This window comes from Nocardia brasiliensis ATCC 700358 (assembly GCF_000250675.2).
Lineage (GTDB): Bacteria > Actinomycetota > Actinomycetes > Mycobacteriales > Mycobacteriaceae > Nocardia > Nocardia brasiliensis_B.
In genome coordinates this window covers 3,212,313-3,327,655 of sequence record NC_018681.1, presented here as the reverse complement: position 1 = coordinate 3,327,655, position 115,343 = coordinate 3,212,313, and the positions used below count along the sequence as shown (strand labels likewise).

General features: G+C 68.7%; 101 protein-coding genes (2 of these 101 cut by a window edge). 50 read left to right on the top strand and 51 right to left on the bottom strand.

Annotated elements, in window-relative coordinates:
• From O3I_RS15060 to O3I_RS15045, 4 genes are all read left to right on the top strand, one after another.
• Positions 1 to 13 carry the 3' portion of a PepSY domain-containing protein gene (locus O3I_RS15060; RefSeq protein WP_014983788.1) on the top strand. It extends 293 nt beyond the left edge of the window, so 13 of the gene's 306 nt are visible here — the last part of the coding sequence; its start codon lies beyond the left edge, outside the window; it ends in the stop codon at positions 11 to 13.
• Positions 14 to 123: 110 nt separating this feature from the next.
• Positions 124 to 861 (top strand): helix-turn-helix domain-containing protein, encoded by a 738-nt coding sequence (locus O3I_RS15055; protein WP_014983787.1) that lies wholly within the window; start codon positions 124 to 126, stop codon positions 859 to 861.
• Positions 862 to 909: 48 nt separating this feature from the next.
• Positions 910 to 1,842 carry a sterol desaturase family protein gene (locus O3I_RS15050; RefSeq protein ID WP_014983786.1) on the top strand — a complete coding sequence of 311 codons (933 nt, stop codon included), beginning with the start codon at positions 910 to 912 and terminating at the stop codon, positions 1,840 to 1,842.
• Positions 1,843 to 1,888: 46 nt separating this feature from the next.
• On the top strand, positions 1,889 to 3,025 hold the full coding sequence (locus O3I_RS15045; RefSeq protein WP_141692315.1) for an LLM class flavin-dependent oxidoreductase: 1,137 nt from the start codon (positions 1,889 to 1,891) through the stop codon (positions 3,023 to 3,025).
• Here the strand turns inward: O3I_RS15045 and O3I_RS15040 are convergent.
• From O3I_RS15040 to O3I_RS15020, 5 genes are all read right to left on the bottom strand, one after another.
• Entirely contained in the window at positions 3,013 to 3,795 is a 783-nt protein-coding gene (locus O3I_RS15040) for a MerR family transcriptional regulator (RefSeq protein WP_041562625.1), read from the bottom strand. The two genes, O3I_RS15045 and O3I_RS15040, sit on opposite strands and share 13 nt — an antisense overlap.
• 31 nt (positions 3,796 to 3,826) lie before the next feature.
• The gene (locus O3I_RS15035; protein ID WP_014983783.1) at positions 3,827 to 4,588 is read right to left on the bottom strand and encodes an alpha/beta fold hydrolase; all 762 of its coding nucleotides are present in this window, start codon (positions 4,586 to 4,588) and stop codon (positions 3,827 to 3,829) included.
• A 55-nt stretch (positions 4,589 to 4,643) separates the two neighbouring features.
• On the bottom strand, positions 4,644 to 4,955 hold the full coding sequence (locus tag O3I_RS15030) for a hypothetical protein (protein ID WP_014983782.1): 312 nt from the start codon (positions 4,953 to 4,955) through the stop codon (positions 4,644 to 4,646).
• Between the two features lie 103 nt (positions 4,956 to 5,058).
• Positions 5,059 to 5,637 (bottom strand): hypothetical protein, encoded by a 579-nt coding sequence (locus O3I_RS15025; protein WP_014983781.1) that lies wholly within the window; start codon positions 5,635 to 5,637, stop codon positions 5,059 to 5,061.
• Positions 5,634 to 6,284: a papain-like cysteine protease family protein gene (locus tag O3I_RS15020; protein WP_014983780.1), complete on the bottom strand. Its 651-nt coding sequence runs from the start codon at positions 6,282 to 6,284 to the stop codon at positions 5,634 to 5,636. The genes O3I_RS15025 and O3I_RS15020 overlap by 4 nt, the downstream gene beginning before the upstream one ends.
• Before the next feature lie 324 nt (positions 6,285 to 6,608).
• Here O3I_RS15020 and O3I_RS15015 point away from each other — a divergent pair, with 324 nt between their 5' ends.
• Positions 6,609 to 7,451, top strand: coding sequence for a C1 family peptidase (locus tag O3I_RS15015; RefSeq protein WP_202804936.1), 843 nt, complete (start codon positions 6,609 to 6,611; stop codon positions 7,449 to 7,451).
• 53 nt (positions 7,452 to 7,504) lie between these two features.
• Here O3I_RS15015 and O3I_RS15010 read toward each other — a convergent pair whose 3' ends face one another.
• A complete protein-coding gene (locus O3I_RS15010; protein WP_014983778.1) occupies positions 7,505 to 8,515 on the bottom strand; it encodes a hypothetical protein in 1,011 nt (336 codons plus the stop codon).
• Between the two features lie 238 nt (positions 8,516 to 8,753).
• Between O3I_RS15010 and O3I_RS15005 the strand changes: the two genes are divergently transcribed.
• Together O3I_RS15005 and O3I_RS15000 are read left to right on the top strand one after the other, a co-directional pair.
• The gene (locus O3I_RS15005; protein WP_014983777.1) at positions 8,754 to 9,926 is read left to right on the top strand and encodes an aminotransferase class V-fold PLP-dependent enzyme; all 1,173 of its coding nucleotides are present in this window, start codon (positions 8,754 to 8,756) and stop codon (positions 9,924 to 9,926) included.
• Positions 9,927 to 10,028: 102 nt separating this feature from the next.
• Positions 10,029 to 11,174 (top strand): cellulase family glycosylhydrolase, encoded by a 1,146-nt coding sequence (locus O3I_RS15000; RefSeq protein ID WP_014983776.1) that lies wholly within the window; start codon positions 10,029 to 10,031, stop codon positions 11,172 to 11,174.
• A 6-nt stretch (positions 11,175 to 11,180) separates the two neighbouring features.
• Here the strand turns inward: O3I_RS15000 and O3I_RS14995 are convergent, their stop codons facing one another.
• The 12 genes from O3I_RS14995 to O3I_RS14940 all read right to left on the bottom strand — a co-directional run bounded on the left by O3I_RS14995 (position 11,181) and on the right by O3I_RS14940 (position 25,998).
• Entirely contained in the window at positions 11,181 to 12,839 is a 1,659-nt protein-coding gene (locus O3I_RS14995) for a glycosyltransferase family 39 protein (RefSeq protein ID WP_014983775.1), read from the bottom strand.
• The gene (locus O3I_RS14990; protein WP_014983774.1) at positions 12,836 to 14,305 is read right to left on the bottom strand and encodes a glycosyltransferase; all 1,470 of its coding nucleotides are present in this window, start codon (positions 14,303 to 14,305) and stop codon (positions 12,836 to 12,838) included. Before O3I_RS14990 ends, O3I_RS14995 begins: the two co-directional genes overlap by 4 nt.
• A complete protein-coding gene (locus tag O3I_RS14985; protein WP_014983773.1) occupies positions 14,302 to 15,798 on the bottom strand; it encodes an exosortase/archaeosortase family protein in 1,497 nt (498 codons plus the stop codon). The genes O3I_RS14990 and O3I_RS14985 overlap by 4 nt, the downstream gene beginning before the upstream one ends.
• 1 nt (position 15,799) lies before the next feature.
• A complete protein-coding gene (locus tag O3I_RS14980) occupies positions 15,800 to 17,737 on the bottom strand; it encodes a hypothetical protein (RefSeq protein WP_014983772.1) in 1,938 nt (645 codons plus the stop codon).
• Positions 17,738 to 17,966: 229 nt separating this feature from the next.
• Positions 17,967 to 19,112, bottom strand: a complete 1,146-nt coding sequence (gene dgoD, locus O3I_RS14975; protein WP_014983771.1) for a galactonate dehydratase — start codon at positions 19,110 to 19,112, stop codon at positions 17,967 to 17,969.
• Entirely contained in the window at positions 19,109 to 19,864 is a 756-nt protein-coding gene (locus O3I_RS14970; RefSeq protein WP_014983770.1) for an SDR family NAD(P)-dependent oxidoreductase, read from the bottom strand. Before O3I_RS14970 ends, dgoD begins: the two co-directional genes overlap by 4 nt.
• Before the next feature lie 11 nt (positions 19,865 to 19,875).
• Positions 19,876 to 20,820, bottom strand: a complete 945-nt coding sequence (locus tag O3I_RS14965) for a sugar kinase (protein WP_041562622.1) — start codon at positions 20,818 to 20,820, stop codon at positions 19,876 to 19,878.
• Positions 20,821 to 20,849: 29 nt separating this feature from the next.
• The gene (locus O3I_RS14960; RefSeq protein ID WP_014983768.1) at positions 20,850 to 21,461 is read right to left on the bottom strand and encodes a bifunctional 4-hydroxy-2-oxoglutarate aldolase/2-dehydro-3-deoxy-phosphogluconate aldolase; all 612 of its coding nucleotides are present in this window, start codon (positions 21,459 to 21,461) and stop codon (positions 20,850 to 20,852) included.
• Positions 21,454 to 22,353, bottom strand: a complete 900-nt coding sequence (locus O3I_RS14955; RefSeq protein WP_014983767.1) for an SMP-30/gluconolactonase/LRE family protein — start codon at positions 22,351 to 22,353, stop codon at positions 21,454 to 21,456. The genes O3I_RS14960 and O3I_RS14955 overlap by 8 nt, the downstream gene beginning before the upstream one ends.
• 35 nt (positions 22,354 to 22,388) lie before the next feature.
• Positions 22,389 to 23,447: an ABC transporter permease gene (locus tag O3I_RS14950; RefSeq protein WP_014983766.1), complete on the bottom strand. Its 1,059-nt coding sequence runs from the start codon at positions 23,445 to 23,447 to the stop codon at positions 22,389 to 22,391.
• A complete protein-coding gene (locus O3I_RS14945; RefSeq protein WP_014983765.1) occupies positions 23,444 to 24,958 on the bottom strand; it encodes a sugar ABC transporter ATP-binding protein in 1,515 nt (504 codons plus the stop codon). The genes O3I_RS14950 and O3I_RS14945 overlap by 4 nt, the downstream gene beginning before the upstream one ends.
• Complete coding sequence (locus O3I_RS14940; RefSeq protein ID WP_014983764.1) at positions 24,949 to 25,998, bottom strand: substrate-binding domain-containing protein; 1,050 nt, start codon at positions 25,996 to 25,998, stop codon at positions 24,949 to 24,951. Before O3I_RS14940 ends, O3I_RS14945 begins: the two co-directional genes overlap by 10 nt.
• A 139-nt stretch (positions 25,999 to 26,137) precedes the next feature.
• Here O3I_RS14940 and O3I_RS14935 point away from each other — a divergent pair, with 139 nt between their 5' ends.
• Positions 26,138 to 27,370: an ROK family transcriptional regulator gene (locus tag O3I_RS14935; RefSeq protein ID WP_014983763.1), complete on the top strand. Its 1,233-nt coding sequence runs from the start codon at positions 26,138 to 26,140 to the stop codon at positions 27,368 to 27,370.
• Positions 27,371 to 27,409: 39 nt separating this feature from the next.
• On the opposite strand, the gene O3I_RS14930 is transcribed toward O3I_RS14935, so the two are convergent.
• The 3 genes from O3I_RS14930 to O3I_RS46790 all read right to left on the bottom strand — a co-directional run bounded on the left by O3I_RS14930 (position 27,410) and on the right by O3I_RS46790 (position 31,859).
• Positions 27,410 to 28,957 (bottom strand): sulfatase-like hydrolase/transferase, encoded by a 1,548-nt coding sequence (locus O3I_RS14930; RefSeq protein WP_141692314.1) that lies wholly within the window; start codon positions 28,955 to 28,957, stop codon positions 27,410 to 27,412.
• A 78-nt stretch (positions 28,958 to 29,035) separates the two neighbouring features.
• On the bottom strand, positions 29,036 to 31,633 hold the full coding sequence (gene lanL / locus O3I_RS14925; protein WP_014983761.1) for a class IV lanthionine synthetase LanL: 2,598 nt from the start codon (positions 31,631 to 31,633) through the stop codon (positions 29,036 to 29,038).
• Positions 31,634 to 31,727: 94 nt separating this feature from the next.
• On the bottom strand, positions 31,728 to 31,859 hold the full coding sequence (locus O3I_RS46790; protein ID WP_272944297.1) for a hypothetical protein: 132 nt from the start codon (positions 31,857 to 31,859) through the stop codon (positions 31,728 to 31,730).
• Positions 31,860 to 32,060: 201 nt separating this feature from the next.
• On the opposite strand from O3I_RS46790, the gene O3I_RS14920 reads away from it, so the two are divergent.
• On the top strand, positions 32,061 to 33,131 hold the full coding sequence (locus O3I_RS14920) for a radical SAM protein (RefSeq protein WP_141692313.1): 1,071 nt from the start codon (positions 32,061 to 32,063) through the stop codon (positions 33,129 to 33,131).
• A gap of 11 nt (positions 33,132 to 33,142) precedes the next feature.
• Here O3I_RS14920 and O3I_RS14915 read toward each other — a convergent pair whose 3' ends face one another.
• Positions 33,143 to 33,751: a CatB-related O-acetyltransferase gene (locus tag O3I_RS14915; protein ID WP_051066949.1), complete on the bottom strand. Its 609-nt coding sequence runs from the start codon at positions 33,749 to 33,751 to the stop codon at positions 33,143 to 33,145.
• A gap of 86 nt (positions 33,752 to 33,837) precedes the next feature.
• Positions 33,838 to 35,445, bottom strand: coding sequence for a ribosomal protection-like ABC-F family protein (gene abc-f / locus O3I_RS14910; RefSeq protein ID WP_014983758.1), 1,608 nt, complete (start codon positions 35,443 to 35,445; stop codon positions 33,838 to 33,840).
• A gap of 154 nt (positions 35,446 to 35,599) precedes the next feature.
• Between abc-f and O3I_RS14905 the strand changes: the two genes are divergently transcribed.
• A complete protein-coding gene (locus tag O3I_RS14905; protein ID WP_014983757.1) occupies positions 35,600 to 36,259 on the top strand; it encodes a TetR/AcrR family transcriptional regulator in 660 nt (219 codons plus the stop codon).
• On the opposite strand, the gene O3I_RS14900 is transcribed toward O3I_RS14905, so the two are convergent.
• Genes O3I_RS14900 through O3I_RS14890 form a run of 3 tightly spaced genes read right to left on the bottom strand, consistent with a single transcriptional unit; the run spans position 36,222 to position 39,526 of the window.
• Complete coding sequence (locus tag O3I_RS14900; protein ID WP_041563822.1) at positions 36,222 to 36,470, bottom strand: hypothetical protein; 249 nt, start codon at positions 36,468 to 36,470, stop codon at positions 36,222 to 36,224. The two genes, O3I_RS14905 and O3I_RS14900, sit on opposite strands and share 38 nt — an antisense overlap.
• A gap of 57 nt (positions 36,471 to 36,527) precedes the next feature.
• The gene (locus tag O3I_RS14895) at positions 36,528 to 38,009 is read right to left on the bottom strand and encodes a MutS-related protein (protein ID WP_014983755.1); all 1,482 of its coding nucleotides are present in this window, start codon (positions 38,007 to 38,009) and stop codon (positions 36,528 to 36,530) included.
• Complete coding sequence (locus tag O3I_RS14890) at positions 38,006 to 39,526, bottom strand: MutS-related protein (RefSeq protein WP_041562619.1); 1,521 nt, start codon at positions 39,524 to 39,526, stop codon at positions 38,006 to 38,008. Before O3I_RS14890 ends, O3I_RS14895 begins: the two co-directional genes overlap by 4 nt.
• A gap of 164 nt (positions 39,527 to 39,690) precedes the next feature.
• On the opposite strand from O3I_RS14890, the gene O3I_RS14885 reads away from it, so the two are divergent.
• Complete coding sequence (locus tag O3I_RS14885) at positions 39,691 to 40,251, top strand: TerD family protein (protein ID WP_014983753.1); 561 nt, start codon at positions 39,691 to 39,693, stop codon at positions 40,249 to 40,251.
• Here the strand turns inward: O3I_RS14885 and O3I_RS14880 are convergent.
• Together O3I_RS14880 and O3I_RS43800 are read right to left on the bottom strand one after the other, a co-directional pair.
• Positions 40,248 to 41,420, bottom strand: a complete 1,173-nt coding sequence (locus tag O3I_RS14880; RefSeq protein WP_014983752.1) for a mandelate racemase/muconate lactonizing enzyme family protein — start codon at positions 41,418 to 41,420, stop codon at positions 40,248 to 40,250. The two genes, O3I_RS14885 and O3I_RS14880, sit on opposite strands and share 4 nt — an antisense overlap.
• A complete protein-coding gene (locus O3I_RS43800) occupies positions 41,420 to 42,541 on the bottom strand; it encodes a cation:dicarboxylate symporter family transporter (protein ID WP_014983751.1) in 1,122 nt (373 codons plus the stop codon). Before O3I_RS43800 ends, O3I_RS14880 begins: the two co-directional genes overlap by 1 nt.
• Before the next feature lie 110 nt (positions 42,542 to 42,651).
• On the opposite strand from O3I_RS43800, the gene O3I_RS14865 reads away from it, so the two are divergent.
• Positions 42,652 to 43,338, top strand: a complete 687-nt coding sequence (locus tag O3I_RS14865; RefSeq protein WP_014983750.1) for an FCD domain-containing protein — start codon at positions 42,652 to 42,654, stop codon at positions 43,336 to 43,338.
• A 668-nt stretch (positions 43,339 to 44,006) separates the two neighbouring features.
• Positions 44,007 to 45,271, top strand: a protein-coding gene (locus tag O3I_RS14855) for an IS3 family transposase (protein WP_424769582.1) whose coding sequence is annotated in 2 segments (ribosomal slippage) — positions 44,007 to 44,289 and positions 44,289 to 45,271 — 1,266 coding nt in all. Because the reading frame shifts where the segments join, the coding sequence is not laid out codon by codon here.
• 302 nt (positions 45,272 to 45,573) lie between these two features.
• Here O3I_RS14855 and O3I_RS14850 read toward each other — a convergent pair.
• Entirely contained in the window at positions 45,574 to 46,281 is a 708-nt protein-coding gene (locus tag O3I_RS14850) for a MerR family transcriptional regulator (protein WP_014983747.1), read from the bottom strand.
• Between the two features lie 62 nt (positions 46,282 to 46,343).
• Here O3I_RS14850 and O3I_RS14845 point away from each other — a divergent pair, with 62 nt between their 5' ends.
• Positions 46,344 to 46,811 (top strand): DUF6194 family protein, encoded by a 468-nt coding sequence (locus tag O3I_RS14845; RefSeq protein WP_014983746.1) that lies wholly within the window; start codon positions 46,344 to 46,346, stop codon positions 46,809 to 46,811.
• A gap of 9 nt (positions 46,812 to 46,820) precedes the next feature.
• Here the strand turns inward: O3I_RS14845 and O3I_RS14840 are convergent, their stop codons facing one another.
• Positions 46,821 to 47,564, bottom strand: coding sequence for a glutamine amidotransferase (locus O3I_RS14840; RefSeq protein WP_014983745.1), 744 nt, complete (start codon positions 47,562 to 47,564; stop codon positions 46,821 to 46,823).
• Between the two features lie 155 nt (positions 47,565 to 47,719).
• Between O3I_RS14840 and O3I_RS14835 the strand changes: the two genes are divergently transcribed.
• The 4 genes from O3I_RS14835 (at position 47,720) to O3I_RS14820 (ending at position 54,027) form a co-directional block, all read left to right on the top strand.
• A complete protein-coding gene (locus tag O3I_RS14835) occupies positions 47,720 to 48,493 on the top strand; it encodes an enoyl-CoA hydratase (protein WP_014983744.1) in 774 nt (257 codons plus the stop codon).
• 68 nt (positions 48,494 to 48,561) lie between these two features.
• Positions 48,562 to 49,506, top strand: coding sequence for a LysR family transcriptional regulator (locus O3I_RS14830; protein ID WP_014983743.1), 945 nt, complete (start codon positions 48,562 to 48,564; stop codon positions 49,504 to 49,506).
• A 95-nt stretch (positions 49,507 to 49,601) separates the two neighbouring features.
• Positions 49,602 to 53,156, top strand: coding sequence for a DNA polymerase III subunit alpha (gene dnaE, locus O3I_RS14825; RefSeq protein WP_202804977.1), 3,555 nt, complete (start codon positions 49,602 to 49,604; stop codon positions 53,154 to 53,156).
• Between the two features lie 202 nt (positions 53,157 to 53,358).
• On the top strand, positions 53,359 to 54,027 hold the full coding sequence (locus tag O3I_RS14820; RefSeq protein WP_041563818.1) for a response regulator transcription factor: 669 nt from the start codon (positions 53,359 to 53,361) through the stop codon (positions 54,025 to 54,027).
• On the opposite strand, the gene O3I_RS14815 is transcribed toward O3I_RS14820, so the two are convergent.
• Genes O3I_RS14815 through O3I_RS14795 form a run of 6 tightly spaced genes read right to left on the bottom strand, consistent with a single transcriptional unit; the run spans position 54,020 to position 60,306 of the window.
• Positions 54,020 to 57,136 carry a lantibiotic dehydratase gene (locus O3I_RS14815; protein WP_014983740.1) on the bottom strand — a complete coding sequence of 1,039 codons (3,117 nt, stop codon included), beginning with the start codon at positions 57,134 to 57,136 and terminating at the stop codon, positions 54,020 to 54,022. The two genes, O3I_RS14820 and O3I_RS14815, sit on opposite strands and share 8 nt — an antisense overlap.
• Positions 57,137 to 57,145: 9 nt before the next feature.
• Positions 57,146 to 58,405, bottom strand: a complete 1,260-nt coding sequence (locus O3I_RS14810; RefSeq protein ID WP_081593990.1) for a lanthionine synthetase C family protein — start codon at positions 58,403 to 58,405, stop codon at positions 57,146 to 57,148.
• A gap of 14 nt (positions 58,406 to 58,419) precedes the next feature.
• Positions 58,420 to 59,733 (bottom strand): lanthionine synthetase C family protein, encoded by a 1,314-nt coding sequence (locus O3I_RS42635; RefSeq protein WP_014983738.1) that lies wholly within the window; start codon positions 59,731 to 59,733, stop codon positions 58,420 to 58,422.
• A gap of 14 nt (positions 59,734 to 59,747) precedes the next feature.
• A complete protein-coding gene (locus O3I_RS45530) occupies positions 59,748 to 59,915 on the bottom strand; it encodes a hypothetical protein (protein WP_156161479.1) in 168 nt (55 codons plus the stop codon).
• Positions 59,916 to 59,930: 15 nt separating this feature from the next.
• On the bottom strand, positions 59,931 to 60,110 hold the full coding sequence (locus O3I_RS14800; RefSeq protein ID WP_041562617.1) for an FDLD family class I lanthipeptide: 180 nt from the start codon (positions 60,108 to 60,110) through the stop codon (positions 59,931 to 59,933).
• Between the two features lie 16 nt (positions 60,111 to 60,126).
• Positions 60,127 to 60,306 (bottom strand): hypothetical protein, encoded by a 180-nt coding sequence (locus tag O3I_RS14795; protein ID WP_041562616.1) that lies wholly within the window; start codon positions 60,304 to 60,306, stop codon positions 60,127 to 60,129.
• Between the two features lie 273 nt (positions 60,307 to 60,579).
• Here O3I_RS14795 and O3I_RS14790 point away from each other — a divergent pair, with 273 nt between their 5' ends.
• The 5 genes from O3I_RS14790 (at position 60,580) to O3I_RS14770 (ending at position 65,857) form a co-directional block, all read left to right on the top strand.
• The gene (locus O3I_RS14790) at positions 60,580 to 62,505 is read left to right on the top strand and encodes an ABC transporter ATP-binding protein (protein ID WP_014983737.1); all 1,926 of its coding nucleotides are present in this window, start codon (positions 60,580 to 60,582) and stop codon (positions 62,503 to 62,505) included.
• Between the two features lie 53 nt (positions 62,506 to 62,558).
• Positions 62,559 to 64,019 carry a M20/M25/M40 family metallo-hydrolase gene (locus tag O3I_RS14785; protein WP_202804935.1) on the top strand — a complete coding sequence of 487 codons (1,461 nt, stop codon included), beginning with the start codon at positions 62,559 to 62,561 and terminating at the stop codon, positions 64,017 to 64,019.
• A gap of 22 nt (positions 64,020 to 64,041) precedes the next feature.
• Positions 64,042 to 64,467 (top strand): hypothetical protein, encoded by a 426-nt coding sequence (locus O3I_RS14780; protein WP_014983735.1) that lies wholly within the window; start codon positions 64,042 to 64,044, stop codon positions 64,465 to 64,467.
• Positions 64,468 to 64,732: 265 nt separating this feature from the next.
• Positions 64,733 to 65,296, top strand: coding sequence for a hypothetical protein (locus O3I_RS14775; protein ID WP_041562615.1), 564 nt, complete (start codon positions 64,733 to 64,735; stop codon positions 65,294 to 65,296).
• A 12-nt stretch (positions 65,297 to 65,308) separates the two neighbouring features.
• On the top strand, positions 65,309 to 65,857 hold the full coding sequence (locus O3I_RS14770; protein WP_014983733.1) for a YaeQ family protein: 549 nt from the start codon (positions 65,309 to 65,311) through the stop codon (positions 65,855 to 65,857).
• On the opposite strand, the gene O3I_RS14765 is transcribed toward O3I_RS14770, so the two are convergent.
• Positions 65,854 to 66,384, bottom strand: a complete 531-nt coding sequence (locus O3I_RS14765) for a CGNR zinc finger domain-containing protein (RefSeq protein ID WP_014983732.1) — start codon at positions 66,382 to 66,384, stop codon at positions 65,854 to 65,856. The genes O3I_RS14770 and O3I_RS14765 overlap by 4 nt on opposite strands.
• 38 nt (positions 66,385 to 66,422) lie before the next feature.
• On the opposite strand from O3I_RS14765, the gene O3I_RS14760 reads away from it, so the two are divergent.
• Positions 66,423 to 67,415 (top strand): EamA family transporter, encoded by a 993-nt coding sequence (locus tag O3I_RS14760; RefSeq protein ID WP_041562614.1) that lies wholly within the window; start codon positions 66,423 to 66,425, stop codon positions 67,413 to 67,415.
• A 45-nt stretch (positions 67,416 to 67,460) separates the two neighbouring features.
• Here the strand turns inward: O3I_RS14760 and O3I_RS14755 are convergent, their stop codons facing one another.
• The 3 genes from O3I_RS14755 to O3I_RS14750 all read right to left on the bottom strand — a co-directional run bounded on the left by O3I_RS14755 (position 67,461) and on the right by O3I_RS14750 (position 69,831).
• Complete coding sequence (locus O3I_RS14755; RefSeq protein ID WP_014983730.1) at positions 67,461 to 68,411, bottom strand: hypothetical protein; 951 nt, start codon at positions 68,409 to 68,411, stop codon at positions 67,461 to 67,463.
• Positions 68,412 to 68,766: 355 nt separating this feature from the next.
• The gene (locus tag O3I_RS43355; protein WP_014983729.1) at positions 68,767 to 68,913 is read right to left on the bottom strand and encodes a hypothetical protein; all 147 of its coding nucleotides are present in this window, start codon (positions 68,911 to 68,913) and stop codon (positions 68,767 to 68,769) included.
• A 45-nt stretch (positions 68,914 to 68,958) separates the two neighbouring features.
• Positions 68,959 to 69,831 (bottom strand): NAD(P)-dependent oxidoreductase, encoded by an 873-nt coding sequence (locus O3I_RS14750; RefSeq protein WP_014983728.1) that lies wholly within the window; start codon positions 69,829 to 69,831, stop codon positions 68,959 to 68,961.
• Between the two features lie 129 nt (positions 69,832 to 69,960).
• On the opposite strand from O3I_RS14750, the gene O3I_RS14745 reads away from it, so the two are divergent.
• From O3I_RS14745 to O3I_RS14735, 3 genes are all read left to right on the top strand, one after another.
• Complete coding sequence (locus O3I_RS14745; protein ID WP_141692312.1) at positions 69,961 to 70,704, top strand: ferritin-like domain-containing protein; 744 nt, start codon at positions 69,961 to 69,963, stop codon at positions 70,702 to 70,704.
• Positions 70,705 to 70,869: 165 nt separating this feature from the next.
• Positions 70,870 to 71,169 (top strand): ArsR/SmtB family transcription factor, encoded by a 300-nt coding sequence (locus O3I_RS14740; protein WP_014983726.1) that lies wholly within the window; start codon positions 70,870 to 70,872, stop codon positions 71,167 to 71,169.
• A 19-nt stretch (positions 71,170 to 71,188) separates the two neighbouring features.
• Complete coding sequence (locus O3I_RS14735; protein ID WP_014983725.1) at positions 71,189 to 72,193, top strand: LLM class flavin-dependent oxidoreductase; 1,005 nt, start codon at positions 71,189 to 71,191, stop codon at positions 72,191 to 72,193.
• A gap of 78 nt (positions 72,194 to 72,271) precedes the next feature.
• On the opposite strand, the gene msrA is transcribed toward O3I_RS14735, so the two are convergent.
• Both msrA and msrB read right to left on the bottom strand, forming a co-directional pair.
• Complete coding sequence (gene msrA / locus O3I_RS14730) at positions 72,272 to 72,787, bottom strand: peptide-methionine (S)-S-oxide reductase MsrA (protein WP_014983724.1); 516 nt, start codon at positions 72,785 to 72,787, stop codon at positions 72,272 to 72,274.
• Positions 72,784 to 73,239, bottom strand: a complete 456-nt coding sequence (msrB, locus tag O3I_RS14725) for a peptide-methionine (R)-S-oxide reductase MsrB (RefSeq protein ID WP_014983723.1) — start codon at positions 73,237 to 73,239, stop codon at positions 72,784 to 72,786. The genes msrA and msrB overlap by 4 nt, the downstream gene beginning before the upstream one ends.
• A gap of 262 nt (positions 73,240 to 73,501) precedes the next feature.
• Here msrB and katG point away from each other — a divergent pair, with 262 nt between their 5' ends.
• Positions 73,502 to 75,730: a catalase/peroxidase HPI gene (katG, locus tag O3I_RS14720; RefSeq protein WP_014983722.1), complete on the top strand. Its 2,229-nt coding sequence runs from the start codon at positions 73,502 to 73,504 to the stop codon at positions 75,728 to 75,730.
• 93 nt (positions 75,731 to 75,823) lie between these two features.
• Here katG and O3I_RS14715 read toward each other — a convergent pair whose 3' ends face one another.
• Both O3I_RS14715 and O3I_RS14710 read right to left on the bottom strand, forming a co-directional pair.
• A complete protein-coding gene (locus O3I_RS14715; protein WP_202804934.1) occupies positions 75,824 to 76,906 on the bottom strand; it encodes an ADP-ribosylglycohydrolase family protein in 1,083 nt (360 codons plus the stop codon).
• Positions 76,907 to 77,003: 97 nt separating this feature from the next.
• A complete protein-coding gene (locus O3I_RS14710; protein WP_014983720.1) occupies positions 77,004 to 78,413 on the bottom strand; it encodes a metallophosphoesterase in 1,410 nt (469 codons plus the stop codon).
• Between the two features lie 226 nt (positions 78,414 to 78,639).
• On the opposite strand from O3I_RS14710, the gene O3I_RS14705 reads away from it, so the two are divergent.
• Genes O3I_RS14705 through O3I_RS14680 form a run of 6 tightly spaced genes read left to right on the top strand, consistent with a single transcriptional unit; the run spans position 78,640 to position 85,428 of the window.
• Positions 78,640 to 79,824, top strand: a complete 1,185-nt coding sequence (locus tag O3I_RS14705) for an ROK family transcriptional regulator (protein WP_041563812.1) — start codon at positions 78,640 to 78,642, stop codon at positions 79,822 to 79,824.
• Positions 79,825 to 79,846: 22 nt separating this feature from the next.
• Positions 79,847 to 81,181, top strand: coding sequence for an extracellular solute-binding protein (locus tag O3I_RS14700; RefSeq protein WP_014983718.1), 1,335 nt, complete (start codon positions 79,847 to 79,849; stop codon positions 81,179 to 81,181).
• A gap of 7 nt (positions 81,182 to 81,188) precedes the next feature.
• Complete coding sequence (locus tag O3I_RS14695) at positions 81,189 to 82,145, top strand: carbohydrate ABC transporter permease (protein ID WP_014983717.1); 957 nt, start codon at positions 81,189 to 81,191, stop codon at positions 82,143 to 82,145.
• A 3-nt stretch (positions 82,146 to 82,148) separates the two neighbouring features.
• On the top strand, positions 82,149 to 83,039 hold the full coding sequence (locus tag O3I_RS14690; protein ID WP_014983716.1) for a carbohydrate ABC transporter permease: 891 nt from the start codon (positions 82,149 to 82,151) through the stop codon (positions 83,037 to 83,039).
• The gene (locus O3I_RS14685) at positions 83,039 to 84,328 is read left to right on the top strand and encodes a 6-phospho-beta-glucosidase (protein ID WP_014983715.1); all 1,290 of its coding nucleotides are present in this window, start codon (positions 83,039 to 83,041) and stop codon (positions 84,326 to 84,328) included. The genes O3I_RS14690 and O3I_RS14685 overlap by 1 nt, the downstream gene beginning before the upstream one ends.
• Before the next feature lie 44 nt (positions 84,329 to 84,372).
• Positions 84,373 to 85,428, top strand: a complete 1,056-nt coding sequence (locus O3I_RS14680; RefSeq protein WP_051066946.1) for an N-acetylglucosamine kinase — start codon at positions 84,373 to 84,375, stop codon at positions 85,426 to 85,428.
• A gap of 4 nt (positions 85,429 to 85,432) precedes the next feature.
• Here the strand turns inward: O3I_RS14680 and O3I_RS14675 are convergent, their stop codons facing one another.
• Positions 85,433 to 85,951 carry a lytic polysaccharide monooxygenase auxiliary activity family 9 protein gene (locus O3I_RS14675; protein WP_029893104.1) on the bottom strand — a complete coding sequence of 173 codons (519 nt, stop codon included), beginning with the start codon at positions 85,949 to 85,951 and terminating at the stop codon, positions 85,433 to 85,435.
• A 302-nt stretch (positions 85,952 to 86,253) separates the two neighbouring features.
• On the opposite strand from O3I_RS14675, the gene O3I_RS14670 reads away from it, so the two are divergent.
• The 4 genes from O3I_RS14670 (at position 86,254) to O3I_RS14655 (ending at position 89,827) form a co-directional block, all read left to right on the top strand.
• Positions 86,254 to 86,673 (top strand): pyridoxamine 5'-phosphate oxidase family protein, encoded by a 420-nt coding sequence (locus tag O3I_RS14670; RefSeq protein ID WP_014983712.1) that lies wholly within the window; start codon positions 86,254 to 86,256, stop codon positions 86,671 to 86,673.
• Between the two features lie 167 nt (positions 86,674 to 86,840).
• Positions 86,841 to 88,565, top strand: coding sequence for a DUF3556 domain-containing protein (locus O3I_RS14665; protein ID WP_014983711.1), 1,725 nt, complete (start codon positions 86,841 to 86,843; stop codon positions 88,563 to 88,565).
• Between the two features lie 43 nt (positions 88,566 to 88,608).
• Entirely contained in the window at positions 88,609 to 89,310 is a 702-nt protein-coding gene (locus tag O3I_RS14660; RefSeq protein ID WP_041563806.1) for an NUDIX hydrolase, read from the top strand.
• A 52-nt stretch (positions 89,311 to 89,362) separates the two neighbouring features.
• Positions 89,363 to 89,827 carry an NUDIX hydrolase gene (locus tag O3I_RS14655; protein ID WP_014983709.1) on the top strand — a complete coding sequence of 155 codons (465 nt, stop codon included), beginning with the start codon at positions 89,363 to 89,365 and terminating at the stop codon, positions 89,825 to 89,827.
• Positions 89,828 to 89,897: 70 nt separating this feature from the next.
• On the opposite strand, the gene O3I_RS14650 is transcribed toward O3I_RS14655, so the two are convergent.
• Both O3I_RS14650 and O3I_RS14645 read right to left on the bottom strand, forming a co-directional pair.
• A complete protein-coding gene (locus O3I_RS14650) occupies positions 89,898 to 91,925 on the bottom strand; it encodes an MMPL family transporter (protein ID WP_081594299.1) in 2,028 nt (675 codons plus the stop codon).
• Between the two features lie 62 nt (positions 91,926 to 91,987).
• Complete coding sequence (locus O3I_RS14645; protein WP_014983707.1) at positions 91,988 to 92,563, bottom strand: TetR/AcrR family transcriptional regulator; 576 nt, start codon at positions 92,561 to 92,563, stop codon at positions 91,988 to 91,990.
• A gap of 145 nt (positions 92,564 to 92,708) precedes the next feature.
• Here O3I_RS14645 and O3I_RS14640 point away from each other — a divergent pair, with 145 nt between their 5' ends.
• Positions 92,709 to 93,962: an NADH:flavin oxidoreductase/NADH oxidase family protein gene (locus O3I_RS14640; RefSeq protein WP_014983706.1), complete on the top strand. Its 1,254-nt coding sequence runs from the start codon at positions 92,709 to 92,711 to the stop codon at positions 93,960 to 93,962.
• Between the two features lie 92 nt (positions 93,963 to 94,054).
• The gene (locus O3I_RS14635; RefSeq protein ID WP_014983705.1) at positions 94,055 to 95,377 is read left to right on the top strand and encodes a phosphatase PAP2 family protein; all 1,323 of its coding nucleotides are present in this window, start codon (positions 94,055 to 94,057) and stop codon (positions 95,375 to 95,377) included.
• 45 nt (positions 95,378 to 95,422) lie between these two features.
• On the opposite strand, the gene ilvD is transcribed toward O3I_RS14635, so the two are convergent.
• From ilvD to O3I_RS14620, 3 genes are read right to left on the bottom strand one after another with little or no spacing between them, the layout of a single operon-like run.
• Complete coding sequence (ilvD, locus tag O3I_RS14630) at positions 95,423 to 97,129, bottom strand: dihydroxy-acid dehydratase (RefSeq protein ID WP_014983704.1); 1,707 nt, start codon at positions 97,127 to 97,129, stop codon at positions 95,423 to 95,425.
• Positions 97,130 to 97,188: 59 nt separating this feature from the next.
• The gene (locus tag O3I_RS42630) at positions 97,189 to 97,953 is read right to left on the bottom strand and encodes an alpha/beta fold hydrolase (RefSeq protein ID WP_014983703.1); all 765 of its coding nucleotides are present in this window, start codon (positions 97,951 to 97,953) and stop codon (positions 97,189 to 97,191) included.
• Between the two features lie 51 nt (positions 97,954 to 98,004).
• Positions 98,005 to 99,219, bottom strand: a complete 1,215-nt coding sequence (locus O3I_RS14620) for a family 2 encapsulin nanocompartment cargo protein terpene cyclase (RefSeq protein WP_014983702.1) — start codon at positions 99,217 to 99,219, stop codon at positions 98,005 to 98,007.
• A gap of 500 nt (positions 99,220 to 99,719) precedes the next feature.
• On the opposite strand from O3I_RS14620, the gene O3I_RS43350 reads away from it, so the two are divergent.
• Entirely contained in the window at positions 99,720 to 104,018 is a 4,299-nt protein-coding gene (locus O3I_RS43350; protein WP_014983701.1) for a MupA/Atu3671 family FMN-dependent luciferase-like monooxygenase, read from the top strand.
• 69 nt (positions 104,019 to 104,087) lie between these two features.
• Here the strand turns inward: O3I_RS43350 and O3I_RS14600 are convergent, their stop codons facing one another.
• Positions 104,088 to 105,593, bottom strand: a complete 1,506-nt coding sequence (locus O3I_RS14600) for an aldehyde dehydrogenase family protein (RefSeq protein WP_014983700.1) — start codon at positions 105,591 to 105,593, stop codon at positions 104,088 to 104,090.
• 703 nt (positions 105,594 to 106,296) lie between these two features.
• Here O3I_RS14600 and O3I_RS14595 point away from each other — a divergent pair.
• The 9 genes in view from O3I_RS14595 to O3I_RS14555 are tightly spaced (at most 55 nt apart) and all read left to right on the top strand, a layout consistent with a single transcriptional unit that may run on beyond the window.
• Positions 106,297 to 107,208 carry a dihydrodipicolinate synthase family protein gene (locus O3I_RS14595; protein ID WP_014983699.1) on the top strand — a complete coding sequence of 304 codons (912 nt, stop codon included), beginning with the start codon at positions 106,297 to 106,299 and terminating at the stop codon, positions 107,206 to 107,208.
• 55 nt (positions 107,209 to 107,263) lie between these two features.
• A complete protein-coding gene (locus O3I_RS14590) occupies positions 107,264 to 108,703 on the top strand; it encodes an aldehyde dehydrogenase (NADP(+)) (RefSeq protein ID WP_237748304.1) in 1,440 nt (479 codons plus the stop codon).
• The gene (locus O3I_RS14585; RefSeq protein WP_014983697.1) at positions 108,700 to 109,923 is read left to right on the top strand and encodes an NAD(P)/FAD-dependent oxidoreductase; all 1,224 of its coding nucleotides are present in this window, start codon (positions 108,700 to 108,702) and stop codon (positions 109,921 to 109,923) included. Before O3I_RS14590 ends, O3I_RS14585 begins: the two co-directional genes overlap by 4 nt.
• The gene (locus O3I_RS14580) at positions 109,920 to 110,216 is read left to right on the top strand and encodes a hypothetical protein (RefSeq protein WP_014983696.1); all 297 of its coding nucleotides are present in this window, start codon (positions 109,920 to 109,922) and stop codon (positions 110,214 to 110,216) included. The genes O3I_RS14585 and O3I_RS14580 overlap by 4 nt, the downstream gene beginning before the upstream one ends.
• 16 nt (positions 110,217 to 110,232) lie before the next feature.
• A complete protein-coding gene (locus O3I_RS43345) occupies positions 110,233 to 110,832 on the top strand; it encodes a (2Fe-2S)-binding protein (RefSeq protein WP_014983695.1) in 600 nt (199 codons plus the stop codon).
• A complete protein-coding gene (locus O3I_RS14570; protein WP_014983694.1) occupies positions 110,829 to 112,247 on the top strand; it encodes an FAD-dependent oxidoreductase in 1,419 nt (472 codons plus the stop codon). The genes O3I_RS43345 and O3I_RS14570 overlap by 4 nt, the downstream gene beginning before the upstream one ends.
• The gene (locus tag O3I_RS14565; RefSeq protein WP_014983693.1) at positions 112,247 to 113,248 is read left to right on the top strand and encodes a proline racemase family protein; all 1,002 of its coding nucleotides are present in this window, start codon (positions 112,247 to 112,249) and stop codon (positions 113,246 to 113,248) included. The genes O3I_RS14570 and O3I_RS14565 overlap by 1 nt, the downstream gene beginning before the upstream one ends.
• Positions 113,249 to 113,279: 31 nt before the next feature.
• Positions 113,280 to 114,704: an amino acid permease gene (locus O3I_RS14560; RefSeq protein WP_014983692.1), complete on the top strand. Its 1,425-nt coding sequence runs from the start codon at positions 113,280 to 113,282 to the stop codon at positions 114,702 to 114,704.
• Positions 114,705 to 114,757: 53 nt separating this feature from the next.
• Positions 114,758 to 115,343, top strand: partial view of a GntR family transcriptional regulator gene (locus O3I_RS14555; protein WP_014983691.1) — the 5' portion only. It continues 92 nt past the right edge of the window; the window shows 586 of its 678 coding nt (coding positions 1-586); the start codon lies at positions 114,758 to 114,760; the stop codon falls past the right edge of the window.

Genomic DNA, 115,343 nt, shown 5'->3' with positions numbered 1-115,343 from the left:
GGACAACGACTGACCGCTCCCGCTCCGGCAGCCGAACGACGCCGGGTTACTTTGTAGCGCGCCCCCCGCGCGGGGTGTGCGACAAGCGAGGTAGCCCGGCGACGCGGGCGGCAGGAGGCCAGGGTGCGACGGTGGCAGGGCACCGCGCTGCTCCGACCCGGCACCCTCGCCTTCGCCGGTGCCATCGGGACCACCGCCGCCCACGCGCACCACGCGGTGCAGCTGATGACCGCGCCGACCGAGTTGTGCGTAGTGGACGGAAATGGCAAGCGGCACAGCGGGACTCACCTCATCATCCCGGCTGATGCGGTACACCGCATCGATACGGGCGCGGCCATCGGCACCGCGGTGTTCCTCGACCCCGACAGCGAGCCCGGTCGCGTCGCGCACCAGCGGGCCCGCACCGACGGCTGGAACACGGGTTTCGGCTTCCCCGCCCACACCGTCGGCGAACGCGGACTCGACACCTTCGTCACCGCCCTGACGAGCGCTCTGCTGCCCGCCGAGCATCGGCCCGACCGCCACCCCGCCGTCGAGGCGGCGATGGCGCTGCTGCCCGACCTGGTCGCCGCCGGCACGGTCAGCACCCGCGACCTCGCCGGACGCGTCGGTCTCTCCGCGACCCGGTTGACCCATCTGTTCACCGCGCAGGTCGGAATTCCGTTGCGCCGCTTCATCCTCTGGCTCCGGCTCGGTCGCGCCATCGCCACGGCCGCGGCGGGTGCGGACCTCACCACCGCCGCGCATGCCGCCGGGTTCGCCGACAGCGCCCATCTCACGCGCACCTGCCGCGAGATCTTCGGCCTGCCGCCGTCCGCGCTGAGCCGGAACCTGCGCTGGGACATCGCACATACGCCGTAGCCGAAACGTTCAAGCCGGTACCGGCCGTCCGACGCCACGATCGTCCCCATGACCAGCACGACCCGCACGCTCACCGCGTGGCAACAGCTCACTCGATACGCCTACGTCCCCTTCATGCTGCTCGGCCTCAACGGAGTCGGTATCGCGCTCGCCGCCATGCACGCCCCCGAATACTGGCTGCTGGCGGTGCTCGCGGCGGCCGTCGCCGCCTCGTTCCTGGTGGAACGGATCATCCCGTACGAACCCGGGTGGAACGGTGAACAGGCCGACAGTCGTCGCGACCGCATCCACACCGCGGTCAACGAAAGTCTGCTCCTCGTCAGCGTCGCCGCCATTCCCGCGCTCGCGGCCATCGTGCCCGCGCCTGCCCTCTGGCCGAGCGGCTGGCCGTTCGTCCTGCAGGTTCTCCTCGCGGTGCTGATCGCCGATTTCGGCATCACGCTGGTGCACCTGGCCAGCCACAAGATCGGCCTGCTCTGGCGGTTCCACGCCGTGCACCACAGCGTCACCCGCTTCTACGGGCTGAACGGTCTGATGAAGCACCCGCTGCATCAGACCGTCGAAATGGCCGCCGGTGTCGCGCCTTTGCTCCTCGTCGGACTGCCCGTCCAGGTCGCCGCCGCGCTCGCCCTCGCCGTCGCAATCCAGTTGCTCTTGCAACACTCCAATGCGGACTATCGAGTCGGACCATTCAAATATGTGCTGGCGCTCAACGAAGGTCATCGCTTCCACCATCTGAAGTGGGCCGGTATCGGTGACGTCAACTTCGGTCTGTTCACCCTGCTGTGGGATCACCTGTTCCGCACGTTCTCCTACGACCCGGACCGCCGCTTCACCAGCACCCACCTCGGCATGGCCGCCAAACCCGACTACCCGGTCGACTACCTCGCCCAACTCACCTACCCCTTCACCCCAGCGGGCGGCTGCTCGACCTCGGCAACCCGCGCAATCGCCGGACGGGGGCAACGCCGGTCGGGATAATCGGGGGAATGCCTGGCGCGGGCATGCTGGTCGAGAGGGGACGCCGGTGGCGGAGGCACGATCGTTCGCAGTGGGCACGATGGCCGGGGTCAATCCACCGCTGAGCGCCGGGCGCTTCGTGGTGCGGATGGCCCGGTTGGGCAAGCTCGATTCGGTGCTGACCCCGGATCATCTGATCAGCATCTTCCCGCGGGCCATCTGGGATACCGACTTCACCCCGCAGGCGAAGGCGATCGCCAGCCCGGACGAGCAATTCGATTACGCTCCGCTGCTGGCACATCTGGCGGCCGGGGCCGGACGGGTGCAGTTGGGCGTCGGGGTGGTGGACCCGCATCGGCGGCATCCGGTGCTGCTGGCGCAGACGTTCGCCACGCTGGCGCACATGACGAAGGCCCCGCCCATCCTCGGCATCGGGTCGGGCGAACGGGAAAACCTCGACCCCTACGGGTTCACCTGGAATCGCCCGGTCGACCGCCTCGAAGAGGCGCTCCAGGTGATCCGCGCGGCACTCACCTCGGCCGAACCACTCGAGTTCGCCGGAAAGTACTACCGAATCGACCGGGCCCCAATGGATCTGAAGCCGCCACCGGGCCGGATGCCACAGATCTGGATCGGCGCGCACGGCCCCCGGATGCTCGAGCTGACCGGACGATACGCCGACGGCTGGTACCCGTGGGAGACCCAGTCCCCGCCCGAGTACGAGCGAAGACTGCGACTGGTGCACGCCGCCGCCCGCGCCGCCGGACGCGACCCGGACGCGATCGTCCCCGCGCAGATGATCCAAATGCTCACCGCGCGAACTCATTCGGGCCTCCGTCGGCTGCTGCGCGCACCCGCGGTCCGCTATCTCGGCTTGCTCGCACCGGACGCCGTGTGGGCGCGCTGCGGCGCGAAACACCCGTTCGGCGAAGGTTTCCGCGGGCTCCTGGATCTGATGCCGCACCAGCTGACCAGGGCCGAGGTGCAGGCGGCGATCGCGGAGGTACCGGACGAGGTGCTGCACGAGTGGCTCATGATCGGCACTCCCCCGGAGATTCTGCGCCGTATCCGCGCCCTGTCCGACGCGGGTTTGCGGCATGCCATCGTCTTCCCCACGGCCGCTTTGGTTTCCGGCGCGGACGCGGCCTTCGGGTACGGCGTCGTACTGTGGCTGGCGGCGCGGCTGCGGCGTCAGGCGGGGTGAGCGGGCGGATCGACCCGGCCGACCTTGGTCCAGCCGGTCCAGCCGCGTTCCCGGAGCAACTCGACCAGTCGCCGCGCAGGCGGCGCGGCCGCAAAGGCGAAAGCGTCCAGGAGTTCGGCCAAGCCGGGTGCGATATCGAGGTCGTCGACGTGCGCCGCGCCTTGCGTGTCGGCGATCCGGGCAAGGTATCCCGCCATCTCGTCGGCCGATGCGACGAGCCCCGGATCGTCGGTCACGTCGAGTGCCCGGCCCAAAGTCAGGTAGAAGTCGAGGAATTCCGGGTCGTCGAGCTGTATCTGCTTGCGCGCCAACCACTCCGGGATTCGCTCGGGCGCCTGCGCCGCCAGCGGAATCCACCCGTCTCGCTCGACCGCGACGATCCGCTCGTCCACGCCCAGCGCCCGCAGCCGGTCGAGGTACTCGACCACCTCGACGGGCAGCGCCAACCCATCTCCGGCGGCGAGGCGGGCGATCTGCCGCCGGTGCCGTTCGCGCTCCCGGATCTCCGCGCGCAACCGCGCGTCGACCTGTGCGATGGCCGCGGCGAACGCCGCGGGATCGGCACGCATCAGCTCCGCGACGCGCGCCAGCGGCACCCCGGCCTCGGCGAGAGTCCGGATCTTGATCAGCGCGATCACGGCGGCCGCGTCGTAACGCCGATAGCCGGAGTGGTCGCGCACGGGTTCCGGCAGCAATCCTTTCGCGTGATAGTGCCGCACCGCGCGCACCGTGACACCCGCGTGCGCGGCCAGTTCGCCGATGGTCAGCATCGGACCAGTCTCCCGGTCCGGGCGCATCGCGTCATCCGGTCGCTGTCGCGTTCCGGATGAACCAGGCGATATCCGCAGGGTGGGTGCGGACCAGGCGATGATCCGCGTCCAGCCAGGACGCGGTGATGTCCGGCCGGGCGCGCAGGAGTCGCTCGATCCCCGCCCGCCACAGCCGATTGTGGCGCGCCGCCCGGCGTACACCGCGCTCCCCCGCGATCGTGGTCGACATGATCATGCTGATCGGGCAGTCGATCGCGCGGTAGCGTTCGAGAATGCCGGCGCGGATCACATCGATCTCGAGGTTCAGGTCGAAGACCTCCGCGGCGGTGAGCGGCACCGGCCCAGACACGGAATCCGCTGCCATGGCACGGAATTCCGCCAGATCGGCCGGCCCGATGAACGGTTCGGGCAGCGGATTCGCCCCGTCGATGAGGACGAGTCCGGCGACGGTATCGGGATAGCGGGCAGCGTAGTGCACGGCCAGGTCGGCGCCCAGCGAATACCCCACCAGCACCGGCGATCGCAGACCGCGTTCGTGCAGTTGTGCGAGTACCGCGACGAGATCACCGAGGAACGCCTCGAACGTGTAGCGCGCGCCGGGCGAACTCGCGCCGTGGCCGCGCAGGTCGAAGCTCACCACGTCGTACTCCTGCCGCAGCAACGCGATCAACTCCCGCAGCTCGCGCCGGGTGGTCAGCAGCCCGGGACACAGGACCAGAGGTCGCCCGTGGCCGCCGCGTGCCACGGAAAGCGCGACGTCGCCGTTGTGTACCGTCCAGTGCTCGAGGTCCATGCCAGCCAGCCTGCGGCGTTGACCCTGCGTCAAGGTCAAGCCCGTGGATGGCCGGTCATTCGGGCTGCTCGACCGGCTCGTCCTCCTCGAGCTCGGTGCGGACCGCGCCGACCACGGCGCGCAGCTGCGCGAGGTCGGCACCGGTACATGCCTCGAGGTCGTCGGGGAACAGGGTGCCGGTGTGGCGGCGCTTGATCTCGCGGATCTGCTGGGCCGCTTGCTGATCGCACACTTCGTGCGCCATTTCCTCCAACTGCGGCACTATGCGGTCGAACCAGGTCCCCCCGGCGGACCGGTGCGATGCCGCGCTCTGCCGCGCGGCCACGGCGTCGGCCGAGGTGGCCGTTGGGTACTGTTCGCGCTCCACCCCTCAAGGGTGACCGAATTCCGATACGACTGTCCCAGGAACAAGATTCATTGCTGAGGGATTGCCCGGCACCCATGCCCGCGATCCGCGCGGATGGCGGCTGCTACGGAACCCTGCGCCCGAAGTCGGCGTGTAAGCCCGCGGCGTCGAATTCCTTGCCCGCCAAGCCCGGTAGCGCTCCGGAGGACAGCACCGTAGCCTTTGTCGGTGTCCACGCGAACCACGTGTGGGTCGGATAGTCGAGCAGCAGCCGGGCCCCGGCGGGCCGCGGCAGGTTCGTTTCCTCCGCCCCGGTCGCCATGGCGCGCGGCCGGTACGGCGGTCGCGGCTCCAACTGCATGGTTTCGACCGCATCGCGGCCGGAAAACCGCACCGGCACAGCGATATACGACTCGACGCCGACCTGTTCGAGATCGTCGGCCCGGTCGGCCCGCGGGTCGGTCGCGTACACCATGACCGGTGCGCCGACCCGCTGCAGTCGCACCGTCGCACCGTCGGCGGCGGGGTCTTGTGAGCGCAGGAACGAGCCCGCGAGGCGTTGCGCCGCCGGCGCGTCGATCGCGCGGTCGATTGCCGCCAGGTCCGGTTCCGTCGCCCAATTCTGCACCGGTACCGCATGATTCACGCAACCAGTGAGGATCAGGCCGGCCGCGACCATGATCGCGAGGCGCCCGCCGTTCATCGGGCCGCGATGCCATAGTCCTCGCCGAACCACACCCAATCCGCGTTCTGCGTATACGAATCGAGGGCCTGGGTGACGCTGCGGCGCGAGCTCGGCCACGGGTCGCCGTAGGTGATGGTGCCCGCGTCCGCGTCGAAGCCGTAGATGACCTGCGCGTGCCCGCCACCTGCCGTCCATGCGATACCCGTGAGAATCGGCCGGTTGGCCGAGATCTCGTCGACCACCTTCGTCATCGACAGCGGCGCGCCGACGGCCGCGCCGAAGCCGATCTTCCGGAACGCGGCGGCGATCTCTTCGAGCGAGGCCTGCTGGTCGGGGCAGCTGCCGGCGGTGTCGGCACCGCGCACCAGTGCGCAGTACCGACTTTGACTGATCGGCTTGTGCAGGTACGTGGCGATGGACGAGCCGTCGGCCGCCCAGCACCACTGCGCCGCGGTCTGCGTCTGTTGCAGATACGGCAGGGTCTGGGCACCGAAGACGGCCGAGCGCGGTTCCGGTACCGGCGGCAGGCCCGGCGTCACCACCAAGCCGTAGGAACGTCCCGCGGCCCATTCGGACCGGTCCGGATCGGCGGCCGCGGATCCGTGCACCGTGAGCGCCAGGCACAGGGCGGCCGGGCCGCACAGCAGTTTCCATTTCGATGCCACAGCCCGTCCTTCCGAATCCCCCTGCTACTTTCCGGCGGAAATGTACCGGCACGCTACACATTCCCATTTGCGGCCGCAATATGTTCGCCGGGAGGCACCGGCGAATTGGGCGAGTTGCCTGAATTTACTTGCGAGACATTGCCGTTAACGATCCCTTAAATGAATCACAGTGAGTTATACGTTGCCGCCGCGCGAACAACGTGAAACACTCCGTGTTCAGTTCGCTGCTAGTTCCATCTGGAAGCGGTCGATCGCGCACTCCCCCTACCCCGTTCGACGCTTCCCGTCCATTTATCGGCTGGAGGAACCTTGCAAAAATCGCGCTTGTCCACTGCGGTCGTCTGCGCAGTGGGGATCAGTCTCGCCCTGCCCGCCCTCGCGCACGCGGAGCCGGAGAAACCCGAAATCGCCCATCACGCGTTCGGTCTCGATCGGACCGCCGCGCGCGACAGCCTCAGCCGGGATACCACCGTCGGCCTGGCACTACCGGTCCAGGTGGGCGCGATCGGTGCGCCGCCCGCCTCGTATTCGTTGCGGCAGTATGCCTTACCGCCCGGCGATCAGGGACCGGTCGGCTCGTGCGTCACCTGGGCGACCGGCTACACCGGCTACGGCATCCTGATGCACGAACAGCAGATCGCCGGCAGCCCGATGGCGCCGATGTTCATCTACTCGCAGATCGCGAAGGGTGATGACGAAGGCACCTACGCCGGTGTCGCGTTGCCGCTGGAACAACAACAGGGCATAGACACCAAATCCGACTATTGGCAGGGCGATTTCGACTACACGACCCAGCCCGATGCGGCGGAACGCGCCAATGCCGCGCACTACAAGCTGTCCGGCGCCAAAGACCTCACCAAGGGCGATATCGTCGCGAACATCAAGAGCGCGATCGCCGCGGGGCTGCCGGTACCGTTCGGCTTCGAAGTCAGGGAAAGCTTCGAAAGCCTGGACGGCGCCAACAGCAATTACAATCCGTCGCGCAGCGAGCGAATTCTCGGCGGGCACGAGGTCACCATCGTCGGCTACGACGCCAAGGGCGTGACGATCGAGAACTCCTGGGGTTCGAACTGGGGCAACAACGGGTTCTTCACCGCCCCATGGTCTTTCATCACGGGCAGTGACGTGAACGAGATCCATTCGATGGGCCGGCTCACCCCCGCCTGATCGTCGTACGACGGCGGCACCGTGGCGGACGATCCGCCACGGTGCCGCTCAGGTCATTTCGGCGGCAACTCGCCCAGCTTCGACAGCGCACCGCGGTGCAGATGCTCGATGATGTTGCGCGGCTTGTTCTTCGGATCGCTGCGGTAGTACGCGGCGCCCGATTCGTACACGGCGTAGGCCGCGCCGCCGTAGACCGACATACCCTCCGACATGCTCGGCGCCCGGAAGCACGACAGGCGCGCCGTATCGAGCGCGCGATCGCCGGCGCCGCGCCGGACCACATAGATATTGCTGCGATTGGGCCGACCGTAGGAAGTGCTGTACAGGAACAGATCATCGGTGACGGCCAGCCCCTGCGTCTTCTTGGGCACCTCCCACGGACCTTCGCGACCGGTCAGCTCACCGTTCGGGCCGACCCGGTAGGAATACATCGCTCCCCTCGTATCCGTTTCGAACTGCCCGGTCCACAGCGAGTCGCCGTGCTTGCCGAGGAACGAGGAGCCACCGTCGACGACGATGTCGTCGCCCACCTGCGCCAAGTGGGCCGAGTTGCTGATCGCTTCGCGCAACCGGCTCAACGGGTACTTCCGGACCCGCTTGCCCTGACTGCCGGACACATACGCCCAGCCCTGCTGCTCGAAGACCGCGATGCCGCCCGCGTGGGTCGCGTCGATCCGCGCGGCACCGACCCGGCGGCCCGTCTTCGCGTCGAGACCGATGATGTAGGCGTCGTCCTGACTTTTCGGCGCGTACGCGGTGATCAGCAGCAGATCGTCGGTGCCGTTCCAGCGTGACCAGGTGGCCAGCCCCTGCGGGACGTGGGTGTCGAGGTCGGGCACGGTGTGGCTGCCCTCGAAGTGCTTGTCGTAGGTGTCCGAGGCACGTGGACCGTTGTAGAAGGAATCGTCGGATGTCACGTGGTCGTCGCAGGTGATGGTGGCGTCCGGCGCGGGCTCGCGCGCGGCGGCGAGCGTCGGCGCGGCGAGCGTGAGGGCCGAAAGAAGTGCGACCACACCGCCTCTCGTCACGGTTCTGCGCTCGGTGCTGTGTCGATCGATGGTCATACGGTCATCGCTCCCTCGCCGGTCGGCAGATCCTCGCGTAACACGTCGGGCCGGCAGTCGGCCGCCCGGCAACCATGCTGCGATCCAGGGATCGTTCCCGCAATGGCCGGCACGCCAGCATGACCGCGCCCCCGTTGTGCATTGCGCCGAAGGCCGCCGCGAGATATGTGGACACACTGACCACTTAGCCGTAGGCTGTCCAAATGGACAGCACGTCCACTTTATCGGAGGGCAAGAGATGACCGGATCATTCGGGGCACACAGCGGTACTCCCCTCGAGCGAGCGCACTTTCCGGCGACGCAGCGGTGGACCTACCTCAACCACGCGGGCATCTGCCCGCTCCCCCAGCCGTCGGTCGACGCGATGCACCGGCGCGCGACCGAGGTGTCCCTGGACGGCGAATTCACCTACGCGGCACACAGTGCGGAGATCGAGCGGGTGCGGTCGGCGGCGGCGCGACTGCTGGGGGTACCGCGGACCGACGTCGCGTTCGTGAAGAACACCACGACCGGGCTCGGCATGATCGCCAACGGACTCGACTGGTCGCCGGGCGACCGGGTGGTCGTGCCCGATCTGGAATTCCCGTCCACCCTGTACCCCTGGCTCGCGCTGGCCGATCGCGGCGTGGTGGTGGATCGGGTTCGGCCCGTCGGGCCGGGCGGGAAACTCCCGATCGAGGCCTTCGCCGAACGCATCCAGGCGGGACCGCCGCCGAAACTGGTCGTCACCAGCTGGGTGCAGTTCGGTCGCGGCTGGCGCGTCGACCTGGCCGAACTGGGCCGGGTGTGCCGGGCGGCCGGAACCCTGCTGTGCGCGGACGTGATCCAGGGGCTCGGCGTGCTCCCGGCCGAACTGGCCCGCTGGGGCGTCGATTTCGCGATGGCGGACGGCCACAAATGGCTGCTCGGCCCGGAGGGCAGCGGCGTGCTGTATGTCCGGGGCTCCCGGCTGGAGTTGCTGCGTCCCCTGGAACCGGGCTGGAATTCGGTCGCGCACCGGGAGGACTGGGACAATCTCGAGCTGGTATTCGACGACACCGCACGACGGCTGGAAGGCGGCATGCCCAACGTCACCGGTATCGCCGCGCTGGGCGCCTCGATCGACCTCTTGCTCGACGCGGGCATCGCCGCCATCTGGGCGCACGTCGATCAGCTGTGCGAACAAGTTTGCGCGGAACTCACCGCGATCGGCGCCACGGTGCTGACGGATCGTTCCCCCGACGGCCGCTCCGGTATCGTCTCGGTGCATCTCGACGGAGCCCCGATCCCCTTGCTGGCCAGTCGCTTGCAAGCCGAAGGCATCGCCGTCTCCGCCCGCGCGGGCGGGCTGCGCGTCTCGCCGCACGGCTACAACACCACCCAGGACATCGACCATCTCGTACGCACCGTGGCCACCCTGATCCGCAGCTGAGGCGCAGCACAGCGACGCGCGGCCGCACGCAGGGTGCGGCCCGGGCCGCGGCCACTGTGGTGCAATGACCGAGTGGGACCCGACCGCGGGCGCGGACCCGCCATGACAACCGCTCGCTTCTTCGCGGCGCTGCTGCTCGGCACCGCGCTCACCGGCTGCGCCGAGCGTGGCCCGGAATCCGTCCCGCTGACGCCGTCCACCGAGTCGACGGTGAGCGCACCGCCGGCCCCGGCGGTGGTCGGCCGCAACGGCAGCACGCTGCTGCTGCGCGGACAGCCTTGGTGGCCCGCCGGTTTCAACGCCCCGCAGCTGGCCACGAACTGGGCGATCAATATCGGATGCGGCGCACAGGTAGATCTCGACGACTATTTCGGCAAGCTGCCGCCGAACGCGTTGACCCGGGTCGGCATCTTCCAGGCCCTCGCCGTCGACAAATCGACCGGACGACTGGACTTTTCGGCCGCCGACGCGGTGTTCGCGGCGGCACAGCGGCACGGTCAGCTGATCCTGCCGGTGCTCGTACCGCAGAACGGCGACTGTGACGATCAGACGTTCAAGCAGCGCAGCTGGTATGTGACCGGCTGGACCGAGACGACGCCGATTCCCGGCCGGAACGTGCTCAGCGCTCGCGAGTGGATCACTACCGCCGTAAACCGGTGGCGCAGTTCGCCGGTGCTCGCGGGCTGGGAGGTCGTCGGCGAGCCGGAGCCGAGCATGTGCGGCGCGGGCAACTGCTCCGAACGGGCCCGCAGCTGTCCGCGCGACGCCGCGGCGGTGTTGCGCCGGTTCATGGACGATTCCGGCGCGCTGATCCGCTCCCTCGACCCGCAGCGCCTGATCTTCGCCGGTTTCATCGGTGGTGGCCAATGCGGCACGGCCGGTACCGAATACATGGATGTCGGGATGTCACCGCAGATCGACGTGCTGGAGTACCACGACTACTCCGACGACGACGTCGCGCTGCCCGGCGACCAGCGCGACGGGTTGGCGACCAGGCTGCGACAGGCGCGAGAACTCGGAAAACCGTTGCTGGTGGCCGAGATCGGCGAGCACGCCGGCTCTTGTCGCAGTCTGTCGGCGCGTCGCGACAGCATCGCGACGAGCATGGCGGGTCAGCGCGCCGCGGGCTCGGCGGGCGCGCTGGTCTGGGCGTTCGTGCCCGATCCCCGGCCCGAGCAGTGCACCTTCGACGTCGGGCCCGAGGATCCGCTCTGGTCGCTGATCGCCGAGCGGATCACCGTCGGCTGAGCCCGCTCAGGAGGTGCCGAGTACCCGGTACAACCGCCAATCGGGCTCGCCCGCACCATCGTTGGGCACCTCCAGGGTCAACGTGGCGATCTCCGCGCCGTTCTCGTACAGCGTCGGATAGCGCCGGTTGACCGCGTCCGACACGCCGCGCCCGGTGGCGGGCACCGCGAGGATGTACCGCACACCGCGCTCGGCGGGCCGGTTGAGCACCCGCACGAAATCCCGGTCCGAAGGCACCACGAACTGGTCGGGGCGCGTCGAGGCGATCACCACCGAGAAACCGTAGACGGTGTCCATCAGCACCGACCCACGCGGCAGGTGCAGCGCATCGAGGTAGTCGGCGACCTTGCGCCCGGTGCCGAAGGTCGCGGCGATCCGGCGTTTGTCCGCGTAGCGCGCAGATGCGTTGTCCCGCTGGGGAAACACGGCGGCCCCGAGCGCGTACTCCTGCACCGCCAGATCATGGTTGTTCATCCCCGCCACGGTGACCGGCAGTCCCGCCGCCAGCAGCACCACGGTCGCGACCAACGCCGCCACCGGCGCGTTGGGCCGCGGTGGCGGGGCGAGGGCGTGCGGGCCCGGACGATGGCTCGGCGGCCGATCCCGGGCCGGAGCGATGCACAGGGCGAGCACCGCCGCCAACGGGATGGCGGCCACGTAGAAGCGCAGGAACGCGAACGTCGACCCGGACAGGTAGCTCATCGTCTGGAAGGCGAGCACCGCGCCGCACAACAGGATCGGGACGGCCACGGCCAGGTCGCGTCTGCGCGCCGCGAGCGCGCAGGCGAGCGGCAGCAGCAATGGCAGCGCGGGGCCGAGGACCAGCATCGAGGCGATCGAATAGTACAGCGCGGCGGTCTTTTCCGCGGCGGACGTGGCACCGGACTGGGCGAGGATGGCGGTGTTGCCGTATTGCGAGGTGAACTGCTGGAACGCCTGGCCGGTGATCAACCAGCTCGTTCCCGCCCACACCACGAACGCCAGCGTGATCGGCGCGAGCAGCACCACCAGATCCATTGCGACACCGGACCATCGGTATTCGGTGCCGCGCCTGCGCCGGCCACTCAGCACACCGACGAGCAGCGCGGCGGCCGCCGCGGGCGCGACCGCGTCGTAGCGGGTCAAATAGGCGAGCCCGAGCGCGATACCGCAGGCGGTCAGATCGTGTGCGCCGTCGGTGTGCACCCAGCGCATCAGCCTGCGCACCGCCCAGCACAGGCAGAACAGGAACGGGGCCTCGCTCATGCCGTTGCCGCCGTAGAAGACGACCATCGGGTTCACTGTGAAAAGCACTGTGACGCAGAGGGTCAGCCACGGCGGCGCGGCGCGATCGGCGCCGATGCCGTGGATCATGGTGGCCGCACCACCCATGAACAGTGCCGACATCAGCACGCCGGACAGTCCCCAGGTGGTGATCGCCGGTACCAGCGGCTCGAACGCGACCATCGGCAGCTGGGCCAGCGACGTCAGCGGTGTGAAGACGAAGCCGATGGCGGACAGGTGCGGATCCCGGCTGAACAGCGCCGCCTGGGTCGCCGAAACCCGGCTCAGCGCATCGCCCATCAGAAAGCCGCGGCCTGCGGTCAACCAGGTGCCGGTCACCAGGTACAACACCGTGGCCACGCCGAAGATCACGACCGGACGGCGCACCCGTCCGGCGGTCATTTCGCCGCCTCCGACGACGTGCCGAGACCGTGAAAAGTCTTCTCCCAGTAGGATGGATTGCGCAGCAGCTGCCAGCAGCCCTTGGTCGCGGCGATGCTCATCAGCAGCCAGTACAGCGGCGAGGTGAGGCAGGCCACCAGCAGGTCGGGGCGGTTGTTCTCCCGGCAGGCCAGCAGATTCATGTAGATCGTCGCGGCGTTCCCGATGACCAGCGCGATCAAGGCGGGGAAATAGACGACCGCGGGGAACAGGCGGCCGATCACGCTGGGCTGACCGAGGATCCAAGCGATGCTGATGAACCAGAACACCAGATTCAGGCAGGCGATGATCGGCGTGCCCGCGAGAATCAGGGTGAACCGGACGAAGCTGACCGTACCGATGCTGCGCCACAACCGAATCGGCCGCCGGGTGTGCACCAGCCAGCTCTGCAGGTAACCCTTGTACCAGCGCGACCGCTGCCGGACCCAGTTGATCGGATCGGGATTGGCCTCCTCCAGCGTGACCGAATCGATGACCGCGGTCGAGTATCCCGAGGCGGCGATGCGTACCCCCAGGTCGGCGTCCTCGGTGACGTTGTACGGATCCCAGGCGCCGATCGCGATCACCACCTCGCGATTGAAGTGATTCGAGGTGCCGCCCAGCGGAATCGGCGCGCGGCTGCGCATCAACCCGGGCAGCAGGAACCCGAACCACAGCCCGTAGTCCATGGTGAACCAGGCGGTCAGCAGATTCTGCTTCGCGTTGTGGAACGCGAGCTTGGCCTGGATGCAGACCACCGATGGCGGCAGTTCGGCGAAAGCCGCGACCACCCTGCGCAATTGGAGCGGATCGGGGATGTCCTCGGCGTCGTAGATCGTGACGATATCGCCGGTGGCCCGGTGCAGCCCGTAGTTGCACGCCTTGGGTTTGGTGCGCGGATCGGCCGCCGGGACCAGCACCACGGTGATGTGTTCGTTTCCGCCCGTGCCTATTCCGGCCGCGCGCGCCGCGTCGATGGTCGGTGCGTCGTCCTCCTCCAGCAGCAACAGCACCTGGAGGCGGTCGCGCGGATAGTCGATGGCGTTCAGCGCGCCGATGAGGTCGCCCACCACCTCGGGCTCACCGTAGGCCGGAACCAGGATGGTGTAGGGCGGCAATTCCGCGTCGGCGAGCGCGCGGGCCCGGTCGTCGGCCACGGTCATGATGGCGTCGCGGTCCATGCCGCGAGCGAAGATCAGGATGCGATCGCCCAGCACCGCCAGATAGCCGAGCGTGCACACCGCGACGAGCACGGTGAGCGTCTCCAGCGGAAACAACCCCGCGCAAATGAGGACCACCAGCAGCGCGAACAGCAACGTATTGCGCTGCCACGGCAGGAACGCGACCGACGCCGAGGCCAGTGGATCGGACTCGCGCAACCCGTGCACCGCCGAATGCAGCGCGCGGGCCTTGAACGACTCGGATTCGGGATCGAGGGCGGCTGTCACGACTGCTCGGTCCTGGCGCGCACGATGTGCTGGGCGAGTGTCGTCAGCATCTCCCGGTCCTTGTGCTCGGAATCGGCTTCCACCGAACTGGATTGCGAGTCCAGGACGATGGCGTTGCCGCGCAGGAACTGGTTCATCAAGTTGTCGAAGTTCGCCGTGATCGAGCGCTGCGGCATCGGAAACTCCGCTTCCGGCAGGTGATTGTCGGCCGCGATCAGGCTGATCCGTTCCGCGCCGCCCTCGCCACTCCAGTTCCAGCTCAACCAGGTCCAGCTCAGCAGCCTGCGGTCGTCCAGCACGGTGTTGAGGCGTGCGGTGATGCCGTGCCCGAGGTCGACCAGCGCCGGCGGGCTGATCCGCGGTTGCACGAGCCGATAGAGCACGAACTCCGGGTAGCGGTCGATCGCGTCACCGTCGCTGGAACGCACCGTGTCGATCGCCACCCGGCGGCGCCGGGATTCCTTGTCCCAGTCCGGATTACCGCGCTCGGCCCGGATCATCCGGCGGGTGAACACCGCGTCCTGTCCGAGATACCTTCGCGCCCAGGGATATTCCTGCTCTCTCAGCAGTTGCCAACCGGGCGGGGCGGCGTCCGGGCGGGCGATCACCAGACCCGGCACCCGCGGAAAGCTCCGGTCGTAGTCGGCGGGCAGTGGAATGATCGCGAGCAGCACGGCGACGATCACGACGGTCAGTGCCGCACTGCGCGACTGGGCCGCGGTGAGCGGTTCCAGCTGCCGATCCAGCGGTTTCATCGACCGGCCGCGCCGCACGTCGACATACATCACGAGGCAGACCGTGAAAACCGCCACCACCGAGGGAACCGCCTGATACGCCAGGATCGGCGCCGCCGGGAACCACACCCGCAGCACCGCGAGGAGCACCCCGCCGAGCACGAGCACACCCGCCGCGGCGACCGCGGCGCGGGTGCGGGTGCGCGCCGACCCGATGCCCGCCGCGAAAGCCGCGAGCAGCACGGTGCCGACGCCGGCGGCGACCCGGTCGCCGCCCAGGGCGACCATGAGCATCGCGTACGGCGGTGGAAAGGCCGCGAGCAACAGCAGCCAGGCGGGCCAGAACCGGAAAACCGGTCGCAGCCCGAACAGCAGCACGCACGCGGAGATCAGGAACAGCCACGCGGCCAGCACATCCAGATGCAGCAGTTCGTACTGATAGCGGTAGCGGGGCACCAGCAGGCCGAGGACCGCGGCGCTCATGCCGAGCCCGATCAGTCCGACGATGATGTCGGTCTGCCGATCGTGGATCGGCAGTTCCGCGCCGCGGCGCAGCGCGATGCCGACGGCGGCGAAACCCGCGAGCACCGGCAGGACATAGATGTAGCCGAGATAGGAACCTTCCCGAATGTCCTGCACCAATTCGGCCCAGGTGAACCAGAAGGCGGCGGCGGTGGCCACACCGATCAGCAACGCCCACCGCACGACGACGCCAGCGACCGTCGCGCGCGCGTGCCGGGGCCCCGCCGAGCGCGCCATCTCAGCGCCTGCGGCGACGCAGCATCAGCAGCACCACCGCCGCGACGAGTACGCCGACGGCCAGCAGCACGCCCGCGGCGATCGCCAGCATCCGGGCGACGGAATCACTCGAGATCGCGGCGGTGGACGCGGCCGGCGCTACCGCCGACGGGTCGAAGAACTCCGGCTCCCGATCGCCCGTCTGGAACAGCACCGAACCCGAAAGCCGGTACCAGCGGCGCGAATCCGCGTTGAGCCAATCCAGTGCCCGGTCGAGGTGCTCCGGCGCCTGGGTCGAGGTGGCGACCAGCACCGTGCGCCCGCCGGACCAGGTCGTCTGCAGCGACCCGAACGGAACCGTCGGATCGATCCGCACGGCGGCCCGGGTGCTGTCGTCGGTCACGGTCAGCGTGTCGTCGTCTTGGCTGAGTGGCAGCCGGATCGACTCGGGCAGATCGCCGGTGGCCGTGATCAGGACGGCGGGCCGCTTGCCGCGGGCGGCGGCGTCGAAGCCGACCAGCTCCGGCCGCAGCGGCACCGCGGTCAGCCGCTGCAGCCCGGTGAGGATCTTGACCGCGCGCAGCGTGTCGGTGAATCCCGGTGCGCGCAAACCGACTTGGAATCCGGGCAGCAGCGCCTGCGGCAGCGCGCCGAAGCCCCCGGGTACCGGCGGCGCGGCCGATGCGCTGGTGACCTCGCTGTCGGGATCGATCGTCAGGGTGACCGGTTGCTCCAGGCCGCAGCCGTGCGTGAGCCCCGTCTGATGGAAGGTGACGGTCAGCGTCGTATAGCGGCCGAGCACCTCGTCGGGGAGATCGATCCAGCGTTCGATGCGCCCGCTCGCGTCCACCGGCCAGCTGTCGATGTACCTGCTGCCCGCCGTCACGGTGATATTGCCGCTGAGGGTACTGGGCAGCGGAGTGTAGTTGCCCAGCAGGCGAATTCGAACGTCACGCGACGCGCGGCCGAGACGCGTCTGGTCGATGCCGATATCCACGCTCACCGAACCGATCGCGGTCGCACTGAGCTGGGTCTCGCCGAGCGCGAGCAGCGTCGTCGAGTCCGGTGCGAGCTGCGGCGCCTGCGGCAGGGCGATGGCGGTCGCGCCCGAGGTGATCGCGATCTTCGTCAAAGCACTGGTGAGCAAACGGATCTGGTCGTCGAGGGCGGACCCGTTCCCGGTGATCCGCAGAACCGGCTGTGCGCCCGCGGTCACCCGCAGCCCCGCCTCGGGCGACTCCGCGATCTCGATCTGACGCTCCAGCAATCCCGGTGCGTGATCGGGGACCGCCGCGCCGGCCTGCACCGGTCGCACGTCCACCGTCAGCGGTTGACCGTGGTAGCGCGCGATCAGCGCGGTCGTCAGCGTGAGCACCGCGGCGCTTTCCGTCTCCGACGGCGTGGCCGGGACGTACACCGTCAACTGCCGCAGGATCGGCGGCAGGAATTCGGCGACGGTCGTCGGTTGTGCCTCCGCGCCGAAGTAGCCGACCGCCGCGTCCGAGAGCGTCATCGGACGTCCGAGCCAATCCGTCACGCAGGTGCCCGGTTCCGACACCAGTGACGAGGTGAGCGTCACCGAGATCGCGTTGTTCTCCTGCTCGGCCCCGGCCAGCGACAGCCGGACCGGGGCCCGCGGGTCCTGCGGCACCTCCACCCGGTCGAGCAGGCGCGTACCGGAGTGCACCTCGAGCGTGCCACGCGCCACGTGCGGCGGTAGCTGAATCGTGCCTGTCAATGCGGTGGGTGCCATACCGGGCAGCAACGGCAGCGCGATGCTGCGTTCGAACTGTTGCCCGGGGAAGGTCAGGTCGGTGCCCATGCCGAGTTCGGACAGCGGGAAGCTCATATCCCCGGCCGGGGGCGCGGGCGGAGCCTCGGCCGGGCCAGGCGGCGAAGGTGCTGGTTGACCCACCGCGACCGGCGGCGCGACGGCGACCACGGCCAGTGCCACGCCCATCCCGAGCAGACACGTCCTGCGTGCGCGGCGCCCAAGCTGTAAGCATGCCCCGAAAGTCACGCGCGGCCTCCTGCGAGTCGGTCCCGGTCGGCAGTCCGTTGCTGGCAGATTGCGCGGACATGCCGCACCACCCGAGCGGAGCCTATAACCGAGCGCCGGCAATATCGCCTCGACATGCCCGAGCCGCGGGCCACGGACCGCCGGGGCCGCGGCTAGCCGGGCACCGACCTCACCATTCGGCGAACGACCCGTCCTTGCGGTGCCAGATCGGATTGCGCCAGCGATGACCCAGTTCCGCGGCGCGGGCCACCGCGGTCTCGTCGACCTGGATGCCGAGGCCAGGAGCCCGCAAAAGGTCGACGTACCCGTCGCGGTAGGCGAACACGGCGGGATCGACGAGGTAGTCGAGCAGATCCGAACCCTCGTTGTAGTGGATGCCGAGGCTCTGCTCCTGGATGAGCAGATTGGGCGTGGCGAAGCCGACCTGCAGGCTGGCGGCCAGGGCGATCGGGCCGAGCGGGCAATGCGGGGCCAGTGCCACGTCGCGGCTCTCGGCGAGCGCGGCGATGCGGCGGACCTCGGAGATGCCGCCCGCGTGCGAGAGATCGGGTTGCACCACGGCGACGCCCTGGTCGAGCACGGCCCGGAAATCCCAGCGGGAGAACAACCTTTCGCCGGTGGCGATGGGAATGCTCGTCGCGGCGGTGATCTCGCCGATCCGCTCGCTCACCTCCGGCACCAGCGGCTCTTCCACGAAGAACGGGAGATACGGCTCCAGCAGCGGCAGCACCCGCCGCGCCATCGCGACCGACAATCGGCCGTGGAAGTCCACCGCGATATCGAACTCGTCGCCGGTGGCGGCGCGCACGGCGGCCACCCGATCGACGATGGCGGTGGTGGCGCGCGGGGTGTCGATCGCGTCCAGTTCGGCCGAGCCGTTCATCTTGATCGCGGTGAAGCCCTGCTCTTTTCGTTCGACCGCGGCCGCCGCGACGTCGTCGGGCCGGTCGCCGCCGATCCAGCTGTACACCCGGATCCGATCCCGCACCGCCCCGCCGAGCAGCTGCCACACCGGCACGCCGAGCGCCTTGCCCGTGATGTCCCACAGGGCCTGATCGATGCCGGCGACCGCACTCGACAGGATCGGACCGCCTCGATAGAAGCCGCCCTTGGTGAGCACCTGCCAGTGCGCCTCGATCGCCATCGGATCCTTGCCGACGAGATAGTCGGCGAGTTCACCGACCGCGGCGGCGACGGTGTGCGCCCGCCCCTCGATCACCGGCTCACCCCACCCGGTGATGCCTTCGTCGGTGTCGATGCGCAGAAAACACCAGCGCGGTGCGACCAGATAGGTGGTCAATGCGGTGATCTTCACCGGGATTCCTTTCGTACGCTCCAGCCGCCGTCGACGACCAGGTTCGCGCCGGTGATGAAGGAGGCGTCGTCGGAGGCGAGGAAGGCCACCGCGGCGGCGACCTCTTCGGGCGCACCGAGCCGGTCCAGGACGGTGGCGCGGGCGGACAGCCTGCGGCCTTCCTCGTCGACGTCGTCCCACACCGGGGTGAGGACCGGCCCGGGCAGGATCGCGTTGAATCGCACTCGGGCACCGCCGTATTCGACGGCGAGCTGCCGGACCAACGCGGTCAGGCCGCCTTTCGCCGCGGCATAGACCGGATACCCGGGCAACCCGAATTGCGCGTGCACACTGGAGATCGCGACCACGTTCCCGGCCTGCGAACGCAGATCGTCGATGAAGGTGTGTACGCCGAGGAACAGCGGCGTCAGATTGATCGCGAGCCCGTCGTCCCACTGCCGCCGGGACAATTCGTCGGCGGGGATGGGGGCCTGCCGGGATGCGTTGCTGCACAGTACATCCAGTGGCCCGAACACCTCGTTCACCCGGTTATGCAACCACACCCACGATTGCTCCTGCGACACGTCGCACCAGACGAATTCGGCGCGCTGACCCGCGGCGCGGATCTTCGCCGCCACCTCCTCGCCCGCCGGTTCGGCGATGTCCGCGATCACCACGGCGGCGCCCTCGGCGGCCAACCGCGACGCGGTGGCGGCGCCGATCCCCGAAGCGCCCCCGGTGACCACCGCGACGCGTTCTGCCAGACGACTCACAGGCCTTCCTTTCATCGTTGAATGTCGGTGCCGTTCAGCAAGTCCAGCTCCCGGCGTGACGGCAATCCCGCCCAGTCGCCGGGTACGGAGACCGCGAACGCGCCGCAGGTGGCGGCCAGTCGCAGGTTGTGCCGCACCGACGTGCCGTCCAGCACGCCCGCGAGGTAGCCGGCCACGAACGCGTCACCCGCACCCACCGGATCGACCATGGTCACCGGGATCGCCTGCTGCCGGATCACCCGCCCGCGGTGCAGCGCCAGCGCGCCGTCGCCGCCGAGCTTGAGTACGACCTGCGACGGACCCAGTGCCGCAAGAGATTCCGCCATCGCGGACGCGCTCGCGCTGGGCACCAGCAACGCTGCCTCATCGAGCCCGGCGAAGACGATGTCGCAGTGCGACACCAGTTTCGCGAGTTCTGCGGCGGCATCCGCCCTGGACCACAGCGCACTGCGATAGTTGATGTCGAGCGAAACCGGCACGCCCGCTTCGACGGCCGCGTCCAGCGCGGCATGCACCGCGTCGCGCGCGCACGCGCTCAACGCCGGGGTTATCCCGGTCAGATGCAGCACGCCCGCGGCCGCGATCTGTTCGGTGTCGACCTGCGCGACCGACAGTCTCGACCCGGCCAGTCCACGCCGGTAGTAGGTGGCCCGGATGTGGTCGGCGGTGCGCCGTTCCCGCACCATCAGACCGCTCGGCAGCTCCGGGTCGATCCGGCACCCGGAGACGTCGACGCGTTCGGCCCGCAATCGGTCCAGCACCATGGTGCCCACGGCATCGTCACCGACGCTGCCCACCCAAACACTGTGGTGCCCAAGCCTGCTCACGCCGATCGCCACGGTCGCCTCCGCGCCCGCGAAGTCCATCCGCAGCGCCGCGCCGGGTGCGAGCGGCCCCGGCTCGACCGCGGCCACCACCCCTACCGCCTCGCCGAGAGTTACCAGAGTGCCCCGCATGACATTCCGCTCCCGAACTGCCGCGCACATCACGACAACCCCGCGCGCAGCACGGACACGCGTTCCCGTAGGGCGTCCAGATCGCCACCGGCGCAAGCGTCGCCGATCAGCGGTGAGCCGATGCCCAGCGCCGTGGCCCCGGCATCCAGATACGCCTGTGCCTCGCCGAGTCCCACACCACCGGTGGGCACCAGTGGAATCTCCGGCAGCGGCGCCCGGACGGCCCGGAGATAGCCGGGTCCGCCCGACGCGGCCGGAAAGAGCTTGACCATGGTGCTGCCCGCGGTCCATGCGCGATGGATCTCGGTGGGGGTGAACGCACCCGAGATCACCGGGACACCCAGGTCGAGTCCCGCCGCGATCACCTCCTCGCTCACGATCGGGGTGATCAGGTACGCGGCGCCGGCGTCGACCGCCCGTGCCGCGTCCGCGGCGGTGCGTACCGTCCCCGCGCCGATGCGATACGCGAAGCCCGCACACGCGCGTATCGCGTCCAACGCCCCGGCACTGGTGAGCGTGAATTCCACCGCGGTGATACCTGATTCGTGCAGCACGGCGGTGACCTCGGCGAACCGCTGCGCCGTCGGTGCGCGCAGGATCGCGATGACCGGCGTCGCCAACTCCAGGGGATCCTCAGCCATGGTTACGCACCAGCGTGGTGTCGGCGTACGGTACGCCGGGCAGGCCGACCGCGCCCGGCACGCAGGTGAACAGACGTCCGGAGTCGGGCTCGAGCACCGCGGGCCCCTCCGCGGCGGTGGTGATCACCAGCACGTCCAGCTCGGGACCGGCGAAAACACAGCTGGAGACCTGCGAGGGGCCGACGTCGACGACCGCGCGCGGCTCGCCGTCCGGGTCGAAGGCACGGACCTGTCCCGCGCCCCAGACCGCCACCCAGACCCAGCCCGCGGCATCGACGGTCAGCCCGTCCGGATCACCGTCCTCGAATCTAGCGAAGGTCCTTCTGCCGGTGAAGGTTCCGGTATCCAGGTCGTAGTCGAAGGCGTCCACCCGCTGGGTAGGGCTGTCGGCGTAGTAGAAGGTCGCCCCGTCGGGACTCCAGCCGAGGCCGTTGGAGATCGTGACGCCCTCGCGCAGGATGCTCATCGCGCCGTCGGGATCGAGCCGGTACAGCGCGGCGCTGCGTGCGACACCGTCCTCCGACATCGTGCCCGCGAGCAGCCGCCCGCGCGGATCGACCTTGGCGTCGTTGAACCGCCGCCGGTTTCCGTCGTCCGGCAACGGAATTCCCGCGACCCGGGTGACCTCGCCGTGGTCGATCCGATAGATGGTGTCCTTCGCGGTCGCGAGCAGTCCACCGGACAGGCACGGCACCACCGCGCTCACCGGCGGCGCCAAACTCACGGTCGACCGGTGCGTGAGATCGAGCGTCGCCCGGTCGAGGGTCGCGCGATGGATGTGCCCGCCTCGGATGTCCACCCACAGCAGTTCCTGAGTCCGGCTGTCCCACACCGGACTTTCGCACAGGTGTCCGGGCGCCGGGGTGCACGGCTGCGCGCGCAAACTGATCATGATCCACTCCTGGGAGGTTGATTCGGCGACGGGCGCTAGGTCGGCAATCCGACGGCGCGCTCACCGCTGCGCCGCTGCTGGATCACCACGGCGGCGACGAGCAGGGAGCCCTGCGCGACGTTCTGCCAGAAGGTGTTGACGCCCACCACGTTCAGGCCGTTGTCCAGCGCGCCGAGCAGGACCACGGCGAGCAGCGTGCCGCCGACCGTGCCCTTTCCACCCTTGAGCGCGCAGCCGCCCAGCGCCGCCGCGGTGATCGCCTTGAGTTCGAGCCCTTCGCTGCCCGACACCGGCTGTCCCGATCCGGTGCGCGCGGTCAGGATGATGCCCGCGATCGCGGCCACCACCCCGGCGAGCACGAACACCGCGATCAGGTACTTGTTGATATTGATGCCGGAAAGCCTTGCGGCGGTGTCGTTGCCGCCGATCGCGTAGATGTTGCGGCCGATATCGGTGTACTTCAGCAGCACGTGCACCGCCACCGCGACGATCGCGAGGATGATCACCGGCACCGGCAACCCGATGATCTTGCCGCGGGCCAGGAAGATGAAGACGTCGTTGTCGAGCACGAAACCCTGCGCCTTGCCGCCCGAGATCAATTGGGCCAGACCCTTGTACGCGGCCAAGGTGGCCAGGGTCGCGATCACGGGATTCACCCGGCCGTACACGATGATCAGGCCGTTCACCAGCCCGAGCACCAGTCCGATGCCGATCGCGGCCAGGATGCCGAGGAAGGCGTTGCCCGAGGTCGCGGTGAACGCCATCGCGCTGAGTACCGAGGCGACCCCGGCCTGCGAGCCCACCGAGATGTCCAGGGCGCCGCAGATGATCACCACCGTCTGCACCACCGCGAGCAGGCCGAAAACCGTTACCGCGTCACCGATTCCGGCGAGATTCGCGGGGTCGAGATAGCCGTCGTTGAGGGAGCCGAAGATCGCGACGATGACCGCGAGCGCGCCGATCAGGCTGAGGTTTCCCGGACCGATCGCGTGCAGTATGCGCCGCGGCGTGAACGCGGCGGCATAGCGATTGCGCTCGGGCGCTTGGGGGTTGGCCGGTGCCACCGGCACCGCTGTGAGTTGTTGCTCCGTCATTGGTTTCCTAGAGATGTCAGGTCCGCGGCCATGGCCAGCGCCAGCACCGCCTCTTCACTGGCCGCGCCGCGGTCCAGTTCGCCGGTGACGCGCCCCTGCTGCATGACGACGATCCGGTCGGCGAGGCCGAGCACTTCGGGTAGTTCCGAGGAGATCACCAGCACGGCGACGCCCGCCTCCGCCAATTCCTCGATGATGCGGTAGATCTCGGCCTTGGCGCCGACATCGACGCCGCGGGTCGGCTCGTCCAGGATCAGCACCTTGGGTTTACGCGCGAGCCACCGGGCCAGCACCACCTTCTGCTGGTTGCCGCCCGAGAGTTTGCGCACCTCCTGCTCGATCGAGGGCGTGCGCACCCGCAACGACGCCACGTACTGCTGCGCGAGCCGGCGCTCGGCACCGGCCTTGACGAACCGCAGCCGGCGCAACCGATCCAGCATCGCGAGCGAAATGTTGTCGCGCACACCGCGATGCAGCAGCAGCGCCTGCGCCTTGCGCTCCTCCGGCGCGTAGCCGACCCCGGCTCGCACCGCGTCGCGCGGTTGCCGCAGCCGCACCGGCTTGCCGTCGATCCGCACCGTGCCGGAGCGGATCGGCAGGTCCCCGGCCAGCGCACCGGCCAGCTCGGAGCGGCCCGCGCCGACCAGCCCGGCCAGCGCCACCACTTCCCCGGCCCGCACCTGCAGGCTCACGTCGGACACGTCGTCGGTGGTGACCGCGTCCACGTCGAGCACGACCCGGCCCGGCGCGGCCGGACCGCGGGCGAACAGCGTGGACAGATCCCGGCCGACCATCATGCGGACGATCTCTTGATCGGTGGTCTCCGCGGTCGCGCGCACCCCGACCAGCGCACCGTCGCGCAGTACCGCGACCCGGTCGGCGAGGCGGAAGATCTCCCGCATCCGATGGGACACGTAGATCACCGCGAGCCCGCGCTCGCGCAGCCGCCCGATCAGCGCGAACAGTGATTCGGTCTCGTGATCCGACAGCGACGAGGTGGGCTCGTCGAAGGCGATCACCTTGGCGTCGGTGGTCAACGCGCGCATGATCTCGACCAATTGCCGCTGTGCCGCAGTCAGTTTCGAGCCCACCGTGCTCGGATCCAGATCCCGGTCGAAGCCCAGCCGGGCCAGATCGGTGCGCATCCGCTCGTGCAGCGCCGCCCGGTCGAGCAGCCGGCCCGCCCGGCGCGGCAGCGCGCCGAGGTAGACGTTCTCGGCGACCGACACATGCGGCACGATCTCGGGTTCCTGGCCGATCACCCGGATCCCGGCCGCCCGCGCGGCGGCCGGGGTGGCCTGATCGAGTAGCACGCCGTCGAGCTCGAGCCGACCGCTGTCCGGGCGGTGATCGCCGCCGAGAATCCGGATCAGGGTCGATTTGCCCGCACCGTTCTCCCCCATCAGCGCGGTCACCGCGCCGGCCGGGAAGTCCAGGCTCACCTCGCGCAGGGCGGGCACCCCGGCGAAGCTCTTGCTGAGGCCGGTGGCGCGCAGGCCGCTCAGCTGCATGTGACGCCCGCCTGCTGCCAGTTGCTCGCGTCGACCATGGTGGTCGGGGCGAAGGCCTCGGCCGGCATGGCCTTGCCGTTCTTCAAGTAGTCGTGCATGGTCTGCACCGCCAGCGCACCGACGTCCTTGCCGTTGATGAACAGGGCCGCCTTGAATCCGGTCGGCTTGCCGCCACGCCACTCCTTGCAGGCCAGATAGGCGCCGAGCCCGACACCGAGCACGTTGTCCGCGGCGTACCCGGCGTTCTGGATGGCGGCGACGCCGCCGCTGACGTTCTCGTCGTTGCAGCCCATGACGATCCAGTTCTTGACCGACCGGTTGCCCGCGACGGTCGCGGAGATCTTGTTCTGCGCGTCCGACGGGGTGTTGTCGGTACCGACCTCGATCACTCGGACGTCGACGCCCGCGGCCTCGCGGAACGCCTTCTTGTTCGCCTCGACACGGTCGGTGCACACCGTCACGTCCTGCTTCCAAGCCTCGACGATCGCGGTCTCTTCCGGCTTCCAGCCCGCCTTCTTGAAGTCCTGCCCGGCTCGGCGGCCAACCTCGGTCCCCATCTGCGTCCCGCTGAAGCCGACCCGGGGAACCAGTTGATCCTTGGCGCATTTCGACGGATCGGGCCCGGTGGTGCAGACCTGATCGTCGGAGGTCAGCAGCGCGACGCCGCCGGTCTTGGTCAACTGGGCGACCTGCGGGCCGACCGACGGGTCGGGGACCACCACGATCACGCCGCTCGCCTTCTGGTTGATCGCGTTGTTGACCTCGGTGACCGCCTTGTTCGCGTCGTTGCCCAGGTTGACCACCTTGAGGTCGATGCCGAGTTCCTTGGCCTTGGCCTTGGCCCCCTCGGCTTCGCCGATGAAGTACTCCTGATCGCCCTGCTTCTGGGCGTAGACCAGGCTGATCGCGCCCGTTTGCTGCTGCGGGCCCGCGGCGGGCGAGGCGCTTTCCTTGCCCGACGAACAGGCGGTAGCGGCCAGGGCGAGCGAGATTCCGCACAGCACGGCACTGGTCCAACGTCGTCGATGGGTCCAGGACATGGGCACTCCTAGTGATCTGACGCATACTCGCGTCGCATAGTGATGCGGGTTACAGTAAGACTTCCACTAACTGTTGTAAATACTGTTGGTCGAAGTCGTTCGGTATGTTGACGCCACCAGCGCAGGAGGAGATCCGACCGTGTATCAGCTGACCGCGCGCGACATCCGGCGCCGCAACAGGTTCGGCGTACTACAGGCGGTGTACGCCGCCGACGGCCATATCAGCAGGCAGGACATCGCCCGCGCGACCGGGCTCTCGTTCGCCACGGTCGGCAACATGATCGCCGAACTGCTCGACGTCGGCGTGCTCGTGGAGCTCGGTCACGACGCGCCGGGCGTCGGCAGGCCCCGGGCCCGGCTCGCGATCAACCCCGACCGCGGCCTGCTGGTCGGCGTCGACATCGCCGAAACAGCGATCCACTTCGACCTTTTCGACCTGGCCATGACGGCATTGCGCGCGGTGGAGATCCCCGTCGACCCGGCCGCCACCGAGCCGCACGATGTCGCCGCGCTCATCATTCGCGGCATCCGCGAACTCACCGCAGGCGACGCCGACAAGGTGCTCGGCGCCGGGTTGAGCGTGCCCGGCCTGGTCGAGCCCGAAGGCGGGATCTCGGTCTTCTCGCCGTACTGGCATTGGCACGATGTGCCGCTCAAGGAGCTGCTCGACGACCAGCTCCCGCATCCGCTCTATCTCGACAATCCGCTCAAAGCCAGTACCGCGGCGCATCTCTGGTTCGGCGCGGGGCGTGATGTGGACGATCTGATCGTGGTGACGCTGCGCGCGGGCGTCGGCATCGGCGTGGTCGTCGACGGGATGCTCTATCGCGGGGTCAGCAACAGCGCGGGCGAGTGGGGCCACACCAATCTCGTGCTGGACGGGCGCGAATGCCGTTGCGGGCGAACAGGTTGCGTGGAGGCGTACGTCGGCGCGCCCGGGATCGTGCGCACCCTGCGCGAACTCGACCCGGCCAGCCCGATGCTCGCGTCCGACGACGCCGCCACCATCGCGGCGATCGCCGCGGCGGCCGGGCGCGAGGACCCGGTCGCACTGGCGGTGATCGACCGGACAGGGCACTATCTCGGTGTCGCCGTGGCCAATCTGGTCAACCTGTTCAACCCGCGCACCATGGTCTTCGGCGACCTGGTCGCCGATCATCTCGGCCCGCCGCTGCTCGAGGTGACCCGGCGGGTGGCCGCCCATCATGCGATGACCGACCCCTTCGACGCGGTGACACTGCAACTCTCGGCGCTGCCGCACAATCCGGCCAGTCTCGGCGCCGCCACCTTCGCCCTCGACGGATTCCTCGCCGACCGGGAAACGTTCGGCTCCATCGCCGCCCGCCGCGCGCTGCGCACCTCGGCGACCTGACGCGGTCCGAGACCGCTGCGCCGCAGCAATAATTGCGGCTCAACGGGTTTCGGTGTCGGGCCGGCGCAGTTCCCGGGCGAGCAGCGAATCGACCAGATCGTTCAGGTCCTCGACCAGTCCGGCCGCGCCGCCGCCGTGCGCGAGATTGTGCAGCTCCAGCGGGTCGACCTGGCGATCGTAGAGTTCGTACTCGAACTCGCCGCGCGGCCCGCCGAGCTGCTCCGGAGTGGAGTATCTGCCGAAGCTGTAGCGGGCGGTGATCGCGCCGCGCAGACAGTACCGGCTGCCCGGCAGCTGTCCCCCACTGGATTTCGCGTCCGAGGTGAGCAGGATCGCGTCCCGGACCGTGCGCGCCGGATCGGCGAGCACCGGCACCAGATTCCGGCCCGGCCCCGAACCCGCTGCGGCACCGTCGATCCCGGCCAGCGCCGCCAGCGTCGGCACCAGATCGATATGGGAGGTCAACGCATTCGCGGTCCGGCCGTGCCCGGCCGGCGCACGGGGATCGGCGATGACCAGCGGTACCCGGTTGTTCTCCCGATAGATCATCGCCCCCTTCTGCCGCAGGCCGTGGGCACCACCGAGTTCGCCGTGGTCGGCGACCTGCACCACCACGGTGTTGTCCGCAGCGCCGCTGCGCTCGACGGCGGCCAGCACCTGCCCGCTCAATTCGTCTGTGCGGCGCAGCAATTCGAGATACCAGTTGCCCCAGCGCTGCCACTGCCGACGAGCATCGGGCGAATCGAGTTCGGTCGGCATTGGCCCGCCGACGATGCCGTTGATGGTGCGCCAGCGGCTCTGCACCCGCGGCTTGGTGGTCAGGTCGGATTCGAAATTCGGCGGCACGTCGGCGCCGTACTCCGGCACGTCCTCGAATCGGTAGAGGCGCGGGCAGAACATCATGTCGTGCGGATTCACCATGCTCACCACACACAACCACGGGTCGGGATCTCCGCCGTGGCGTTGCAGCCAGTCGACGGCGTGGCCGACCACGCCCGGGTCCTGCCGGGTGCCCTCGTTCGGGCCGCCCGCGGCCAGGATGTCGTGGGCCTCGTCGAACCCGTACCCCGACAACGCCGCCGGATCGGCGGCCACCTCGTCGGACAGATGCCATTTGCCGATATATGTGGTGTGGTAGCCGGCGGCCCGCAACACGGTGCCGAGTGTCGGGACCGCGGAGTCGAGGTCAGGACTCCAGGTCTGGATCGCGCCCAGCACCGTGCCCATCAGATCGTTGCCGCGCACGTTGTCGAGCATGCCGCTCACCGGGGCGTGCAGTCCGGTGAAGAGGGTGGAGCGCGCGGGCGAGCACGGTGCGGTGGGCGTGTGATGCATGGCGAAGCGCACCCCGTTCGCCGCCAGCCGGGCCCGCGTCGGCAGCTCGAATCCCGCCGGCAGCACCACATCCGCCCGCTCCTGATCGGTCATGAGCACGAGGATGTTCGGCCGCGACCGGGGCGCCGCCGTCGCCGCGGCCGCACGGAGCAACGGCACCGCAACGGGCGCGGCGGCCATCATGCCGAGGACGCGGCGCCGATCCAGGCGTCGGACGGGCGTCTCGGGTCGAGCAGAATCGGCTACGTTCATGGCGAACCCTTCGCTGTGCACAGCGATTGTTCCGCATTTCGTTTCGCCACGCGAAGTACTCGGCGATGCCCGGTGTGGTCAGCGTGGTCCGACCAGCCACGCCCTGGGATTGCCGTGCTTTAGCCGCAGCAGGAAATCGACCCAGCCTGCCACGCCGACGGCGTAGTCGGCGCCATAGCCGCTGCCCGTCTCGTCCGCGGCCAGCAGATGTCCCCGATGCCTACCGGCCCGGACCGCGAGCGCGGCGGCGATCCCCTCGGCCCGCACTCGCGCGCGCTCGTCTCCCGTCGCCGCGCACAGATCGAGCAGCAGTTCCCCGCTGCCCGCGAGGCCGTGGCACAGCGTGGCCCCGGCCCGCCAGCGGCGCGCCCCCACTGCCTCGGCGGCGCGTTCGGCCCAGGACCGCGCCTGCCGGTCGCCGCTCGCCTGCCAGTACTGCAGCAGGAACGTGCCGATGCCCGCCGAACCGCTGCACCAGTGATCGAGCAGGCGCGTCGTATCCCGGGGCCCGATCGGCCACAGCGCGCCCACATCCGTGGGCACGGCTGCGCCACACAAACTTTCGGCCGCTTCGGCGGCAAGCTCCAGCCACCGCGGCTCGTCCAGACGACTGCCCGCGGCGAGCAGGAACGCACCGATTCCAGCGGTGCCGTGCGCGAATCCGTAGTCGACGGAGCCGGCGTAGCGGGAGTCGTAGTCGTGCGGGACCGGCCAGACCAGCACACCGTCCCGGCGCTCGGCGCGCTCGGTCAGGACCGCCGCGTATTCGGCTGCGCGGTCGCGGAATTCGGTTCGGCCGGTCGCCGACCAGAGCAGCAGTGCCGCGTAGCCCGCACCGGCGAGTCCGTGGGTGACATCGTTGTTCGGCCAGTCGCGCGGAACCTCGCCGAACAGCTGCGTACCCACTCGGACCAGACGCTCCGAATCCAGGACCCGGCCTGCGGCGCACAGCGCGACAGCGGTCCCGGAGCGGCCGATATAAAGGCCGGGCACCGGGTTTCGCGCGGTCGTCCGGTCGATGATCCAGTCGGCGGCGATCGGCAACGCGGCGAGCACTCGCGCGTCCCGGCGGACCTCGGCGACGCGGGTCAAGGTGGCGAGGACGCCGGCCGCACCGTGGTAGACGTTGCACGGATCGCTGCGTTTGCCGCCGTCGCTGACCGGCCAAAGGCGCTCCCCGGCGGGCGTCATCGTGTTCAGGAGATAGCCGACGCCGTCGTCCAGCAGGCGATCGATATCGGTCGTCCGGTGCCGGGCACGCCGTCGCGGCGGGTCCTGGTGGTCGCCGGTGAGAAAGCCGTGAACGCGGTCGAGCGACCAGCGCTCAGCCGGGTCGTCCGCGAGCAAGCCGAGCAACAGCGGACGCGCCGTGGCGATCTCGCGGTCGGTCTCGGCGGCCAGCTCCAGTAGTCGCGCGATGCGTGCGGCCTTGCTCCTCGCCGGACGATCATCGGGCGCGAAGCTCGGCTTGGCGCCCAGGCACAGCAGGAACAGCAGCGCGCCCAGCGCATGACGATCCGCCGCGAAATCCGCCGCAGCACCTGAAATCTGCTCCGGCGCGGCGTAATCCGGAGTCCAGCCGGTCATCCGGATAGCGCCGGACCGGCCGGCGAACTCCAGGTCCACCAGCACCAGCGAATCGTCCGGACGCACCATCACGTTCGAGGCCGAGAAGTCCTGCAGGACCACGCCTCGGGCGTGCACCGCGGCCAGCAGCTCGGTGAGCCGCAGTGCCGTCGCGCGCCAGTCCAGTGCACCGTGCCGACGGCCGCGCCACTCGAGAAAGGTGGTGCCCGCGATCATCTCCTGAACCAGGAAGAGGTCGTGCTGCTGCTCGAACAGGGCGAGTCGGCGCGGCGCCAACGGGCTCAGCAGGTCCAGCATCTCGGCTTCGTTGCGCAGCGCGTCCTGCACATTCCAGCCGTGCGGGCCGTCGCCCACACCCGCCCGCGCCTGTTTGACCACCACCTCCGCGCCGGTGAGCCGATCGGTCGCCTCGAAGACGCCGCCCTTGTTGGCGTGCACGATCGCCCGGCGCACCTCGAACCGATTCGCCAGCAGCACACCGCTCGTCGCCTTTTCCGTCGATCGGGGCCGGCCGAAGGGATCGTCCGCCCAGACCGGCGGCGCGAACCACGCGTCGCGCCGGTCCTCGACCCGGCTGCCGTCCGGCGCGGTCAGCATCGGCAGATAGTCGCCGCTGCCACCGATGACGTCCTCGCCGAGGAACTCCCCGTAGCGGTAATGCACCAGACTGCCGGCCGCATAGGGCCGGTCGGACAGAATCGCCGGTCCGGCGAGCCCGGCGGTGGCTTCGTGCAGCAGCGCCGCCAGGACGCGTAGCTGTGCATCGTCGCGGGGATAGACGGTGATGAATTTCCCTGCGCCACCACGCGGATAGTCGGCCGAATTCAATCGGCGCACCTGCTCGAGCGAGGCGGCGAATTTACCCGAGCATTCGGTGCGCAGCACAATGTCGAGCGTGCGGTCGAGTACGGTGGCGGCCGACCCGACCGTGGCCGCGATATGCAGCTTCCACCCCTGCCGCGGCCAGCGATAATTCACCGGGCTCAGATGGCACCAGACGCCGTCGGTCCAGATTCGCCGATCGGAGCGCCCGGCGAGGTGGCGCTGCGCCAGCTCAACGAGAGTCGCCTCGGCTACCGGATTCACCATCCCGTCCCCGATTCCTGTGCGCGGTAGCATCTTTCACTGTGCGTGCGGAGGGGACAGCACTCCCCTCCGCGACGTCACACGGAAAGCCCCTGGATCACTGATCGCCGCGGCAGGCCGAGCCCCGGGTGGGGTCCGGCCAGATGACCGCGCCGGCGCCGTGATCACGTTCCGGCAGCGTCTGCAGCGCAGCCACATCCGTGCTCAGCTGCTCGATTTCTCGCTCCATCGTCGCTTCCTTTCTCGAATCGGGTCGATGCAGGCCCGACAGCAACCGGTTGAATTACCGGACGCGCCATCATTGTTCGGCGAGCGGTAGCCGAATTGCCATGCGCCGGTCCGCTCACCGAACCAGCGAGTCGCTCCTACTCCGGCGCCGCATTACCGTGAACGGCACTCAACCGAATTATTCTGGGGGAAGGGGTTTCCCGTGGACGTCAGCCAAGGTCCGGTAGGAATAATCTGGGATATCACCTACGCGTGCCCGTTACGGTGTGTGCACTGCTATTCCGAATCGGGCCGGCGGCCGACCTTGCATCCGGCGCGCGACCAACTCTTCCGCATGGCGGACGCGTTCCTTTCCCTGCAGCCGCAGGAGGTGGCGATCGCCGGCGGCGAACCGTTGCTGGTGGACGGCGTTTTCGAGATCGCCGAGCGTTTCACACAGGCGGGCATCTCCGTCATCCTCTACACGAGCGGCCTACCCGTGGACGCGCACAAGGCCGAAGAGTCGTTGCGGCACTTCAGCACTGTCGCGGTCAGCATGGACGGCGCCACCGCCGATGTGCACGACCGCATCCGGGGCCGGGCGCGCGCCTTCGAGCGGGGCCTGGCCGCGGTGCAACTCCTCGACGGCACCGCACGCCGGATGAAAGCCGAAGGGCAGGACCCCGGCACGCTCGGCATCGAGGTGTCGATCATGCGCAGCAATCTGCATCAGGTCGAGGAGTTCTGCACGACCATCGCGCCCCGTTTTCCCGAACTGCGGCATCTGGTGTTCACCGTGACCATGCCCGCCGGGCTCGCCAACCGCCCTGGGTTCGTCGATCACGAACTGCTGGACGACGCCGAATCCCAACGCCTGCTCAGCCCTGAGTATCTCGCGCACCTGCGCGACCTCGCGCCCGCGGGACTGGATATCCGGATCGACGACCACTGGCACGACATGATCCACCCGGACCATGTCGCCGAGGGCAGCGTCCTGCCCATCATGCATGTCCGGCCCGACGGTGAGGTGCACGCGATGCCGATCTACGAGGGCACCGTCGGCAGCGTCCTCGACGAACCTCCGATGGTCTTGTGGGAGCGCGCACTAGCGCGCTGGTCGGACCCTTTCGTCGTCCAGACCCTCGCCCCCGTCCGCACCATGCGCGACTGGGCCGAAGCGGCCCGCCGCCTGGACCACCATTTCGCCGCGCCCGTCGACCGGGCGCGCCTGGACCGCCGCCCGGCCTTCCTCCCCTTGGCGGTTCCTACCGCAAGCAAAGCTCCTGTCGCATAAGGCTTTTCTCGTCAGTCCAAGGATGCGGCGGCGGCCTCCAGATCGTCGATGGTGCCGGACATGATGGTCCGGATGTGGGCGGTGAGGTGTGCGGTGGGCCAGTCCCACCACGCGACGGCGAGCAGACGCGCGATGTCGTTGTCGCTGTAGCGGGTTCGGATGAGCCGGGCCGGATTACCGCCGACGATGCCGTAATCGGGCACCGCGCCGGTCACCACGGAGCCGGTGCTGATGATCGCGCCGTGCCCGATCCGCGCACCGGGCATCACGGTGACGCCGTTGCCGAACCACACGTCGTTGCCGACGATGGTGTCGCCGCGGTTCGGCAGATCGGTGAGCAGGTCGAAGTGCTCCGCCCAGGAACCGCCCATGGTGGGAAAGGGAAACGTAGACGGGCCGTCCATCCGGTGGTTGGCGCCGTTCATGATGAACCGCGTGCCGGTGCCCAGCGCGCAGAACTTCCCGATGATCAGCTTCTCCGGCCCGTAGTGGTACAGCACGTTGCGGGTTTCGAACGCGGTCGCGTCGTCCGGGTCGTCGTAATAGGAATAGTCCCCGACCTCGATCAGGGGCGAGGTGAGCAGGGGCCGCAGTTGCACCACGCGCGGCTGGCCGGGCATGGGATGCAGCACGGCCGGGTCGGCGGGCTGCCGCACAGGACTGTCGGGCACGGTGAAACTCCTTCGGTGCGTGGGTAATCGGTCGATCAGACGGAGACGCAGGTCCGCAGGGCGAGGTGCGCGCCCCGCCAGCGCGCGCGCAGCCGCCGATCGTGGCTGACGATCACGAGCGCGCCACGATAGTCGGCCAAAGCTTTCTCCAACTCCTCGACCAGGCCGGGTGACAGATGGTTGGTGGGCTCGTCGAGCAGCAGCGCGTCGGCGGGCTCGGTGACCAAGCGCGCCAACGCGAGTCGCTGCCGCTGCCCGGTGGACAGCTCCGCCACCCGTGCCGAGAGCCGGGTGCGGTCGAACAGACCGAGCGACATCAATACCTCGGCGTGCTGATCGGCCCCACCGCCGCGGCCCCGGCCGAAGGCGGCGAGCAGAGTTTCGCCGGGCGCGGCGGGCGGCGGTTCCTGCGCGAGGTAGCCGACCCGGCCGCGCCGGAGCACCGTGCCGCGATCCGGTGCGAGCGCGCCGGCCAGCACCCGCAGCAACGTGGACTTGCCCGCCCCGTTCGGCCCGGTGATCAGCAGGCGCTCCCCCGCCGCCACCGTGACACCGATCCGTTCCAGCCTGCCCTCGACCGCGACGTCCGTGGCCTCTAGCACCGCGCCTTGCGTTCGTCCCGCGTGCAGCGCAGCCCGGAAACGCAGCGGTTCCGGCGGGGCCGGTACCGGTTCGGCGAGGCGCCGGCGCAACCGTTCCTCGGCGTTGCGGACCCGGCCGGCCACTGATTGCTGGACCCGGCCGCCGGCTCGGTCGTAGCTCATCTTGTTGTTGTCCTTCATCGCCCGGCCGGGTGCGACGCGACGCGCGGTGGTGGCGGCGAACTCGCGCAGCCGATCGACATCGGCCTGCCACTGCGTGTGGGCCTGCATCCAGCGCTCCCCCGCCGCCGCTTTCTCGGCCAGGTAGCCCGCGTAGCCGTTGCCGTAGCGGATGACGCGCCGCCGATCCGCATCGACCTCGAGCAGGGTGGTCGCGACCCGTTCCAGAAAGGTCCGGTCGTGCGACACCGTCACGGTGGTCCCGCGCCGGGTGCGCAGATGGTCTTCCAGCCAGGTCAGGGCGTCGTCGTCGAGGTGGTTGGTCGGCTCGTCCAGCAGCAGAACTTCCGATCCGGCGGCCAGCACCGCGGCCAGGCGCAACCGGACCTGTTCGCCGCCGGACAGTTCGCCGACGGTGCGCTCGCGCCCGACCAGTCCGAGACCGAGGCCGTGCAGCGCCCGTTCCACCCGCGCATCCGCGTCGTAGCCGCCGCGTAGTTCGAAAACCGTGGTCAGCTCGCCGTATTCGGCCAGACCCGATTCGTCGCCGGAGCCCATCGCGGACTCGAGGCGGCGCATCCGGTGCTCGATCGCACGGAGTTCACCGAGGGCGCGGTCGACGACCTCCTGCACGGTCAGCTGTGGCGGCAGGTACTCGTCCTGCGCGAGGTAGCCGATGCCGCCCTCGGCGTGCACGACGATCTCGCCCTCGTCGGGTTGTTCCCGACCGGCGAGCAGCCGCAGCAGGGTGGTCTTGCCGGAGCCGTTCTCGCCGATGATCCCGGTGCGCTCGCCCGCGGCGAGCACACAGGTCACCTCATCGAGTACGCGACGGCCGTCGAAGGACTTGGTGACCGCGTGCGCGGTGATCTGGGTTGGCATGGGCACACTCCGAAGCATTCGAGGACGCGGTGACCGAGCACCGCAGGACCGGGGGAACACTTCGAATGACCATCGGCCTACCTCACTAGTGCGACGAATGTTGCGTTAATATGGTGCCACAGCCCATCCCTCCAGAGCAACCGGGTCGTCGACATTGCCCCCTTCACCAGCTGATTCGTCCCCGCGGTCACGCCCGGGCGGCCGCACCGCGCGCATCCGGGATCAGGTTCTCGACGCGGTACGCGCGGAACTGACCGAGCACGGCTACGACGCGCTCACGGTCGACACCGTCGCCGCACGCGCGGGCGTGCATCGCACCACGGTGTATCGCCGCTGGCGCGATGTGGCCGGACTGATCACCGACGTCTTCGCCGCGGCGAGCGATCTCGACTGGCACCCGCGCGACACCGGCACCCTGCACGGCGATCTGACCGCACTCAACCAGGAGATCCAGGACTCGTTGACCGAGGAATCCTCCATCGCGGAGGCGCTGATCGCGGTCTCGTTCCGCTCCGCGGCGGCCGCCGACGCCCTGCAGCGACTATGGGAGGGCCGGTATACGCAATCGGAGATCGTCGTCGAACGCGCGGTCCGGCGCGGCGAACTCGAGCCCGGCATCGACGCCCGCGCCTTGCTGATCGCCGCGACCGCGCCGCTCTACCACCAGCTGATATTGCTACGTACTCCACCCGATCCGGGCCTGCCCGCGCACGCCGCGGCGACCGCCGCGCTGGCCGCGCGCGCGGGCGCGTTCACCGGAACCGAAGGGGCGGCGGCTAAACCGCGTCGACGGCCAGCGTCCCGAACCGACTGACGTTGGCGTGATTGTGCCCGTCGGGACTGGTGATCACGACCTCGGACGGGTTGGTCAGCGCGAGGCAGCAGAAATTGTCGCCGTCGCGCTGGATGCTGAGCGAGAGCAGCCGCCGCTCGGCGGACTCCTGCCACTCGTCGATCGCCTCGTACAGCCCACGCATGGACGGACTTTCGAAGTAGAGGAGATTGCGCTTGTTGGTGTCCGACATGAGACCCGCCTCCATCCGCGTCGCGGGGAATCCGTGACGCCTCCCGTCCATAGTGCGCTACACCGACATCCGATCATCGCCGAAGACGCGGCGGAACACGTCACCCCCGTGACTCGTGGCTACCGGCTCGCCTTCGACCACACGGAAGGTGCGTGTGCCGTCCGGCAACCGCTCGGCCCGCAGAAACAGCTCGGCCCCGGTCTGCCCGTCATAGAACTCCCGGGCCAGATCGTAAAGATGGGTCACACAAGCGATTTTCACGCCGGCATCGTGCAGCGCCCGCAGTATCGGCCCGCCGATCTGGGTTCCTTCCCGTTCATTGGTCGAAGCGAAGGGCTCGTTGCACAGCAGCAGGGCGGCGGGCCGGATCGCATCGGTGATGTCCCGGATCCGCGCCAGCTCCTCTTTCCACCTCCCATAGGTCATGGTGGCGTCGTCCTGGGTCCGGAAATGGGTGAAGACGCCGGTCCGCACATCCGCCGCGAAACTGTCCGCGAGCACGAACATTCCGGCTTGCAGCAACACCTGAGCTAGGCCGACGCTGCGCAGAAAGGTCGATTTGCCACCGCTGTTCGCGCCCGTGACGAGGATCAGCGAACGGCCCGATCCGTCGACCGTGTTCGCGCCGACCGGCTTGCCCGACGACAAGACCAGGGTGGGATCGCGTAATTCCCGGCACCGCAGCTCGGCCCGGCCGACCGGCAGCGGCTCGGGAAAGCACAGCGGATACCCCGAGGCGGTCAACCGCTCGTGCAGGTTCACGCAGCCGAGATAGAACGCCAGCTCGGTGCGCAGCGACAGGAAGAAATCGGTGATCAGATCCGTGGCGTGCGAAACGATTTCGGCCACCGGAGACAGGCCGCGGCCGATCAGCCCGGCAAGGTACTCCGCCCCCTTCTCGTCCTGGCCGGGGAGGGTGAAGCCGTGCCGCGCGCGCCGATCGCCGCCGAACAGGCCACGCCGCGCCGGTCGCGGTGGCTCGTGCAGCACGACGCCGACCGGCTTGTTCCCCGTACCGAGCCCGGCGCCCAGCGCTACGCCGTGCTCGAAATGCAGTGCGTCGACGTGCGATTCGACCGCATCGAGCACTTCGTCCCGGAACGACGAGGTGACCAGCGCCGACAGTCGCGCGAAACCCGCCGACCGCAGGCCGAGAGCCGCGCACGCGGCACGCACCTGCCGGAGGTGACCGATCAGTTCGGCGAGCGGTTCCAGCGAGAGATTCAGCTTGGCTCGCGGCGCACCGCCACGACCGATCGTCCAGCGACGCACGCTTTCGCTCGCGCCCACCAGCGCGTACAGGCGGCGGACCGCGGCCGGGTCGGCGAGGCAATCGGCGAGCACTTCCTGGCGATACCTGATCGTCGCCGGATCGGTCGACGCGTGCACCATGATCGACTCGACGCTGTCGCGCAGGAACGGATCGCCGGCCGCCATCGCGTCGAACACGACGCCGAGCTCGAGATCCCGCACCACCGTCGCGCCGTGCCGCACCGTCTGCGCCCGGGCGGAATCCGGTTCCAGCAGACCGACTCTCATCGCGCGATCCGCTCCGCTATCGCGGTGTAACCGAGTCCGAACAGATCCGCGATCGCGGCCGCATGCGCCTTGCCGTCCGCGGGTCTGCGCACGATCCGGAACGTGCGCGTGCTCGGATCGTCACCGACGCCGGCCACCATACTGACGACGGCCGGATGCAGGCTTGCCAGCTCGTCGAGGAACGTGACGTACACCGCGACCGCACCCCGCTCGATGATGCGGCGCAGCACCGCACCGCCGATCTGCAGCGCGTCGGCCGTGGTGGTCGAGCTGAACGTCTCGTTCATGATGATCAGCGAGCGAGCGGTGCAGGCGTGGATCGCGCCGTGCACCTCGGTGAGTTCGTCGTGCAGCTTGCCCGCCGAGTGCTCGACGCTCTCGGCGCGCTCGAAATGGGTGGACAGGCGGTCTGCGAGCAGCAGCGTGGCACTCGCCGCGGGCACCGGACACCCGAGCGCCGCCAGATAGGCGAGTTGACCGAACATGCGGGCGAAGGTGCTCTTGCCGCCCTGATTCGGTCCGGTGACCACCAGCACCCGCTCGCTGCCGCCGAGCCGGAAATCATTGGGTACCACGGATTGTCCGGAACCACGCAGCCGCACCGCCAACGCGAGATCGTATCCGCCGGTCACCGCGATTTCCTCGAACCGCTCGGTCAACCGCGGACAGCTGAACGTGAACCCCTCGCCGGTCAGATGATCCACGAATTCGAGGAAGGAGAGATAGAAGCGCAGTTCCTGATAGAACGATTCGACGGAGGGGGCCAGGAAATGGGGGTGCGCGGCGCAGAACCGCGCCAGCTCGGCGAATTCGGCCGGGAACAGTTCGGCGACCCGGTCGGCGATCTGCTCTTCCATGTAATGCACTGTGGTGGAGAGGATTTCCGGCGGCGCCGGCTCGGGGCGGAATCCACGCACAAGCGGTGCGAAGGCCTGCTCGACGGTGGCGCTGTAGTCCTGCGCGTTGTCGTCCCGCGCCACCACCACCTGCCTGCCGTCGATGGAGAGGGTGTAGCGGACGGCGTCGAGCCCAGCCTGGACACGCGTCGCGACGGCCATAAGCTCCTCGAATTGATTTGTGGCCAAGTATGTTTCGAGGTAGCTCTGCCAACTCCGCAATCCCCGCGAGGTGCCCGGCACGGTCGAAAGCGCCGCGCTCAGCGCCCGCAGAGCGCTGCCGTAACCGACCACCGCGTCGAGATACAGCCGGTGTCCGGTGGTGCGATGATGCTGTTCGGCCGACGCGGTCGCGAACGCGTGCACGATGCGCAACCGCATCGCGAATTCTTCGAAGAGTTCCCGCAGTTCCGCGCGACCGAGATCGCGAAATATCTCCTGCCGGAACGTCACAGTGTCCAGATCGGCCACCGGCGCGCGCACATGGCGCGCCAAGGTCGGATCCCCGCGGGTCACGATGGTGAAGATGTCCTCGAGATTCAGGTCCCGCACGGTCTGCGCGTCGACGGTCGGAGCCGCCTGGCTGCCCGCGGGCCACAGGATGCTGTCCAATCGAGACATCGATGCCCCCTCGCTCATCGTCGGTGATCAGCCGCTTATATCACCTAACTCATTTGCTTTACGGGCATATTTACGGCATCTTTACGGGTAGGTGCGCCGGGAAGTCTGGTCGGCAAACCCGGCCCGCGCACGCGGGGCGGGCCGATCGACGCTGGGAGACACCGATGTTCACTACACTTCGCGACGAAAACGGCGCCGCCCTCGATTACGTGACGATGGCGCTCGGCTGGGATCCGGTCCGCCCGGGCCGCTGGTTCGGCGCTCCCGGCAAGGATATCGACCTCAACGCGTCCGCACTGCTCTTCGCCGGCGATCAGATCGCCGACGTCGTCTACCACGAACAGTTGAGCTCGCGCGACGGCGCGGTGCGCCACCTCGGCGACAGCACGACCGGTGAAGGCAAGGGCGACAACGAGATCATCACCGTCGACCTGACCAGGCTGTCGCCCGAGATCACCGCCGCGGTCTTCATCGTGACCTGCTACACGGGCCAGACCTTCGAGCAGATCGAGAATGCGTTCTGCCGCCTGATCGACAGCGTGTCCGGCATCGAACTCGCCCGATTCGACCTGAGCGCCGGCGGCTCGCACACGGGCTTGGTGATGTGCAAGGTGTACCGCAGCGACGGGGTGTGGCAGTTCGAATCGATCGGCGAGACGATGCGAGCGGAGCACCCCGCCGAAGCGGTACCGCTGGTGCGCGAGTTCCTCGCCACCAGGATCTAGCGATGTAGCGCGCGGAAGACGCGATACAGCTCGGCCTTGTCCTCGAAGCCGATACCCGGGGTGTCGGTGAGCCGGATCCGGCTGTGTTCGATCACGGCGGCATCGGCGAAGCCGCCGGTGGGCTGGAACTCACCGGGATAGGACTCGTTGCCGCCGAGCCCGAGGGCAGCGGCGATGTGCAGCGAGAACTGGTGCCCGCCATGGGGAATGCAGCGCCGGGGCGACCAGCCGTGCGCGCGGAGCATGTCCTGGATGCGCAGGTATTCGACCAGACCGTAGCCGAGCACCGGGTCGAACTGGAGGTAGTCCCGATCGGGTCGCATCCCCGCGTACCGGATGAGGTTGCGGGCGTCCGCGAGTGAGAAGAGGTTCTCACCGGTCGCCAGCGGCCCCGGGTACTGCCCGGAAAGCCTTGCGTGCAAATCGAAGTCGAGCGGATCACCCGGCTCCTCGTACCAGAACAGACCGTAGGGCGCGAGGGCACGACCGTACGCCAGCGCGGTGTCGAGATCGAAACGGCCGTTGGCGTCGACGGCGAGCCGCGACCCGTCGCCGTCGAGCACCGCGAGCACCGCCTCGACCCGTTTGACGTCGTCGGCCAGGCTCGCACCGCCGATCTTCATCTTCACCACGTCGTAGCCCTGGTCCAGGAAGCCGCGCATCTCGTCTTGCAGCTGCGTCAGGCCCTTGCCCGGCGCGTAGTATCCGCCTGCGGCATAGACGAATACGTCCGTGTCCGGAGCCCCGAATCCGTAATGCCGGACGAGCCATTGATAGAGCGGTAGCCCGGCCAGTTTCGCAGCGAGATCGAACAGCGCCATGTCGACTACGCCGACGGCGACCGACCGTTCACCGTGTCCGCCCGGTTTCTCGTTGCGCAGCATCACATCCCACGCCTTGGCCGGGTCGATCGCCTGTCCGTCGGCGGTGCGCAGGTCATCCGGTTCGGCCTGCAGCAGCCGGGGAATGATCCTGCGGCGCAGGATTTCACCCGCACTGTAGCGGCCGTTGGAATTGAATCCGTATCCGACGACCGGTTCACCCTCCCGGATCACATCGCTGACCACCGCGACGACGGAACAATCCATGGCACTGAAGTCGATGAACGCGTTGCTCATCGAAGAACTGATCGGCACGACACCCTCGTGGATGGCGACGATTCGGGGCATTACTTCTCTCCTACCGTGTTTTTCGGGCGCGACCACCCGATGGTGCGAGCAGCCAATTCGCGATCGAGGCCGCCCGGTTCCCACCGGGCGATGACGACGGTGGCGACCGCATTGCCGAGCACATTGGTCAGCGCTCTGATGAGTGAAAGGAAGCGATCGACCGAAAGGACCAGGGCCAGACCGGCGATCGGCACCAGGCTCGTCGCGGCGACCGTGTTCGCCAGCGTGATGAAGGCCGAACCGCTGATCCCGGCAGTGCCTTTCGACAGCACCAGAAAGATGAGGAACAGTCCGAGCTGATCGCCGAAGGTGAGCGGAATGCCGTAGACCTGGCCGATGAAGACCACGCAGATGGGGATGACCACCGCGACCCCGTCCAGGTTGAACGAGAACCCGGTCGGCGCCACCAGACCCACCACGCTGCGCCGGCACCCGACCTGCTCCAGCCGCTCCATCAGTTGCGGCAGCACCGCTTCCGAGGACGAGGTGCCGAGCACGACCGCGAGTTCCTTGCGCAGCACCGTGATCAAGCGGAGCAGCGAGAAACCGGCCAGCACCGAGACACCGCCGAGCACGACGACGATGAAGATCACCAAGGCCAGCGCCGACACCGCGACCACGAGTTTCAGCGCGGTGAAACCTTGATCGAGTTGTAGTTGCGCTGCGGCGGTGAGTGTTTCGCGATCGTACTGCGGGAAGCCGAAGGTCACGTAGACCGGGACATCGGTGCGCGCGCCGCCGAGCAGGCTCGCGACCGAACGCCCCGCCGCCTTGCCTTTGATATCCCACAGCGCGATGTCGAGCAGTGACAGGGCGCTGGACACCACACCGGTCATGGCACGGGGATTGAGACTGCGCCACACCCGCTGATGGATCGCCTCCAGTTCGCGCGGGTCCATATCGACCACGACCGGTAGGAAGTGCTGCTCCAGGGCCACGACCACGGCGCGGGACAGGAAGTGACCGGTCAGGGCCACCCCGGTCACCCCGTCATCGGTTTCGACCTCGCAGAAGACGAACTCGCGCTGTTCCTCGCGGCCGTAACCCGGTACTCGCTCGGTCAGCAACGGCACCTCGATCGTCGTGGTGTGCACGCTGGCCCGGATGTCTTTGATCTTCATTCCGTCCTCCTTCAGTTCGCTCGTCAACTGTCAACGATTTGCAATTTGCGATCGACTCTGCGAAACTGCCGTGTTGTTGTGTGTGCGGTGAGCGAAGGGGCCCGGTGACGATGTCCGAACAGACGCAGGCGATATCGGCGCTGCAGCGTCGGGTGGCCGAACATCAGGCCAGTTCCCTGCTGCAACTGATCGCCGACGAACTAGAGCAGATGATCATCACCGGCGCGCTGTCCGGCGGCGACCGGATCAACGAGTCGTCCCTCGCCGCGCGGCTCGGGGTCAGCCGCGGCCCGGTGCGCGAGGCCCTGCGTCAGCTCGAATACGGCAAGCTGGTCGAATTCCGCACCAACCGAGGCATGTTCGTGCGCGAGGTCTCGGTGACCGAAGCCGCCCAGCTCTACGACATCCGGGCCAGCCTGTTCGGTCTGGCCGGCCGTTTGGCCGCCGAACAGGTCACGCCGGACCAGGTGCGCGAGTTACGCGCCAAAGTGGACCGGCTCCAAGCCGCCGTCCCCACCGTCGACGACTACTACCCCCGCAACGTCGACCTGCACCGCACCCTCGTCGCCCTCTCCGGCAACCCCCGCCTCGTCAACCTCTACGACGACGTCTCCAAAGAACTACACCTCTTCCGCCGCCACGGCCTCGAAACCGACGCCGCCCGCCACGTCTCCAACGACCAACACGCCGCCATCCTCGACACCCTCGCCGCCGGCGACACCGCCGCCACCGCCCACCTGATGGAAGCCCACATCCTCTCCGGCAAGGACCGAATGCTCGCCGCCGTCCACGGCTAGGCCTGCCAGGGACGCTGCTTCGGCGTGTTTCGCTGGGCGAGTCGGAGACCCACAGACCTTCCCTACGGTTCACAGCAGCTACAACCCCTGTGAACCGTAGGGAAGGTCTGTGGCCCCGCCCTATCTGTCGCTTGGTTTCCTTGCGTTTGGGCTTGTTGGCTGGCTGCCGAAGTGTGACCGGCCTGGTTTGTGTACCTGCCGCGGGAGTTACGTGGATGGTGCTGGGCGCGTCAGGTGCCGTACCCGGCTGTAGGCGCACGGCAGGTGGGTGGGCTCGTGTTCCGGCGTGGTCATCTGGCGGTGGTGCTGTTCTCGAGCGTTTCCTTGACGAGGTATCAGCGGTATCGAGCGGGTGTTGTTGCTCCTCGGCGTGTTTCGCCGGTGCCAATCGCTGTGAATCTGGGGCTCACAGACTTTCCATGCGGTTCACAGCAGTTACAGCCCCTGTGAACCGTATGGAAACTCTGTGAGCTCCAACCTATCTGTCGCTTGGTCCACACCTGCCCTGGCTTCCGCCGCGACCAACCACGCACTTCCGGCGCAACCGCACCACTACAAGAGATCCGCACCACCGCCCCGCCGCTTGGTCCGCACTCACTCGGCCCGCTTCCCACCACTGAGTCCCCCCGGTGAGTCCGGGGGCTTCATCTTCTGGGAAGGATGGAGTCGTGTCGTCGAGGAAGAGGTATCCGGTCGAGTTGCGTGAGCGGGCTGTGCGGATGTATGCCGAGATTCGGGAGCAGCACGAGTCGGAGTGGGCGGCGATGGGTGCGGTGGCTGAGTTGTTGGGGGTGGGGACGCCGGAAACGGTGCGTAAGTGGGTGCGGCAAGCTCAGATCGATACCGGTGCTCGTCCGGGTGTCACCAGCGATGAGTCCGACGAGCTGAGACGGTTGCGGCGGGAGAATGCAGAACTCAAGCGTGCCAACGCGATTCTGAAATCGGCGTCGGCTTTCTTCGCGGCCGAACTGGACCGGCCACAGCGCTGACGGTCAGATACATCAGCGAGCATCAGGGCCGTCGTGTCGAGGGTGGCCTGCGATGGGGTGTCGAGTCGATCTGTGCTGCACTCGCCGAGCTCGGTGTGAAGATCGCCCCGTCGACTTATTACGAGCACCGCGATCGAATGCCGACAGTGCGGGAGAATCGGGATCAGGAACTGATCGCCGAAATCGGGCGTGTGCATGCGGAGAACTTCGGTGTGTATGGCGCGAGAAAGGTGTGGCTGCAACTGAATCGGGAAGGGATCGCGGTGGCTCGCTGCACTGTGGAACGGCTGATGCGCACTGCCGGGTTACGTGGCGCGGTGCGCGGCCGGGTCACACGCACCACGATCGCTGACCCGGCCGCGGTCCGGCCGGCCGATCTGGTGCGGCGCAGGTTCGCCCCGACGGCACCGAACCGGTTGTGGGTGGCTGACATCACCTATGTCCGGACCTGGTCTGGGTGGGTGTATGTCGCGTTCGTGATCGATGCCTATGCTCGGCGGGTCATCGGCTGGCGCACTGCCACGTCGATGACCACCGCGCTGGTACTCGATGCGATCGAGCACGCGATCTGGACCCGTGAACGACAGGGCTGGGACATCAAAGATGTTGTCCACCATAATGATCATGGGTCTCAATACACATCGATAGCGTTCGCCGAGCGCCTCGCCGAGGCCGGTATCCAGCCCTCGGTCGGAGCGGTCGGCTCCTCCTATGACAACGCTCTGGCCGAGACGATCAACGGGTTGTTCAAAACCGAGTTGATCAAACCCCGAGCCCCGTGGCGCACCGTCGATCAGGTCGAGCTCGCCACCGCCGAATGGGTGGACTGGTTCAACCATCGACGCCTCTACCAGCACTGCGGTGATATACCGCCCGCCGAGATGGAGACCGCCTACTACGCTCAACAACCAGCCCGGCAACCCGCCGAGCTGCCACAGCAATAAGTCTCCGGACTCGCCGGGCGGATTCACCACCGCCACGCCGCTCGGCCCACACCCACCATGCCGCTTCCCACCCACCCCCTTCTCCCAAGCCGCTCGAGACGCCACCACAGCCAGACGACCACGCCGGAACACGACACCGCGCACCTGACCTGCACCCACAGCCGGGTACGGCACACGACGCGCCCAGCACCATCCATGTAACTCCCGCGGCAGGCACACCACACTGGGCAAGTCACACATCGGCAGCCAGCCAACAAGCCCAAACGCAAGAACCCCCAACCGAACTCGCCCACAACCCACCCTCAGACCTCGACAACGAGCAAATGCAGGGAGGCAGCCGCAGCGAGCAGGGCGCGGGAACGAGACGCGAGCACAGCATCCCGGGCGGCGAGCGCAGCATGCACGTCGGAGGCGTCGTGGACCCGCCGCAACTCCGGAAGCACATTGCGTAACTGTGGAATTCGGTAGCCCGCCCGCCGAAGCTGATGAACGATGCGCGCGTCACGAACCTGACTCGGGGTGTAGCGGCGCGCGGTTCGGTCACGATCGGGGACGACGAGACCTGCTGCGTCCCAATGCCGCAGCGTCGACGTGCGGACACCCAGCGCACCGGCCAGCTCGGACACCGTCATCGAGTCGGAATCCCGCACGGCCGCAATCGGTTCGGCGGCGATGGCGTCTGCGGCCGCCTTGGCGTGCGCGAGTTCGACGCGTTCGACGTGCAGCCGGGCGTGTGCGGCGTCGAGCAGAGCGAGTGCTTCGGCAATGGAGCCGGTGTGCACAGTACGGAGGATCTGTTTGGCCGCCACCGGACCCGCGCCCGCGGCGAGCGCACGATAGGCGAGCGCGGCGTGCAGATGCACCTCGCGATAGACCCGATGTCCCGTCGGGGTTCGTTCGGCCGGCGGCAGCACCCCGTCGCGTTCGAGATTGCGGATCTGCTGCACCGAGTACCCCGCCCGTCGGGCGACATCGACGGTGCGCATGACCTGCGAGTTGAGGTTTTTCACGCAGAACTCCTCGTACTTGGGCCCCAGGTCCACACAAGCACTTGAATGAGACGCTCGAACCTATGACGATAGACGAGATCATCGACCTGCTCACCGACCTCGACGGCATCCTCGTTCTGGCGCCGGCTCCGGGCGACGGCACCCCGGAGATCGCCTGGGGCGACAAGTTCTTCTACTACTCCCCCGACGGCGTCGTCCCGACCAACACCCAGCCGTTCGCCACCATCGTCACCAAGGACTATCCCGACGATCAACACTCTCGTCTGAACCGCCCGGACGCCTTCCGCCTCAACATCTCCGCCGGTAAGGACACCTTCATCGAAACCCTCGGCTACCCGCCCCGCGAGGTGCCCGCCGACCTCGACTACAGCAGCACCGACGTCTTCCTCCCACACCCCACCTACGCCGCCGCGGCCTGGATCTCCGTCGTCGATCCCGCTGTCCGAACCAGCGATTCGGCCCGCCGGTTCCTCCGCGCCGCCTACGACCGCGCACGGTCCCGCTACGAGCGACGCACAGCAACCGAATAGCTCTCGCGATCAGGTCGCCGCACCGCCGTATCGCAGGACGAAGCGGCGCAGGATCTGTTTGGGTGCGGTGATGGATTCCTGGTGGCCGAGACGGGTGAGGTAGTCGGCCTCGTCCGGGTCGAAATAGCCTGCGTGGCGGTATATCTCGATGCGGAGGGCAAGACCGTCGCCATCCAGTTCGGGGTGGAACTGGGTGGCGTAGATATTGCGAGCGACGCGGATCATCTGGACCGGACAGTCGGCGGAACCGGCGAGCAGGACCGCCTCGGGCGGCACCGCCTGGCACGCCTCCTTGTGGCCGACGAAGGCCCGGAAGTTTCGCGGAATACCTTGGAGCAGTGGGTCTTCGCGGGCGTCGTCGGTCAGTTCGATGGTCTGCGCGCCCGCGGTCTCGCCGTAGTTCTCGGTGCTGACCGTGCCGCCCAGCACATCCGCGAGCACGCTGAGCCCGTAGCAGGCCCCGAGGTAGGGGAAGTCACGACTGACGATCTCGGTGAGCAACTTTTTCAACGCGGGCTCGAAGCGCCGTTGATAGTCGTACTTTTCGACGTCGGCATTGCCGACATTGCTGGGTCCACCGCCGACGATGACCGCGGCGTAGTCGTCGAGGGTGAGATCGGGGAAGCCCTCCTCCATCCGCACGCGCACCACGTCGCCGGCGTCGAGTTCGCCGGCCCGCAGGATGGCGTGGTACTCGTCGTCCGCGGCGGCGCGCTCGGGCCGCAGTTGCAGCAGCAGAAAAGGCTTGGGCATGCACCGATTGTGCAAGATCGGCGGCCGGAACGGAGCCCCCCGGTTGTCGGCGTGTTCGAACCGGGCGGCGCCGCCGGCGCAGCGCCTCGCTCCAGGCCTGGACCGCCACCGCGAAAGCGCCGCCGACGGACCACCCGACTGGTAGACATTCCGATATGAGCAGCTACGTCGTCACCGAGCAGCGAGCTCGGATCGGGTATCTCACGCTGAACCGCCCCGATCAGCGGAACCCGTTGTCCGCCAACATGATGGCCGAGCTCACTGCCGCGTTGCGGGAATTCGGCGGCAATAGCGAGGTCGCCGTGGTGGTGATCCGGGCGGCGGGCCGTGCCTTCTGCGCCGGTCACGATCTCGGGGAACTGGTGGACCGTTCGCTCGACGACGAACGCGCCCTCTTCGCCGCCTGTATCGAATTGATGCAGACGATCCAGCAGATCCCGCAGCCGGTGCTCGCGTCCGTGCAAGGGCCCGCCGTCGCCGCGGGATGTCAGCTCGTCGCCACCTGCGACCTCGCCCTCGCCACTCCCGACGCCGTTTTCGGGACGCCCGGGGTGCGGATCGGCCTGTTCTGCTCGACGCCGATGGTCGCGGTGAGCCGGGCCATCGGCCGCAAACGTGCGATGCAACTGCTGCTGACCGGTGCCGTGATCGACGCGCCGACCGCCGCGGACTGGGGGCTGATCAACGATGTGGTCCCCGCCGACGCCCTGGCCGCGCGCACCCACGAACTCGCCGAGTCGATCGCGCAGGCCAGCCCCTCGACGCTGCGCATCGGGAAACAAGCCTTCTACCACCAGATCGACTTGCCGCAACCCCAGGCCTACGAGCAGATGGGCGAGGTGATGGCGACCAATGCCATGACCTGCGACGCGCAGGAGGGCATGCACGCGTTTCTCGAGAAGCGCACACCGGTCTGGCGCGGGTATTGAGAGCCGCTGCCGCCGAATACCGTACCGTGCTCGCTGTCGACAACTGACAGTTGTGAAAGGACGGCCGGGTGGAATTGGATCGCGGTGCGGTGCGCGCCTTCCTCGCGATCGCCGATCACCAGCATTTCGGCGACGCGGCGGACCAACTGAAGCTGACCCAGCAGGCGATCTCCAAGCGCATCGCGAAACTCGAAGCGGGGCTGGGCGCCACACTGCTGCAACGCACCCGCACCGGAACCGGCCTGACCGAGATCGGCGCGGCCTTCCTGCCCCAGGCTCGGGCCCTGCTCGCGCTCGCCGACCAAGCCACCGCCGCGGTGCGCGAACGGGAGCGCCCGCTGCGCGTGGACGTGCTCGGAACCCGGCTCGCGGCAACGGAATTGATCAGAGCGTTTCATACGGCCCACCCCGATTTCGAGATCGACATCATCACCTCCAGCGGGCTGCGCAGCGGACTACCCGCCCTCGTCGCCGGCACGATCGATGTCGCGTTCGCCCGCGCGATCGGGCCGCTCGACACCGTGATCACCCATATTCCCGCCTATTTCGAACCTCTGCACATCCTCGTCGGCCGCAAACACCCGCTCGCGAACCGTCGTCAGGTCCGCCTGCGCGAGCTGGCGGATTCGATCGCCCGGATGCCGAGCAACGTGCCGGGCAGCGAATGGGCCCGGTTCTACGACGATCTCGCCGCGGCTTTCGGGCTCGCCATCGATACCACCGGCCCGGACTTCGGCTTGGATCATCTGCTCGACGACCTCGCCCGCACGTCGGACAGTTACGTGTTCACCGGCGAACGTCTGCGCGCCCCTTGGCATCCGGAGATCGTGCAGCTTCCGGTCGTCGATCCCGCACCCGGCTACCCCCATTCGATGCTGTGGCATCGCGACAACCAGCGCCCCGCGCTGCGGCAGCTCGCCGGCTACGTCGCGGCCGGGTTCCGCCCCTTCGATCCGCGAACCCAGTGGCTGCCGCCCGCCGAAGCCGGCGGCGGACGCTGGGACAACAACTGATGGTTGTCCCCCAACGCCTGTCGATTGTTTGACGCCCCGCACCCCCTCGGCTCGAATAGGGCGATCCGAACCCGGGTCGCAGCCTTGGAGGGCGTCTGTTGTCTTCGTTCGTTCACCTGCACGTGCACACCGAGTACTCGATGCTCGACGGCGCGGCGAAGATCAAGCCGCTGTTTGACGAAGCGGCCCGCCTGGGCATGACCGCGGTGGGCATGACCGACCACGGCAACATGTTCGGCGCGGACGAGTTCTACCAGCACGCCACGAAAGTCGGCATCAAACCGGTCATCGGCATCGAGGCGTATGTCGCGCCCGGCAGCAGGCTGCACAAGAAGCCCGTGTTCTGGGGCCAGTCGGGTCAGCGCGGCGCCAACGGTGAGGGCATCGGCGGCGATGTCTCGGGCGGCGGCGCGTACACCCACATGACGATGCTCGCGCGCACCGCGCAGGGCCTGCGCAATCTGTTCGCGTTGTCCTCGCTGGCGAGTATGGAGGGCTACTACCGCAAACCGCGGATGGACCGGGAGCTGATCGCCCGGCACGCCGCCGGGATCATCGCCACCACCGGGTGCCCCTCGGGCGAGGTGCAGACCCGCCTGCGCCTGGGACAGCACGCGGAGGCGATGCAGGCCGCCGCCGACTATCGCGACATCTTCGGCAGAGAAAGCTTTTTCGTGGAGTTGATGGATCACGGCCTGCCCATCGAGCGATCGGTGCGCGACGGGCTGCTGGAGATCAGCCGCAAACTCGACCTGCCGCCGCTGGCCACCAACGATTCGCACTACGTGCGCAAGGATCAAGCCGAGGCGCACGCCGCGCTGCTCTGCGTACAAGCCGGGAAGACCCTGAACGACCCGACCCGGTTCAAATTCGACGGCGACGGCTACCACCTGCGTTCGGCCGAAGAGATGCGCGCCTACTGGGACGCGCAGGTGCCGGGCGCGGCGGACAACACCGTCGCGATCGCCGAGCGGGTCGAATCCTATGCCGACGTGTGGCAACACCGGGACCGGATGCCGGTCTACGCACCGCCGCCAGGCCATGACGTGAACTCGTGGTTCCACGCGGAGGTCATGCGCGGTCTCGCCCGGCCGCTCCCTGGCGGGGTCACCGACGAGTACCGGCACCGGGCGGAGTTCGAGATCGGCATCATCGTCGAGAAGGGCTTTCCCGCGTATTTCCTGATCACCGCAGATCTGATGGAACACGCACGCGCCGAAGGCATTCGGGTCGGGCCGGGACGTGGCTCGGCGGCCGGATCGCTGGTGGCGTACGCGATGGGCATCACCAACCTCGATCCGATCGTGCACGGGCTGCTGTTCGAACGCTTCCTGAATCCCGAACGCATGTCCATGCCCGATATCGACATGGACTTCGACGATCGCCGGCGCGGCGAGATGGTGCGCTACGCGACCGAGAAGTACGGGGCCGACCGCGTCGCCCAGGTGATCACCTTCGGCAAGATCAAAACCAAAGCGGCCATCAAGGATTCGGCCCGCGTGCACTACGGCCAGGCCGGTTTCGCGATCGCGGACCGCATTTCCAAGGCCCTGCCGCCGCCGGTCGCGGCCAAAGATATTCCGCTGTCCGGTATCACCGATCCCGCGCACGAGCGCTACCCGGAAGCGGCGGAGGTGCGCGCGCTGCTCGACACCGATCGCGACGTCGCCACCATCATGGATACCGCGCGCGGCCTCGAAGGGCTGATCCGCAATGCCGGCGTGCACGCCTGCGCGGTGATCATGTCCGCGGAGCCGCTGCTGCACGTGGTGCCGCTGTGGCGGCGCGAAGACGGCGCGATGATCACCGGCTGGGACTATCCGTCCTGCGAGGCCGTCGGGCTGCTCAAGATGGACTTCCTGGGCCTGCGCAATCTCACCGTGATCGGCGACGCGATCGACAACATCCGGGCCAATCGCGGCGAGACGGTCGATCTCGACACGCTCGGCACCGACGACGCGAAAACCTATGCGCTGCTGGGCCGTGGCGAGAGCCTGGGGGTGTTCCAGCTCGACGGCGCCGCGATGCGCGATCTGCTCCGGCGGCTGATCCCCACCGGATTCGAGGACATCGTCGCGGTCAACGCGCTGTATCGGCCGGGACCGATGGCGATGAACACGCACAACAACTACGCCGACCGCAAGAACGACCGGCAACAGATCGTGCCGATTCATGCCGAACTCGCCGAGCCGCTGCGCGACATCCTCGCCGAAACCTATGGCCTGGTCGTGTATCAGGAGCAGATCATGCAGATCGCGCAGCGGGTCGCCGGGTTCTCGATGGGCCGCGCGGACGTGCTGCGCCGGGCGATGGGCAAGAAGAAACTCGACGTGCTGGAGAAGGAGTTCGAGGGCTTCCGAGCGGGCATGCGGGACAACGGCTTCTCCGACGAGGCGGTGCAGGCCCTGTGGGATACCGTGCTCCCGTTCGCCGGATACGCGTTCAACAAATCGCACGCGGCAGGCTACGCACTGGTCGGCTACTGGACGGCCTATCTCAAAGCCAACTATCCCGCCGAATACATGGCGGCACTGCTGACTTCGGTCGCCGACAACAAAGACAAGTCGGCAATCTATCTGTCCGAGTGCCGCCAGCTCGGCATCAAGGTGCTGGCGCCGGACGTCAACGAGTCCTCGCTGCGGTTCGCCGCGGTCGGCACCGACATCCGGTTCGGGCTCGGCGGCGTGCGCAACGTGGGCGCCAATGTGGTCGAGTCGATCATCGAAACCCGCACGCGGAAAGGGAAATACGCGTCGTTCGCGGATTTCGTCGAGAAGTCCGAACTGGTCTGCTGCAACAAACGCGTGCTGGAATCGCTGATCAAGGCGGGTGCGTTCGATTCGTTCGGTCACCCGCGCAGGGCGCTCGCCGATATTCACGAGGACGCGGTGGATGCCGTCACCGGACTGAAGCGCCAACAGGCGATGGGCCAGTTCGATCTGTTCGGCGACGGCGACGCAGCAGCCGAATCATCCTCTCCCCTAGCACATCTGAGCTTCGACGCGCCGGAATGGCCGCGCGACGAATTGCTCGGGCTGGAACGCGAAATGCTGGGCCTGTATGTCTCGGGCCACCCGCTCGACGGTGCCGATCACCTGTTGCGCAAGCACGCCCCGAAGCCGATCGCGGCGCTGCTCGCCAACCCGCCGCGGGACGGAACCGTCACCATCGCTGGCATGATCTCGGCACTGGAGCGACGCGTCAACAAGAAGGGCGAGAGCTGGGCGATCGCGGTGATAGAAGACCTCGACGCCACCGTCGAGGTGCTGTTCTTCCCGAAGAGCTACAGCCTGTTCGCGGCGGATCTGATGGTGGACGCGGTGGTGGTCGTCGAAGGAAGGGTGAACTGGCGCGAGGACAAACTGGCGCTGTTCGGCGCACACCTGGCCGCGCTGGACCTGACCCACTTGGACGAGCACCGGCGGCAGGCACCCCTGACGCTGGAGATCAACGCCCGCAACACCGATCGCGACAGCATGCGGGAATTGAAGTCGGTGCTGCTGGCCCATCCCGGTGGCACGCCGGTGCACCTCGCGCTGTGCTACCGGCAGCGGCGGACCATGCTGGCGATCGAGGACTACCCGGTCACCGTCAGCCCGGCGCTGCTCGGTGAACTACGGGCGGTCCGGGGCGTCAAAGTTCTGACCTGAGCGCCGCACCGCCGTCGGATCGACGCGACGAGGTTCGACCAGCGGTCCGAGATCTTCCCCTGCGCGGTGGCGTCGGCCATTCTCAGTCAGTTGAGACATCCGACGTTCGAACCCGTCCGGGGGTGACGTGAACACGAGCAATGGTCACCGGCGGCTCCGGTCGGCGCAGAGCGCCGGATGGCATGTGGCGCAGGACGACTCGGTGACCGAAGCACCGGTTCCGCAGATCACCGTGGTGCTGGCCGACCAGCACGCCGTGGTGCGTGCTGGTCTGCGCTCGATGCTGGCCGCGGTTGCCGAATTCACCATTGTCGGGGAGGCGGCGACGGTCAGCGAACTGACCCGGCAGGCGCTGCGGGAGCGACCGGACGTCGTGGTGCTCGGCCTGCTGTTGTCGCAGGAGCGGACCCACCGGGTGATCACCGATATCCTGCGCTCCTGTCCGGGACTGGCGGTGCTGGTGTTCGGGATGGACGAGGACGACGGCGCCGTGCGCGCCGCGATCAACGCGGGCGCACGCGGCTATGTCGACAAGTCCAGCACCGCGGAAGGCATCGTCCGGGCGGTGGCCGGCGCGGCCGCCGGATGGGCGGTGTTCAGCCCGGGCAGTGCCGAGGCGCTGGCGCGGATCACCGCCCAGCCGGCCACGGTGGAGGTCGTCGCGTTCGCCGACCTCACCGTCCGCGAACGCGAGGTGCTCGAACTGGTCGCGGCGGGCCTGTCCAACGCGGCGATCGCGGGACGGCTGCATCTGGCCTCCAAGACGGTGAGCAACTACCTTTCGGCGATCTTCCTCAAGCTCGGAGTATGCGATCGCGCGAACGCGATCCTGCGCGCGCGGGAGGCCGGCTTCGGGGTCGCGCTCAGCTGAGCGCGACCGGTGCGTGCCGCAGGCTTTCCCTGGTGCGCCACAGCAATCCGAGCACCCGCTGCTCCGGCGGATGCCCGCAGCCGAGCAGCCTGTTGCAGTGCATGTGCACGAAGCTGCGCACCAGTTCCGGCCGCGACCTGGTGAGTTCGCCCCGGTTCGCGAGCAGGTCGAGCCGGGATGCCGCCGCCTGCAAGAGAATTCGGCGACGATTCAAGATCTCCGCGACAGCGGAACCCCCGGGCTGACTCGCCAGCCAACGCCGATCGCCGAGCAGTGACCTGAATGTCGCATTCTCCCTGCGGTATTCGTCCGCGGTGGCGCGCCGCTCGAGCACGCCGTTCCGGTACAGGTCGATCTGCTCGGCCTGGGTCAGGCCGAACGCGGTGACCAGGTCGTCCACCGTGACCATCGCCAGCAGCCTGCGGTCCAGCGTGACGATGCGCCGATCGACCAGCGCGAGCAGCTCCAGCACCGCCGCGCTGTCGGCGGCGAACAGGTCCTCGGCCACCGCGGTCCCCGCCGGACCGCCGTAGCGTTCCACCTCCTGGTCGTAGGTGTCCACCGATACTCTGCGGCAGTACCCGTCGGTGACCAATCGCGACCCCCAGCGCAACAGCGCGGGTGCCAGGCGATCGGTCAGCCGGTCCGGGTCGCCGTGCCAGCGAATCCGCAGGTGCGGGTCGGGATCGGTATAGCGCAGGAAGAACCAGTTGTCGGCCGAACCGTCCGCGACGGCCTGCGCGCAGAAGTCCCGGATCTGATGCGCGAGCAGATCCTCCTCGAACGTCGGTACGTGATAGAGCTTGGCGAACAGCCAATCGCTGCCCGGCGGCCGCAACCGCGCCACCGAGGTGGTCGGCGGCACCGAACGCGCCTGCCCGCGAACGGGTTCGGGCTCGACGGCGGTACGTACCAGCGGCACCACCAGCTCACTGAGGTAGTGGCCGTCGGGGCCGGGCAGCCACGCGTGCCCGGGCCCGGGTAATGCCTCCTCCAGATACAGCTTGCCGCCGGGCGTGCGCCGCGCCTCGTCTCGGATCTGCTCGACCTGATCCGGGGCGTCCAGGTCGAGCAGCAGGCGATGGTCGGCCATCGCGAGATACAGATGACGCGGCGGCTGCCAGCGCTGCCGCCACGCGGCGAAGGCAGCCGCGAACGAGGCCGCCGCCTTCGGCGCCAGGTCGTCGGCGGGCACGCGCCACCGCGCCGGCGCCAGCACGACCCGGCCGGCCTGCACCCGCGGCAGGAACGGGAAACCGGTCGCCGGGCCCCAATCGAAGGTCATCGGCACCGGCCTGCCGTCCCGGTTGATCTCGTCGAGGAACCGCACCACCGCGGGCGCCACCTGGGCGTTGAGCATGTGCCCGGCACAGGTGACGACCTCCTGCCCGGTGCGTGGCCAACGCACCACGAAGCGGCCGTTCCGCAGTCCGACCACCAACTCGGACAACGGAATCACCCGCTCCGCCGGCGCGCCGGGCGTGGTGTCGAAGGGCAACTCCCACGCGCGGGCCAGCGGGCGGATCGTGACATTCGCCAGCCGGCCGGGTCGCGGCAGATAGCTGACCTCGGCCCACAGCCGCCCGGGCCGGCACTGCGCCTCCGCTGCCGCCGCCTCGTGCAACGCCTGTTCGGCCGACGGTCCGATCAGATCGGCGAAGCGGCCCAGCACCCGGCCCGCTGTCGAGGCCCCGAGGTTGGGTCCGACCACCACCTGGAACTCGCCCGCGTCCACCGCCGCCGCCGAATCCGCGACCACGAACAGCGAAATGTCGAGCGAGGCGGGCGCTTTCGTCAGCTCGGCCGACTGCAGTTCGAGTTTCGCGATGGTCGCGGCGTCGAGTTCGACGACGGACTTGCGCTCTCTGATCGCGTCGAGCGCCAGATCGGTCAGCGTGCGGTGGCGCACCTGCCGTCGCTCGTCGTCGGCCCCGCCCTTGTCGGCCTTGCGCGGTGCGCCGAGTCCGATCTCCGGGTCCAGCAGTTCGAGCAGCCCCACCTCCCGGTCCGGACCGTACCGTTCGGTGAAAGCCGCTCGGTAACTGTCCAATTCGGCTGTTCCGGCCGGCCAGGAACTCAGCCGGATGGTCAGTTCGGCCGCACGGACAGCTTCGGTCGCGACCGCCGCGTGCACCTGTCGCCCGGTGAACGGTCTGCTCATGTCGGTTTGGAACGGTCCTTTCGGCGTCGCCACCGCATGCACCGAGTGCGCCCGATCCAGTAGTTTCGGGTACCCGGCGGCGGCCTGATCGTGGTCGAGCCGATCCCAGTCGCCGAGTTGTTCGAGCAGCTCGCCGAGGGCGGCCGCGGCCGGACCCGCGGCGGGAATCTCCGCGAGGCGGCGGGCAACATAGCCCGCCGGATCGGCGGCGGTGACCGGCGGCCGCAGGTCGGTGAGCAAGAGGGTCTGTTCGCACAGCTGGTCCAGCAGACCGCGCACCCGGTCGGCGCTCGCGCCGAGTTCCGCGGCCAGTTCGTCCACGAGATCGCGGTAGCGCGTCGGGGTCCGCGCGCGTTCCAGCGCCCGGCGTACCGGCGTGGTGGCGCGCAACGACATCGCACGCCCCGATTCGGCGGCCTCTCCGATCGGGGTGCGCTCGCTGAGAAACACCCGATCCGCCTGCACGAACGCAGCGGGATTGCTGCACAGGCGCAGCTGCGCCCGGATCTCGTCGCGTTGCTCCAGCGTCTGCACGAAGTCGAGCAGCCAGCCCATGTCCGGCCTGGTCCGCAGCACGGCGGGTGCGTCGGCGAGCTCGAGGTCGGTAGCCGGACCCCAGCCCGCGAGACCGACTCCGGCGAACATGCCGAAGGGGGTGGGCCGACTGGACATCCGGATCAGATACCGCTGGAGCTTCCCGGCCAGGCGCTGCCGCGCGCGAACGTCGGCGCACGGACGTTCCAAGGCCCGCAGCAGCTCCCCGCCGCCCACCGCGAGCGACCGCTGGACCCGGGGATCGGCGGGCACCAGCGTGCCGGGGGCGGTGCGGGCAGGCCAGTCGGCGGCCGGATCGGCACCGAGCGCCAGGTACTCCCCGAGGGGCAGCAGCGGGGTACGGACCACCAGCCAGTCCAATGGCCGGTACAGGTTCGAGCCGGTCGTCGCCATCTCATCTCCTCACGCCAGCAACAGCATTCGATCCCAGTCCGGCATTTCGCCGGTACTCGCCGCGAGCAGGGCGAGCGCGATCCCCGCGGCGCCGTCGAGCAGGCCGGGCCGATCCGCGGGCAGCTCGCCGGCACAGCGGAAGCCGAACCGGTGCGCCGGGTCGTACCGCGCGAGCAACCGGTCGGTCAGTTCCACTGCGGCACGGGCGAATCGCGGATCGCCCGTGTCGTGTGCGAAGCGCAACATGATCTGGAGCAGACCCGCGACGCCGTGACAGAGTCCGGGTGCCGGGTCCGTCTCGGCTGTCGCCGCGAACCGGCTCGATGCCGCGAGCATGGCCTCGACCGCGAGCGACCGCAGCTCGGTGTCATCGATCGCGTTGCCCGCCAGCCAGAGTGCGCGTGCGACGCCCGGTCCGCCGTAACACCAGGCATTGCGCGATCGCGTCTCGACCGCGGCGGTACCCGGCAGCGGGATACCGGTCGGCCAGTTGGGCCCGTGCGCGTCGTCGGCGCGGTGCGCGGCCAGCCAATGCCCGACGACCGCGATCGCTTCCCCCTGCCCGGGCACGGAAATGCCGGACAGCTCGGCCAGCGACAGTAGCGCCAACGGCCCCGGCACACCGTGGGCGAGACCGCAGTTCAGCACGCCACCGGGGAAGGACTCTGCCATCGGGGTTTTCGGTGCGATACTCCAAGCCGGAGTGTGCCAGTTGGGCAGGTCGGTATCCCAGCGGCACACTGCGACCAGACCGGTCAGCGCCGAACGCAGTGCGGCGGGGTAGGCGTTGCGCCGCAACAGGTATGCGCCGGTGCCGGTGATACCGGAGACGAGGTCGAACGACTCGAACGGCAGACCGTGCCGGGCGTGCGCCAGCACCGCCGCGCGACTCGTCGCGTCACGCACGATGCCGCGGTCCAGCTCGGCGAGCAGGCGTTGATAGCGAGTCCCGTTACGTGACAACAGCAATGCGCTGAACGCCAAGCCGGTCAGCCCGTCGAACATGCCAGGCGGCCGGACGTCGGCGTGCTCCAGCTCGCGTACGGCCGCGGTGAGGCAGCGGTGGGCGGCGCGCTCCCCTTCGCTGCCGTCGAATCGGCTCAACAGCACCGCGCATCCGGCGGCGCCGGATGCGCCGTCGCGCAGCAGAGCCGGCCGGTCCGGCAACGGCGGCAGGCTCTCCGGCGCCGCGAGGCGGCGCGCGACCGTCCGCGCGACCGCGACCGCCTCGGCCGCCATCGCCGCGGGCAACACGCTCCCCCACGTCATCGTCGAGGCCCGGGTCAAGACAGCAGCAGGGTTCGGTCCCACGTCGGTGGGAGGTCGGTGGCGGCGGCGAGCAGCGCGAGCGCGACGCCCGCCGCACCGTCCAGCAGCCCGGGATCGTCTGCGGTGGGGCCGTTTTCGGCGATCGAGAGATAGCCGTACCGGCGTTCCGGCTGAAACATCGAGAGCAGCCGAGCGGTCAAGACGGGCACCGCGGCGACACAGTCGGGATCGCCGGTGTCGGCGGCGAAACGCAAGGTGATCTGCAACAGGCCGGCGACGCCGTGGCACAGGCCGGGCGACCCGTCGATCCGTCGCGCGTCCGGCGTGCGGCGATACACCGCGCGCAGGGTGCGGACCGCGAGCTCGCCGAGCTGCGGATCGGCCAGTGCCGCGCCCGCCGACCACAGCGCTCGTGCGACGCCCGGGCTGCCGTAACACCACGCGTTGTGTGTGGGGCCGTAGGCGGTCGGCGCCGTGCCGGTCGGATCCGGCAGCGCCACCCCCGTCGGCCAGTTCGGCCCCCACGCGTCGTCGCGGCGCTGCGCGACCAACCAGTGCGCGACCCGTGCGACCGCCGCACGCTGACCGGGTACCGAGATACCCGCCGACTCGGCGAGCGCCAACACCGCCAGCGGGCCCGGGACACCGTGCGCCAGCCCGCAATTGAACACACCGGTGGGATAGGCACGGGCCATCGGGCTGTTCGGCACCATCGCGGCGGGCAGCGTGTGCCAGTTCGGGACACCATCGCTGGTGCCGCACAAAGCTGTGAGTCCCGCCAGCACCTCGCGCAGGGCGTCATCGATGTGCGGCCGGCCCGTGCGGCGCAACAGATAAGCTCCGGCACCGGCCAATCCGGCGATCACATCGAAGGCCGCCGACGGCAGGCCGGTGGGTTGCGCGGCGATCGTCGCGCCGAGCGCGGCCGCCGCCCGGGCGATCACCTCGTCCAGGTCATCGAGCAGCCGCTGATAGCGGGTGCCGTCGCGGGACAACGCGTCGGCGGCGAAGGCCACCTCGCACAATCCGCCGAACAGGCCGAGCCGTCCGCGCTCGGCCCGTTCGGCGGTGCGCGCGGCAGCGGTCAGGCAGGCATGCGAATGCACCGCCCAACCGTGGTCCGGCCCCAGCCGGTCCAGCTGGTCGAACAACACGGCGCACCCCGCGCTGCCCGACTCCGGCGTCGATGCCGTATCCCGCAGCCGTTTCCCGACTTCCACGGATACGGCGATCGCCGATGCCGCCAGGTCGGCGGGCAACAGGCTGCGCCACGGCCGCCCGGCCGGGTGGAGTTCATCGACGATCACCGACGCACGGTCCGCGTTCATTCCGGCGGTTCCTCTCAGTACTCGAAATCGACACCGGGCAGGGGGCAACACCTGCTGCGGTCGGTCGGGCAGTGCACCGTGGTAGGCGGCGGATAGGCCGCCGTCGTCCCGTATTCCGGCACCGCACCGGAAAGCTCACCGAGCCGCACGTCGAGATCGAATTCGTCTACCGGGTAAGACATCTCGCCTCCTCGTGGTCAGCAGTTGGCCGTGCACCGCGGGCCGTGGTGCGTCGGACAGGTCGTACCGCAGGTCGGGCAGTGCGAATCGCTGCACCACTCGGCGTCGGTCGTTTTCGTCACCATCCCGGGCTCGACCACGCGGGCCGGGTCGCCGATGCGGATGTCCAGGTCGAATTCGTCTACGGGCACGGACATTTCGTTCTCCTAGAGGTCAGCAGTACTTGGTACAGCGCGGCGGATGCTCGGTATTGCAGGCGGAGCCGCAGGTCGCGCAATGCGAATCGGCACACGTCTCGAAATCCGAGGTCCGCGCGGCCATGGCCGGGTCGAGCAATCGGCTCGGGTCGCCGATCCGGATATCGAGATCGAAATCATCAACTGGTGCGGACATGGTTCCTTCTTTCAGCAAGTCCGTTCGGTGGTCTTGCACATCGGATAGCTACTGCAGTCGTCGGAGGGACAGGCGCCTTCGGCTACCGCCGTGGAATACACGTCTCCCACCGTGCGGCACGGGAATCCCTGGGCGACAGAGCAGCCGGCCCCGGCGAGCCGGGACGATTTCCCGATCTTTCCCGGCCGCCGCCTCTGCCGGGCGGGAGCACCGACGGACCAACCTGGATCGGTGGTGCGACTACGGGGCGACGCGACGAAGGCCGAGAACCGCATGGGTACAACCGAATCCGCGGGCGACCCGCTCGTCGGCGTGGACGAGCTGAGCACACCGAGCTGGATGACAGTGGACAAACAGGTGGCCGAGGCCGGGCTGGGGCGCACGCTGCTCGCCTTGCCCGCCGGCGCCCGCGTGGTGATCGGCCTGGCTTGGCAGGCTTCCCGGCGCTGGACCCTGCTCACGGCGGTGCTCGCGGTGGCGAGCGGCGCCGCGACCGCGTTCGGGTTGCTGGCCACCGCCGATGTCCTGACCACCTTGCTCGCGCAGGGGCCGACGTCGCACCGGGTGGTGTCGGCGCTGCCCGCGGTCGGCGCGGTCGTCGCCGCGCTCGCGGCCCGCGCGCTCATCGAAAGCGGCACCGCCACAGCCGAAGCCCTGCTGAAGCCGCGGGTCGAACAGCGGGCGCGGGACCGGGCGCACACCGCCATCGCCCGCGTCGACCTGATCGCTTTCGAGGACAGCGAGTACGCCGACCTGGTCCGGCAGGGCCTGCAACGCGGAATGGGCAGCATCGGCCGTTGCGTCGAGGCGATCACCGATCTGTCCGGCGCGCTCGTCCACGTATGTGCGGCGGTGGGCGCGGCCGCGGTGCTGCATCCCGCGCTCGCCCCGCTGGTACTGCTGGCGGTGCTGCCCGACGTATGGGCCTCGGCCCGCGCCGCGAAACTCTCCTATCAGTCGTATGTGCGCCTGGTGACCCGGCAGCTGCGCACGGCGCTCGCGAGCGAACTGCTCTCCGATCGGGAGACCGCCGCCGAACTGCGCGCGTGTACCGCGGGCCCGGCCCTGCTCGGCGAGTATCGCCGGATCAGCACCCAGATCACCACGGAGACCAGCCGGGTCGAACTGGCGAAGGCACGGGTGCGGTTGGCCGGGCGCGCGATCGCCGGTCTCGGCACCGGCGCCGCCTACGGCGTACTCGGACTGCTGCTCTACCTCGACGCACTGCCCCTGGCTCTGGCCGGCACCGCGGTCGTCGCGATGCGGATGGCCACTGCCGCTTTGTCGCAGACCATGATCGGCGTGAACAGCCTGTACGAGAACATCCTCTATCTCGATTTCTATTCGAACCTGCTGGAGCAGACGCAGCGGCGCACGCGGCCCGTCTCGCACCGCACCGCCCCGGCCGACCCGCACGAGATCACGCTCCACGCGGTCTCGTTCACGTACCCGGGTCAGGACGAACCCGCGTTGCGGACGGTGGAGCTATCCATCAGGCGCGGTGAGGTCGTCGCCCTGGTCGGCGAGAACGGCTCGGGCAAAAGCACTTTGGCTCGCCTGCTCACCGGCCTGTACCTACCGACGACCGGCCGGGTGTGCTGGGACGGGGTCGACCTGGCCACCGTCGACGAGCAGTCGATCTACCGCAATGTCGCGGTGGTCATGCAGGATCCGGCGCGCTGGCCGATGAGCGCGCGGGACAACATCCGCATCGGCCGGATCGAGTGCGTGGATCCGGCGGCGGCGCTGCGCGAGGCGGCACGAAAGTCCGGTGCGGACGCGGTCATCGACGAGCTGCCGTCGGGCGAGGCGACCGTCCTTTCCCGGCGCTTCGCCAGGGGCCGGGATCTGTCCGGTGGCCAGTGGCAGCGAATCAGTGTGGCGCGCGGGCTTTTTCGCGACGCGCCGGTGCTGGTGGCGGACGAGCCGACCGCGGCCATGGACGCGCGCGCCGAGCACGCGGTGTTCGAGTCCCTGCAAGAACTCAGCCGCGGCAACGGCCGGGAGCCGGGCAACCGCACCACCATCCTGATCACCCACCGCCTGGCCAATATCCGGCACGCCGACAAGATCGTCGTGCTCGACCACGGCCGCATCGCCGAGGTGGGAACACACGGTGAACTCATGGCCGCGGACGGCGGGTACGCGCAACTGTTCGCCCTGCAGGCCGCCGCCTACCAGCTGGAACCGACCACCTAGGCGCGATAGTCGTTCCCCCCGCGAAGCACCAGGGGCCGTGCTAGCTTCAGCACGTGTCTGTATTCAGTCGCCGTACCCCGTTGATTTCGGTGGCCGCACTGGGACTTGTCGCGGCGCTCACCGCATCCGCCTGCAGCTCGGATTCCGATTCCGCCGCGAAGAACGAGACGAACTCGTCGTCGAGCGCGACGACGCAGGACAATACGAAACTCTTCCACGAGATCTACAAACAGTTGGTGGAGACGGATACCTCACATTCCACCGGCAGCACCACCGTGGCCGCCGACGCGGTCAAACGGCGGCTGCTCGACGCCGGATTCGCCGAGTCCGATATCCAGATCTTCGAGCCCGTGGCCCGCAAGGGCAACCTGGTGCTCCGTTTCACCGGCACCGGCCAGCGCAAACCGTTGCTGCTGCTCGGCCACCTCGACGTGGTCGAGGCCAAGCGCGAGGACGGCTGGACCACCGATCCGTACAAGCTCACCGAGGTGGACGGCTTCTACGCGGCCCGCGGCGCGATCGACGACAAAGCCATGGTCTCGGCGCTGGTGTCCGGCCTGATGCAGCTGAAGCGCGAGGGGTTCAAGCCGAACCGGGATATCGTGCTCGCGCTCACCGCGGACGAAGAGGCCGGTAAAGACAACGGCGCGAAATGGCTGATGGAGAACAAAGCCGACCTGATGAGCGCCGAATACGGGCTCAACGAAGGCGGCCGGGCTCTGCTCGTCGACGGCAAACCCACTCTGCAGGGCGTGCAGGTGGCCGAAAAGACCTATGTGACCTACCAGGTCGAAGCCAAGGAGAACGGCGGGCACAGTTCGGTGCCGACGCCGGACAACGCCATCTACACCCTCGGCGCCGCGCTGAATCGCCTTGCCGCCTACCGGTTCCCGGCCTCGCTCAGCGACGCGACCCGGGACAACTTCGGCGCGCTGGCCGCCAGTCGCAGCGGGCCGGAAGCCGAGGACATGCGCGCGGTCGCCGCGGGCAACCCGAGTCCGGAGGCGATCGAACGGCTTTCGGCCCTGCCCGAGTACAACGCCCAGCTGCGGACCACCTGCGTGGCGACCATGCTCACCGCGGGCGAGGCGGAGAACGCGTTGCCGCAGAAGGCCAAGGCGACGGTCAACTGCCGAATTCTCCCGCAGGACAACCCCGACGACATCGACAAGCAGTTGCGCGCGGCGTTCGCCGACGGCGGCAAGCTGACCATCACCCGCAATCTCGATCCGGCGGGCGGTATCTCGCCGATCAACGGCGACGTGCTCGCCGCGGTCACGTCGTTGACCAAGGAACTGTTTCCCACCGCGGCCGTCAGTTCCTTCATGTCCACCGGCGCGACCGACAGCAAGTACGCACGGAGCAAAGGCATCCCGATGTACGGGGTGAGCGGATTGTTCATGGTGCCCGCCGACGCCGGGCGAATTCACGGCATCAACGAGCGCGCGCCGATCGCCGGGCTGGAAGCCAGCCGTGAGTTCCTTTATCGCTTGGTGAAACAGCTCGCCCAGTAGCTTCGACCGCCACCGATATCCCGTGCTCGCCATCGCAGGACCGGCGATCGCCGCCGATTCGCTCTGGACCTTTCCGGTCGCCGTCCTGCTGATGTTCTTGCTGGACGCGATGTTTCGGGCGTTCCTGCCGGAGATCGCGACACCGCTCGGGTATCGCACGAACGACACCTGCTCCACCCGGACGGTGCTGCTCAGCTCGGCCGGACATGCCGTGCTGGCCGTGGCGCTCGCGGGCATCGTCGCGGTCAGCGGCGTCGGCGACCTGCCCGGCGCGGCGGTGCTCGGCGCGGTACTCGGTCTGATCGCCGGGGTGCCGGTCGCGGTCTTCCTCGGACAGGAAGCCGGCGTGCCCCGGGCTATCGCCGCGCTGCACGGCGTGCACTGGATGCTGAAGCTGTTCATCGGCACCTACGCCGTAGCCGACGGCGTGCTACAGGCGCTGAACTAGCCGCGGACTCACGTCCCGCCGCCCTGAATTTTCCCGTACCGCCTGAGGATCGGCCGCCGGTGCCGGAATCGCGGTCAGGGTCCGTGCGGCCGCCGGCCGAGTCGCCAGCTGGGCTTTCCGTCCGTCGCGGGCGCGGGAACGCCCGCGCCACTCCGGGTTCCGGTCAGGGGTGTTATCCGGGTTGCACCCCTACCACCGCAGTATCAGCCCGGAATGGCGCTGCGGTGGGATTCGGGCGAGGCCGTTCGATTCCTACCTTCGAGGCATGGGCAACGTGGAAAACGATTCTCTCGCTGGTGAAGTCATGGGTCAGGCCGCGCCGACGCGGTGGCGTCGCGGCATGGCCGCGTCCGTGGCGGCGCTCGCCGCACTCGGGTTGGTCGGGGCCGCGGCGGGCAGCGCGACCGCCGCGCCCGCCACCGCATGCCTGTGGGCCGGAACGGATTACGCACAAGGTGCGCAGGTGACGGCCGGCGGCCGGATCTTCAGCTGCGCGACCGATCACGGGACACCGGTCTGGGTGCGCGGCGCGGCCACCGGCGCACCGAGCACCGTCGCGAATCCCGGTTCGCGCACCCGCCCCACCGGCACGTTCAGCCTCGGCGCGCAGCAACCGGGCACCGAATACAACGACTACTGCGTAGGCAGTCAGCTGATCGACGGTAGCGCGGCCGTGTACCAGGTGGTCGCGGACGGGGCGGGCGCGCTGCGCTGGCAGGCGGCCGGACCGATCACCCAGTGGGTGTTCGCCCCCGGTACCGGACCGGTGCCGACCACCCGCTCGGCCAGCCTCTGCCCGGCCGAGCCGGTGCTCTGGCCGCCGAACTAAGCTCCTGGCCCTATGGCCCTCAGCGCAACCCTGCACAACTTCACCGTCCAGCTGGCCGACGTCGATCGCGACGTCTACCAGGAACTGGACCTGCGGTTGGCGCGGCATCCGTCCGAAACCGCGGAGTTCATGCTGACCCGGCTGCTGGCCTACTGCCTCGAATATCAGGAGGGCATCGCGTTCAGCGACGGTGGCGTGTCCTCCACCGAAGAACCGGCGGTGCTGGTGCGCGACCTCACCGGCCGGCTCCTCGCCTGGATCGAGGTCGGCGCCCCGGACGCCGAACGGCTGCACCGCGGCAGCAAGGCGGCCGAACGCACCGCCGTCTACACCCATCGCGATCCGGCGAAGGTGCTCGCACAGCTCGCCGGAAAGCGCATCCACCGTGCCGCCGAGATCCCGCTCTACAGCTTCGACCGGGACTTCATCGACGCGGCCGTCGCCGCCGTCGAACGCCGCAACACCGTCACCCTGTCGGTCACCGAACGCGCGCTCTACCTCGATCTCAACGGCACCGGATGCAGCACCTCGGTGGAGGAACACACCATCGGCCAGCCCTAGCGCCGCCTCGCCCGATAAGCGGCGACCGCGTTGCGGTTGCCGCACGCGGTACTGCAGTAGCGCCGGGATCGATTGCGGGACAGATCGAGCACGATGCCCTCGCACGCGCTGTCGGCACAGAGCGAGAGCCTGCTCAGCTCGTCGGAGCGGATGAGGTCGACCATCGCCATCGCGGTCTCGACCGCGATGCGCACCGGTAGCGGCGCGTCCGGCGAGACTGCGTGGATGTGATAGTCGAACCCGTCGTGGCGGACCAGTTGCGGCGTTGCCCGATGCTTGGCGAGGGTCTCGTTGACCAACCGCACCGCGGTGTCCCGATCGCTGGTCAGCAGCGTGCGCAGCGGGGCGCGCTGCGCGCGCACCGCCGCGAGTTCGGCGGCGTCGCCGGTCCGCACGCCGGTGTAGACGTGCCTGACGAAAAACTCTTCCAGCTGGGCGATTTCGGTCAGTGTATCGGGTTCTTCGGCCGAATTGACCAGCTCGACCGCGGCCAGCAGCGATACCTCGGTGTCATGAGCAAAAGTCATGTTGACATCTTACATACACCGCCTTAGCGTCATTACCCATGACGACCATTGCTCATGACAGTGCCGTACGGCGGCGTTTGCGATCCGGGCTGCTCTTCGCGCTGCTGTCCGCGTCGTCGTTCGGACTCTCCGGCTCCCTGGCGCGCGGCTTGATGAACGCGGGATGGAGCGCCGCGTCGGTGGTGGCGGTCCGGGTGCTCATCGCCGCCGTCGTGTTGCTGCCGATCGCCGTCGTCCAGCTGCGCGGCGACTGGCAGCTGTTGCGCCGCAACGCATCCCTGATCATCGCCTACGGCTTGCTGGCCGTGGCGGGCACACAGCTGGCCTACTTCAACGCGGTCGCCGAGATGGAGGTCGGGGTAGCGCTGCTCATCGAGTACACCGCCCCGATCGCGGTGGTCGGCTGGCTCTGGCTGCGCCATCGGCAGCGCCCCGGCGTCGCCACCGTCGCGGGCGGCCTACTCGGCATCGTCGGCCTCGCCCTCGTGATCGACCTGCGGTCCGGGCTGTCCACCAGCTGGGTCGGCATCGCCTGGGCCCTGGCCGCCATGATCGGCGCCGCCGCGTACTTCGTGCTCTCCGCACAGGGCGAGGGCACGCTGCCGGGCACCGTCCTCGCGGCGGGCGCGCTGCTCATCGGCGGACTCACGCTGCTCGCCGCGGGTGCGATCGGGCTCGTCCCGCTGCACGCCACCACGAATCCCGTTGTCTTCCAGGACTTCACCGCATCCCCCTGGCCGGTGCTGCTGATCCTGGGCACGGTGACCGCGGCCCTGGCCTACGTCTCCGGCATCGTCGCCACCCGCCTGCTCGGCTCCCGGCTCGCTTCGTTCGTCGCCCTGTTCGAGGTACTCGCCGCGCTGGCCTTCGCCTGGGTGCTGCTCGGCGAGGCGCCCCGGGCGATCCAATTGCTCGGCGGCATCCTGATTCTCACCGGCGTGGTGGTCGTGCGCCGCGGCGAGCTGACCGATGCGGCCCACACCCCGCCCGTCGACGCCGCGCCGAGCGAGGTCGTGCCGGAACACCGCTGATCCCGAACGGCCGGGAGCACCGTCGGCGATCCCGGCCGGGCCCGTTCAGGAGACGGTGCAATTCTTCTGCGCGTCGGTGCGCACCTTGCGTCCGGTGAATTCCTCGAGAATCGAGATGTTCTCCGGGGCATAGTTCTTCGCGGTGATCTTGTCCGCGTCCGGACTGCCGAGCTTCCCGGTGTAGGGCGCGGACTTCTCCAACCAGTAAGCGGTGCGCAGGAACTGGGTCAGCACCAGCTCACGCACCTTGGGTTCGTTCTTGATCTTCGCCCAGTAGTCCGGGTGCTTGTCCTTGGCGACACGCAAGTACAGCAGCAGGTACCGCAGATTGGTCGCGGCGATGTCGCGGGCATTGCTCGCACCGATCCCCTTGATGTACTCCTGCACCACGGTGACCGCGGGCAGACCGGTCAGCCCCGCGTTCAACTCGGCGAGGACGCCTTGCAGGCGATAGTCGCCCTGCTGCCGGTCCCGCAGGTAGATGCCGTCCATGTCGTCGCTGAGCTTGTCCTTGATCAGCGGCAGGATCTCCTTGCGCGGGAACCCGCCGTGCAGCGGAATGTCCAGGATCTGCTGGGTGGCGTTGACCCACGACGCGGTGCGCACATCCCACACGGTGCGCGCCCCGTCCAGATCCCACATATGCGTCTCCTCGTGGATCGCCACCATCATCGATTCCGCGAACGCGTCGAAACTGCTGGTGTCCACGAACTGATTCCAGTACTTGTCCTTGGCCTGGGCGATCGCCAGCTTCTCCCCGCTCGGCCAGCGCCGCTTGTACATGGCCTGCAGCGTCGGCATCCAATTGGACCGATTGAAGCGAGCTTTCAGGTCGCTGATATCGGCCTGTGGCTGCGACGGCTCCTCGTAACAGTAGGGCGCGGCCTGGGCCGCTTCGGGCAGACCGGACAGGGGCGTCGCTACGGCCAGTGAACCGGGTCCGAGGGCGAGGACCAGGCAGGCGGCGACGATGGGCACAGAAAGTTTGCGGTTCACAGGGACCCCACTTCGGAGGAGCCGCGCGGCGGGCGCGACGGCGGCGGGATACAGCGCGAACGGCCGGCACGGCTGCGCGGCAATGGATTTGCCGTTTCACACGGTGTGGGGATCCGACTCGCGCTGCGGCGAGGTCACTCGAGCTCGAATGTAATCGAGACAATATGTCGCGCAAACGAAGCAGTCGACGGCGCGGCGCACCCGGCCGCGACCCGCGCGCCCGGCAGAAGTGAGCGTGATTATGAAATAGCCTGTGCGGCACTAGAACTGAGGGCGTACCGGGACGAGGAGTGGCATGTCCCCACTCCTCCCCAGTTCGCCCGCAGCGGCGCAGCGGCCGCTATGCACGCTTCGATCAGTAAGCGATGAACAGGATCTCGTCGCGCGAGTACTCGTGCCCCGGATGGTTCGCGGCGAGGTGAGCCTGTGTCTTCTCGACGAGATCGTCCTCGTCCACGCCGACGATCGCCTCGCCACACGGGCAATTCAGGTTCCGCTTCATGAGCTGTCCTTCCTTTTCGAAACGAAGTCTAGGCGCTCGGCGCGATCATTCCCGTAAAAGATCGATGACCTTGGTTTCGTTGAGCTCACCGTGGCCCGCCTCGACGAGCCGCCCGAAGAGGTCGAAGGCGGCACGCCCCAGCGCGGCGGGCGCGTGCACGGCCTCGGCGAGTTCCATCCCGATGCGGGTGTCCTTCAAGCGCAGCGCGGCCGTGAACGCGATATCGCGGTCGTGCACGCCGTCCAGCATCAACCGGCTGACCCGCGTCACCGTCGGACTGGCCGCGACGCTCAGCGCGAGGGTGTCGACCACCGCGGGCAGGTCGAGTCCGCTGAGTTCGGCGATCCGCAGCGCCTCCGCGGTCGCGGCGATCTGCACCGAGCCCAGCAGATTCTGCACCAGTTTGTACGCGGTGCCCGCGCCGACCTCACCGAAGTGAACGATGCTGCCGCACAACGGTTCCAGCAGCGGGCGCACCGCGTCGAGGTCCGCGGGCGCGGCCCCGATCAGCAGGCGTAACTCTCCGGCCGCCGCAGCTGTGGGCAGCCCGGTGACCGGCGAGTCGATGTACCGGAATCCCTGCGTCGCGGCCTGTTTCGCGAGCTCGAGCACCCAGGGCCGGGACAGGGTCGAGCACTCGATCGCGAATCGGCCGGGCGCGCCCGCCGCCGCGAGGGCACCCTCCGCGCCGAGCCACACCGCGCGCGAGGCGGCATCGTCGGCGACCATCGCGAAGACGGCGTCGGCCTGCTCGGCCGCAGCACGCGGTGTCTGCGCCCGGGCCGCGCCCGCGGCTACCAGGTCCGCGACCTTCTCCGGCGATCTGTTGAACACCGCGACGTCGTGCCCCGCGGCGATCAGCCGCGCCGCCATCCCCGCGCCCATCCGGCCGGTCCCCAGGAAAGCAATCTTCGCCATTGCCGGGACCCTACCTGCACAGGATCTCCACGAAGTGCGCTTCCGAGCTCCACACCGGCTGTTTAGGTTTGCCGGAACAACGGGTTCGCCACCGAGGGGGCGCGCTCGACGAGGATGGAGGTCGACAGGGTGGATGTGCACGAGTTCTCGCGGTGGACAAGCGAATTCGAGGCGAAGGCGGTGGCCAGGGCCGCGCTCGGCGATCCGGAATGGGCGAGCGGAGCACGGCTGCATCCGGCCGTCGCGCGCAGTGTGCAACGCTTCCAGGTCGGCGAGAGCGGCGACGGCGCGAATCTCATCGCCAAGGCCGAGCGCGCGGGCGATCCGGAGTACGCCGCGGCAGTCCGGCTGTTCATCGCCGAGGAGATCAATCACGCGCGACTGCTGGGCTTGCTGCTGCGGGCAGGCGGCTGGCGGACCATCGGAAGCCATTGGAGCGACCTGGTTTTCGTGCGACTGCGCCGGATGCTCGGGCTGCGGCTGGAATTGACCGTGCTGATGGTCGCGGAGATCGTCGCGCTGCGCTATTACCGCGCGTTGCGCGACGGCACCGACGATCCGCTGACCACGCAGGTCGCCGGATTGATCCTGAACGACGAACTCCGGCACGTGCCGTTCCACTGCCAGCGCCTGCGGGCTGCGTTCGCCACGAGCACGCCCGGCGCGCGCCGGGTGATCGCGGTGCTGTGGTGGCTGTTCCTGGCCGGCTCGACGGTGGTGGTCGCCGCGGACCACGGACCCGCGCTGGCCCGGCTCGGCGTCGGCCGCATCGAATTCGTGCGCGACGTCCTGCGGCTGTTCGACACCATCGCGCCCACCGCCCTGTCGGCACGACCGCAACCGACCGTGGTCGGCGGTCCGTCCGGCGGCTGAATCGCACCTTCGGCGCAAGGGCATGGAATCGAGCACGACCGCGTTGTACCGGGTGTGGTCGCGCGGGTTGCACAGGGTGGTGCCGCGGCTCGGAGTGACCTGCATCATGGTGCCGAGCAGTAGAACGCGGCGTAGTTTCGTTAATTAGCGAAATAACGAAGGGCGGTGCCCGTGCTGGACGAATGCAAGGCGCTGGCGAACGAGACCCGGCTGCGGGTGCTGGAATGGCTCAAGGAGCCGGACGTGCACTTCCCCGGGCGGGCCTGCGATACCGCCGAACTCGGCGTCTGCGCGGGCCTGATCCAGCAGAAGGCCGGCACCTCGGCCTCGACCATCTCGACGCACCTGGCGATCCTGCAGCGCGCGGGGTTCGTCACCGGCACCCGGCGCGGTCAATGGATCTACTACCGCCGCGACGACGCCCGCATCCGGGCCTTCACCGCACAACTGCAGCGCGTTCTCTGATCCCGAAAGGCGGCGTCCCATGCCCATCGCCCTGTCCATCCTCGACCTGGCATCGATCGCGCCCGGCCAGACCGCGCGCGACAGCTTCGCCAACAGTGTCGCGCTGGCGCAGGCCGCCGAACGCAGCGGCTACCGCCGCGTCTGGTACGCGGAGCATCACAACATGGGATCCATCGCGTCGAGCGCGACCAGCGTGCTGATCGGCCACATCGCCGAGCACACCGCGACCATCCGGCTCGGCGCGGGCGGCATCATGCTGCCCAACCATTCCCCGCTGGTGATCGCCGAGCAGTTCGGCACGCTGGAGACGCTGTTCCCCGGCCGGATCGATCTCGGGCTGGGCCGCGCACCCGGTAGCGATCAGAAGACGATGTACGCGCTGCGCCGCGATCCGTCATCGGCGGACTCCTTCCCGCAGGACGTGCTGGAGTTGCAGGGCTACCTGACCGGGAACACCCGGGTACCGGGTGTGCGCGCCGTACCGCGCGCGGAAGGTGTTGTGCCGCTGTACATTCTGGGTTCGTCGTTGTTCGGCGCACAGCTCGCCGGGCAGCTCGGCCTGCCGTACGCGTTCGCGTCGCACTTCGCGCCCGACGCGCTACACCAGGCGGTATCGGTTTACCGCGACGTGTTCCGTCCGTCCGAGCAGCTGGCCGAGCCGTACGTGATGGCCGGGGTCAACGTGTTCGCCGCCGCGGACGCCGACGACGCGGCGGAGCAGAAGACCGTCGCCTACCGGGCGCGCGCCCGGATGATGATCAAGCGGGGCGCGGCGGGCGCCGACTTCTCCGACGCGGACATCGACGCGTTCCTCGCCTCGCCCAACGGCTGGCAGCTCACCGCGATGACCAAGTACACCGCGGTCGGCACGCCCGCCGAGGTCCGGACCTACCTGGACGATTTCGCCGCGTCCATCGACGCCGACGAACTCATCACCGCCCATCACGCCACCGGCATCGCCGACCGGGTGCGCTCGGTCGAGCTGACCGCGACGGCCATGGCCGGTGCGCCCGCGGTCGGCTGACCGGAGTTCCCTGCCGCACAACGACTCTGGCCGGTACCCCAGCGATAAGAGTACCGGCCAGAATTCACAGGACCGCGGTTACTGCGTGGCAGCCGCCCGCTTCGGCAGCTTCCAGCCCGGACGGGGGAAGTGGCAGGTGTAGCCGTTCGGGTACTTCTGCAAGTAGTCCTGGTGGTCGGCTTCGGCCTCCCAGAACTCACTCGCCGGGGTCACCTCGGTGACGACCTTGCCCGGCCACAGGCCCGAGGCGTCGACGTCGGCGATGGTGTCCAGCGCGACGCGCTTCTGCTCGTCGTCCAGATAGAAGATCGCCGAGCGGTAGCTGCTGCCGATGTCGTTGCCCTGCCGGTCCTTCGTCGTCGGATCGTGGATCTGGAAGAGGAACTCCAGCAGCGCCCGGTAATCGGTCTGCGCCGGGTCGTAGACGATCTCCACGGCCTCCGCGTGACCCGGGTGATTGCGATAGGTCGGGTGGTCGTTGCTGCCGCCGGTGTAGCCGACGCGCGTCGACACCACCCCGGGCTGCCTGCGGATCAATTCCTGCATGCCCCAGAAGCAGCCGCCGGCCAGAATCGCCTTTCGCGTGTCGCTCACGCGTCCTCCTTCGTGAAAAGTGCCTTGTACTGTCCGTACCCCTGCGCCTCGAGGTCGTCGAGGTGGATGAACCGCAGTGCCGCCGAGTTGATGCAGTATCGGAGGCCGCCCGCGGCGCGCGGGCCGTCCTTGAACACATGCCCGAGATGGCTGTCGCCATGCGCCGAGCGTGCCTCGGTCCGGATCATCAGGTGGCTGAAGTCCCGCTTCTCGACCACATTCGCGGCATCGATCGGCTTGGTGAAGCTCGGCCAGCCGGAGCCGCTGTCGAACTTGTCGACCGACGCGAACAACGGCTCGCCCGACACCACGTCCACGTAGATCCCCGGCTCGTGGTTGTCCCAGTACTCGCCGGTGAACGCGCGCTCTGTCCCGTTCTCCTGGGTGACGTGGTACTGCTCCGGCGACAGCGCGGAGACCGCCGCAGGGTTCCGGTTGTATTCCTGTGCCACATGACCTCCTCATATCGGCTTCCCGTACAACGAACGGTCCGATCCGGAAAGTCCCCGCTCAGCCGGGCGTCACACTTCGGTCATTATTCGCCGGAACGCGGCCGCGCGACAGCCCGGCACCCGATCGACGTGCGCTCTTCGAGCAATCCGGGGAAAACGGCCCGGCAAAGACTGGAATGATTCATACTTCTGAACGTATCCACAACTTCGGGGTGTCTCGTGCGCGAGACCCGCAGCCCGAGGCATCGCGAAAGGAATATCCGTGCCCGAAGAACACCCGCCCATCGCCGAGGCGAACACGGAGCCCGCCGCAGGCGGCTGCCCCGTGGCCGGTCGCCTCAAGTACCCGACCGAGGGCGGTGGCAACCGTGACTGGTGGCCGAACCAGCTCAACCTGAAGATCCTGCAGAAGAACCCGGCCGTCGCCAACCCGATGGACCCGGACTTCGACTACGCCGCGGAGTTCGCGACCCTCGACCTGGCCGAGGTGCAGCGCGATATCGAAGCGGTGATGACGACCTCGCAGGACTGGTGGCCGGCCGACTTCGGGCACTACGGGCCGTTCTTCATCCGAATGGCCTGGCACTCGGCGGGTACCTACCGGGTCAGCGACGGACGCGGCGGCGCGGGCGCGGGCATGCAGCGGTTCGCGCCGTTGAACAGCTGGCCCGACAACGCGAGCCTGGACAAGGCCCGCCGGCTGCTGTGGCCGGTGAAGAAGAAGTACGGCAAGAAGCTCTCGTGGGCGGATCTGATCGTCTACGCCGGCAACGTCGCGCTGGAGTCGATGGGCTTCGACACCTTCGGGTTCGGCGGCGGCCGGGTCGATCAGTGGGAGCCGGAGGAGGACGTCTACTGGGGTCCGGAGCACACCTGGCTCGGCGGCGACGGCCGCTACAGCGGTAACCGCGACCTCGAAAAGCCGCTGGCCGCAGTGCAAATGGGCCTGATCTACGTGAATCCGGAAGGCCCCAACGGCAATCCGGATCCGCTCGCGGCCGCCATCGATATCCGCGAGACGTTCGCCCGGATGGCGATGAACGACATCGAGACCGCGGCACTGATCGTCGGCGGGCACACCTTCGGCAAGGCGCACGGCGCGGGCCCGGCCGATCACGTCGGCCCCGAGCCCGAGGCCGCGCCGCTGGAAGAACAGGGCCTGGGCTGGAAGAGCTCGTTCGGCACCGGCGCGGGCAAGGACGCGATCACCAGCGGTCTCGAAGTCACCTGGACGCCGACCCCGATCGCGTGGGACAACAGCTTCCTGGAGACGCTCTACGGCTACGAATGGGAGTTGACCAAGAGCCCGGCGGGCGCGCACCAGTGGATTCCCAAGGACGGCGGCGGCGCGGGTCTGGTGCCCGACGCGCACGATCCGGCGAAGACGCAGCAGCCGGGCATGCTGACGACCGACCTCTCGATGCGCGTCGACCCGAGCTACGAGCGGATCACCCGCCGCTGGCTCGAACACCCCGAGGAACTGGCGCAGGAGTTCGCCAAGGCCTGGTTCAAACTCACCCACCGCGACATGGGACCGGTCGTGCGCTACCTCGGCCCGCTGGTGCCGCAGGAGACGCTGCTGTGGCAGGACCCGATTCCGGCCGTCACCCACGACCTGATCGGCGCGGCCGATATCGCGGCGCTCAAGAGCCAGATCCTCGCCTCGGGACTGACTGTCGCCCAGCTCGTTTCGACGGCCTGGTCGGCGGCGGCGTCGTTCCGCGGCAGTGACAAGCGCGGCGGCGCGAACGGCGGACGCATCCGGCTGCAGCCGCAACGTGGCTGGGAGGTCAACGAGCCCGACCAGCTCGCGCTCGTGCTGCCGGTGCTCGAAGGCATCCAGGAGTCGTTCAACGCGGCGCAGACCGGCAACACCCGGGTCTCGTTCGCCGACCTGGTCGTGCTGGCCGGTTCGGCGGCGATCGAGCAGGCGGCCGCGAGCGCGGGTTTCGCGCTCGAGGTGCCGTTCACGCCGGGACGCACCGACGCCACGCAGGAGCAGACCGATGTGGAGTCCTTCGCCGCGATGGAACCCGCGGCCGACGGCTTCCGCAACTACCTCGGCAAGGGCAACCGGTTGCCCGCCGAATACCTGCTCATCGATCGGGCGAACCTGCTGACCCTCAGCGCGCCCGAGATGACGGTCCTCGTGGGCGGACTGCGCGTGCTCGGCGCGAACCACGGACAGTCCGCGGCGGGTGTGTTCACCGCGAACCCGGGTGTGCTGAGCAACGACTTCTTCGTGCACCTGCTCGACATGGGCACCCAGTGGGCGCCGGCGGGCCACGAGGGCAGCTACGACGGCACCGATCGCGACAGCGGCGCGGTGCGCTGGACCGGCAGCCGGGTCGATCTGGTCTTCGGCTCGAACTCGCAGCTGCGCGCGCTCGCCGAGGTCTACGCCACCGACGACGCGAAAGAGAAGTTCGCGCGGGACTTCATCGCCGCCTGGGTGAAGGTGATGAACCTGGATCGCTTCGAGCTGTCCTGACCCGGGTGCGCTGACCGGCACACCGGACAGCGGCCGCTCCCCCCGCAGCCCCGCACGCCGACCCGGTGTGCGGGGCTGCGGGCGTGCTGGAACTCAGAGACCTTCGTCGATCGGGTATCGGATGGCGACCGCGGCTCGGTCGCCGAGCCCGTAGTTCATCACCAGGTCGTCGGCGACCTGGATCAGCACGTCGCGCCCCTCGACCGCGGCGACCAGATCCATCGGCAACTGCGACAGCCCGTGCACGGCGCCGATCAGGTTGCCCGCGACCGCGCCGGTGGAATCGGAGTCGCCGGAGTGATTGACCGAGAGCAGCAGGGCCGCACGCGGATCGCCCGTCTTGGCCGCGTGCAACGCGCAGTAGACCGCGATCGCCAGACATTCCTCGGCGATCCAGCCCGCGCCCACGGTTTCGAGTTGTTCGGCGGTGGCCGGAGTTTCGGCCGCCTCGATGGCGCGTTCCAGTGCCGCAACGGTTTCCGCGGCCGCGGGGAACTCCGCCAATTGCGCGATGGTCTGCGGCAGGGCGATCGGCAGTTCGATACCGCTCACCACCCGGTCGATCAGGGCCGCGAACGCGCCCGCGGCGAAGTAGCCGGTGGGATGACCGTGGGTCAGCTGTGCGGCTCGGGCGGCCAGCGAAAACGCGCGCTCCGAACCCATTCCGGCCAGGCCGAACGGCGCGGAGCGCATCACCGTGCCGCAACCCTTCGACTCGGGATTCACCGGGCCGGGCTCACCCAGCGGACTCGGCGCGATATACCCGCGGGCCTGCTTGCCCAGCCCGGACATGCACGCGTTCCCCGGCGCCCGCACCGCGTACAGGAACGGCAGGCTCGCCAGCCAGCCGTCGGGCTGCGCCGTCGGCTCTTCCTGTCGCTGAGTCTGCAACCAGCGCAAGTAGGACCGGCGCAGCGCGGGCAGCGCGTCCACGCCCGGCGTCGCGCGCAGCAGTCCCTCCGCGGTGAACAACGTCATCTGGGTGTCGTCGGTGATCTGCTGCGCCTCGTCCTGGACGTACGCGGGCAGGAAGCCGGTCACGCCGTCGGGGCCGTGCTGTGCCCGGATCTGTTCGAGCCGCAGGAATTCGATGGGCCAGCCGAGTGCGTCACCGACGGCGCCACCCAGTAACGAGCCGCGCACCCGATCGAAGATCGTCGCGAAATCCCCCACCACAGTCCCTCCCGATCCGGATGAACATGCCCGCCACCACTGTTCGACGGATCATACCCAGTGGTGTTTCACCGTGTGACCGGCTCGGCGAATCCGCTGGTCAGCGCGGGTCAATACCGGAGAAGTCGCGGCGGGCGCCATGGTTGCGGTCGGCACAGCTGCCGAGGGCGTGGTCGGGATGCAGCCCGAAGTACTGCCGGCGGGTGCGGGTGCTCCAGCTGCGCGCGGCAGCCGAGCGGGTCTTGTAGAAGTTCAGCGTGTACCCGCCGGTGTAGAGGCGCAGCAGCATGTACCCGCCCGGATACTCCTTCACCGCGGCGACTTCGAGGAATTCGACACCGGTCCCGGCATCCGGGCGGTTCACCCGGTTGCGATGCGTGTGGCCGCTGTGCTGCAGGAACACTCCCGGCGCGGCGCGGTAGACGGCCTGCAGCGCACCGGCATTGGCGCGGTCCAGCACGAACCCCGGGCCGCCCGGATTACTCACCGCCGCATGCGAAGTCACCGGATGGTGGCCGAAAACCACGGTGGGGCAGTCCGGGTCGGCGGACAGGATGTCGCGGAGCCGATCGAGTTGCGGCGCGACGATGGTGCCACCGGACCCGCGCAGCCGGGTGGTGTCCAGCCCGATCAGGCGCAGGCCGCCGAGTCGATACTCGACCAGCTGTTGCCGGGCATGAAACACGGTGCCCCAGTGATCGGTTCGTACTCCACGCTGCTCCAGCGGCTTGTCGTGATTGCCCCGGCAGACGACGTAGTCCGAACCGAGCACACCCCAGGAATCCAACCGGGCCCGGACACCCCGCGACTGTTCGAGGGTGCCGCTGTCGGTGAGGTCCCCCGCCAGGATCAGGTGATCGGCCGCGCGATCGGGCCTGCGTACGTCGTCGAGCAGGGCATCGAGCATGACCTCGGGATACCGGCCGGTGTCGTGGCGCAAGCCGGTGGGCAGCCCGCTGAGCACGAGACCGCTGACCTGCTCGCCGTAGTGCACGTCGTTGGCCAGGGCGAGGGTGCGCAGCAGCCGCCCCGGGGGCGGTGGCGCGGTCGTGAAAACACCGGTGGATTCCGGGGTTCCGGACTGGCGGGTCACCAGCGTCCGAGCCGGCCCGGCGCGGTGACCGTTCGAGTACGCCTCGAAGCGGTAGCCGCGCCCCGGCTCCAGTCCGGTCACTTCGGCGTAGTGATAAGGAGTCGGCGTCGCGTCGAGGTAGCGGGTGCGCGCCTGGCATCGCCCGTCGACCGGGGCCAGGCGCACCTCGGTATCGGCGGGGACGGGCCGCAGCCGTCCGGCGCTGTCGCGCGTCCGCGTGGTCCAGGTGAGGATCACCGAGTCTGCGGTGACCGTCACCACCTCCAGGTCCGACGCGATGATCGAATCACGGTGCGTACGTATCGAATCCGAGCGCCGGGTGGCAGGCCGCAGATAGATCGGGGTCCGCGCGGACACCGTCGCCGCGCCGACTGCCACATTCGCCAGCCAGGCGGTCCGAAGTCGGGGGTCGAGCATGGGGGTCTCCGTCTGCTGTGCACCGGTTACAGCCGAACGGTATAACCGCGAGTTGAACGTCCCGGACTGCGCAGTTGACGAGTCAGCCTCCAGTACTTGGCCATTCGACACGCACACCGATTGACATGCGGTCGAGCCTGGTTTAGTGTCCTAGCTCACATCGATTGGAAACTTTCCTAATAGTTCATCCGGGCGTCGCCGCCGGATCCGGAATGGGGTGTATCGCGTGACCTATCCCCGACACCCCCTCGCCGGGACACCGAGCCTGCTGCGCGCGATCAACGACCGCGCCGCACTGGAGTTGCTGCTCGACAACGGCCCGCTCTCGCGCACCCAGATCGGCACGCTGACGGGGTTGTCCAAGCCGACCGCCTCCCAGCTGCTCACCCGCCTGGAGGCCGCGGGCCTGGTCGTGCCGGTGGGTACCGCGGCGGGTGGGCCGGGCCCGAACGCGCAGCTCTACCAAGTCAATCCGGCCGCCGCATACGTGGCGGGGGTAGACGTCACCAATACCTCGATTCGCCTGGCGGTCGCCGACATCACCGGCACCGCCCTGGCCGAGCACGAGGTCAGCACCAAGGGCTGGCAGGCCGCGCAGACGCTCACCAAGGTGGCCGAGGCCGTCGCCGAGACGATCGGACTGGCCGGACTCGCCGCGAACGCGGTGCGCGAGGTGGTCATCGGGATAGGCGGCGCGCTCGACCCCGCCACCGGCAAGCTGCGCTACGCCACCCACCTGCCGGGCTGGCACTCCCCCAGGCTCGTCGCCGAACTGGAAGCCGCGATCGGCACCACGGTCTCGATCGAGAACGATGTGAACCTCGCGGCCATGGCCGAACAGGCCCACGGCGCGGCCCAGGGGTGCGAGGATTTCGCCTTACTCTGGACCGGCGAGGGCGTCGGCGCGGCGATCGTGATCGCCGGTCGGCTGCATCGCGGTTTCCACAGCGGCGCAGGCGAAGTCGGCTACATGCCGCTGCCCGGCGCACCGGTGGTGCACGATGTCCGCCGGAAGAACTCGGGCGGATTCCAGAAACTCGCCGGGGCGCCCGGTGTCCTCGCGCTGGCCCGCCGGCACGGACTCACGGCGCCGACCGCCGCACTGGTCGTGGCCGAGGCGCTGGAGACGCCGGACGCCGGGGACGCCTTCTTGAGCGAGCTCGCCGACCGGCTCGCCCTCGGCCTCGCCAGCATCGTCTCGGTCGTCGACCCGGAGGTGCTGATCCTGGCCGGTGCGATGCCGCGCGCGGGCGGCGAACGGTTGCGCGCGCTCGTGCAGGACGCACTCGACGAACTCACCATGCCGCGCACCGAGGTGCGCTCCAGCACCGTGCCGGGCTCACCGGTGCTGCACGGAGCGCTCCAGCGCGCCTTGGCCGCTACGAGAGACGCCGTCTTCTCGACTCATTGATCGACGCCAGGAGTACCGCCCCATGCGCAGAACAACACTCGCCGCGCTCACCGCCTGCACCACCGTCGCCCTGCTGGTCAGCGCCTGCACCGGCACCAATTCCGGTGGCGGCGACGATGGTTCGGCCGACGGCAAGAACGTGACCATCACCTTCTGGCACGGCTGGAGCCAGGACAACGAGGTGCAGGCCATCGAGGCCAACGTCGCCGCGTTCGAGAAACTGCACCCCAACATCGACGTGAAGGTGGTCGGCAACATCGCCGACGACAAGAGCGAACAGGCGTTGCGGGCGGGCGGCCCGGAGGCGCCGGATGTGGTGTCCTCCTTCACCACCGACCAGGTCGGCAAGTTCTGTTCGGCGAAGGTCTGGGCCGATCTCACGCCGTTCCTGCGCAAGGACGGCATCGACCCCGTGGCCACCTTCCCGGCGACGATGCTCGAATACACCCGGTTCCAAGGCAATCAGTGCGCGCTGCCGCTGCTCGGTGACACCTACGGCCTGTTCTACAACAAGACCGCGTTCGCCGCCGCCGGTATCACCGCGCCGCCCAAGACGTTCAGCGAGTTCGAAGCCGCCGCCGTGAAATTGACCATCCCCGAAGGGGATACCTTCCGGCAGCTCGGCTTCATGCCGAACTATCACGGCTACGAGACCTCGGTGATGCACTACCTCGGCCAGTACGGCGCGGACTATTTCGGCCCCGACGGCAAGTCCGATATCGCCACCGATCCCAGGGTGGCCGCGATGTTCGAGTGGCAGAAGCGGATGATCGCGGCGCTCGGCGGCTTCGACAAGCTGGAGAAGTACCGCACCGGTTTCGGGGACGAGTTCAGCGCCAACAACCCCTTCCACACCGGCCAGGTGGCGATGTCCTTCGACGGCGAATGGCGTACCGCCTCGCTCGCCGTCGACCCGGTGAGCTTCGAGTGGGCCACCGCGCCGTTCCCGGTCCCCGACGATCAAGCCGCCACCTACGGGCGCGGCTACCAGACCGGCACCATCATCGGCGTCGCGAACTCCAGCCGAAAGCAAACCGCCGCTTGGCAATTGGTCAAGTTCCTGACCACCGACACGGACGCGGTGGTCGACTTCGCCAACGCCATCCACAACGTGCCCAGTACCCTCGCCGCGCTCAGCTCGCCCCGGCTGAAGGTCGACGCCAACTTCCAGACCTTCCTCGACATCGCGAAGAACCCGCATTCGTCCACCACCCCGTCGAGCATCAACGGTGGCGCGTACCAGCTTTCGCTGCGCAACTTCGGTTACGAGTACGAGGCGGGCAAACAGCCCGACTTGCGCGCGGGGTTGGCCGCCACCGCGAAGGAGATCGACGAGGCGATCGACCAGGCGAAGTGACCCGGCGATGGCACTCCGGCAACGGACCGTCCCCGCGGCGCTGAAACGCAAGCGCCGCAGGGACACCCTCCGCACCCTCGCGTTCCTGTCCCCCGCGTTGATCGGCTTCGCCTGCTTCTTCGCCTACCCGCTGCTGTCCACGGTCTACTTCTCGTTCATGCGGTACGACGGCTTCGCCGCACCGACCTTCGCGGGCCTGAAGAACTGGAACTACGTCCTGGACAAGTACCCGTACTTCTGGAAAGGGCTCGGCAACACGCTGTGGCTGATCGTGGTGATGGTCTCGCTGCGCGTGGTTTTCGGGCTCGGGATCGGCCTGCTGGTCACCAAGCTCAAGACCGGGGCGGGATTGCTGCGCACGGTGCTCTACCTGCCGTATCTGGCCCCGCCGGTGGCCGCGACGATGGCGTTCGCGTTCCTGCTCAACCCCGGCACCGGACCGGTCAACCACCTGCTCGGGAGTATCGGCCTGCCGCAACCGGGTTGGTTCACCGATCCCACCTGGTCCAAGCCCGCGTTGACCATGCTCGCGCTGTGGGGCATCGGCGACCTGATGGTCATCTTCACCGCCGCGCTGCTCGACGTCTCCCGCGAGCAGTACGAGGCGGCGGAACTGGACGGCGCGGGGCCCTGGCATCGGTTCCGGTACGTCACCCTGCCCAACATCACGCCGATCATCCTGTTCGCGGTGGTGACGGGGGTGATCCAGACCATGCAGTACTACACCCAGGCGATCGTCGCCGGAAAGGTGGCCAGCGGCAAGATCGGCAGTGCCGGTGAGCCGTTCGAGCCCGGCTACCCGCACGGCTCCACCTGGACGCTGCCGCAGATGGTCTACAACCTGGGGTTCCAGCGCTTCGACATCGGCTCGGCGTGTGTGGTCGCGGTGATCCTGTTCGGCCTGTCGATGGCCTTCACCTCGCTGCTGCTGCGGCGCAGATCCGGCTTCCTGCAGGAGGACTGAGCGATGACCATGACCACGACGCTGCCGGTGCCCGTCCACGCCGATCCGATCGAGACCAGGGGTGGACGGCGCAAAGGCGCCCTCAACTGGGTGGCGCTGCACTCGCTCGCGATCGCCGTCGCGCTGCTGTTCATCCTGCCGTTCGTGTTCGTCTTCCTCACCTCGGTGATGACGGACCGGCAGGCCCTCACCTCGGATCTGTGGCCCGCGCAATGGCAGTGGCGCAACTACGTCGAGGTGTGGCAGACGCCCGGCTTCCTCGGCTGGTGGCGCAACACCCTGCTGTATGCCGGCGCGGGCACCGCGCTGACCCTGCTGTCGAGCATTCCGGCGGCCTACGCGCTCGCGAAATTCCGGTTCCGCGGCCGCAATCTGGCATTGATGGCGGTGGTCTCGATGATGATGCTGCCCCCGCAGGTCACCGTCATCCCGATGTATCTAGTGTGGTCCAAGCAGTTTCACCTCACTGGCTCGCTGTGGCCGCTGATCATTCCGCTGGCCTTCGGCGAGGCGTTCTCGATATTCCTGCTGCGCCAGTTCCTGCTGACCATTCCCGACGACTATCTCGAGGCCGCGCGCATCGACGGCTGCGGCGAACTACGCATTCTGTTGCGTATCGTGCTGCCGATGGCGCGGCCCGCCATCGCGGCGGTCACGCTGTTCCAGTTCTTCTATTGCTGGAACGACTATTTCGGTCCGCAGATCTATGCCAGCGAGAACCCCGGCGCCTGGACGCTCAGCTATGGACTGGAGTCCTTCAAGGCCGCGCACCACACCAATTGGAATCTCACCATGGCCGCCACCGTACTGGTGATGGCGCCGGTGATCATCATCTTCTTCTTCGCGCAGAAGGCTTTCATCGAAGGCGTGACACTGACAGGGGTGAAAGGCTGATGCCTGCACTGAAATTGGCCGTCGTCGGCGGCGGCTCCACCTACACACCCGAGCTGATCGACGGGTTCGCGCGGCTGCGCGACACCCTGCCGATCGACGAGATCGTGCTGATCGACCCGGCGGCGCAACGGCTGGAGCTGATCGCCGGGCTGGCCCGCCGGATGTTCGAGAAGCAGGGCGATCCGGTCCGGGTGTCCACCGCCCCGTCCGTCGCGCAAGGCGCCGACGGTGCCGATGCCGTGCTGCTCCAGCTGCGCGTCGGCGGGCAAGCCGCGCGCAACGAAGACGAGACCTGGCCGCTCGAATGCGGTTGTGTCGGACAGGAAACCACCGGCGCGGGCGGTCTGGCCAAGGCGCTGCGCACGGTCCCGGTGGTGCTCGAACTCGCCGAGCGGATTCGCCGGGCCAACCCGGAGGCCTGGATCATCGACTTCACCAACCCGGTCGGGATCGTCACCCGGGCGCTGCAGACCGCCGGGCACAAGGCGGTCGGCCTGTGCAACGTGGCCATCGATTTCCAGCGAAAGTTCGCCCGGCACTTGGGCGTCGAGCCGGAGCTGGTCCGGCTCGACCACGTCGGCCTCAATCATCTCACCTGGGAGCGCGGCGTCACCGTGCTCGACAGTCCCGATGCGGCAACAGGTTACGAGGTGCTGCCCAAGCTGCTCGCCGATTTCGGCGCCGAGATCGCGGCCGATACCCGGCTGCCGGTCGAGCTGCTACGGCACCTTGGCGTCGTTCCGTCGTACTACCTGCGGTACTTCTATCAGCACGACACCGTCGTCGAGGAGTTGCGCGCGAAGGGTTCCCGGGCCGCGGAGGTGGCCGAGCTGGAACGGCAGTTGCTCACCATGTACGCCGACCCGGCGTTGGACACCAAACCCGAGCTGCTCGGAAAGCGCGGTGGCGCTTTCTATTCCGAGGCTGCCGCGCAGCTGATCGCCGCGCTGCTCGGCACCGGTGCGGGCGCGGGCGTGCAGGTGGTCAACACCCGTAACGACGGCACCCTGCCGTCGCTGCCCGGCGACGCGGTGATCGAGGTGCCCGCGCGGGTGGACGCGACGGGCGTCCATCCGCTGCCGCAGCCGCCGCTCGACCCGCGCTTCGGCGGACTGATCGCGCACGTCACCGCGTACGAACAGCTGGCGTTGCGAGCCGCCGTCGAAGGCGGGCGCGAACTGGTCTTCGACGCGCTGCTGGCGCATCCGCTGGTCGGCCAGTTCGAACTGGCCGAGCAGCTCACCGACCGGCTGATCGCGCACAACCGCGCGCACCTGAGCTGGGCGTGACCATGCCGACCAACACCGTGCACTGCTGGCGGGGGAAGCGTTTGATGAAACTCCCACAGAACGAGCAGGTTCCGGGCGTCCTCGCGATCGACGCGGGCAACAGCAAGACCGACGTCGCCCTGGTCGCGCTGGACGGAACGGTCCTCGCCGCGGCGCGCGGCGGCGGCTATCAACCCTATCGGGACGGGGCGGAGCAGGCGATCGCGGGGCTCACCCCGCTGGTCGACGCGGTGGCCGAACAGGCCGGGCTCACCCGCGCGCGGGTGCTCACCACCCGGGTGAGCGCCTGTATGGCCAATGTCGATCTGCCCATCGAGGAGCGACGCTTCCACGCCGCCATCGCGGGCAGGCCGTGGGGGCTCTCGGTGGGCGTCGCCAACGACACCTTCGGCCTGCTGCGGGCCGGCACCGACGGTCCGTGCGGCGTCGCGGTGGTCTGCGGGGCCGGGATCAACTGCGCCGGGCTGCGACCGGACGGGCGGACCGCGCGTTTCCCGGCGCTCGGCGTGCTCACCGGAGACTGGGGTGGCGGCGGCGGAATGGCCGCCGCGGCAATGTGGTACGCGGCGCGGGCCGAGGACGGCCGGGGCGAGCCCACGGCGCTGTCCGCCGCGATCGGCGCGTATTTCGGGATGGCCGGGGCCAACGCGGTCGCCGAGGCGATCCACCTCGGTCAGCTGGCCGAACATCGGCTGCACGAGCTGGTCCGGGTGCTCTTCGCCACCGCGGAAGCGGGTGACCCGACCGCGCTGCGGCTGATCGATCGGCAAGCCGACGAGATCACCCGCCTCGCACTCGTCGCCCTGCGCAAGCTCGAACTGCTCGACGAACCGACCCCCGTGGTGCTCGGCGGTGGTGTGCTCGCCGCACGACAGCCGCTGCTGATCGACAATGTCCGGGCCCGGCTGGCCGCCGCCGCGCCGCTGGCGGAGCCCCGAATCGTCGTCGCCCCACCGGTTCTCGGCGCGGCCCTGCTCGGGCTGGACCATCTCGCGGCGAGCCCGGCGGCGCAGCGACGGCTCCGCGCCGCGTATCCGGCTACGCAGGAGCCACCGGAGGGCCGGTCCGGGTTCGCCAGCGAGATGGGTCAGTTGGCCTGAGCCGTTACCGGCCGATCTGCAGATCGACGCAGGAGTAGAAAGCGTTCGGAGTATCGGCGATATTCCATACGCTGCGCAGCTTCTGCTTACCGGTGAAACTGCCGAGATTCACCGTGTGCGTTTCGGTCGCACCCGGCGGCCGATTGTTGCCACTGATGTCGGCGACCTTGGTGTTCCCGATCCAGTACTCGTAGTTCGTGGTCCGGTGCCGGGCGGTGAACGTCCAGGTGAAGGTCACCGTGCTGCCGACCTGGTGGACCTTCCACGGCTTGCTGTCGTCGTCGAGGTCGGCCCAGCGCCGGTCACCGGCGCTGCAATTGCGCTGTCCCTTGGGGCCCTCGACGCTCTGTGGCTCCCATTTGATGGGGCCGCAGGGCAATTGGTTCTGCGCGCACTGCGCCTGCCGGCTGGCCGGCGAGGAAATATAGCCGTGTGCGTTGGCGGGCCCCGCGGGCAGCACGGCGACGACGAACGGTGCCAGACCTGCCGCCGTGACGATGGACAGCATTCTTCTGTTGAACATGGGTGACTCCCTGTGCCCGGAATGGGCAATAGTCGGCCGAATATTCGGCTCTATGCGGTAGGTATTCGAACCTTAAAGCGCCGCCATATAATTGGTCGAGTGCACAGGAGTGGGGAGGCAACTGGGGACCGTGAATAACGAAATAGACTCGAGCCGAACGGTATTCACCGCGATTCGTACTAAGATCATTTCCGTTTCATTGCTCATTACGCAATAGCGAATTTCGATCTTCCGGCGCCCGGAATAGATCGCGATGTCGCAAGGTTCGTCGTAGGGAAGTCCGCCGACCGAAAGGATCCCCGATGGCGAAGATGACCAGCGATGAACGCGAGAAGTTCCTGGCCGAGTTGCACGTGGGGGTGATCGCGATCGAACGCGCCGATCGCGCGCCGCTCGCGGTGCCGATCTGGTACGGGTACGAGCCGGGTGGCGAGGTGAAGATCTGGACCGACAACGGCTCGGTGAAAGAGCGCCTGATCCGGGCCGCGGGGCGGTTCTCGCTGACCGCGCAGGTGGAGCAGCCGCCGTACCGGTACGTCACCGTGGAGGGCACGGTGACCAGCATCGAGCGCGCCACCGTGGACGACGTGCTGGCCATCGCCGTGCGCTACCTCGGCCCCGACGAGGGCAAGGCCTTCGCCGAGCAGAACCTCTCCGAATCCTCGCTGCTGGTCAGCCTGCGACCGGAGAAGTGGCTGAGCACGGACTACTCCAAGGAATAGCGAATCCCGCGGCCACCACACGAGCCGTGTCGATGTCAATCAACTGTCCCGGTGTGTGCGCATGTCCGGACAGTTGATTGACAGCAAATGTCGCAACTGCCAACGTATCCAGGGACCGCGAGGTCCTGATCCGGTGGGCCCCCGGCGTTGTCGAGCGGAGCGTGCTGATGGGTTTTCTCGAGCCCGACCTACCAGTGGTCGATCTGCCGGAATGGCGTAAAGGCACACGCGCCGAACGGATTCGGCCGATGGCCCGGCATTGGGCCGAAGTGGGTTTCGGCACTCCGGTCGCTCTGCACCTATTCTATGTCGGCAAGATCTGCCTCTACCTGCTCGGCGGCTGGCTGATCGCGCTGAGCACCGCGGGCATCGACGGATTCACCGCGGTGGGCGACTGGTGGTCGGAGCCGATCGTCTTCCAGAAGGTGGTGCTCTACACCCTCTTGTTCGAGGTGGTCGGGCTCGGTTGCGGGTTCGGACCGCTGAACAACAGATACTTCCCGCCGCTCGGCTCGATCCTGTATTGGTTGCGGCCCAGGACAATTCGGCTACCGCCGTGGCCGAACCGGGTGCCGTTGACCAGGGGTACCGATCGCACGATCATCGATATCGCTTTGTATGCCGCACTGCTGGTTGCGATTTCGGTCGCGCTGGTCTCCGATGGCACCGGACCGGTGTCGGAGATGAATACTTCCATCGGGCTGCTGCCGGTATGGGAGATCGCAGTGATCCTCGGACTGCTCGCCGCAATCGGGTTGCGCGACAAGGTGATATTCCTGGCGGCGCGCGGTGAGGTGTACGCCACGCTGACGGTCACCTTCCTGTTCACGGCCGCCGATCCGATCGTCGCCGCGAAGGTGGTTTTCGTGGTGATCTGGATGGGCGCCGCAACCTCGAAACTGAACAAGCACTTCCCGTTCGTGGTGTCCACGATGATGTCGAACAGCCCGGTGTTCCGGCGCAAGTCGCTCAAACGCAGGTTCTTCGAGAACTTCCCGGACGATCTGCGACCCGGCCGCCTCTCCCGGCTGTTCGCGCACGGCGGCACCGTCGTCGAGATGTGCGTGCCGGTGGTGCTGTTCTTTTCGCACGGCGGCCCGGTGACCGCGGTGGCCGCGATCCTGATGATCGGCTTCCACCTGGCCATCCTGACGGCGGTGCCGATGGGAGTTCCGCTGGAGTGGAACGTCTTCATGATCTTCGGCGTGCTGGTGCTGTTCGTGGCACACGCCGATCTCGGCTTGGGCGCACTGACCCAGCCGGTGCCGGTGGCGGTGCTGTTCGTGGTGATCGCGGGCATCGTCGTCACCGGAAACCTGTTCCCGCGCAAGATATCCTTCCTGCCGGGCATGCGGTACTACGCGGGCAACTGGGACACCACGATGTGGTGCGTCAAGCCGTCCGCGGCGGCGAAGATCAGCCGGCATATCGTCGCGATCGCCAGCATGCCGCAGGCCCAACTGGAACGGTTCTATGGGAAGGACCGCGCGGAGATCCCGATGTACATGGGATATGCCTTCCGCGCCATGAACACCCACGGACGCGCGCTGTTCACGCTGGTGCACCGGGCGATGCCCGCGGGACACGAGGACGAGTACGTCCTCACCGACGGCGAACGGATCTGCAGCACCGCCGTCGGCTGGAACTTCGGCGACGGGCACCTGCACAACGAGCAACTCATCACCGCGCTGCAGCAGCGGTGCCACTTCGAGCCCGGTGAGGTCCGCGTGGTGCTGCTGGACGCGCAGCCGATCCACAAGGGCACTCAGGCCTATCGGCTCGTCGACGCCGCCACCGGCGAGTTCGAGCACGGCGTGGTGCACGTCGCCGACATGGTGACCCGCCAGCCCTGGGCCGACGACGTGCCGGTGCATGTCGGGCCGGGAAAGTGAACTCGGCGAACGATTATGGCCGGAGTGCGGCAAGATCGAAGGCATGACTCCCGGACCGTTCCTGCCCGAGAGCGTCGACGAATTCCGCGTCCTCGCCCGCACCCGGTTGCGTCGGTTCGTCCGGACCGAGGTGCCCGACGAGCCGGGCCTGCGCCGCGCCGCGGTACTGCTGTGCGTGGTCGGGCAGGCCGACGGCTCCCCCGCGGTGATCGTCATCCGACGGGCCTACCAGGGCCGCAACGCGGGACAGTGGGGACTGCCCGGCGGCCGGATCGATCCGGGTGAGACCGCCGAACAGGCCGTCCTGCGGGAACTGCACGAGGAACTCGGCATGACGGTCGCGTCCACCGATCTGGTCGGCCTGCTCGACGACTTCCCCGCCGCTTCCGGATTCGTGATCACGCCGTTCATCGCGGCGCTGCCCGACGCCGCCGAGCTGACCCCGAACCCGAGCGAGGTCCACTCGGTGCACTTGGTGAACCTCGACCGGCTCGCCGCCGACGACGTGCCGCACTGGGTGTCGCGGCAGCAAGCGGTCCCGCAGCCGGAACTGCGCGACGAGCCCGCGCCGGTCGCTGCCCCAGACGACGTGCGCCTGCTGCAGATGCGGCTGGGCAGCGATATGACGATCCACGCGCCCACCGGCGCGCTGCTCTGGCAGTTCCGCGAGCTCATCCTGCTCGGACGGGACCACGACAGTGCCCGCGTCTCCCATTTCACCCAACCGGACTGGACCCAGCACTAGCGGACGTGCCGGACATGGCATGCTCGGTGCCCATACCCGATCAGGAGGCCAGGTGACCATCTTCCGCACCATCGTCGGCGTGCAACTACTGCTGATCGAGAACGGGCGGGTCCTGCTCGCGCGCCGGCGCAACACCGGGTTCGCCGACGGGCAGTGGAACGCCCCGGGCGGCAAGCTCGACGAGGGCGAGGACGTCCTGACCGCCATCATCCGCGAGGCCGACGAGGAGATCGGCGTCCAGGTAGAGCGGGACGACGTCGAGCTGGTCGCCTCGATCCACATCCAGCACCCACCCGGCCAGACCCGGATCGTGTTCGTCTTCCGCGCCCGGAACTGGTCCGGCGAACCCTGCAACCGTGAACCCGACTCCTGCTCGGAGCTGCGCTGGTTCCCCCTCGACGAACTCCCCGAGAACACCATCCAGAGCACCCGCGCCGGCCTGGACCTCTACCGCCGCGGCGAGAACTTCGGCGTCTACGGCTGGCCCGAACCCTCCCTTATCGGCGACCCCAGATAGCCCTTCAGCGCGGCCGCCAGAACGTGGGCTTGCCGCCCGCGATGGGCGCTGTGCGCGACGACGTCGGGCATTACGGCGTTTTCTGCGGGGTTCGGGAGAGGGCGTTGGGCCACCAGATTTTGGGGCCGACGATGCTGAAAAGGGCTGGGATCACTACGGTTCGGACCAGGAAGGTGTCGAGCAGGATGCCGAGGCCGACGATGATGCCCAGCTGGGTGAGGATGATCAGCGGCAGGACACCCAGGACGCAGAAGACGGCGGCCAAGACGATGCCCGCGCTGGTGATGACCGAGCCGGTGGCGGCGACCGCGCGGACGATGCCCTGGGTGCTGCCGTGCTCGGGCGTCTCTTCCTGCGCCCGGGTGACCAGGAAAATGGTGTAGTCGATGCCGAGGGCTACCAGGAACAGGAAGGCATACAGCGGCGCACTGGTGTCCAGCGCCGGAAAGCCCAAGAGGTGCAGGCTGATCCACGCGCCGAGCCCCAGCGCGGCCAATGCGCTCAGCACCGAGACGCCCACCAGCAGCACCGCGGCGGGCACCGCCCGCAACAGGGCCAGCAGGATCACCGACACGATGGCCAGGATCGTCGGAATCACCACGCGCTGATCGTGTTCGGCGGCCGTACGAGTGTCCAGACCCTCCGCGTCGCCACCGCCGACGAGCGCGCCGGGCACGTCGGCCAGCTCGCCGCGCATCGCCTCGATAGCCGAGAAGGCTTGCGGTGAACCGGGTTCGGCGTTCAGCACGACCGAGAAACGGGTCAGACCGGTCGGCGACGTCCCGGTGGGCCGCGCGTCGGTGACCCCGGGCACGGCGCGCAGCGTCTGTTCCACCGCGGCAGCCGAATCACTGCGGGCGAGCACGATGGTCGGGTTCGCCGCCCCGGCCGGGAAATGCGCGGCAAGCGTGTCGAAACCCTCGACGGATTCGGCACGGACTCGGAACTGATCCGTCTGGGAAAGCCCCACGTCGGCGCCGATCAGCCCGGCCGCGCACGCGCCGAGCGCGACCAGCGCCGCGCACGCCACCAGCACCGGCCTGCGCACCACCCGTGCCGCGATCGCATGCCAGATCCCCGTTTCCGCCGCGACCCGATCGTCGGCGCGGGGCACGAACGGCCAGAACACATTCCGTCCGCACAGCGCGAGCGCCGCGGGCAGCGCGACGAGCACGAACAGCAGGGCGACCAACAGCCCGGCCGCCGCACCCACCCCCAGACTGCGCGTATTGGGCAGCGAGGCGAGCAGCAGCGTCAGCAGCGCGGCGACGACGGTGACGTTGCTGGCCAGGATCGCGGGCCCGGCGTGGCGCACCGCGTGCCGTAGCGCGGTCCGATGATCGGGGTGCCGGTGCAACTCGTCGCGATAGCGCGAAACCAGCAGCAGCGCATAGTTCGTCCCGGCGCCGAAGACCAGCACGCTGGTGATGCCCGAGGTCGAACCGTCGAAGGCCAGCCCGGTCCAGCGCGCCAGCCCGGTGCCGACGGCGGCGGCGACCCGGTCCGCCGAGCCGACGACGAGCAAGGGCACCAGCCAGAGCACGGGCGATCGATAGGTGGCGACGAGCAGCAGCGCGACGACGGCCGCGGTCACCGCGAGCAGGGTGATGTTCGCGCCGGCGAAGGAATCGGCGATGTCACCGCCGAACGCGGGACCACCGGTCACCTGGATGCGCAGATCGGCTGGTTGCGCCGCCTTGACGTCGTCGCGCAGTTCGTCGATGCGATCGGTGAGCGCGAATCCGCTCAGCGTCGAATCGACGGGTACCCGTCCGATCGCGGCTTTCCGGTCGGGCGCGACGAGCGGCTCCCCCAGCTTCGCTCGCAGACCCGCCAGATCCTCGGGCCGCAATTCCGTGCCGTCTGTGCGGGTCACCACGACGACCGCGGGCGCGGTACCCGCGTCGGGAAACTGGGTGAGCAGTTCTTTGACGCGGGCCGATTCCGCGCTGCCCGGCAACGAGTTCGGGGCCTGTCCGGCGGCGTCGTTGTCGCCGATCCCGCCGATCACGCCGAACGACACGGCAACGAGCGCGAGCAGCAGTACCCATGATTTGCCGGCGGTGACGACGGCCGCGAACCGATCCCACATGCGCATCACCACACGATGGCAGAACCGGGCCCGGCGCGCTCGCTACCCGCGCGAGCGGGTGGGCATGATCACCGCTGCGCGCGGGGCTCGAGGGCCAGCAGCCGATCGAGCTGGGTGGCCACCCGATCCAGCGGGGTGACCGTGCGACCCGCGATCGCCATGATGACCGCGCCCTCGATCGCGGCGACGGTCATGGTCGCCAGCGACGCTGCGGGTTCGTCCGCGATGCCTTCGGCAACCAGCTGATCGGTGAGCAGGCCCTCCCACGCGGCGAAGGATTCGGCGGCGATGGCCGGGGCCGCGGGCACCTCCGATCCGGCCAGTGCGGCGGCGACGACCGGGCACCCCGCGGTGAAGTCGGAGGCGACGAGCAGTTCCTTCCACATCTTCACGAACGCGGCGAGCCGGACGGACGCGCTGCCCTTGCCCGCGTTCGCGGCGATACCGGCCGCCATGATCTTGCCCGCCGCCCGGGTGGCTTCCTCGACCAGTTCTTGTTTCCCGCGCGGGAAATTCTGATAGATCGAGCGGCGCGCGGTGTTGCTGTAGGCCACCAGTTCGGTGATGCCGGTGCCCGCGACTCCGCGGCGTCTGATCAGGTCGATCGTGCCCGCGATCAGCCGCTCGCGTGGACGGATGGTCACCGCGGACCTCCTGATCTCTCCTGGGTTCCAGCTCCGATACCCAGCCTAGGACATGTCCGGCGGTATCCGAGGGCCTTGCGGTAGTACGACCATACTACTACCGTGATGGCTATTACACCCGGTTACGGCTACCAAAGGACCGCCCATGCCCGCCACCGTGACTCTGTCCGATCAACTCACCCTGCCGTGCGGCCAGGTGCTGCCCAACCGGCTGATGAAATCGGCACTCAGCGAGGGCCTGGCCGATCCGGGCGGCAGTCCCGGTCAGCGCCTCGAACGCCTCTACACCCGCTGGGGCACAGGCGGTTTCGGGCTGGTCGTCACGGGCAACGTGATGGTGGATCGCGGACATCTGGGTGAGCCGGGCAACGTGGTGATCGATGACGACCGCGACCTGGACGGTCTGAGCCGCTGGGCGAAAGCCACCAAAGACGGCGGGGCGCCCATCTGGATGCAGCTCAATCATCCGGGCAGGCAGGCGAATCCGCTGGCCACCCGGACCCGGCCGGTGGCGCCGTCGGCGATCGCACCGAAGATTCCCGGCATGCCGACGCCGCGCGCGCTCACCGACGCCGAGATCGAGGCGATCATCGACCGCTATGCCACCACCGCCCAGGTCGCGGAGACCGCAGGGTTCGACGGCGTCCAAATCCACGGCGCGCACGGCTATCTCGTCTCCCAGTTCCTCTCTCCGCTGGCCAACCAGCGCACCGATCGCTGGGGCGGCGACGCCGAGCGGCGACGCCGGTTCGTGCTCGAGGTGGTGCGGCGCATCCGATCCGCCGTGAGCCCGGGTTTCGCGGTCGGCATCAAGCTGAACTCCGCGGACTTTCAGCGCGGCGGCTTCACCGAGGACGAGTCGCGGGCGGTGGTCGAGCAATTGGCGCACGAACACCTGGACCTGATCGAGATCAGCGGCGGCAGTTACGAATCCCCGGCGATGATGGGCCGCAACGACACTCGCTCCGACAGCACCCGCGCCCGCGAGGCCTACTTCCTCGACTACGCGCAGACCGTGCGCACCGCGGCGGCCGGCGTGCCGATCGCGGTCACCGGCGGTTTCCGTTCCCGGTCGGTGATGGCCGAGGCGCTCGCGGCCGCGGACTGTGACGTGATCGGTCTCGGCCGCCCCACCTGCCTGACCCCGGACGCGGCCACCGGACTGATCACCGAACGCGACGACCGACTGCGCACGGTGCCGATCGGAGTGCGCGGCCGGCTCGCCCAGGTCGGCAGCCTGCGTTCCTTCGACGGCGCCCTGGACCTGCAGTGGCACACCGACCAACTGCACCTGCTCGGCGCAGGCGACGACCCCGACCCGGCCAGGCCGTGGTGGAAGACCACCGTCACCATGCTGAGCCGCAACGGGCTCGACGCCTTCCGCCGCAAGCGCGGCTGAGCCGGGCCGGACAGCCGGGCCGAACCTGACAATGAGCGGCGGCTGTTAACCGGCCTGCGTAGTCACGTTCACATCGTGTTTACGATGTCCGAATGCTTATTCACGACCCGCAACGAGCCTCGCCCGACACCGAGCAGCTCGCACCGCGCCGGCTGCGACCGGCGCTGGTCTGGTGCGCGCTGGCCGCCGCGGCGCTCGTGCTGGTCCTCGGTCAGGTCGTGGCCGTGCACATCCACGCGCTGGGCCCGCTGACCAGCCTGGCCTGGGACTACGTCGGCAGGCCGAAATCGGCGACCACACCGTGGGCCGGTTTCCTGCTCGCGCTCGTCGGCGTCACGACCCGGGTCCGGCTCAACGCGCTCGCCGCGGCCGTCGGCATCGATGTGGTGTTCGTGCTCATCCGGGCGGTCGAGGGCCGCGCGTTCACCGTCGGCAACGGCCCGACCATCGTGCTCACCGCGCTCGCGGTCATCGCCGCCTGGCGGTGGACCGGCGCGACGCGACAGGTCGCCCTGCGCACCATCGCGCTCGGCGCGCTGCTCATCCTCGCGACGAAGGTCGGCGAGATCTGGCTGGACGTCACCGCGTGGGCCTGCCCGCAGGTGCTCGATCCCTATGTGCAACTTGCGGATCGGGCGCTCGGCAGTCCGTCCTGGCTGGTCGGCCACGCCCTCGAGGTGGCGGGCCCGATCCCGCTCGGCATCGTGCGCTGGGTGTACTTCGAGCTGCCCGCCGCGGCCATCGTCGTCGCCATCTGGCAGTTGCGCGGGGTGACCACCGGCGCGTGGCCGCGGCACCACCTGGTGCGCACGTTCTTGGCGCTCGGGCTGATCGGGCCGATCTTCTATGTGGTGTTCCCCGTGGTCGGCCCGATCCTCGCGTTCGGATCTTGGGGCCACGGCATGGAATTGGCGAACGTCTGGCCCGATGTCGTGCCGCCGGTGCCCGCTTCGGTCGGGTCCATGCCGTTCGACGGGATCACGCCGCGCAACTGCATGCCGTCACTGCACACCGCATGGGCGCTGTCGCTGTTCATCCATTCGCGCCGCGGCCCGCGCTGGCTGCGCTGGGGCGGCACCTTCTGGCTGGTGTGCACGCTGATCGCGACCCTGGGCCTCGGCGCGCACTACGGCATCGATCTGATCATCGGCGCGACGCTGTGCCTGACCATCGAATCGGTACTGCGCGAACCGGATCGCGGCTGGGACCGGTACCGCGTGCGCATGGTTGCGCTGGGCGTCGGCACATTCACGGTGCTGCTGCTGTGCATCCGTTATCTGGCTCTACCGATGGCGACGCACCCGGTCCCGTTCGGTCTGGCGGTCCTCGCCGCGTTCGCCGCTGTGGTGTACACGTTTTACACGACCTGGTTCAGCGGGGATCGAGAACAGTTGGCGGAGAACATCATTCGCTGAGCCGCGGGACGCTCGGCGCGGTATTTCCGCGCCGAGCGCAAGGTATCAGTCGCAGACCGCGCCGAACGACGCCGACCCGACCAGCTTCGAGTACTTAGCGAGCACGCCGCGGGTATAGCGGGGCGGCAACGGTTCCCACCCGACCCGGCGTTGTTCGAGGTCCGCGGCGTCGACCAACAGGTCGAGCGTGCCCGCGCCGACGTCGAGCCGGATCTGATCCCCGTCCCGGACATACGCGATCGGCCCGCCGTCCACCGCTTCCGGGGCGACGTGGCCCACACACAGACCGGTGGTGCCGCCGGAGAATCGGCCGTCGGTGAGCAGCAGCACATCTTTGCCGAGCCCCGCACCCTTGATCGCGGCGGTGATGGCGAGCATCTCACGCATGCCCGGCCCGCCCTTGGGCCCCTCGTAGCGGATGACCACCACGTCGCCCGCGGTGATCGTGCCGTCCTCGAGTGCGTCCATCGCCGCCCGTTCCCGGTCGAAAACCCTTGCGGTGCCGGTGAACACGTCGGAGTCGAAACCCGCCGACTTCACCACCGCGCCGCCGGGCGCGAGCGAGCCGTGCAGGATGGTGATGCCACCGGTCGGGTGAATCGGCGCGCGCATCGCCCGCACCACCTTGCCGTCCGGGTCCGGCGGCGCGATCTCGGCCAGGTTCTGCGCCACGGTCCGGCCGGTCACGGTGAGGCAATCCCCGTGCAGCAGACCGGCATCCAGCAAAGCCTTCATCATCACCGGCACGCCGCCGATGCGATCCACGTCGGTCATCACGTGCTTGCCGAACGGTTTCACATCCGCCAGATGCGGCACCCGGCGGCCGACCCGGGCGAAATCCTCCAGGGTCAGATCGACCCGCGCGTCGTGCGCGATCGCCAGCAGATGCAGCACGGCATTGGTGGAGCCACCGAACGCCATCACCACGGCGATCGCGTTCTCGAACGCCTCCTTGGTGAGAATGTCGGCGGTGGTGATGCCGCGCCGGAGCAACTCGACGACCGCTTCACCGCTGCGCCGCGCGTATCCGTCACGGCGCCGGTCGGTCGCGGGCGGGGCGGCGCTGCCGGGCAGCGACATGCCCATCGCCTCGGCGGCACTGGCCATGGTGTTGGCGGTGTACATCCCGCCGCACGCGCCCTCGCCCGGGCAGATGGCCCGTTCGATGGCGTCCACGTCGGCCCGGCTCATCAGCCCGCGCGAGCAGGCGCCGACCGCCTCGAACGCGTCTATGATCGTCACCTCGCGCTCGCTGCCGTCGGACAGCTTGGCTATGCCGGGCAGGATCGAGCCCGCGTACAGGAAAACGCTCGCCAGGTTCAACCGCGCGGCCGCCATCAGCATGCCCGGCAGCGACTTGTCACAGCCGGCCAGCAGCACCGAGCCGTCGAGGCGCTCGGCCTGCATCACCGTCTCGACGCTGTCGGCGATCACCTCCCGCGACACCAGCGAGAAATGCATGCCCTCGTGGCCCATCGAGATGCCGTCGGACACCGAGATGGTGCCGAACTCCATCGGGTAGCCGCCGCCCGCGAAGACGCCGTCCTTACTCGCCTTGGCCAGCCGGTCCAGCGAGAGATTGCACGGCGTGATCTCGTTCCACGAGGAAGCGACGCCGATCTGGGATTTCCCCCAGTCCGCGTCCCCCATGCCGACCGCGCGCAGCATGCCGCGCGCGGCGGTTTTCTCGAGGCCGTCGGTGACGTCGCGGCTGCGGGGCTTGATATCGGGGGTGTTCGGATCAGTGGGCACGATGGTCCATCATCCTCCGCCCGGCGCGGATCCCGCGCCGGGCACGCCCGGACGAGCCGTCAGACTCGGCGATCTCCGGCCAGGAAGGGCGCCACCTGGCGCAGCACCTCGGCCGCGTTGTTCCAGCACGCCACGTGATCGTGCGCGGGCAGCGCCCAGAACGGCGTGCCGGTCTGTTCGGCGAAGGTCCGCATCGGCTCGAACCAGATGTCCTCGGTACCCGCGTACATGAGCATCGGCACGTCCGACTCCGCGAGCCGGTCCTTCAGGCCGGGCTCCCGGGAGAACGCGGCGTAATTGGCGCGCAGCGCCGCCGGGTCCGCCGCCTCGATCACCGCCGCGAGGCCGGGATCGGCCAGCGAACCCTGCTCGATCAACGGGTACAGGTCCGCGTCGGCGGGCAGTTCCAGCTGACCGCGCATCAGCGCGAGCGCCGAGCCGAACCCGTCGATGGGGTCGAACGCGCCCGCGACCAGCCGGGTGAGCCGCTCGGGGGCGTGCACGGCCACGGCGTAACCGGTCAGCGCGCCCAGCGAGTAGCCCCAGAAGGCGGCGCGGTCGACGCCGACCTCATCGAGCACGGCGGTGATGTAGTCGGCCCGCCGCGCCAACGCGTAGTCCGCCGTCTCGCCGGGCGCATCGCTCGCGCCGAGGCCCAGCGGATCCACGGTGATCACCGTGTGGTCGGCCGCGAGGACCGAGGTGTACCCCGCCGTCGCCCAGTGCGCCCCGACCTGGAACATGCCCGGATGCAACACCACCGGCGGACCGTCGCCGACCACCTCGAAGGCGATCTTGTGTCCGTTACTGCGTGCGATGGGCACCCGCTACTCCTTGTCACGTCCGGTCGAATCCTGGACGAGAGTACCGATCGCCTATTCGGACGCGTCACGCTTGTAGCGGCTGCTGGCGCTGTGCCATTCGAAACCACCGGCCATCCAGGCCTGCGCGCCGCGCAGGAACCGATGCAGCTCCGGCGACGGGATCGCGGCGAGCTCACGCTGGTTCGCCTCGAATCCGCGGACGAAATCGTTGTGCAGGGCCACGGTGCGTTCGATCGCGTCGTCGAGCGAACAGCTCTCCTCGGCCTGGATCAACAGCACCAGGTTGGAGTCCGGGAGTTCGTCGGCCGCCTCTTTCTCGGCCGAATAGAGATCGTTGACGAGCACCGACGCCGTCCCCGCCTGCATCAGCGTGCGGTGGAAAAGCGGTGCGTAGAAAAGGTTTCCGGTGAGTTCGTAGCTCCCGACGACGTCGATCAGCGTCATCGAGGTGTAGAAGCTGTCGTGCTGTCGTGCCGCGAGGTAACGCCATGCGGGCGGCGGTGTTTCGAGATACCGCCACGCCGCGTAGGCGGTCCAGCTCACATACATCTGGAACGTGGTGTTGCACGCGCGCATCACCTGGGACGGCGTCGCGTGCCGGGACAGGTGCGCGGTGGCCGACTTCAGCGCCACGAGAACAGGATCCGCGGCCACCGCCTCGTCGAGCTGTTCGGTGAAGCGGCCCGCGGGTGGCGGCGGGTCCATCGCCGACATCACCAACGCCAGCCGCGGCGGCAGTTCCGTCGGGGTCGCGCCCAGCGGCGTCTCGTCGGCGTAGTAGTCGTCGGCCGCCCACCAGGCGGCATTCATCTGCGCCGCGACGAGCAGCAGGTCCGGGTCATCGCTGTCGGGATGGGTGAGCATCGCCAACCGCCCGAAGCCGGTGTCGCGGAACTTGTCCATGCGACCCTCGTGGATACCGACGTCTTCGGCCCACGCGACCAGCCGCCGATTGACCTCCGCACCCAACTCCTCATCGATCCGCGCGGTCGCCGGACAATACAGCGGCGAATGCGACCCGTCGCCCCATTCCCGCTCGATATACGGCAGCGGCGCGCAGGTGTCGTGTCGAACGTGTTCCGGGCGCAACAGGGTTCGACCGATTCCGCGCTCCGCCAAGGGAATCGACGGTGGTTCGGTGAGAGCGCAAGCGATGTCGGCGTTTTCGCCGGATTCGACGGCGGCCGGCGACGCCGCACCCGGAATTCGGAACGCCGAGGTCCCCAAACCGGACGGGGCGGCGAATTGCGATGGAGATCGGCGCATGACGTTGTCCTCCCGAGCACTGTCACGGATGGAAGCGTTTTCGATCGGTACGGCAATTGCCCGCCTGGGCCGACTCATCTACCAGACCCATGCGGCCATGGTGGTTCCTCGTCATTGGGAGAACTCACTCGAATGGTGGCCCACCCGGGTTCACACCGGACGCCGGGCCTGTCACGATCCTGTATGCGCGTGAAGCCGTTAGCTGCCAACAAGGGTAGTGCCAACATTCGCCGGGCGTCAGAGGAATTCACGAAGTATCGACGGCACCGGCCCGGCTGCCGGGGCCAGGCGCAGCAACCGACGCGAGTCGGCGGGACCGTCCGGCATCGTCCTCGCCCGGCACCGCCACCGGACCGACGCCGCGGGCGGAGGAAGTGGGGGCTTGTCGCCGGTTGCGACAGCTTGTTGACTGGCCGGGAAGCTTTTGGAGTCGAGACTGGCGATCGTGTCGTTCGTGCCGGGGATCCCTTTGCGCCCATGATCGCCGCGTTGGAGGGACCGTGGCGCTACGCCGTGCGGCGACACTTCCGCAGCTACTGGCCGATCGAGCCGCCGAGACACCGGATCGGCCCGGCTTCACGTACCTGTCCGACACCGGCGATACGCGCACACTGAGCTACGGCGAGGTGTACGCCGCGGCAGCGGATATCGCCACGACGGTGCGTGAGGTCGGCGCACCGGGCGATCGGGTGCTCGTCGTCGCGGTGTTCGGCCCGCACTTCCTGACCTCGTTCTTCGGCTGCATGCTGGCCGGGCGAATCCCGGTGCCGGTCGCGAATCATCAACCCGGAGCGGCATTCTCGGACCTCGCAGCGCTGGCGAACCTGGCCGCGGATTGCGCGGCGACGGCGATCATGGCACCCCGCGCCGCACTCGACCGGATCCGGGCGGCGGGTGCGCAGTACCCGCAACTGGCGCGGATCGCATGGCTCGCCGACGACGAACCATCCGGCACCGCAACCGAATTCGGAGCCGTAGCACCGGAAAGCCTTGCGTTCCTTCAGTACACATCGGGCTCGACCCGCGCACCGCGAGGCGTCATGGTCACCCACACCAACCTCATGCACAATCTGGGGGTCATCGAGCGAACCTTCGGGCACACCACCGACAGCAAGGGCGTCATCTGGCTGCCCGCGCAGCACGACATGGGGCTGATCGGCGGTCTCCTGCAACCGCTCTACGCGGGCTTTCCGGTGGTGCTGCTGTCCCCGGAGACCTTCGTCCGCGATCCGCTCACCTGGTTGCGCGCCATCTCCGAACACGGCGGCACCACCAGCGGCGGGCCGAACGTCTGCTACGACTACAGCGTGCGGCGGGTCGCCGCCGCCGAGGTCACAGGCCTGGACCTCAGCCGCTGGGAGGTCGCGTTCGTCGCCGCGGAGCCGATCAATCCGCGTGCGCTGCAACGCTTCGCCGACCATTTCGCACCGGCGGGGTTCCGGCCGCAGAGTCTGACGCCCGGCTACGGGCTGGCGGAGTCGACCCTGTTCGTCAGCGTGACGCCGCGCGGCGCGGGCGTGCGTTCCACCGTGCTGGCCGGACGCGAGGTGGTCAGCTGTGGCGAGCTGTCCGGCGGCGACGCCGCCATCGTGAGCCTGGCGGGCGACCAGCGGGCCGAACCGGGCGAGATCGGCGAGATCTGGTTGAGCGGACCGAGTGTCGCCGCCGGCTACTGGAGCAGCGACGCCGAGACCGCGGCGGCCTTCGGAGCCCGTTTGCCCGGCGACCCGGCGACCTATCTGCGCACCGGCGACCTCGGGTTCCTGCGCGACGGCGAGCTCTACGTCACCGGGCGGGTGAAGGAGCTGATCATCATCCGCGGACGCAACATCGCGCCGCAGGACATCGAATGGACCATCGAGACAAGGCATCCCGCGCTGCGCCGAGGGCGGTGTGCGGCCGTCGGCGTCGAAGTCGACGGAACGGAGTCGCTCGCGGTACTGCTGGAAGTGGACGCCGACAAGCTCGCCGGCACCCTGGCAGATCTGGAAACCTCTATCCGGCAAGCCATCTCGCAGTCCTACGGTCTCGACCTGCACTCGGCGGTCTTCCTCTCCCCAGGGCAGCTACCGCGTACGACCAGTGGCAAAGTACAGCGGCTGAAGGCCAAGGAGGAGTTCCTCGCCGAGGCCACGCGGCCCACCCCGACGGCACCCACCGAGGGCGTGCCGGCCCGGCTCGCGCGCTGGCTGGCCCAGCGCACGGGCGTCCCAGCCGCCGAGTTGGACACCGAGAAGCCGTTGACCACAGTGGGTCTGGATTCGGTGAAAGCCGGCGAGTTCGGCGTCTTCGTGGAGCGCGAGTTCGGCTACACCGTCTCGGCCGAGCGACTGTTCGAGGGGCTGACGACGGCGCAGCTGGCCGCCGACATCGTGGCGCGAAGGCCGACCGGCGCCATCGGCGCAGTGGAACGCCGCGCCCACCCGGCTCGATCCGCCACCGCCCCGGTCGAATTCAGCCTGTTCTTCTTCGCCAGCGACGCGCAGCGGGACAACGCGAACCGCTACGGCTTGTTCCTCGACAGCGCTGCCTTCGCCGACCAACACGATTTCCGCGCTATCTGGTTGCCGGAGCGGCACTTCCACCGCTTCGGCGGGCTGTTCCCGAATCCGGCGGTGCTCGGTGGCGTGCTGGCCAGGACGACCAAACGGATCCGGATCCGCGCGGGCAGCGTGGTGCTGCCGCTGCACGATCCGGTACGCGTCGCCGAAGACTGGTCCATGATCGACAATCTCTCCGGCGGCCGGGTCGATATCGCGTTCGCCACCGGCTGGAATCCGGACGACTTCGTGCTCGCCCCCGGCGATTACGCCGAGCGCGAGCAGGTGATGCTGTCCGGCGCGGACAAGGTCCGCCGATTGTGGCGCGGCGAGTCGCTCACCCTGCCGAACGGGAAGGGAGAACCGGTAGCGATCCGGACCTTCCCGCCACCGGTCCAGTCCGAGCTGCCGATGTGGATCACGTGCAGCGGCGGCGTCGGCCGCTTCGAGCAGGCGGGCGCCTTGGGCGCGAATGTCCTGACCGCGCTGCTGTTCCAGGACATCGCCGAACTGCGCGGCAAGATCGAGGCCTATCGCAGCGCTCGTGCGGCCCACGGCCACGACCCGCGCACCGGCCACGTCACGCTGATGCTGCACACCTTCCTCGACCCCGACGCGGACCGGGTCCGGGCGGTGGTCGAGCGGCCGTTCAAGGAGTATCTGCGTGATTCGGTCGATCTGTGGCGACGCGGTGCGGAGCCGCTGAACAATCTCGATGCGGCCGAACAGGATCGGGTGCTGGACTACGCGTTCGCCCGCTACTTCCACACCAGCGCACTGCTCGGCACTCCGGAACACGCCGCGACGATGGTCGCGGAGCTGGCGGCCGCCGGGGTGGACGAGATCGCCTGCCTGGTCGACTTCGGCGTCGAGCCCGCGGTGGTCCTCGACGGGTTGCGCCACCTCGCGACGCTGCGAGACCGATTCGGCGTGTTGCCGGATCAGTACGCCGCGCGGAATGCGGTGCGCGACAGGCACCCCGGCACAACCGCCGCCCCGCCCGCCGACGAGCTCGCCGACGCGGAGCTCAGCGCGTCCGTGCGTGGTCGTCATGCGCTGGCCCACCGCAACAGCGGCGGAGTGCTGGCCAAGGCCCGTGATTTCGATCTGGCGCGCCGGTTGCAGGAGGCGGACCTGCTGCCGTTCTACCCCGACCTGAGCGACTCGGATGGCGCCACCTGCCGATATCAGGGTCGGCAGCTGATCATGTTGGGTTCCAACAACTATCTGGGCTTGACCGCGGACCGGCGGGTCCGTGAGGCCACCGCCGCGGCGGCTCTCGAGGACGGGCCGAGCGTCACCGGCTCCCGGCTGATGAACGGCTCCACCCCCGCGCACGGCGCGCTCGAACGCCGCCTCGCGCGTTTCCTCGGCCGGCCGGACGCGCTCCTGTTCACCACCGGATATCAGGCGAATCTCGGCTTGCTGTCCGCGTTCATGGGTGCGGGCACAGTGCTACTCGTCGACGAGCAGTGCCACGCGTCCATCTACGACGGCGCAGCTATCGGTGGGTGCAGGCTGATCCAGTTCCGGCACAACGACAGTGCCGACCTCGACCGGCGCCTGCGCACCGACGCACACGGGCTGCCCGCGCTGGTGATGGTGGACGGCGTGTATTCGATGTCCGGAGATATCGCGCGCCTGGCCGAGATTCGCGCGGTGTGCGACCGCCACCAGGTCCCACTCGCGGTGGACGACGCACACGGCCTCGGCATGATCGGCGCGACCGGACGCGGCGTCGAGGAGGAACTCGGGCTGGCGGGCTGCGCCGATATCCTCACCGGAACGTTCTCCAAGAGTCTCGCGTCGGTGGGCGGCTGGCTGGCCGGGCCGCGCGATCTGCTCGACTGGGTGCGGTATTACGGTCGCGCCCAACTGTTCTCGGCGTCTATTCCGCCACCCGCCGTCGCCGCGGCCGCGGCCGCGCTCGACATCTTGGCGGCCGAACCCGAGCGTGTGAAGAAGGTGCGTGCGCTGTCGGCACGATGGCGGACGGGCTTGGCGGAGTTGGGCTTCGACACCGGTACCTCGACCACCACCATCGTGCCGGTACTGATCGGTGACGAGTTGCTGTGCCTGCGTTTCGCGAAACGCCTACTGGACGAAGGTGTCTACGCCAACTGCGTGCTGGCGCCCGCGGTGGCGGCCGACCGGGCGATGATGCGCACCACGGTTACCGCGGTGCACGAACCCGACCAGCTCGACCGCGCGCTGACGGTGTTCGAGAAGGTCGGGCGCGAGTTGCGCGTACTCGCCTGACGCACCCCGCCGTGCTACCGCGTCCGTTCTGTCCTGTGACAACGGGTGCGGGGAGCCGGTAGAGCCGGGTCACCGGCCGTAGAGCACCCGCGCGAGTCCCGCGAGCACCCGGTTGTCGAGGGGGCGACGGGTGAAGGTGGTCGTGCGCACGGGGCCGGGAAAGCGTTGCCGGGTAATCGCTTTGGCGGCGGTCCACTCACGCAGTCCGTCCGGGCCGTGGATCCGGCCGAAACCGGAGCTGCCGACGCCGCCATAGGGCAGGCCGGGTATTCCCGCGTAGGCGAGCACCGAGTTCACCGAGGTCATCCCCGAGCGCATGCGGCGGGCCATTGCCGTACCGTGCGCACCGGCGAACACCGCGCCGCCGAGGCCGTAGCCGGTGGCGTTGGTCTTGGCCAGCGCCTCGTCCATGTCGGCGACCCTGGTGACCACCAGCACCGGCCCGAAGGTCTCCTCCCGCACCACCAGCGCGTCCTCCGGCACGTCGACCAGGACCGTGGGTTGCACGAAACGCTCGCCGATCACGTCGAGTCCGCCGACCACCGGCTTGCCGCCGCGGGCGATGGCGTCGGCGATGTGCTGCCGGATGATCGCGACCTGCTCCGGCATCGTGATCGGGCCGATCTTCTCGCCCACACCGGCTTTCAGGGTGCGCGCCAGCGTGACGACCCGGTCCAGGAAATCGTCGTAGACCCGCTCGTGCACGTAGGCGCGCTCGACCGAGATACAGACCTGCCCGGCGTTGCTCATGGCGCCCCACACCGCCGCGTCTGCCGCGGCGTTCAGGTCGGCGTCCGCGTCGACCACGATCGCGTCGGTGGCGCCGGCGTCGACGAGCACGGGGGTGAGCGTCTCGGCGCAGGTCGCCAGCACCTGCTGCGCGGTCGCCCGCGAACCGGTGAAGCTGATCTTGTCGACACCGGCGCGGCACAGCGCGGTACCGGTCGCGTCGGCGCCGGTGACGGTCTGGAACAGCCGGTCCTCGCCCGCGATCCGGCCGAAGCTGTCGGCCAGCCACGCGCCGATCCCCGGCGTGTATTCGCTGTGCTTGAGCACCACGGCATTTCCGCCCGCAAGCGCGTAGGCGGCGGTGCCGACGGGCCCGAAAACCGGGAAATCCCACGGACCGAGCACGCCGATCACCCCGAGCGGTTGGTACTCCAGGAGGGCGGCATGATTGATCATGAACGGGCCGGCCGCGATTCGACGCGGGCGCAGGACTTTTCGCGCGTTCTTCGCCGCCCAGTCGATGTGCTGTACCGCGACGACGACCTCGATCGTCGCGTCGGCCCGCGATTTCCCGTTCTCCGCGTGCAGCAGATCTTCGATCTCGCGACGCCGCCGGATCAGCGCCGACCGCCAAGCGCGAAGTATCCGCGCGCGCTCGCCGAATCCCGCGGCGGCCCAGGATGACTGGGCCGCACGCGCCGTGCGCACCGCCGCGCCGACCGCCGCGGCGCCGTGCACCGGATAGGTACCGAGTACTGCGCCGGTGGCCGGATCGAACGAGGCGAAGCGCTCCCCCACCGCCGCGTGGAAACCCTCGGTCGCCGGCCTGGACTCCTCATCGATCACCCTCGAATTCTATCCATGAGCGGGTGCGCCGTCGAGCAATATTCGACCGGACCAGAAATTGCCGGAAACAGAATTAAGAATTTCCTCGGAATATTTAACAAAACTCATGCAGGCGGTAAATCGCCAACGGCAATTCTCACGAAGAGCAACCCACTCCAAATGCGAACGAGCCGATACCACCGGGCACCCGAGCCGGGGCCGCCCCGAACCCGAAACCCTCAAGCATAGGCCGTCAAACCTCCTGCGCATCAGCGCTTTTGCCACAATGCACACAAGACGGGCATGCCGGTCGTACCGGAGCACAAGTACCGGTCGTTATTTTTATCCGGAAACTTCGCCGTAGCAATATGTAACCACTCGGAAATATCCACCTCGGTAAGCTCCCATCTCGAAGAAAGGAACCCCTTCTTCGAATCGCAGATCCACAAGGAGAGAACAATGGGCTTGGTCGCCGGTTTGGTCGAAATTGTCGGAAATCTCCTGCATCTCCTGCTCGGCGGGCTCTGATAAACCGCTGAACACTCGGCCCCGTGTCGCGCGGACACGGGGCCGAGTCGTTTCCGCGCCCGCCTCCCGCGGGTGACCTCCACCACACATCGCCTGTTGCGTGAGCGGGATCACTCCGTTACCTTGTGCAATGTCACACGTCACATGACGCGAATCGCGGCGCTGGTCGTGACTCGTCGCGCAGAGGGAGGCTCTTATGACCGGATCGATCTCGTCGGCTGCCGCCAAGCCTTGGCACGGGGTCCTGGTGGCCACGACGCTGCCGTTCACGGCGGACTACTCGGTCGATTACGACGCGTACGGCGCACACGTCGCGTGGCTGGCGGCGAACGGATGCCACGGGGTCAGCCCGAACGGATCGCTCGGTGAATATCAGACGCTGGACGACGACGAGCGGGCCCGGGTGGTGACCACGGCCGTCGCGGCCGCCCCCGCCGGGTTCACCGTGATGCCGGGCATCGCCGCGTACGGCGCGTTGCAGGCGCGCAAGTGGGCGGTGCAGGCCGCGACCGCCGGGGCACAGGCGGTAATGCTGTTGCCGCCCAACACCTATCGCGGCGGTCGCGACTCGGTGCTCGATCACTACCGCACGGTCGCCGAGGTCGGGCTCCCGATCGTCGCGTACAACAACCCGATCGATACCCGCATCGATCTGACCCCGGACCTGCTGGCCGAGTTGCACGCCGAAGGTTTGATCGTCGGCGTCAAGGAGTTCACCGGCGACGTGCGGCGCTTCTACGAGATCAAGGAACTGGCACCGGAACTCGATGTGCTCGTCGGCTCCGACGACGTGGTGCTCGAACTCGGTATCGCCGGCGCCGTCGGCTGGGTGGCCGGTTACCCGAACGCCATCCCGAAGGCGACGGTCGAGCTCTACAACGCCGCGGTGAACCGCGACCTGGACAAGGCGCTTCCGCTGTACCGCGACCTGCACAAGCTGTTGCGCTGGGATTCCAAGACCGAGTTCGTGCACGCGATCAAGCTGTCGATGGATCTGGCCGGCCGCCGCGGCGGGCAGTGCCGGCCGCCACGGGTCCCGCTCGCACAGGAACTCGCGGCGAAGATCACGGCCGCCACCCGGGACGTGCTGGCCAAGGGCTATCAATAACCGACCCGACGGTCGGAAAGGTTGCATGATGCACACGGCACGTGAGGAGGAACCGATGGACGAGACCACGGTGGACGCGATCGTCGCGGCGGCCGCGGCGGCGGCAAAGCCCTGGGCCGCACTCGGATCGGCGGACCGAGCCGGGGTACTGCGCGGCATCGCGGATCGACTGGACGCGCACGCCGAAGAACTCATCGCCCTGGCGATGCGGGAGACACACCTGTCCGAGCCGAGGCTGACCGCGGAGTTACAGCGCACCGGCTTCCAGCTGCGCCTGTTCGCATGGACCGTGCTCGACGGCGGCTACCTGGACGTGCGCATCGACACCGCGGACCCGGACTGGCCGATGGGTGCGCCGCGCCCGGACCTGCGCCGGATGAACATTCCACTCGGACCGGTGCTCAACTTCGCGGCGAGCAACTTCCCGTTCGCCTTCTCCGTCGCGGGCGGGGACACCGCGGCCGCGCTCGCCGCGGGATGCCCGGTGATCGTCAAAGCCAGCCCCGGGCATCCGCTCCTGTCCCGTGCGGTCGCCGACCTGATCGAGCAGGCGCTGCTCGAATGTGGCGCGCCGAGTGGCACTTTCGGTCTCGTGCTCGGACGCGAAGCCGGCGTCCAGGTACTCACCCATCCCGCGATCACCGCGGCGGCGTTCACCGGATCGACGGCGGGTGGGCGTGCGCTCTACGACCTGGCATGCCGGCGCCCGGTGCCGATCCCGTTCTACGGCGAACTCGGCTCGATCAACCCGGTCTTCGTCACCGAGCAGGCGGCGCGCACCCGGGCCGAGGAAATCGCCGCGGGGCTGCTGACCGCGGTGAGTTCGAGCGCGGGTCAGCTCTGCACCAAACCGGGCCTGGTCGCGGTTCCCGCGGACGCGCCGGTCCTCGGCGCGCTGTCCGATCTGATCCGTACCCGGCCCGTGCCGACCGGCGAGCTGTTGAACGAGGCGATCGCGGCGGGTTTCGCCGCTGTCGTGCGGCAGGTGCGCGACCACGCGGACGTCGAACTGCTGGCGGGCGGCGGCCCGGACGAGGCCTTGCTGCTCGCCACGACGGCCCGCGCCGTGCTGGCCGATCGCGACGGCCTGTTGCACGAAATGTTCGGCCCGGCAACACTTCTGGTCACCTACCGGAACACCGCCGAACTGCTCGACCTGGCCCGGGCGGTGGGCGGTCAGCTCACCGCGACGGTGTTCGGCGAGCAGGCGGACGAGACGACCCGCGCGCTCATCGCGGCGGCCGTCGACGTGGCGGGACGGGTGCTGTGGAACAGCTGGCCCACCGGGTTGTCGGTGACCTACGCGCAGCAGCACGGCGGCCCCTACCCGGCGACCACCGCGCCGTCGTCGACCTCCGTCGGCACCGCGTCGATTTCCCGCTTCCTGCGGCCGGTGGTCTATCAGTCCGTGCCGGAGGACCTGCTGCCACTCGAATTGCGCACCGGCAACCCGCTTTCCGTGCCGCAGTCGGTGAACGGAGCGCCGACGCGATGAACGATTTCCCGCCCCGCTCCCCTGCTCTGCGGGGCACCGACGTGCTGATCATCGGCGGCGGCATGATCGGCTGCGCCCTCGCCGACCGGCTCGCGCTGGCGGGCGCCTCGGTGCGGGTCTGCGAGCGGGGCGGGATCGCCTCGGGCACCACGGCACACGGTGAAGGCAATGTTCTCGTATCCGACAAAGGACCCGGGCCCGAGCTGCGCCTCGCCCAGCTGTCCCGGCGGTTGTGGCCGGAGGTGCTCGCGCGGATCGGCGCACGGCACCCGGCGGACGCGGCCGCCGTCGAATGGGAAGCCAAGGGCGGCATCGTCGTTGCCACCACCGAGCCCGGCGCGGCCGCACTGGCCGAATTCGCCGCACGTCAGCGGAGCGCGGGCGTGCGTTGCGAGCAACTCGACGCGGACCAGCTCACGGCCGCCGAGCCTGCGCTGACCCGGGACGTGTGTGCCGCCGTGCACTACCCCGAGGACGCGCAGGTGCAGCCCGCCGGTGCGGCGACCGCGCTGCTCGAATCCGCCGTCGCCGCAGGAACTCTGGTGGAGACCACCTGCGAGGTGGTTGCCCCGCTGCGCCGTGGCGACCGGCTGATCGGCGTGCACACCACCCGCGGACCGCGGCACGCCGATATCGTGATCAACGCGGCGGGCCCGTGGTCGGCAGCGGTCGGCGCGCTGCTCGGCGCGCCGATCGCGGTGCGGCCGCGACGCGGTGACGTGCTCATCACGGCGCCCATGCCGCCGACCGTCTTCCACAAGGTCTACGACGCGGATTATGTTGGCGCCGTCGGCAGTTCGGATACCGCCCTGCAATCGTCGGCGGTGGTGGAGTCGACGCGCGGCGGTCCGCTGCTGCTCGGCTCCTCCCGCCGGCAATGCGGCTTCGACAACCGGCTGCGCCCGGACAGCCTGGCCGCCATCGCCCGCCGAGCGATTCGGCTCTACCCCGTGCTGGCCGATGTCGCGATCATGCGCGCCTACGGGGGCTTTCGCCCTTACGTCGACGACCATCTGCCCGTGATCGGTCCCGATCCGCGCCTGCCCGGCCTGTGGCACGCGACCGGACACGAAGGGGCGGGCATCGGTCTGTCCGTCGGCACCGCCGAATTGATCTGTGCGGCATTGACCGGTGGCCCGGATCATCCCGACCTGGCGGCGTTCACCGTCGACCGCCCGGCCGTCCGCGCGGCGGAAATCAGTGAGGAAGTGCACCGATGAGCAACCACACCAGCGAACGGCACCGGCTCGGTGGGCGCGTCGACCGGTACGGCCCGCCGAGCTCTCAGGACCGGGCCGCGACCGCGGTCACCGAGACGATCGTGATGCCATGGCCGATGAATGGTCTCGGCTCCGACGGTGAGCTCGCCGCCGAACGGCCGTCACAGGGCGCGTCGGCCATTCGTGTGCCGGACGGCGATCGCGCCGGCGACCTCGGGCACGCACCGGCAACGGCACAATCACCGCCGGTCACCCCGGACAGCAGCACACCGTGCCTAGGAACGCACCGTTGAACTGCGAGGTAACCGCGTGAGCGCACAGCTGATCCCCGCGGGCAGCGATCCCCTCGGCCGCGACGATCGCCCGCTGACCGTCACCGTCGACGGTGTGGCGGTGCGCGGCGTGCACGGGCAAACGCTCGCCACCGTCCTGCTGGCCGACGGTCACAACCACTGGCGCACCGCACCGACCGGCGGTAAGCGTGGCATCTTTTGCGGCATAGGCGTCTGCTTCGACTGTGTCGCCACCGTCAACGGCATCCCCGACATCCGCCTGTGCCGCCGCCCCGCCCGCGACGGCGACACCGTGCACACCCAATCCCGCACGTCGAACACCCACACGGAGCACGCCACGGCTCTGCTCGGTGACCCGAATTCCCATGGCGAGCAGCCAGCTCCGATCAGCAGCCACATCGCACACACGCAGTCTCGCGCGTTCGACACCCACACCGAACGCTCAACGGCTCTGATCAACGACGCGAAACCCGGTAGCGCGCAAAGCACATCGGTCGACGGCGAGACCGCAGCGGCGGACGGCGGCGACCCGGAGCGTTCGGCAGACCGCGAGACCGCGGGCGACGTACCCGGCATCGATGAACGACACGACCGGCCGCGAGGAGGCACCCGATGACCAAGCATGTAGTCGTGATCGGCGGGGGGCCTGCGGGAACGGCGGCCGCGGCGGCGGCCCTGCGGTCCGGTGCGACCGTAACGCTGATCGATGCGAACGAGACGCTCGGCGGTCAGTACAACCGGCGTATTCCTGCCGCGTACGGGGTGCGGAATCCGCTGCGGATCGGGCACGGTTACGTCGCGGCACAGCGTCTGGGGTGGCAGCTGAGTGAGCATCCGCGATGCGAATATCTTTCGTGGGCAGCGGTCTATCAGATCGAGCGGGCACCGCACGGTGGTTGCCCGATCGTGCGGCTCTGGCAAGGCATCGAGGGTGAGCGGCGCACGCATCGCGAAATTCTCGGCGACGCACTGATTCTCGCCACCGGCGCGTATGACCGCGTGTGCCCGTTCCCCGGCTGGGATCTCCCCGGCGTGTACACCGCGGGCGCCGCGCAGACCCTCGCGAAGACACAGCGTCTGCTGGTCGGCAAGTCCGTATTGCTGTCCGGCACCGGCCCCTTCCTCCTCCCGGTCGCGCAGTCGCTGGTCACGGGCGGCGCGCAGGTGCAGGCGATCCTGGAGGCCAACCCGGCTTCTCGGATCGCACGCGAATGGCTCACCCGCCCTTGGCAACTGCGCCACAGTGCGGGCAAGGCTGCCGAGTTGATCGAATACGCCGCAGCCGGGGTCCGGCACCGCGTCCCGCTGCGCACCGCGCATGCCGTGGTAGCTGTCGCCGGTGCCGGTCGCGCCGAAGAAGCGACAATCGCTCGCTTGGACGAGAACTGGGCACCGATCCCCGGCACGCACCGCACGGTACCGGTGGACGCGGTGGCCGTCTCGCACGGTTTCACCCCGCAACACGAACTCGCCGTCGCAGCCGGTGCGGCGCTCACCGCGGACGGCTTCGTCCGGGTGGACGAACAGCAGTGCACCAGCGCCGACAGTGTCTGGGCGGCAGGCGAACTCACGGGTATCGGCGGCGCTCAGGTGGCGGCGATCGAAGGCACCGTCGCCGGGCTCGCCGCCGCGGGCGCGCCCCTCGGACGCGGCTTGCGTGCGCGCCATCGCACCGCCGGGCAGTTCGTCGCCAGGCTCGCCGCCGCTCATCCGATCCGTCCGGGCGTGCTGACCTGGGCGCTGCCGGACACCGTGTGCTGCCGCTGCGAAGGCACCACGCACGCCGAACTGACCGACGCGTGGTCGCGCAGCACCGGAGGTGGCTATCGCCCGGCGAAGCTGGCCACCCGCGCCGGTCTCGGCCCGTGCCAGGGCCGGATGTGCGCGGCGAATATCGAAGCGCTGCGCCGCCATTCGTGCCCCGACGGCACGGATGTGCCCGGTCTCGCGGCGGCCACCCCCGCCTGGCGTCCACTGGCCGCGCCCGTGCGGCTGCGCGAACTGGCCGATCTCGACAACGAAGGATCCTGATGCGAAGCAAGACGATCATCTCGGCGATCGACACCCACACCGAGGGCATGCCGACCAGGGTGATCACCGGCGGTGTCGGCACGATTCCCGGCGACACCATGGCGGCCCGGCGCGCCTACTTCGCCGAGCACCTGGACGGCCTGCGCAAACTACTGGTCAACGAGCCGCGCGGGCACGCCTCGATGAGCGGGGCGATCCTGCAACCGGCCACCACCGCCGACGGTCACTACGGCGTGCTGTTCATCGAGGTCAGCGGTCTGCTGCCGATGTGCGGCCACGGCACCATCGGGGTCGCGACCGCCCTGATCGAGGCGGGCATGGTGCCGGTCACCGAACCGGTCACCGAGATCCGGCTCGACACCCCGGCCGGCCGGGTGATCGCCGAGGTCGCGGTCAGCGGCGGGCACGCCGATTCGGTGACGCTGCGCAACGTGCCCGCCTACTGCGACAGCCTGGACAACAAGGTCGAGGTGCCCGAGCTGGGCACGGTGCGCTACGACCTGGCCTATGGCGGAAACTTCTATGCCATAGTCGATCTCGCCGAGGTCGGCCTGCCGTTCGATCGCGCGCACAAGGACCGCATTCTCGCCGCCGGGCTCCGGATCATGCAGGCGATCAACGAGTCCCGGCGCCCGGTGCATCCGGCGGACGAGCAGATCACGGGCTGCAAACACGTCCTGTTCCTCGATCCCGCGTCGACCCCGACCCATACCCGGCATGCGATGGCCATCCACCCCGGATGGTTCGACCGGTCCCCGTGCGGCACCGGCACGTCCGCGCTGCTGGCCCGGCAGCACGCCCGCGGCCTGCTCACCGACGACCAAGTGCTGCAGAACGATTCGTTCATCGGTACCACGTTCTATGCCCGTGCCGTCGAATCGACCAGCGTGGGTACGCGCCCCGCGATCGTGCCCGCCATCACCGGCCGCGCCTGGCTCACCGGCACCGCCAACTACCTGCTCGACCCGTCGGATCCCTTCCCCGAGGGCTTCGTTTTCTGATTCATCGCTCCACCCCTCGAAAGGCCCGGCAATGAAGCCTGTCACCACCCGACCCCAGCGACCGCCGCTCAGCCGCGCGACGATTCTGCGCCGAATGCCCGTAACCGACAGCGACACCGGCGATTTCGCCAAGAGCATGGGTCTGTGGCAGCTGGTCGCGCTCAGTCTCGGCGGATTGGTCGGCGCGGGCGTGTTCTCCCTGGCCGGTGTGGTGGCCAAGGAGGTGGCGGGGCCCGGCGTGCTGCTCTCGTTCGGCATCGCCATCGTCGCCTCCGGCGCGGCGGGGCTCTGCTACGCCGAATTCGCCGGGATGGTGCCGCGGGCGGGCTCGGCCTACACCTACGCCTACGTGTCCCTCGGGGAGATCATCGGCTTCTTGATCGGCTGGGACCTGCTGCTGGAGTACACCGCCATCGTGTCGGTGGTGGCGATCGCGGTCTCCGGATACCTGAACTACATCACCCACTACTTCGGATTCGACCTGCCCACTTGGGCATTGGGCGCGCCGGGCACCGGTGCCGGGCACAAGGTCGACCTGTTCGCGGTGCTGCTGTGCCTGCTGCTGGCGTTCCTGCTCTCCCGCGGCACCCGCGAATCCGCGCGCGTGCAAACCGGACTCGTCATGCTGAAGATGGCGATCGTCGCGATCGTGGTCGTCGCCGGTGCCTTCCACATCAAGGCGGGCAATTACACGCCGTTCTTCCCGCTCGGCGTCGGCGGTGCGGTATCGGGTGCGGCGCTGGCGTTCTTCGCCGTCTACGGCTACGACGCGATGAGCGCGGCGGCCGAGGAGTCCACCGACGGCAAGAAGCTGCTGCCCAAGGCGATCATGATCAGCCTCGGCATCGCCTCGGTGGTCTACCTGCTGGTCTGCCTCGTGATCGTCGGCATGGTGAACTACACCGATATCGACGTCGCCGCGCCGTTCTCCAGCGCCTTCGACAGCATCGGGATGGGCATCCTCGGCCTGGTCATCGCGGTCGGCGCGGTCGTCGGCGTCACCACCTCGGCCTTCGCCAACATGCTCGCCGTGACCCGGGTCGGTTTCGCAATGAGCCGGGACGGCCTGCTGCCCGCCTACTTCGGCAAGTCCGATCCGCGCCGCAAGGTGCCGACCCGGGTGATCTGGCCGGTCGGCGTCGTCTCCGCGCTGATCGCCGGCTTTCTGCCGATCCGGGAGGCCGCCGAGCTGACCAACGTGGGTATTCTGATGGCCTTCATCGTCGTCGCGATCGGTGTGGTGTGGCTGCGCCGGACACGCCCCGAGGCCGAGCGCACCTTCCGTACCCCGTGGGTGCCGGTGGTGCCGCTGCTCGGCAGCGGCTTCTCGGTGTGGCTGATCAGTCACCTCACCTGGGTCACCTGGCTGCGGTTCGTGCTCTGGCTGCTGCTCGGGGTGGCGCTGTACTTCGGCTTCAGCTACCGCAACGCCAAGCTGAACGCCGTTGACGGCTAACTATTCTGATATCGACGGGGCCTGGCCCACCAGCAGATAACCGGAGCACACTGATGATCGAACGACTGGATACCCGCAAGCGCCCGACGCTGCGCGACCACGTGTCCGACGCCTTGCGCGCCGCGATCATCTCCGGCGAGCTCGAACCCGGCGTGCTCTACTCCGCGCCCTGGCTGTCGGAACGCTTCGGCGTCTCCGCCACGCCGGTCCGCGAGGCGATGCTGGACCTGGTGAAGCAGGGGCTGGTGATCTCGGTGCCGAACAAGGGCTTCCGGGTCACCGAGGCCTCCGACGAGGATCTCGACGCGATCGCCGAGATCCGCCTGCTGCTGGAGCCGCCGAGCGTGCGCGCCATCGTCGACCGCATTCCGCAGGCGGACCTGCCGGGGCTGCGCGCGGCGGCCGACAAGATCGTCGACGCGGCCAAGCGGGGCGATCTGGTCGAATACGTCGATGCCGATCGCCGGTTCCACCTCATGCTGCTCGCCTACTGCCGCAATCCGCGGCTCTCGCAGATCGTCAGCGATCTGCGAGCGCAGACCCGGTTGCTCGGTCTCGCCGCGCTGGTCGCGCGCGGCGAGCTGGACAACTCGGCGCAGGAGCACCACACCATCCTCGATCTGATCGAACAGCGTCAGG

What these genes read in the sequence shown, in the direction of transcription:
- O3I_RS43355 (WP_014983729.1), bottom strand. Translation starts at nt 68,913, where the DNA reads ATGAAGCGGAACCTGAATTGCCCGTGTGGCGAGGCGATCGTCGGCGTG.
- O3I_RS14565 (WP_014983693.1), top strand. Translation starts at nt 112,247, where the DNA reads ATGCGAAGCAAGACGATCATCTCGGCGATCGACACCCACACCGAGGGC.
- O3I_RS14835 (WP_014983744.1), top strand. Translation starts at nt 47,720, where the DNA reads ATGAGCAGCTACGTCGTCACCGAGCAGCGAGCTCGGATCGGGTATCTC.
- O3I_RS14590 (WP_237748304.1), top strand. Translation starts at nt 107,264, where the DNA reads ATGGACGAGACCACGGTGGACGCGATCGTCGCGGCGGCCGCGGCGGCG.
- O3I_RS14635 (WP_014983705.1), top strand. Translation starts at nt 94,055, where the DNA reads ATGCTTATTCACGACCCGCAACGAGCCTCGCCCGACACCGAGCAGCTC.
- O3I_RS46790 (WP_272944297.1), bottom strand. Translation starts at nt 31,859, where the DNA reads ATGGAGCGAGAAATCGAGCAGCTGAGCACGGATGTGGCTGCGCTGCAG.
- O3I_RS14640 (WP_014983706.1), top strand. Translation starts at nt 92,709, where the DNA reads ATGCCCGCCACCGTGACTCTGTCCGATCAACTCACCCTGCCGTGCGGC.
- O3I_RS14690 (WP_014983716.1), top strand. Translation starts at nt 82,149, where the DNA reads ATGACCATGACCACGACGCTGCCGGTGCCCGTCCACGCCGATCCGATC.
- O3I_RS14890 (WP_041562619.1), bottom strand. Translation starts at nt 39,526, where the DNA reads ATGTCTCGATTGGACAGCATCCTGTGGCCCGCGGGCAGCCAGGCGGCT.
- O3I_RS14985 (WP_014983773.1), bottom strand. Translation starts at nt 15,798, where the DNA reads ATGGCGCGCTCGGCGGGGCCCCGGCACGCGCGCGCGACGGTCGCTGGC.
- O3I_RS14980 (WP_014983772.1), bottom strand. Translation starts at nt 17,737, where the DNA reads ATGGGCGTGGCACTGGCCGTGGTCGCCGTCGCGCCGCCGGTCGCGGTG.
- O3I_RS14750 (WP_014983728.1), bottom strand. Translation starts at nt 69,831, where the DNA reads ATGGCGAAGATTGCTTTCCTGGGGACCGGCCGGATGGGCGCGGGGATG.
- O3I_RS15035 (WP_014983783.1), bottom strand. Translation starts at nt 4,588, where the DNA reads ATGGACCTCGAGCACTGGACGGTACACAACGGCGACGTCGCGCTTTCC.
- O3I_RS14880 (WP_014983752.1), bottom strand. Translation starts at nt 41,420, where the DNA reads ATGCCCCGAATCGTCGCCATCCACGAGGGTGTCGTGCCGATCAGTTCT.
- O3I_RS14945 (WP_014983765.1), bottom strand. Translation starts at nt 24,958, where the DNA reads ATGCAGCTGAGCGGCCTGCGCGCCACCGGCCTCAGCAAGAGCTTCGCC.
- O3I_RS14560 (WP_014983692.1), top strand. Translation starts at nt 113,280, where the DNA reads ATGAAGCCTGTCACCACCCGACCCCAGCGACCGCCGCTCAGCCGCGCG.
- O3I_RS14760 (WP_041562614.1), top strand. Translation starts at nt 66,423, where the DNA reads ATGACGACCATTGCTCATGACAGTGCCGTACGGCGGCGTTTGCGATCC.
- O3I_RS14895 (WP_014983755.1), bottom strand. Translation starts at nt 38,009, where the DNA reads ATGAGAGTCGGTCTGCTGGAACCGGATTCCGCCCGGGCGCAGACGGTG.
- O3I_RS14790 (WP_014983737.1), top strand. Translation starts at nt 60,580, where the DNA reads ATGGGTACAACCGAATCCGCGGGCGACCCGCTCGTCGGCGTGGACGAG.
- O3I_RS45530 (WP_156161479.1), bottom strand. Translation starts at nt 59,915, where the DNA reads ATGTCTTACCCGGTAGACGAATTCGATCTCGACGTGCGGCTCGGTGAG.
- O3I_RS15000 (WP_014983776.1), top strand. Translation starts at nt 10,029, where the DNA reads ATGACAACCGCTCGCTTCTTCGCGGCGCTGCTGCTCGGCACCGCGCTC.
- O3I_RS14620 (WP_014983702.1), bottom strand. Translation starts at nt 99,219, where the DNA reads ATGCGCCGATCTCCATCGCAATTCGCCGCCCCGTCCGGTTTGGGGACC.
- lanL (WP_014983761.1), bottom strand. Translation starts at nt 31,633, where the DNA reads ATGGTGAATCCGGTAGCCGAGGCGACTCTCGTTGAGCTGGCGCAGCGC.
- O3I_RS14595 (WP_014983699.1), top strand. Translation starts at nt 106,297, where the DNA reads ATGACCGGATCGATCTCGTCGGCTGCCGCCAAGCCTTGGCACGGGGTC.
- O3I_RS14940 (WP_014983764.1), bottom strand. Translation starts at nt 25,998, where the DNA reads ATGTCCTGGACCCATCGACGACGTTGGACCAGTGCCGTGCTGTGCGGA.
- O3I_RS14710 (WP_014983720.1), bottom strand. Translation starts at nt 78,413, where the DNA reads ATGCTCGACCCCCGACTTCGGACCGCCTGGCTGGCGAATGTGGCAGTC.
- O3I_RS42635 (WP_014983738.1), bottom strand. Translation starts at nt 59,733, where the DNA reads ATGAACGCGGACCGTGCGTCGGTGATCGTCGATGAACTCCACCCGGCC.
- O3I_RS14995 (WP_014983775.1), bottom strand. Translation starts at nt 12,839, where the DNA reads ATGACCGCCGGACGGGTGCGCCGTCCGGTCGTGATCTTCGGCGTGGCC.
- O3I_RS15050 (WP_014983786.1), top strand. Translation starts at nt 910, where the DNA reads ATGACCAGCACGACCCGCACGCTCACCGCGTGGCAACAGCTCACTCGA.
- O3I_RS14585 (WP_014983697.1), top strand. Translation starts at nt 108,700, where the DNA reads ATGAACGATTTCCCGCCCCGCTCCCCTGCTCTGCGGGGCACCGACGTG.
- O3I_RS43800 (WP_014983751.1), bottom strand. Translation starts at nt 42,541, where the DNA reads ATGAAGATCAAAGACATCCGGGCCAGCGTGCACACCACGACGATCGAG.
- O3I_RS14800 (WP_041562617.1), bottom strand. Translation starts at nt 60,110, where the DNA reads ATGTCCGTGCCCGTAGACGAATTCGACCTGGACATCCGCATCGGCGAC.
- O3I_RS14665 (WP_014983711.1), top strand. Translation starts at nt 86,841, where the DNA reads ATGGGTTTTCTCGAGCCCGACCTACCAGTGGTCGATCTGCCGGAATGG.
- O3I_RS14695 (WP_014983717.1), top strand. Translation starts at nt 81,189, where the DNA reads ATGGCACTCCGGCAACGGACCGTCCCCGCGGCGCTGAAACGCAAGCGC.
- O3I_RS15005 (WP_014983777.1), top strand. Translation starts at nt 8,754, where the DNA reads ATGACCGGATCATTCGGGGCACACAGCGGTACTCCCCTCGAGCGAGCG.
- O3I_RS14675 (WP_029893104.1), bottom strand. Translation starts at nt 85,951, where the DNA reads ATGTTCAACAGAAGAATGCTGTCCATCGTCACGGCGGCAGGTCTGGCA.
- O3I_RS14950 (WP_014983766.1), bottom strand. Translation starts at nt 23,447, where the DNA reads ATGACGGAGCAACAACTCACAGCGGTGCCGGTGGCACCGGCCAACCCC.
- O3I_RS14955 (WP_014983767.1), bottom strand. Translation starts at nt 22,353, where the DNA reads ATGATCAGTTTGCGCGCGCAGCCGTGCACCCCGGCGCCCGGACACCTG.
- O3I_RS14770 (WP_014983733.1), top strand. Translation starts at nt 65,309, where the DNA reads ATGGCCCTCAGCGCAACCCTGCACAACTTCACCGTCCAGCTGGCCGAC.
- O3I_RS14965 (WP_041562622.1), bottom strand. Translation starts at nt 20,820, where the DNA reads ATGCGGGGCACTCTGGTAACTCTCGGCGAGGCGGTAGGGGTGGTGGCC.
- O3I_RS14865 (WP_014983750.1), top strand. Translation starts at nt 42,652, where the DNA reads ATGTCCGAACAGACGCAGGCGATATCGGCGCTGCAGCGTCGGGTGGCC.
- O3I_RS15040 (WP_041562625.1), bottom strand. Translation starts at nt 3,795, where the DNA reads ATGCTGACCATCGGCGAACTGGCCGCGCACGCGGGTGTCACGGTGCGC.
- O3I_RS14660 (WP_041563806.1), top strand. Translation starts at nt 88,609, where the DNA reads ATGACTCCCGGACCGTTCCTGCCCGAGAGCGTCGACGAATTCCGCGTC.
- O3I_RS14735 (WP_014983725.1), top strand. Translation starts at nt 71,189, where the DNA reads ATGCCCATCGCCCTGTCCATCCTCGACCTGGCATCGATCGCGCCCGGC.
- O3I_RS14700 (WP_014983718.1), top strand. Translation starts at nt 79,847, where the DNA reads ATGCGCAGAACAACACTCGCCGCGCTCACCGCCTGCACCACCGTCGCC.
- abc-f (WP_014983758.1), bottom strand. Translation starts at nt 35,445, where the DNA reads ATGCCAACCCAGATCACCGCGCACGCGGTCACCAAGTCCTTCGACGGC.
- O3I_RS14765 (WP_014983732.1), bottom strand. Translation starts at nt 66,384, where the DNA reads ATGACTTTTGCTCATGACACCGAGGTATCGCTGCTGGCCGCGGTCGAG.
- O3I_RS14670 (WP_014983712.1), top strand. Translation starts at nt 86,254, where the DNA reads ATGGCGAAGATGACCAGCGATGAACGCGAGAAGTTCCTGGCCGAGTTG.
- O3I_RS15025 (WP_014983781.1), bottom strand. Translation starts at nt 5,637, where the DNA reads ATGAACGGCGGGCGCCTCGCGATCATGGTCGCGGCCGGCCTGATCCTC.
- O3I_RS14840 (WP_014983745.1), bottom strand. Translation starts at nt 47,564, where the DNA reads ATGCCCAAGCCTTTTCTGCTGCTGCAACTGCGGCCCGAGCGCGCCGCC.
- O3I_RS14795 (WP_041562616.1), bottom strand. Translation starts at nt 60,306, where the DNA reads ATGTCCGCACCAGTTGATGATTTCGATCTCGATATCCGGATCGGCGAC.
- O3I_RS14960 (WP_014983768.1), bottom strand. Translation starts at nt 21,461, where the DNA reads ATGGCTGAGGATCCCCTGGAGTTGGCGACGCCGGTCATCGCGATCCTG.
- O3I_RS14915 (WP_051066949.1), bottom strand. Translation starts at nt 33,751, where the DNA reads ATGCCCGGCCAGCCGCGCGTGGTGCAACTGCGGCCCCTGCTCACCTCG.
- O3I_RS14685 (WP_014983715.1), top strand. Translation starts at nt 83,039, where the DNA reads ATGCCTGCACTGAAATTGGCCGTCGTCGGCGGCGGCTCCACCTACACA.
- O3I_RS14815 (WP_014983740.1), bottom strand. Translation starts at nt 57,136, where the DNA reads ATGGCGACGACCGGCTCGAACCTGTACCGGCCATTGGACTGGCTGGTG.
- O3I_RS14775 (WP_041562615.1), top strand. Translation starts at nt 64,733, where the DNA reads ATGGGCAACGTGGAAAACGATTCTCTCGCTGGTGAAGTCATGGGTCAG.
- O3I_RS14570 (WP_014983694.1), top strand. Translation starts at nt 110,829, where the DNA reads ATGACCAAGCATGTAGTCGTGATCGGCGGGGGGCCTGCGGGAACGGCG.
- O3I_RS14845 (WP_014983746.1), top strand. Translation starts at nt 46,344, where the DNA reads ATGACGATAGACGAGATCATCGACCTGCTCACCGACCTCGACGGCATC.
- O3I_RS14680 (WP_051066946.1), top strand. Translation starts at nt 84,373, where the DNA reads ATGAAACTCCCACAGAACGAGCAGGTTCCGGGCGTCCTCGCGATCGAC.
- O3I_RS14900 (WP_041563822.1), bottom strand. Translation starts at nt 36,470, where the DNA reads ATGTCGGACACCAACAAGCGCAATCTCCTCTACTTCGAAAGTCCGTCC.
- O3I_RS15010 (WP_014983778.1), bottom strand. Translation starts at nt 8,515, where the DNA reads ATGACCATCGATCGACACAGCACCGAGCGCAGAACCGTGACGAGAGGC.
- O3I_RS14885 (WP_014983753.1), top strand. Translation starts at nt 39,691, where the DNA reads ATGTTCACTACACTTCGCGACGAAAACGGCGCCGCCCTCGATTACGTG.
- O3I_RS14650 (WP_081594299.1), bottom strand. Translation starts at nt 91,925, where the DNA reads ATGCGCATGTGGGATCGGTTCGCGGCCGTCGTCACCGCCGGCAAATCA.
- O3I_RS14580 (WP_014983696.1), top strand. Translation starts at nt 109,920, where the DNA reads ATGAGCAACCACACCAGCGAACGGCACCGGCTCGGTGGGCGCGTCGAC.
- O3I_RS14930 (WP_141692314.1), bottom strand. Translation starts at nt 28,957, where the DNA reads ATGAACGTAGCCGATTCTGCTCGACCCGAGACGCCCGTCCGACGCCTG.
- O3I_RS14810 (WP_081593990.1), bottom strand. Translation starts at nt 58,405, where the DNA reads ATGACGTGGGGGAGCGTGTTGCCCGCGGCGATGGCGGCCGAGGCGGTC.